Raw genomic sequence first — 113,987 nt, 5'->3', positions numbered from 1 at the left:
TTGAGCAGCACCATCCGCGCGGACGGCGCGCCGGTGGCGTCCGCGGTCGCGACGACCATGCCGTTCGGGTCGTGGAGGCCGGCGTCCACGGCCTCGCGCATCCAGCGCTCGAACATCGTGATCGGGTCGGGTGCGAGGTCCGCCTCGTCGAGCCCGGCCCGGCCGTACTCCTGCCTCAGCGCCGCAAGGTCCACCCCTCGACCCTAGACTGCGCTGCGTGACTGACGTACACCACGGATTGGAAGGCGTCGTCGCCTTCGAGACGGAGATCGCGGAGCCGGACAAGGAAGGCTCGGCGCTGCGCTACCGCGGCGTCGACATCGAGGAGATCGTGGGGCGGGTGCCCTTCGAGAACGTGTGGGGTCTCCTCATCGACGGCTCCTACACGCCCGGCCTCGCACCGGCCGAGCCGTACAACCTGCCCGTGCACACCGGCGACGTCCGGGTCGACGTGCAGGCGGCGGTGGCGATGCTGGCGCCGGCGTTCGGCTTCGGGCAGACCTACGACATCAGCGACGAGCAGGCCCGCGACGACATCGGCCGGCTGGCGGTCATGGTGCTGTCGTACGCCGCGCAGTCCGCGCGCGGGCTGCACCAGGCGGTCGTGCCGCAGCGGGTCGTCGACGAGGGCAAGACGCTCGCGGAGAAGTTCCTGATCCGCTGGAAGGGCGAGGCGGACCCCAAGCACGCGCACGCGATCGACGCCTACTGGTCGAGCGCGGCGGAGCACGGCATGAACGCCTCGACGTTCACCGCCCGCGTGATCACCTCGACCGGGGCTGACGTCGCGGCGGCGTTCTCCGGCGCGATCGGCGCGATGAGCGGGCCGCTGCACGGCGGCGCCCCCTCGCGGGTGCTCGGGATGATCGAGGAGGTCGAGAAGCGGGACGGCGACGCGGCGTCGTACGTCAAGGAGCTGCTCAACAACGGCGAGCGGCTGATGGGCTTCGGGCACCGCGTCTACCGCGCCGAGGACCCGCGCGCCCGGGTGCTGCGTCGTACGGCGCGCGAGCTGGACGCGCCGCGCTACGAGGTCGCCGAGAGGCTCGAGCAGGCCGCGCTCGCCGAGCTGCGCGAGCGGCGCCCGGACCGGGTGCTGGAGACGAACGTCGAGTTCTGGGCCGCGATCGTCCTGGACTTCGCCGAGGTGCCCGCGAACATGTTCACCTCGATGTTCACCTGCGCCCGCACCGGTGGCTGGTCGGCGCACATCCTCGAGCAGAAGCGCACCGGACGCCTGATCCGGCCCTCCGCCGTCTACACCGGACCGGCCTCGCGCCCGGCCACCGAGGTCGAGGGCTGGCGCGCCGAGTGGGCCGGGTGACGCACCCCGTCGGCCAGCACTACGCCGGCAGGTCCGCGATCGTCACCGGCGCGGGGTCCGGCATCGGCGCCTGCCTGTCGCGGGCGCTCGTCACCGCCGGCGCCTCGGTGGTCTGCGCGGACCTGGACGGTACGACGGCCGCCGCGGTCGCCGACCCGATCGGGGCGCGGGCCGTCGCTCTCGACGTCACCGACGCGGCCGCCGTCCAGGCGCTCGTCGACGAGGTCGAGCCGGACCTGCTGTTCAACAACGCCGGCATCACCTTCGGCGGCGAGACCGAGGACCTCACGCTCGAGCAGTGGAACGCGATCATCGACGTGAACATCCGCGGGGTCGTGCACGGCGTCGCGGCGGCGTACCCGCTGATGGTGGAGCGCGGGTCCGGCCAGATCGTCAACACCGCCTCGATGGGCGGGCTGATGGCGGCCGGGCTGATCACGTCGTACGTGATGACCAAGCACGCGGTGGTCGGGCTGTCGCTCGCGCTGCGGTCCGAGGCCGCCGCCAAGGGTGTCGGCGTCACCGTCGTGTGCCCGTCGGCGGTCGACACCCCGATCCTCGACAAGGGGCACGTCGGTATGTTCCACGGTCGCGACTACTACCTGAAGGGCCAGGGCGTCCGGCACCCGCTGTCGCCGGAGGTGTTCGCCGACCAGGTGCTCGAGGCGGTCGCGGAGAACCGGGCGATGCTCGTCACGCCGCGTACGGCGCGGATCGCGTGGCGGCTGGGCCGGTACTTCCCCGGCTTCATCCAGAGGTCGTCGGTGCGGTTCGTCGCCGAGCAGCGGAAGTGGCAGGAGGCGCGGGCGCTCGCCACCCGCTGACCGACTGAGATGGAGTTCTTCTGCTACCACCGGGACCGGGCCGGCTCGACGCCGATCCGGGCCGAGATGGTCGAGGAGCACTGGTCCTACATGGACCGCTTCGAGCTGATCGCTCGGGGCCCGACGTTCCTCGACGACGACACCCTCACCGGGAGCGTGCACGTCGTCGACCTGCCGGACGCCGCCGCGGCCCGGGCGTTCGTCTTCGAGGAGCCCTGCTACCAGGCCGGCGCCTACCGCGACGTGCTGCTGCGGCGCACGTCGTGGACACGCCACGCGGACCCGGCCGAGGGCTGCCTCGTGCTCGGCTTCTTGCCGCGACCCGAGCCGTACAGCGGCCTTCCCGCACCGCCGGCCGGCCTGTTCGGGTCCGGTCCGCTGCTCTCGGACGACGGCACGATGCTGCTCGGCGTCGCCGCGCTGGCGGCATCACCGGATGACGTCCTGTCGCCCGACCGGTTCACCGCCGTCGAGGTGCACCGGTGGCAGCCGGGCGGACGACGCTAGCGGCGGTCGTCGTACCAAGTGGTGACACCGCGCGAGCCCTGCCGGCTCAGCGGGACCGTCCCGGCCTTGGGCTTCTCGTGGCAGATCGAGGACCGCGATCCCGAGAAGGCGCATGGTCGTCGACCTACGTGCGGCTGGTCCGCTCGAGGTAGGCGAGACCTCGCGGCGACACCTCGTAGCCGACCTCGAAGCTGCGGGTGAGGCCGAGGTTCTTGAGCTTGCGGACGTCGATCTTGAACGGGTCCCGCTCACGTCCCACCTCCGCCGCCAGGTCGGGCGCCCGTGTGTGCGGCCGGCGCCGGATCAGGTCAAGGGTCGCCATCGTCCACGGCCCGTGGCTGCTGGCACGGTCGAGCCGTTCGAGCCGCGCGTCGATCGCGGCGACGTCCTCGTCGGTGAGGTCGGCGGACTCCCGCAGGGCGACCCGCGGGTCCGGCCCCGCCCACGACAGCCGGACCCGGTACGTCGGGAGGTCCCCCGTCCCGGGGTCCGGTTGCACCTTGTCGAGCTGCTGGCGCAGCCGGTCGGCGTCCGGCCAGCCCGCCTGCCGAGCGTCCTCGTCGGTGATCTCGTCGACGATCTCGACCTCGTCGACGCGGACCACGCCGGCGACGGTGCGGAACTCCGCGCCGGGCTGGACGTCCTGCTTGCGCCACCGCCGGAACGCGAGCGTCACCGAGCCGTCGGCGACGCCGTGTGCGATCTTGGGCGGTAGCAGCACGGCACCAACATAGGGTGGGCTCGTGACATCTCGGGATCGTGAGCTGTGGGACGCACAGGCGGCGACCTTCGACGACGAGCCCGACCACGGCCTCCACGATCCCCAGGTCCGGGACGCCTGGCGGACCCTGCTGCTCTCCGTCGTACCCCCGGTGCCGACCCGGATCGCCGACCTCGGCTGCGGCACCGGCACGCTCGCGCTGCTGCTCGCCGACGAGGGGCACAGCGTCAACGGTGTGGACGTCTCCCCCGAGATGGTCCGCCGGGCGACGGCCAAGGCCGGCTCCTACCCCGGCACCGGCTTCGTCGTGGGCGACGCCGCCGCCCCGCCGTTCCCCTCGGGGCGGTACGGCGTGGTGCTGTGCCGGCACGTGCTCTGGGCGCTCCCGTCGCCGGCGGCGGCGCTGTCGCGCTGGGTGGACCTGCTCACCCCCGACGGCCGGCTGGTGCTCGTCGAGGGATTCTGGTCGACCGGCACCGGGCTGACCGCCGACGAGACGGTGGCGCTCGTCGAGGGGGCCGGCCTCACGGCCACGCTGAAGCCGCTGACCGAGCAGGTCTACTGGGGCAAGCGCACGGACGACGAGCGGTACCTGGTGCTCGGCCGGCGCTAGTCCTGCGGGTCGCCCTCGGGCCGGCGGCCCTGCTCGTAGGTGACCTTCACGTAGCCGCCGTTGCCGATCAGCATCGAGGCACGCGTGAAGGCGATGATGCCGAAGCCCACCACCGCCGCGAGGCCGCCGCCGGCGAACAGCCAGAGCGAGCCGTTGTCGTCGCTGCCCGGGTCGGTGTCCGCGAAGCTCGCGAAGCCGAGGACGACGCAGACGAGACCGGCGAGGAGCACCAGGGCTCCGAGCACGAGGAGCGCGGTCTGACCGGTGGTGCGGTTGCTCATGGAATCCCCCGAGGATGTGACGGTGCGGATGCCAGCCTAGGCACCGACGGCCCATTCCTCACGGCGACCCGGCGACCAGCCCCGACTCGATCGCGAACACCACCAGCTGTGCCCGGTCCCGGGCGTGCAGCTTCACCATCGCTCGGCTGACGTGCGTGCGGACGGTGTCCGGGCTCAGCACCAGGAGCGACGCGATCTCGGCGTTGGACCGCCCGGTCGCGACCCAGGCCAGGACCTCACGCTCGCGGTCGGTCAGGTCCCCCAGCCGCGGGTGGGGCCTGGCCGGGGGGCCGGCCTTCCCGAAGTGATCGATGACCCGGCGGGTGACCGACGGCGCGAGCAACGAGCCGCCGTCGGCGACGACCCGGATCGCGTCGAGCAGCTGCGCCGGCTCGGAGTCCTTGAGGAGGAACCCGCTGGCGCCGTGGCGCAACGCCTCGAAGACGTACTCGTCGAGCTCGAAGGTGGTGAGCACCACCACCCGCACCTCGGCGAGCGCGGGGTCGGCGTTGACCTCGGCGAGCAGGCCCAACCCGTCCAGCACGGGCATCCGGACGTCGCAGAGGACGACATCGGGCCGGGTACGGCGGATCATGGCCAGCCCGGCACGGCCGTCCTGGGCCTCGCCGACCAGCTCGAGGTCCTCCTCCGCCCGGACCAGCGTGGCCAGGGCCATCAGGACCAGCGGCTGGTCGTCGACGAGGGCGACCCGCACCGGGGCGGTCACCGGTCGTCGTCCAGGGGCAGGTGGACCCGGACTCGGAAGCCGGCCGCGCCCGGCCCCGCCTCGAACGTGCCGCCGAGCGCCTCGACCCGGCTCCGCATCCCGGCGATGCCCATGCCGCCATCCTGCCCCGCCGGCGCGTGGCCGACGCCGTCGTCGGTCACGGTGACGGCGAGCTCTCCCCCGGTGGAGGCGAGCGCGACGGTCGCCCGCGACGCCCGCGCGTGCCGGAGCACGTTCGTGAGCGACTCCTGTACGACGACGTACGCCGCCTGCCCGATGCGTTCCGGGACCACGCCGGCCTCGCCGTCGAGCTGCACGGCGAGCCCGCCGGCACGCACCCGGTCGAGCAGGGGCGCCAGCTCGGACAGGCCGGGCGCCACCCGGCGGGGCGCCGGGTCACCCGACATGTGCGCGAGCTCCGCCCGGAGCGCGTCCAGCGACTCCCTGCTGGTGTCGCGGATCGCCTCGAGGCTCCGCCGGGCCGCGACCGGGTCGCGCTCCAGCACGTGCAGCGCGACGCCCGCCTGCATGGCGATCACCGCGAGTCCGTGTCCGACACCGTCGTGCAGGTCTTGCGCCATCCGCAGTCGCTCGTCGCTGGCCGCCCGGCCGGCTCGCTCTGCCCGCATCCGGCTCCGGTCCACCAGCCACCAGCCGCCGACGGCCGCACCCGCACAGAGCGCCGCGAGGCCGACGCACTCCCAGAACGTCTCGCGGGCCGGGACGTCGTGGGCCGCGGCACGTACCACCAGGCCCGTCAGGGCCAGCAGGAGAGCGACGACGGCCGCGGGCACGAGCGTGCTCGGCCGGGACCGGGGCGCCGCGACGAGCAGCGTCAGCGGCACCGCGAGGAACATCGGTCCGTTGGACAGTCCGGCGGCGAAGTAGCCACCCACTGCCAGGCCGGCCAGGACCAGCGCCGCCCTGGGCAAGCGGACCGCGAGCAGGACGGCGCCGGCGGCCACCAGCGAGAACACCGCCGTCTCCAGGTACGGCCCGCCCCCGCCCGCGTGGTTGGCGCCCAGCGAGCCGACGACGAGCAACGCGGCGGGCAGCAGCCAGAGCCAGGGCGATCGGAGCACTCTCAGAGGCTAGGCGGCCAGGACTGCGAGGATGTACGGCGCGGCGCGGCACCGGCGTACGCGGATCTGCGTACGCCGGTGCCGCGTGCGAGCGGATGCGCCGGCGCGTCGATCCGACGACGGTGGGGCCATGACCGAACTCATGGTGCAGACCGAGGGCCTGACCAAGCGCTATGGCCGCGGCGACCACAGCCGGCTGGCCGTGGACGGGGTCAGCATGACGGTGCGGCGCGGCGAGGTGTACGGCTTCCTCGGCCCGAACGGAGCCGGCAAGACGACCACGCTGCGGATGATGCTCGGGCTGGTCCGGCCGACCGCGGGGAGCGTGAGCGTCCTGGGCCGGCCGGCGGGTCGCCCGGACGTGACGGCGCGGGTGGGCGCACTGGTCGAGGGTCCGGGCTTCTACCCCTACCTGAGCGGGCGCGACAACCTGCTGGTGATGGCCCGGTACCGCGGGCTGGGCGAGGCCGCCGTCGCCGACGCCCTGGAGCGGGTGGACCTGGCGAGCCGCGGCGCCGACCGCTTCAAGAGCTACTCGCTCGGGATGAAGCAGCGCCTCGGCGTGGCGTCCGCGCTCATGGGCGACCCCGAGCTGATCGTGCTGGACGAGCCGACCAACGGCCTGGACCCCGCGGGCATGGCGGACATGCGGGCGCTGATCGTGGCACTCGCCCGCGCCGGGCAGACCGTGCTGCTCTCCAGCCACCTGCTCGCCGAAGTCCAGGAGATCTGCGACCGGGTCGGGGTGATCGCCGACGGCCGCCTGCTGCGCGAGTCGACCGTTGCGGACCTCCGCGGCCACGCCTCCCTGCGGCTCCGGGCCGAGCCGCTCGACCGGGCCCTCGCGGTGGCGTCCCGGGTCGCGGGCGACGACGCCGTACGCCTCGAGCAGGACCGGCTCGCACTGGACCTGCCCGCCGCCGCTGCACCCGAGCTCGTGCGGCAGCTCGTCGCCGACCAGGTCGACGTGCTCGAGCTCGCGGTCGTGGAGCGCACCCTCGAAGAGGTGTTCTTCGAGATGACCAACCACCCGATACCCGAGACCGAGGAGGCAGTGCGATGAAGGCGACCGACGCGATGAGGAGCACCCGTGCGGAGCTGCTCCGGCTGCGGAGGTGGCCGGCGGTGTGGGTCACCCTCGGCGCCTGGACGGCGCTGGCCCTGATGTTCGGCTACGTGTTCGGCTACTTGGCCTACAAGACCGGCGACAACTCGTTCTCCAACGAGGGCCAGACGATGTACTCGGTGCTCCACGATCTGATGCCGGTGTCGGTCCCCGACGTGCTGCTCCAGGGCATGCCGATGTTCGGTGGCGCGCTGATGATGGTGCTGGGTGCGATCGTGGCCGGCAGCGGCTACGGCTGGGGCACCTGGAAGACCGTCTTCACCCAGGGGCCGTCGCGCGCGGCCACGCTGGCCGGCTCCCTGGCCGCGACGACGGTGTTCGTGGTCGGCACCGTCCTGTTCACGCTGGTCCTCTACCTGGGCGTCTCCCTGACGATCGCGGTCACCGAGTCGCAGGACGTCGTGTGGCCCTCGGCCGGGTCGCTCGCCGAGTCGACGCTGGCCGGCGTTCTGGTGCTGGAGATGTGGGCACTGGCGGGCTTCGCCCTCGGAACCCTCGCTCGCGGACCTGCCCTCTCGGTCGGCCTCGGCCTGGTGTGGGCACTGGTGGTCGAGAACCTCCTGCGCGGCGTGGGGAACCTGCTCGGTGCTGTCGAGGCACTCACGCACGTGCTGCCCGGCACCGCCGCGGGCTCCCTGGTCGGCTCCATCATCGGCGTCGACGCGGGCGGCGGGACGCCCGGCGTCGTCGACACGATCTCGGGGACGCAGGCGGCGTGGACCGTGCTGGCGTACGTCGTCGCGCTGCCCCTGCTCTCCCTGGCGCTGGTGCGGCGACGCGACGTCGCGTCCTGACCCCGGCGCGGCAGGTGTCACAATGGGGTCGCTGACAGCGTCGTCAGGAAGCACCGCCCGACCACCCCGGAAGGTTCTCATGACCGACGCCCCGCGGATCCCGCAGCACCTCCTCCCCGCCGACGGCCGCTTCGGCGCCGGGCCCTCGAAGATCCAGACGTCCCATCTGGACGCGCTCGCCGCGACGGGTACGTCGTTGATGGGCACGTCGCACCGTCAGGAGCCGGTGCGGGCCCTCGTGGGTCGTGTGCGGACCGGCCTCGCCTCCCTCTTCTCGCTGCCGGACGGGTACGAGGTCGTGCTCGGCAACGGTGGCGCCACCGCGTTCTGGGACATCGCGACGTTCGGGCTGATCCGCGAGCGCTCGCAGCACTTGTCGTTCGGTGAGTTCTCGTCGAAGTTCGCCGCAGCCGCCTCGGCCGCGCCGTGGCTGGCCGCGCCCTCCGTGATCACCTCGGAGCCGGGGTCCGCTCCCGTCGCCGTCGCCGAGGACGGCATCGACGTGTACGCCTGGGCACAGAACGAGACCTCGACAGCTGTGATGGCGCCGGTCGTCCGGCCCGCCGGCGCCTCGCCCGACGCGCTCGTGCTCATCGACGCGACGTCGGGAGCGGGCGGCCTGCCGGTCGATGTACGCGAGTCCGACGTCTACTACTTCGCGCCGCAGAAGTGCTTCGCCTCCGACGGCGGTCTCTGGATCGCGCTGTTCTCGCCGGCTGCCCTGGAGCGGGCGGCGTCGATCGCGGCCTCCGACCGGCACGTCCCGGCGTTCTTCGACCTCCCCACGGCGATCTCGAACTCCGCGCTCAACCAGACCTACAACACCCCCGCGCTCGCCACGCTCTTCCTGATGGCCGAGCAGCTGGACTGGATGAACGCGTCCGGCGGGCTCGCTGGGATGGTGGCTCGGACGAGGGAGTCGTCGGACATCCTCTACACCTGGGCGGAGAAGTCGCCGTACGCCTTCCCGTACGTCGCCGACCCCGCCCACCGGTCACTGGTGATCGGCACGATCGACTTCGAGCCGTCCATCGACGCCTCGCGCGTGGCCGCGGTGCTGCGGGCGAACGGCATCGTCGACACCGACCCCTACCGCAAGCTCGGCCGCAACCAGCTCCGGATCGCGATGTACCCCGCCATCGACCCCGCGGACATCGAGGCGCTCACCCGCTGCATCGACTGGGTCGTCGAGAACCTCTAGTCACCCGTCCCCTGGCTCCGGGTCCGGGTCGCTCGCGGGCTCCGAGTCCGGCTTCAGCTGCTCGGTGTCCGGCTCCTTGCCGTCCGGCGTCGGCGGCTCGGAGTCCTGGTCGTGGCCGTTCGGTTCGCTCGTCATGCGGGGCCGGTACCCACGTTTGTCGGCGGCTCACAGGCCGCCGGCTTCCGACCGACGAGAACGTCCCATGTGGTCATCATTCGCGGTGGTTGCGGCAGGTGGTGGCGGCCGTCGCCCGGCTCGCCGTCCGCCCGGGTCGACCGTCGTGGCCACCGTTGTCTGGGGTCCATCCGGGGCGGCTGTCCGTGGGCTGCGGGCTCGTGTCGGGTTGCGACCGACGGGCAGCGAGGCGGGTGCGGCGGGCGGTTGGTTGCGGCCGCTTCCCGGCCTTCCGGCCGGCGTCGTACCTGCTCGAGGAGCCCCTGAGGTTGCTCCGAAAGACTTGGAGAGTGTCTCCCGTTCAAGCAGCGGTTCTCGGCGTGACTGTCGGTGGGCTGCGGGTTCGTGTCGGGTTGCGACCGAGAGGCAGCGAAGCGGGTGCGGCAGGCGGCTGGTTGCGGCGGCTTTCCGGCCTTCCGGAACTGCTCGAAAAAATTCGACAAGGTGTCTCACATGCCGGTCAAAACAAGGGTTCTGGGCCTCCGGCTGTCGGTGGCCGGTGCTTGAGTGGACACGTGATCGAGACCGACCGCACCCACCAGCCGATCCGCGTCGACGACGTCGACGCCGACTGGCTGCTGGCGCTGTGCGAGGACGCCGAGATCCAGTCCCGCGAGGCCGACCGCCGCCGCCTGCGGTACGCCCTGCAGTGGGCACACCTGCACCCCGCCGACCCCGACCAGGCCGCCCTGGGCAACGTCGACCCCGTCGGCGGCGACTGCACCCCCGACATCGAGGAGTTCACCGCCGAACCCCTCGCCGCGGCGTTCGGGATCACCGCCCACGCCGCACTCCAGCTGATCTCCGACGCCCTCGACCTGCACCACCGGCTCCCCCGGACCTGGGCCCGGGTCCAGGCCCTCGAGGTGCCCGCCTGGCGGGCCCGCCGGATCGCGCAGGCCACCAGCCAGCTCACCGCCGACCAGGCCGCCGCCGTCGACGCCGCCCTCGCCCCCCGGGCCGACAAGTGCGGCACTCGGGCCATCGAGAAGGCCATCGCCGAAGCCACCGACGTCGAGGTCCAGGACCAGGAGGAAGCCCTGGACCGGTCCCACTGGGAGGTCCGGCTCTTCCACGGACCGATGGCCGGACCCGGCCGCTGGGCCGGCACCTCGATCCTGCAGATCACCGGCGACACCCACGACCTCACCGACCTCTACGACCAGATCACCACCGAGGCCGCCACCATCGACACCGACGACCCCCTCGAGGTGCGCCAGGCCATGGCCGTGGGCATCGTGTCCCGGAAGATGAACGGCGGCCGCTCCCCGCGGATCAAGCTCATCGTGCACGCCGACCTCACCGACCTGACCGACCACACCATCGGCACCGGCTCCGTCGAACGCCTCGGACCCCTCACCATCGCCCGGATCAAGGACTGGGTCGGCCACTCCCAGGTCAACATCCTCCCCGTCCTCCGGATGGGCCGCGACGACGCCGTGGACCGGCACGACCCGCCGCCGTGGATGCGGGAACAGGTCATCCTCCGCGACCGGCACTGCGTGCACCCGCACTGCCAGACCGACGCCCGGTCCTGCGACCTCGACCACATCATCCCCTGGCCGCTCGGCCCCACCACTCCCACCAACCTCGCGCCCCTGTGCCGACGCCACCACCGCGCCAAAACCCGACGCCGATGGCACTACCGACGCGACCCCGATGGCACCTATACCTGGACCGGACCCCACGACCGGCGGTACCGCGTCACCCACGACGGTACGGTCCCGCTCGACTGATCCTTGCCCCCGCGCAGGAGCGGGCCGACACTGCCTCGGTGGGAGTCCGCAACTACCTGGTCGAGGGCGTCTCCGGCACCGGGAAGACCTCGGTCTGTCGCGAGCTGGGCCGACGTGGCTACCAGGCGGTCAACGGCGACACGGAGCTCGCCTACCAGGGCGACCCCGTGACCGGCGACGCGGTCGACGGCGCCGGGCATGAGCACCACCTCTGGGACGTGGGTCGCGTCCGCGCGCTTGCGGCCGAACGGCGCGAGCCCGTCACCTTCTTCTGCGGGGGCTCGCGCAACTTCTCGAGCTTCATCGAGCTGTTCGACGAGGTCTTCGTACTCGATGTCGACCTCGACACGTTGCTCCGGCGGCTCGACCAGCGGGCGCGGGACGAGTGGGGTTCGCTGCCGGCGGAGCGTGACCTCATCGTCCGACTGCACCGGACCAGGGAAGACGTTCCCCGGACCGGCGTCGTGATCGACGCGACGCAACCGCTCGCGGACGTCGTCGACGAGATCCTGCGTCATGCAGGCCTGGCCGACAGTGGTGCGGCGGAGCGGCACGGCGACGGCGCAGAAGGGCTTCGTCAACCACCGCTCGGCTCGTAGACGCCGTCGGGCGTCTCGAGCTGCGTCGGACCGTCGTCGCCGACGGTGATGGTTCGGTCGCCGAACGTCGCGGTGCCGTCGACGATCGGTACGTCGCGGGGTTCCTCTCCCTGACGACCCGCGCGCCAGGAGCCCCTGCGGCCGTACCACTGCACGGTGCCGTCGTCAGCCTGGACCCAGTAGTCGGTGGTGTAGTGGTCGCCGAGCTCCCAGGTGACGGCGGAGGCGTTCGTGCCGTCGATGGCGTAGGTCTCGTCGACGGCGATCAGGATCAGCTTGCCGCCGGGACCGTGGAAGGCGCGGGCGTCGCCGGGCGGCATGCCGAGCCAGGAGTCGGGGGCGACGACCGGGTCGGGGGACGCGGAGGACGGGGACGACGAGCAGCCCGCGAGCGCGAGCAGCAGGGCCGCGAGCAGGAGCCTCACACGGCGGACAGTATCTGTTCGTACGTCGACCGGTCGAAGGCGACGAGGCGGGCCTCGGTGACGGAGGTGGAGGCGGAGCGGAAGACCTCGAGGGGGGCGGCGATGGCGTCGGCCTTCGGCCAGCCGTAGATGCCGGCGGAGACGAGCGGGAAGGCGACGGTGGCCGCGCCGAGCTCGTCGGCGACGGCGAGCGCCCGGGAGTAGCAGGAGAGCAGCAGCGACCGGTCGCGCTCGCCGGCGGTGTAGTCGGGCCCGACCACGTGGATCACCCAGCGCGCGGGGAGATTCCCGGCGGTCGTCCAGCCGGCGTCACCGGTGGCGAGGCCGTGGGGGAAGCGGGCGATGCACTCCTCGAGCACGACGGGCCCGCCGGCCCGGTGGATGGCGCCGTCGACGCCGCCACCGCCACGCATCGCACGGTTCGCGGCGTTGACGACGGCGTCGACCTGCTGGGTCGTGATGTCGCCCTGGACGACCGTGATGTCCACGGCTCAAGAATTGCGGATCAGCTTCACGGTCGCACGTTCCAGCGCCGCCTGTCGCTCGTCGGGGTCCGCATAGGTACGCCGGGTCGCCCGCTCGACGGTCCGGCCCTCCTCGTAGGCGTCGATGACCCGCGGGTCGACGTACGACGAGCGCGCAAGGATCGGGGTGTTGCCGAGGAACTCCGAGACCTCCTTCATCGCACCGGCGACGGCGCGCTTGCGCGAGGCCTTCGTGTCTCCGGGCTCCTGCGTCTCGGCGAGGGCCGCGGCGGCGAGCACGGTCGCGTGCCAGGTGCGGAAGTCCTTCGCGGTCGCCTGCAGCCCGGTCGTGGATCGCACGTAGTCGTTGACCAGCTCCGGCAGGAGCGAGCGCCAGCCCCGGCCGTTCTTGTAGGCGAGCAGCCGGGCGTCGGCGCCCCGGCGGCGCCGCATGATCTCGATCGTCTCGATCACGACCGGATCGTCGATCTCGATCCGGTGGTCGACCCCGGACTTGCCGGTGAACGCGAACACCAGGCGGCCCCGGTGCTTCCGCACGTGCCTGCGCTCGAGGGTGGTGAGTCCGAAAGAGCCGTGGGTGTCGGCGTACACGTCGTTCCCGATCCGGAAGTACCCGAGATCAAGCAGGCGTACGGCGGCTGCACACGCGCGCTCGAGCGGCATCCCGTCGCGCCCCAGGTCGGCCACCACCCGCTCCCGCGCCCGGGTGAGGGCGCGCCCGAACTCCAGCATCCGGTCGAACTTCTCGGCGTCCCGGCGCGCCCGCCACTGCGGGTGGTAGAGGTACTGGCGCCGGCCCGCGCCGTCCGTGCCGACCGCCTGCAGGTGACCGTTCTCGTACGGCGAGATCCAGACGTCGGTCCACGCGGGCGGGATGACCAGCGACGTGATCCGCTCCACGTCCTCCTCCGGCAGCCGATCGCCGGACTCGTCCAGGTAGACGAACCCGCGCCCGGCCCGCCGCCGGGTCCAGCCGGGCTCGTCTGGACAGGTCCTACGCAGCCGCACCACGGCCGCTGAGTAGCCGCGAAGCCGTCGCGACAAACCCGCTCAGCCAGCCCCACACCGACACCGAGACCACGCGCAGGACGTCGGAGTGCTCGCCCTCCGAGCTCACGTGCACCCAGCCGTCCTCGTCGACGGCGATCCCCTCGCCCTGCTGCTGGTCCGGCAGCCGGAAGGACGCGACCCGCACGTTGCGCGGGTAGGTGTACACGGCCGCCGTGCCGTAGTCACGCAGCACGTAGTGCCGGCCGTCCGGGAAGAACGCGCCGTCGGTGACGAACCCCATCGTCCGGGTGACCTTCTGCAGCTCGTTCGGCCCGGTCGCCGACAGGTGCTGCGGCGCGGCGTACACGGCGCCGCCCAACAGTTCCTTCGACACGACGAGCAGCCGGCCGTCCGGCGCCGCGAGCAGCGCCTCGGCGTCGTGCGGCCCGTCCGGGTAGACCAGCGAGTACGCCGGAGGCGTGACCGTCCGGTCGCCGGGGCCGAACGGCACCCGCATGACAGTGACCGACGACCGCGACGCGGTGTTGTCGCCGATGTCGCCCACCCATACCTCGCTCGGCCCGGCGGGCGCCAGCGCCTCGGCGTCGGTGGGCTCGGTCGGCCACGAGGTCACGCCGACGGTCGTGCCCGCGGCGTCCACGGTGAAGACCCGGCCGGTGTCGCCGGAGTCGTTCACGGTCACGAAGAGCCCGTCGCTGACCACCAGCCCGCTGGACTCGACGATGGCCGGGTCCTGCCAGGCGAAGTCCGCGACCAGCATCACGCCAGCAGCTCGGCCAGCTTCGGCTGCAGCCCCCACGTGGCGACGAGGTCGTCGTACTCCTTGCGCACCGAGCCGCCCTTCACCGGTCCCCCGGCCCGGACGGCGCGCAGCATGGTGTTCCGCGGCGTGTGCTGGCTCTCGACGAACTGCACCACGTCGACGCGGTAGCCCTGCTGCCGCATCAGCGATGCGCGCAGCGCGTCGGTCAGCGTGTCCGCCAGCCGTTCGCGGAGGATGCCGTGCCGGGTGACCATCGCGTACGGCGCGGGCGTCGGTGCCCTGCGCAGCTGGGCGGCGATGTCGTGGTGGCAGCACGGCGCGGCGAGGACGAGCTGCGCTTCCCACGCGGCCGCCTGCGCCAGCGCCTCGTCGGTCGCGGTGTCGCAGGCGTGCAGCGCCAGCACCACCTCGGGCGCGGGGTCGAGCACGACACCGCCGATCGTGCCGACCACGAACTCGGCGTCCACGCCGAGCTCCGCGGCCACCGCCGCGTTGTGCTCGCGCGACTGCTCCTTCACGTCCACGCCCGTGAGCCGCACCGGCAGCTTCTGCGACAGGTACCGCTCGGCGGCGAAGGTCAGGTAGGCGTTGCCGCAGCCGAGGTCCACGATCCGCAGCGGGTCGTCGGCCGTGGGCCGGCGCAGGTGGCCCTTCTCCAGCGCGTCCGTGATCGAGGCGTCGAGCAGCCGCAGGAACTCCTCGACCTGGCGGTACTTCGCCTGCCGGCTCGGCTTCAGCCGACCGGACGCGTCGGAGATGCCGAGCGCGACGAAGACCGGGTCGTCCTCGGCCAGCAGCCGGGACTTGTCCCGGTCGTGCCCGCGCTCGGCCTCGACCGGCTCCGTGCGGTCGGTGGTGTGCACGACCGCCTCGAGCTTCTTGGTCACCCGCACCTGGTGCGACTGCGTCGTCGTGTCGACGTGCCAGTTGCCGAACGGCTCGTCCAGGAGCGCGTCCACCGCGTCCCGCGCCGCCTCACCGACGTGGTTGGCGGTGTGCGCCTGGGTCGCGTCGTACGTCGTGACCTGCAGGTGCCGGCCGGCCCTGAGGTCGACGTAGCGCAGCTCGGCCCGCCGCCAGGTCGGCTGCGTCCCCTTCTGCTTGCCCGACGCGACGGCCTTGACCAGGACGTCGGGGTCGAGGATGAACCCGCGCATCCGGTTCAGCGCGCGCAGCAGCGGCTCGTCCATCACAGCACCGCGGCCAGGACGACGATCACCAGCAGCGCCGCCAGCGCGATCGGGATGACGAGGCGGCGGTGGCGGGGGTTCACGCCCTGAGTGTAGAAGCGAGCAGCTCGGCCAGGTGCATCGTGGGGGTCCCGCTGAGGTCGTCGAGCTGGACCCGGCAGGACATCCCGTCGGCGAGGACGACGGCGCCGGGGTTCGCGCGCACGGCGGGCAGCAGGTGCGTCTCCGCCACCGCCACGGACACCTCGTAGTGCCCCTTCTCCATCCCGAAGTTCCCGGCCAGCCCGCAACAGCCGGCCACCTGGGTGACCCGGGCGCCGGCCTTCTCGAGGATCCGCCGGTCCGCCGCCCAGCCCAGGACCGACGCGTGGTGGCAGTGCGGCTGCGCGACCACCTCGACGCCCGCCAGCGACGGCAGCGGCACGTCCAGCCGCTCCAGCAGCTCGGCGAACGTCAGCACCCCGACCGCCGAACCCGCGAGCTCCTCCGCGTCGCTGCGCAGCGTCGCGAGGCAGGACGGCTCGAGCCCCACCACCGGCACCCCGGAGTCGACGTACGGCGTGAGCGTCCGCACCGTTCGCGACAGGATCGTGCGGGCCTGGTCGAGCTGCCCGGTCGAGATCCAGGTCAGCCCGCAGCACGCGTCGTCCGCGATCACCCGAGCGGTGACGCCGACCGAGGCCAGGAAGTCGATCGCGGCCAGCGCATTGGCGGGGAAGAAGTGGTTGGTGAAGGAGTCCGCCCAGATCCACACGTCGGGGACCACGTCGGGGACCCCCGTCGTGCGCCGCAGCGTGCGGGGAGCGAAGGCCGGGATCGACCTGCGCTGGTCGATGCCGGCCGTCGCCTTCGCGAGCCGGGCGACGGGGGCGAGCCTCATCAGCCGGTTCGCGGTCGTCGCCATCGGCGCGGCCCGTCGGGCCCAGGTCGGCAGCCGGCCGAGCAGGTAGTGGCTGCGCGGCCGCCGCCTGCCGGCGTAGGTCGCGTGCAGCGCCTCGGCCTTGTAGGTCGCCATGTCCACCCCGGTCGGGCAGTCCGAGGCGCAGCCCTTGCAGGACAGGCAGAGGTCGAGGGCCTCGTGCACCGCGGGGTCGGCGAGCCCGTGCACGAGCGAGCCGTCGAGCGCCTCCTGCAGCACCCGCGACCGGCCTCGGGTCGAGTCCTTCTCCTCGCGGGTGGCGAGGTAGGACGGGCACATCACGCCGTTGGTCCGCGGCGCCACGCACTTCCCGACGCCGGTGCAGCGGTGCACCGCGTCCGCGAGCGGGATCGACGGCCGCGGCCGGGTCGGTCGGAGGTCGGCGTCCAGCGGCGCGGGGTCGACGATGTTGCCGGGGTTCAGCAGGCCGCGGGGGTCGCACACGTCCTTGACCGCGCGGAACAACGCGAGCGACTCCTCGTCGTACATCGTCGCGAGCAGCTCCGAGCGCGCCCGCCCGTCGCCGTGCTCGCCGGACAGCGAGCCGCCGTGCTCCTTCAGCCTCAGTGCGCACGCGGTGAGGAACTCGCGGAACGCCAGCCCGCCGTCCGCGAACTGGAAGTCGATCCGCACGTGAACGCAGCCGTCACCGAAGTGGCCGTACGGCACGCCGTCCAGGCCGTGCTCCTTCAGCAGCTCGTCGAAGTCCCGGAGCCACGCGCCGAGCCGCTCCGGCGGCACCGCGGCGTCCTCCCACCCGGAGTACGCCGGCCGCGACAGCGAGCGCGCCGCGAGCCCGGCGCCGTCCTCGCGGATCCGCCACAGCGCGGCGGCCTCGGCGGCGTCCTCGACGACCCGGTGGCCGAGCGCGCCGGCGGCCGCCACCACCGCGGCCGTGTCGGCGCCGCGCGCCTCGACGAACAGCCAGCCGGCGCCGCGCGGGAGCTCCGGGGCGCCCGGGACGAGGTCGACGATCCGGGAGTCGAGGCCCTCGCACGCGGTCATGGCCGGAGCCGCCGCCAGCAGGGCGGGGACGGCGTCGGCGGCGTCGGCCATCGACGGGTAGCCGAGCACCACCAGCCGGCGGTCCGGGTCGTCCTCGACCAGCCGGACGGTGGCGCCGCGGACCACGGCGAGCGTGCCCTCGGAGCCGACGAGGAACCGGTCGACCGAGCGGCCGCTCTCGGGCAGCAGGTGCTCGAGCGAGTAGCCGCTCACCTGCCGGGAGAACCGGCCGAACGTCGTGCGGACGTGGGCGAGGTGCTGGTCGACCAGCGCCGTGAGCCGTGCTTCGACGTCGGTGGCGCCGACGCCGTACGCGACGTCGAGCTCGACCACGTTGTCGACCGTGCGGCCGTAGCCGAGCGCCCGCGAGCCGCACGCGTTGTTGCCGATCATCCCGCCGATCGTGCAGCGCGTGTGCGTCGACGGGTCCGGCCCGAAGCGCAGCCCGTACGGCGCGGCCGCGCGCTGGAGGTCGGCGTGCACCACCCCCGGCTGCACGACGGCGGTCCGGGCGTCCGGGTCCACCGAGAGGACGGCGTTCAGGTGCCGCACCGTGTCCACGACGATGCCGGCGCCGACCGCGTTGCCCGCGATCGAGGTGCCGGCGCCGCGCATCGTGACCGGCGCGCCGGTCTCCGCCGAGGCGTCGAGGATCGCGTCCAGCTCGTCGGCGTGCCGCGGCCGGACGACGACCTGCGGCACCACCCGGTACAACGACGCGTCGGAGGAGTAGAGCGCCCGGGTGAGCGTCGAGTCGTCGACGTCCGAGACCCCCCGCTGGCGCAACGCTGCGACCAGGTCCGGGGCGGGGTTCGTCACGTCACCAGTGTTCCATCGAGCCCCGGAACACCGACGCGAGGTCTTCCTCCGTGGGACTCTTCGGCGCGGTCGCCAGCAGCCGCTGCTGCTGGAGGGCACCCGCCACCAGGTCGTCCACGTCGGCCTCGCCGTACCCCACGGCCGCCAGGCCGCTCGGGATGCCGATGTCGCGCATCAGCGCGGTCAGCGCCGTCGGCAGGGCGTCGGGCCCCGGGGTCGCGGACGGGTCGAGCAGGCGGGCAGCGTGCACGTGCCGCTCGGGCGCGGCGTCGAAGGTGAAGCGGAACGCCTCCGGCGCGGTCAGCGAGACCGCCATCCCGTGCGGGACGAGCTCCGCGGCGCGGCCGGCGATGGGGTAGGCGTTCGCGTGCGGGATGTGCACGCCGGCGTTCCCGAAGCCCAGGCCCGCGAACGTCGCCGCCATCGCCATCTGCTCACGGGCGGCCAGGTCGCTCCCGTCGCGCACGGCGTCGCGGAAGACCCCCGCGAGCAGGGTCATCGCCTTCTCGGCCCACATGTCGGCGATCGGGTTCGCGCCGCAGTACGGCACCCGCTGCTCGGGGCGCTTGGCGTCGAAGTCGGCGTACCAGCGCGCCGTCCAGCTCTCGAGCGCGTGGCACAGGATGTCCATGCCGGCCGCCGCCGTCACGGACGCCGGCTGGGTCACCGTCAGCAGGGGGTCCACGACCGCGAGCGTGGGCCGGAGGGCCGGGTGGCTGATGCCGGTCTTCACGTGCAGCGACAGCACGTCCAGCACGCAGATCGTGGTGCTCTCCGCGCCCGTGCCGGTCGTGGTCGGGACCGCGACCAGCGGCAGCAGCTTCTCCCGCGGCGCCAGCGCCTTCCCGATCGGCGCGTTGACGTAGTCCAGCAGCTCGCCGGGGTTGGTCGTGAGCAGGTTGACGGCCTTCGCGGTGTCGATCGACGACCCGCCCCCGACGGCCAGGATCGCGTCGAACGGGCCGGCGTCGCGGGCGAAGTCGATCGCGTCCCGCAGCGACTCGTCGGTGGGCTCGACGTGCACGCCGTCGTACGTCGTGACCTCGACCCCGCGGGCGGCGACCTGCTCGGCGATCCGCGCGGGGTGACCGGTGGCGGCGACGCCCGGATCCGTGACGAGCAGCACCCGGCGGGCGCCGTACGTCGTGAGGTCGTGCCCGATCTCGGCGGCGGCGCCGATGCCGAACTTCAGGGCCGGGGCTGCGTAGGTGAATACGGTCTCGCTCACCCTGCCAACCTATTAGGCTGGGGCGCGGCGAAGAGGGGGGCTTCCATGCGTCACGTGTGGCGCCGTGCGCGGTGGGTCGTGCTGGCGGTCGTCGTCGTGCTCGTCTCCGGGGGCGCCCTGTATGCCCAGCTGAGGTCGCCGATGGCCTCCCTCGCCGCGCCCGACGCCGGCGCCGCGCAGCCCGTCGTCGACGGCGACCGGATCGTCGATGCCCGCAGCGGTCGCGAGTTCGTCCCGCGCGGGGTGAACTGGAGCAGCTTCGAGTACGCCTGTGCGCAGGGCTGGGGCTACTCCGCGCTCGACAACGTCGTGGCCCGCGACCCGTACGCGACCGAGGCGAAGATGATCGCCAAGTGGGGCGCGAACACGGTCCGCCTCCCGCTGAACCAGGACTGCTGGCTCGGCACCCGCGGCGCTCCGGTCAGCGACCAGTACGAGGAGCGCACCGTCGACGGCTACCGCTCCGAGGTGCACGAGTTCGTCAACGCCCTCAACGACGAGGGCATCGTGGTCGTGCTGGACCTGCACAGCCGCAAGCGGATCGGGCAGCCGGAGTTCGGCAACCTGGCGATGCCGGACTCGGAGTCGATCGCCTTCTGGACCTCGGTCGCGGGTGCGTACGCCGGCAACCCGTCGGTGATGTTCGACGCGTTCAACGAGCCCTACTCGCGCTACAACGCCAGCGGCACCCGCTCGGTGTTCGACCTGACCTGGAAGTGCTGGCGCGACGGCGGCTGCCAGGCGCCCGTCGACGACGACCAGACGGCGTCCACCGGCCGGGTCACCTACCCGGTGCAGGGCATGGCGGCGGTCGTCTCCGCGATCAGGAACGCCGGCGCCGAGCAGCCGGTGCTGCTCGGCGGGCTCGACTACGCCAACGACCTCGGCCACTGGCTGGAGTTCGCGCCCGACGACGACCAGCTGGTCGCGGCCTTCCACTCCTACGACTTCAAGAAGTGCGCGGACGAGGACTGCTGGAACGGCATCCTCGGCCAGCTGGCCGACAGCGTCCCGGTGCTCACCTCCGAGCTGGGCGCCGACCACCCGGAGCAGGGGTACGTCGAGCGCTACCTGGACTGGGCCGACGCCCACAACCTCGGGGCGCTGTTCTGGGTCTGGGCGGACCATCCGGCCGACCCGATGGCGCTGGTGACCGACGAGCGGGGCCACCCGACGGCGTACGGCACGGCCGCCAGGAACTGGCTCACGGGCCACCAGGAGTAGGCCGTCCGGGCCCGCAGATCCACAGCCGGTCCACGCCCCGTCAACGTCTCTGCCACAGTCGATCAACGCTGGACCAGACCGCTCCGGGATGTGCCGGAAAGCCGACTACGGTGACAGCGATCGAGTCCACCATGGGGGTGGTCGATTCGAGGCGGCGTCCGGGGGGCGCCGAGCAGGGGGGATGCATCATGTCGGTGCAGGCGAGCCCGTCACGTCCGGCTGCCAAGTCGATCGGCGCTGCCTTCGTGGACATCGTGCTGACGCTGGTGATCCTCGTCGTCGTGCTGCTCTCGTTCCTGATCGCGCCGCTCCTCGCCCTGGCCGTCGCCTACCTCGTGTACGCCGTGCTGCGGCCGCGTGGGAAGAGGAAGGCCGCACCCGCGGCCGGCGGCGGCGGTGGCCCGGCCGGGCCGGCCGGACCCGCCCATGGCTTCGGAGCAGGAACGGCGACATGACCACCACCCAGACCCGCCGGAACCCGCGGCTCACCGACGGTGTCGACCAGGACCTGCGGCACCTCATTCCCGAGGGCATCTGCCGCACGTTCCGGGTGATGCCGTACGCGGCCGTCGACGGCACCGTGCTGGTGGCCGCGGCGGACGCCGACGACACCATCACCGCGCACGTCGTGGCGGAGCGGATCGACCGGCCGGTGCTGCTGGTGCGGCACACCGTCAACGAGATCGTCTCGGCGATCGACACGGTGTACCCGCCCCAGGAGACCGAGGTCGAGACGCCGGAGGCGCGCCGGGCCCGGATGCAGATGGCCCAGATGCTGACCCGCAGCGGGCTGATCACCGACGACCAGCTGCAGCGCGCGATGCTCGAGTACTCCCGCACCGGCGACCCGCTCGGCGACATCCTGGTCTCGCATGAGGCGATCACCGAGGACGTCCTGGTCGCCGCGCTCTCGGAGATGTACCAGATGCAGCGCGTCGGCCTGTCGGAGTTCGCGCCCGACATGGAGGTGGCCCGCCGACTGCCCGAGCCGATCGCCCAAGCCTTCCAGGTGGTGCCCGTGGCCGCGACCGAGGAGCTGGTCCTGCTCGCCGTCGCCCGCCCGCTGGACGCGGAACAGGCCGCCGAGGTCGAGGAGGCGCTCGGCTCGCCGTTCCGCCAGCTGCTCGCGAACCGCACCGAGCTCGACCAACTGATCCAGCACGTGCACTCGCGCCACTACGCCGAGGTGTCGACCCGGCTGCTGATGGAGACCCGCCCCGAGGAGTCGGCGCACATCGTCGTCTCCGGGGGCCAGAAGGCGACCTTCGTGCTCGTGGCGATCGTCGTCGTGGTGTGCGGCGTGATCTGGCCGATGAGCACCGTGATCGGTGTGATCGCGGCCTGCAGCCTGCTGTACCTGGTGGTGTCGTTCTACAAGTTCCGGCTCACCCTGCGGGCGCTCGGCACCCACCTCGAGACCGACGTCACCGACGAGGAGATCGCGGCGCTCGACGAGCGGCACCTGCCGAGGTACACGATCCTCGTCCCGCTCTACAAGGAGGCGGCGATCGTGCCGCGGTTGGTGCGGGACATCAACGCGCTCGACTACCCGCGCACCCGGCTCGACGTGAAGCTCCTCTGCGAGGAGGACGACCAGGAGACGGTCGCGAAGATCCGTGCGATGGAGCTGCCGCCGCACTTCCACCTGGTGGTGGTCCCCGACAGCCAGCCGAAGACCAAGCCCAAGGCCTGCAACTACGGCCTCCAGCTCGCGACCGGCTCGTACTGCGTCATCTTCGACGCCGAGGACCGGCCGGACCCCGACCAGCTCAAGAAGGCGGTGATCGCCTTCGGCCGGGTCGCCGACAACGTCGTCTGCGTCCAGGCGAAGCTCAACCACTTCAACCAGGACCAGAACCTGCTGACCGCGTGGTTCGCCAACGAGTACTCGATGCACTTCGAGCTGATCCTCCCGGCGATGGGCGCAGCGGAGTCGCCGATCCCGCTGGGCGGCACCTCGAACCACTTCGTCACCTCGAAGCTCCGCGAGCTGGGCGCCTGGGATCCGTTCAACGTGACCGAGGACGCCGACCTCGGCATCCGGCTGCATCGCGAGGGCTACCGCACCGCGATGATCGACTCGACCACGCTCGAGGAGGCCAACTCCCAGGTCCCGAACTGGATCCGCCAGCGCAGCCGCTGGAACAAGGGCTACATCCAGACCTGGCTGGTGCACATGCGGCACCCGTTCCAGCTGCTCGCGGCCACCGGCCTGCGCGGGTTCCTCAGCATCAACCTCACGATGGGGACCGCGTTCGTGCTGCTGCTGAACCCGATCTTCTGGGGCCTGACCACGCTCTACGTGTTCACCCAGGCGGGGATCATCCAGCAGCTCTTCCCGGGCATCATCTTCTACGTCGCGAGCGCCCTGCTCTTCGTCGGCAACTTCATCTTCGTGTACCTCAGCGTGGCCGGCAGCCTGCAGCGCGGTGAGTTCAGCCTGACCCGCACGGCCCTGCTGTCGCCCCTCTACTGGGGCCTGATGAGCTGGGCCGCCTGGAAGGGCTTCATCCAGCTGTTCACGAACCCGTTCTACTGGGAGAAGACGACCCACGGCCTCGACGACGGATCGGCGGGCCAGTCGTGAGCACCGCCACCGTCGTCCACACCAAGGAGCGCCTCAGCGGCGTCGTCCAGTCGGTCGGCCGCCGGCCGAGCGACGTGCCCCGCCGCTGGTGGGAGAGCGCGCTGGTCTTCCTGTTCTTCACCGTCGGCTACACGTGGTTCGGCTACTGGGTCGTGGTCGACCAGCACGTGGTCGGCTTCGAGACCCTCGACCGCCTGAACCGTGCGCTGATGGTCTGGCACAACGACCCGGCCAAGCTGTCCGCGATCGGCTTCGACTACCCGCCGCTCGCGACCCTGCTCATCGCGCCGCTCGCGGTCTTCCGCGGCTTCGTGACCTCGATGGCCGCCGTACCGCTCGCCTCGGCGATCTTCGCGGCGATCACCATGGTCGGCCTCAACACGATGATGCGCCGCGCGCTGGTCGCCGGCCCGCTGCGGTACGCGCTCCTGCTCGCGCTCGGCGCGAACCCGCTCGTGCTGCTCTACGCCACCACCGGCACCCGCCACTTCGTGTGGATCGCGTTCGTGGTCACGGGGCTGGGCTCGCTGTTCGCCTGGTACATCACCGCGGACGTGCGGTTCGTGATGCTCGCCGGCATCGCCTACTCCGTGGCCGCGCTCTCCGGCTACTCGTCGCTGACGTTCTTCGTGCTGAGCGCGATCATGATCGGCGCGATCCTGGCCCGGCTCGGCGCCGACGGCACCGAGGTCGAGGGGACGGTGGTCGGGTTCGCCGCTCCGACGGTGTACGTCATCGCGCTGTGGACCGTCTTCAACCTGGTCCTCCTGCTGAGCCCGTTCTCGTGGATCACCCGCAGCAGCGACGCCGCGTCGTCCGGCGGCCTCGAGATGTTCTCGGCCGTCGATCTGCTCCGCGCCACCGGCGAGCTGGTCCTGTACGGCGCACCGATCGCGATCATCGTGCTGCCCGCACTGATCTTCTCCGGCTTCGCCCGGGGCAACCCGTTCGCGCTCTGGCTCGGTGTGCTGCTCGGTGCCGCGATCCTGACGCCCGCGCTCGCGGTCGCGCTCCGGCTGACCGACTCGCCGATGCTGATGCGCAACGCGCTCCCGATCCTGCTTCTCTCGGTGGTCGGCGCGATCTGGCTCGCCCGGTCGGCCGAGGAGGGCAGCACGCTGGTGGCCGCCGTGGTCATCGTGGGCCTGCTGGTCAGCATCCCCTGGACGCTGAACGAGATGAAGACCTACCGGTTCCAGAACCTCGAGGCACCGTTCGCGGCGGCGCTCACGACCGGCGAGTCGCAGGAGGGTGCCGAGACGCTCAACGGCGAGAAGGTCGGCATCGTGTCGGAGCAGGCGATGGCGGAGTACATCCGCAACAACGTCTCGCAGGACAACTCGATCCTGACCGACAACGCCCAGACGTACGCCGTGATGATGCTGACCGGCCACCCCGAGCTGTTCTTCGACCGGGTCGACAGGTCCGACGGCCCCTGGAAGGAAGCGGCGCGCAACCCGGCCGAGTACGTCGACTACCTGCTGATGTCGACCGCGGACAACGGGGACCTGCTGACCAAGCTCTACCCGGATGCCGCCGCCGGCAACGACGCGCAGCTCCAGGTCGTCTACAGCACGCCGCGGTACGTGCTGGTCGGCGTGCCCGCCGGCTTCTCCCCGGACCAGCAGAGCAGCCAGATCGACCAGCTCGGGCAGTCGTCGTGACCGGCGACCGCGACGGCCGGATCGCGCCGCCGCCCTCGGTCGACGACGTGCTGTCCGCGCTCACCGACGACGCCCGGATCGGGAAGGTCGACTTCAGCGCCGCCCTGGCCCCGGACCCGGAGCAGGCGCCGGCGGTCCAGCGCCGCTCGACGTACGTCGCCCCGGTGGTCCACGAGCCGGAACCCGAACCGGAACCGGAACCGGCGCCCGAGCCCGAGCCCGAGGCGGCCGCCGAGGTCGAGCCCGAGCCGGAGCCGGAGCCGGCCGCGGAGAAGCCGAAGAAGGTCCGCAGCCCGAAGACGCTGACGCCCGAGCCCGTCGTCATGGCCGTGCCCGAGCCCGAGCCGGAGCCCGAGCCGGAGTCCGAGCCGGCCCCGGTCGTGGCCTTGGGGCCTCCGGCCCCGGACGAGCGCGCCGTCGAGGTCGCGCGGGCCGTCGAGGAGATCGCCGCCGAGGTGATCGGCCGGATCCGCTCCGCGGAGGAGGCCACCCTGCGCCACCTCGACTCGATGGAGCTGGAGGCGACCCGTCGCTACGAGCTGGTGACCGCCCAGGCCGAGCTGGACGCCGAGCTGATCCGGCTGCAGTCGCGCCGCGAGGCGCACGCGATCGTGTCGGCCGCGCGGCTCCGTGCCGGCGACATCGACGAGCTCGACGACGACCCGGGCGACGAGGGCCACCGGCTCTCGGTCTTCAGCGACGCGGTCTCCCGGGTCGCCGACGCGACCGACGCCTCCCTCAACCGCAGCCGCGGGGACGAGGGAACCCGATGACCACCATGCCGAACAGGAACCCGATGCACCGCCGCCGTACCCGTGTCCTCGCCGTCGTCGCCGTGGCCTCGGCCCTGGTGCTGGCCGGCTGCGGCGGCAACGACGATGACGCGGGCAGCAGGGGCGGCAACGTCGTCGTGAACGTCAACCAGGCTGACTCGAAGAGCGTCGTGGTGCCCGAGCGCCGGTTCTTCAACGACGCCTCGCCGTGGAACAGGCGGATCGACTCCGTCCGGACCGACCCGGCGTCCCAGCACATGATCGACCTCTCGCAGGAGCGGGTCGGCGTGGTCGAGCGCCCCGACGGGTCGTTCTTCGACCAGCGGATCCTGGTCGACGACGGCCTCTACATCAACACCACCCGCTGGACCGTGCCGGTCGTCGCTGGCGGCCGGCCGACCTCGCTGGTCTGCCGCCAGCTGGTCTGCGGCGACGGGTCCGACACGACGACGCTGAACATCCCCGACGACGTCGACCCGGACCCGCGCTACGACGGCTGGTACACCGTGTTCGACACCTCCGCCTCGGTCGCCTACGACCTGTGGCGTGCGCGCCGCGAGGACGACGACACGATCTCCTACAACTACATGCGCAAGTGGGACCTCAACGGCCCCGGCTACAGCCCCCCGTGGACCGAGGGCGCGCGCGGCTCCGGCCTGCCGCTGTTCGCCGGCCTGATCCGCCCCGGCGAGCTGGAGTCCGGGGAGATCAACCACGCCCTGGCGATCAGCCTGCCGGGCCCGGCGGCCAACGTCTTCGTGCAGCCCGCGTCCTCGACCGACGGCACCGGCCGGGTGACCTCGATCCCCGAGGGCGCCCGGATCCGCCTGAAGCGCGACGTGGTGCTGCCGCAGCCGCGGGACCCGATCACGGGCAAGCTGATCAAGCTGACCAAGCAGCAGCAGCGGCTCGCGGACGCCATCGTCGCCTGCCTGCGCACGTACGGCGCGATCGTCGTCGACCGCGCGGCCGTGCCGACCCTGTACGCCCAGCGCGACGTGACCGACAACCTGATCCACGGCAACGAGCTCCAGGGCCTCACGATCCAGGACTTCGAGGTCCTGCCGCTCGGTCAGCGCTACCACTACCCCCCGGAGGAGAACGAGATCGCAGCGCTGGTCAGCCCCAGCGCCTCGCCGACCTCCTCGCCGAGCAGCTCGCCCACGAGCACGCCTGACCAGGGGGCCCAGTGATGCGCACGATGACGAGCGACCGACGTACCCGCCTGCTGGCCGGTGTGGTCGCGGCAGCGGTCTCGCTGACGCTGCTGGCCGCCTGCTCGGACCCGTCCCACCAGGCGACCGACCAGGTCAGCCGGGGCCAGGCGGACGACTTCCGGGCCGAGCAGGCCCGGTTGCGCGACATCGACAAGGCGTACGCCGCGCTGCCGCAGCGCCCGTCGGGCGTCGTGGACGTCGACGGCACGACCACCGGCTCGCTCACCGCCCGGGAGGTCGACTCCTACGAGGCGACCGCGAACGCCGTCCAGGTCAACGTCGCCGACAACGGTGAGGACCAGGCCTACCAGGAGCTGTGCGCCGGCCAGATCGACCTGGTCGACTCGGCGCGTCCGATCAGCCGCGCCGAGTGGGAGGCCTGCCAGGCCGTCGGGCTCGACGTGGTCCAGTTCCAGGTCGCCGCCGAGGCGATCGTGATCGCGATCAAGTCCGAGACCGACGTGGGCGCCGACTGCCTCGGCGTCGACCAGGTGCGCGACCTCTACCGCGCCGGCTCGCCGCTCACGAACTGGAGCCAGGAGCCGCTCGGCTACGACGACGTGCCGCTCCGCGTCGGTGGCCCCGACCCGGACAACAGCGGGTTCGGCTTCTTCGGCCGCTATGTGCTGGACGCGCCGGAGCCGTCACGGGTCGACCTGCGCTCGGACTACCACCTCGCGAACAGCGACGAGCAGGCCCGCCTGTTCGTCGTCGGCAAGCCGTGGATGCAGGTCAAGGCGGCGCGGTTCGACGACGCCGCCCGGCTCCGCGCCCAGGCCGACCAGGCGGTTCAGGACGCCCGCACCGAGATGGAGGCCGCCCGCACCGAGCTCGAGACCGCGCTCGCCGAGCGCGCGAAGGGCATCCGCGACGAGCGGAGCGTGGCGGACAAGCAGAAGGACCAGGAACGCGTGGACAAGGCGTTCGTGCGCCGTTCGCACGCCCGGGACCGGCTGAACGCCGCGCTCGACCACTACGGCAAGGTCGACAACCGGTACGGCGGGATCAACCACGCCCGTCAGCTCTACAACGCCTACCGCGGCCACGTGGCCTACTTCCGGTTCAGCTACTACGAGCTGTTCGAGGACCAGCTGCGGCCCTTCGAGATCACCCGTCCGGACGGACGGATGAACTGCATCTTCCCGAGCCAGCGGACCATCACCAGCGGCGAGTACCCGCTGGCCCGGCAGCTGCTGATCACGACGACCACCCGGTCGCTCGCCCGCGGTGAGGTCAAGGACTTCATGACGCACTACCTGCGCAACGCCCAGTCGCTGGCCCGGGACGCGCGCCTGGTGTCGCTGCCGGACGAGACCGTGACCCTGGAGGACCAGTGGTTGACGGGCGAGAAGGCGCCGCTGCTGTACGCGCCGAGCGACGACACGACCACGCCCGCAGAGCCCGTTCAGAGCGAGAAGCCTGCCCGATGAGCCGTACCCGCCTCGGCGCGCTGGTGGCGTCCCTGGCGCTCGTCCTCGCGTCCCTGGGCGTCGGACCGACGTACGCCGGCAGCCGGACCGCGAAGGAGCGCGCGGTCCAGCAGCAGAGCCGGATCGTGGTGAAGTGGCAGGGCTACCAGAAGAGGCCGAGGTACCAGAAGACCGCGGACGTCCCCGGCATCGGCCAGGTGGACCTGGTCTGCCAGCCCAACAACACGATGATCCGCCTGCACGCGAACGACCGCCGCGCCGAGACCCAGATGTGGATGGCGAAGTTCGAGACCAAGGACGGCAGCGACCGGGTCGCGGTCAAGAATGTCCGGATCTTCACCTACGCGACCGCGGCCGACGACGGCAAGGGCGGCACCGGCTCGCAGGCCCACGAGGGGCTCAACCAGAGGACCCCGATCGAGGACTACGAGAAGGGCTCGGCGTACGGCGTGATCAGCCAGCGCCCGGGTCGCAACCAGCCCGGCGGCGGCACGCTGGCGCTGCCCGCGACGTCGTTCAAGCTGACCTGGTACTGGGAGCGGTTCGCCTTCCCGGGCAGCCAGTACTGCAAGATGACGCTGGCCTTGAACACCGACACCGACCAGCAGTTCGGGTTGAGCTGGCACGGCGACGACGAGGCCGCCCGGCAGACCACCAGCGCCACCACGCTCCCCGGCTTCGGTGAGGCCCGGCTCCGCTGCGAGACCGGGAGGTACGGCGAGCAGACGGTCGCGCTGCAGACGAACGACCCCGACTCGTACATGGACTACGAGTACGTCCGCGGCGAGGGGCAGGTCGGCGAGCACGTCGACCACTACTCCGACCTCGCCTGGGACCCGGTGACCGGTCTGCTCGGGCCCGTCGACCTGCCGACCAACGGGATGATGCGGATCTGGTGGTCGGTCGGCGGCGTGAAGAAGCTGTGGGTGCTGTCGTCCTACATGGTCACGAACAACGACGTGAAGCCGTGGCTCAACGTGTGCGAGGTGGCCGCGGCGCCGGTGTCCTGAGCGCCTCGGTCACGAGGGGCAGCACCGGTCGGCCGCCCGCACCGACCTCGGCGAGGGGGACCCACTCGACGGCGTCCGTCGTCCCGTCCGCCTCGGCGAGCACCGGCTCGACGTGGTCCGCGAGCGCCACCTCGAAGACCAGGCCCACGGCGTGGAAGTCCTCGAACCGGCCGTTCGGCGCGGTGCCGCTGAAGTGCTCGTCGTGCACGGTCAGCAGCTCGCCCACCGCCGCCTCGACGCCGCACTCCTCGCGCATCTCGCGCACCAGCGCGGTCCGCGGCGACTCCCCGTGGTCGACGCCACCGCCCGGCAGCGTCCAGGACCCGGTGTGGAAGCCCTTCCCCGAGATCCGCACCAGCAGCACGGAGCCGTCCCGGACGACCAGCCCGTAGGCGCCGAGGCGCTGGTGGCGGAACGGCTGGTGGTCGGCCAGCGCCTCGAGCACCATCGGCGCGACCGGCACGGTGCCGTCGACCACGTCCGCGAGCGCCTTCCAGCCGGCCTCCACCGTCGAGCCGCCCACCTCCACCACGTGCGGGGCGGGCGCGTCGAGCGGCACCCAGCCGTCGTACACGATCCGCAGCGCGTGCGCGTCGACTCGCCGTCCCTCGCGCCACACCCCCGGCAGGTGCGCGGAGTAGACCCGCGCGGTCTCGCCGACCATGACGTCGAGGCCGGTCTCCTCGTGCACCTCGCGGATCACCGCGTCGCGGGGGTCCTCGCCGTGGTCGAGCCCGCCGCCGGGCAGCGTCCAGAGCTCGTCGGACGTCACCGCCTCGGAGAGCCGGCTCAGCAGGATCTGGCCGTCGCGCAGGATCACCGCGTACGCCGCCACCCGCTGCCGCTGGGGAAGACCCGCCATCAGCTGAAGGGAGGGCGGTGGTCGCGGGCGATCGAGCGGCGACCGGCCCAGCGCCAGATCCGCGCGGCGCGGTCGCGGTCCTCGTCGGTCACCAGGTTGCCCATCCAGCGCAGCGCGAGCGTCATCAGCCAGTCCGACCGCATCCCGGCCGGTCCGAGCGTCGGCAGCAGGCGCGGGACCGTGACGAGTCCGGCCAGCCGGCGCGCGATCGAGAACGACTCGCCGTAGTGGTCGCGCAGCAGCGCCGGCCACACCGCCGAGAGGTCGGCGTGCCCGTCGAGGACCTCGGCCAGCAGACGGCCGGTCTCGAGCCCGTAGTCGATGCCCTCGCCGTTGAGCGGGTTGACGCACGCGGCGGCGTCGCCGATCAGCGCCCAGTTGGGGCCCGCGACGTTCGACACCGCCCCGCCCATCGGCAGCAGCGCTGAGGTCGGCATCCGCAGGTCGCCGCTGAGCTGGAAGTCCTCGCGGCGCTCGTCGGCGTAGTAGGCCATCAGCGGCTTGATCGCGACGTCGGCCGGGCGCTTCGCGGTGGCCAGCGTGCCGACGCCGATGTTCACCTCGCCGGTGCCGAGCGGGAAGATCCAGCCGTAGCCGGACAGGACCCTGCCCTTTCCCTGTTGGCCGTCCGGACCGCGCAGCTCCAGGTGCGAGCTGATCCACGGGTCGTCGGACATCGCGGACGCCACGTAGGACCGGCCGGCCACGCCGTACACGGTCTCGCGGTGCCACTCGCGGCCGAGCACCTTGCCGAGCGGGCTGCGGACGCCGTCCGCCACGACCAGCCGGCGGCAGCCGATCTCGACCGGGCCGTCCGCCGTGCGGAACACGACCGCGGAGACGCGGTCGCCGTCGCGCCGGACGTCGACGGCGCGGTGCCCGTCGATCGCGGTCGCGCCGGACTTGATGGCGGTGGTGCGCAGGTGGTCGTCGAGCTCGGTGCGAGCCACCGCGGAGCCCCAGTCCGGCAGCCCGGTACCTGCCTCTCCAGGGCCGGGCCAGGGCAGCAGCAGGGTCTGCCCGAAGCCGTGCGCACGCAGCCCCCGGTTGACCGTGTGCGCCCGCAGCCAGTCCTCGAGACCGAGTCGCTGGAGCTCGCCGATCGCCCGGGGCGTGAGGCCGTCGCCGCACGTCTTGTCACGCGGGAACGACGCCGCGTCCGCGAGCACCACGTCCGCGCCCGAGCGCGCCGCCCACGCCGCGGCCGCCGACCCGGCGGGGCCGGCGCCGACGACCAGGACGTCGGTCCGCGCGGGAGTGCTCACCCGTCGATTGTCTCAGGCGACGGGCCGGCGACGGGAATCAGGCTCCCTGCTCCCCCATCGGCGGGAACCGCTCCTCGGCCTCCTGGTAGCCCTCGGAGTCGGTGAACATCCCCTTCTCCTCGTCGAACTCCCGGTCGGTGTTGTCGACCTCGGCCTCGTCGGGCCGGTTCTCGGGGCCCAGCCGCTCCTGGCGCTCCTGCTCGACCTCCTCGTCGGTCGCCGCGTCGTCGGGTCGGTCCTGCGCTTGGGTCATGCTCGACGGTAAGCCTTGTGGCTGAGCAAGTGAACCCGCGTGTTGCGGCAGCCCGTCGTGGGGTGCGCGACGTACTGCGACCGGGTCTCGTCGGGCAGGTACACCCGGAAGCCGTCCACGTGCGCCGGCCGGCACCGGTGCCGCGGGAACGGCGAGGTGTCGGTCGCGGTCACCGCGCTGACCACCTTGCCCCCGGCGTGCACGACCACCGTGCGCACCCGGCTCTTCGCCCGGTCCGCGGCCGCCCCGATCTGGGTCCCGTCGCCGCCCCCGACGTACGAGAGGCCGCCGTACCCCCGCACGGTGCAGGCGTGGTCGGACCGGTTCGTCAGGACGATCCGTCCGTACTCGTGGCTCATCCCCGCCCCGGTCTGGTGGTACGACGCCACCAGCTCGGCGTTCGTGCACTCCGGCACACCCTGCGCGCCCGTCGCCACCGCCGGCACGCCCGTCACTCCGAGCACCACAGCCGCCAGCGCGGCTCCCCACATCGTCCTCATCGGTGTTGCTCCTTCTCCGGACCCGCCAACCGGGTCGCCACCGATGGGATGCACGGGGAGCCCGTCCGGTTGCGTCAGTCGTCCTCCCAGTGTGCACCGCCGAAGGTCAGCCCGTGCGCGGTCGCGCGCCGTTCCGCGCCGGTGGGCCATTGGCAGTCCGGCGGGTCCGGACGGAAGCCGCCGCCGGCGCCCACCGGCCGGGACCGCTTGGTCCAGATGTGGTCGAAGTTGCGGTTCCAGCTATTCACCAGGTTCGGCCCGCTGGCCCGCAGGATCAGCTCGTCGCCACTGATCCCGGAGTGCGTCCAGTTGCTCGACCCGGTGAACACCAGGGACGCCGTGCGGTCCTTGCCGTAGTGGCCCGAGATCGTCATGTACTTCTGGTGGCTGTACATGTCGACCGTGTGCTCCGGGTCGCAGTCGGTGTTGTAGCCATTGGCGTGCCGGCGCACCTTCCCGCGCCTGGTGTCCATGCCGATCACCTTCTTCATGCCGGACCCCGCGAGCGCCCACATCACCTTCACGTTGCAGCCCTGGGCGTACAGGTGGCGCAGCCGCCGCGCGATGTAGACGCCGCGGTCGCCGTTCCACGCGTGCATCGAGACGCGGATCTTGGTGCGTCCGTTGATGCCGACGCCGCGGCCCACGCCCCGGCACTGGACCGGCCGCAGGATGTCCATGATCGGGTCGTTCCTCACGTTGGTGTGCGGGTGCGGCATGACCCACAGCCGGTAGGACTTGTTGATGACCCGGTGCCAGTAGAGCGGCTTGTCGGTCTTGTCCTTCTTCAGGTGCCGGAACAGCTCGAGCATCGTCCTGGCCAGGTCCGGCACGCCCTTCTGGATCAGCAGGTCGTTGAACTGGTGGGCCGTCGCGTTCTTCGTCAGGTTCGCCGACCCGGTCATCACCACGTCCCGCGCCGACCCGGTGTGGTCGAACAGGTAGATCTTGTCGTGCAGCACTCCCTGCACGCTCCGGCACCCGGTCTTGCAGGTGTAGTCCCAGCTCTTCTTGCCACGGTTCGTGCCGAGCGCGTGCTTCAGCATCTTCATGGCCTTCGTGTACTGGTGGTCGTTGTGCAGCACCTGCACGTGTACGCCCCGCTTGTGCGCGTCGATCAGCGCCTGCGCGACGTTCGTCCGGTCGAAGGAGTACACCGCGATCCGGATGTAGGACCCCTTGTGCGCGTGCCGGATCGCCGCCACGATCTGCCGCTCGATCCGGTACTTCGCGTCGATGTCGCCCCACGGGTCGTTGAAGAACCCGCCCGCCGCCGGCGCCCACTTCTTCTTCCCCGCGGCCGCCGAGGCCCCCGCGTCGGCCGGCCCTGCCAGCAGCGAGCCCGCCAGCGCGAGCGTCAGCAGCACAGTCCAGAACCTCGAGCTCACACCCCACCCCTTCGTCGCACCCACAGGCAACGCGCGCACGAGCACCCGAGACGGTGGTCGTCGAGTGGCGGATGCCGTCGGAGACGAACTGCGCAACACGTTCCTCGAACAAAACCACCATAACAACCACCCGAGGCAGGACCGTGGAGCAGGCGCGCACGCTGGCGTCGGAGAGCCTCGGGCCCTGCGAACCCGCGGGCGCGCCGGTCCCGCCGGCAGGCAGGCGCCGGCGGGCCTCGGGCCGGGCGAAGGAGCGTGAGACCGAGGCGTGGCGGAGCGAAGCGAGGACACGGCGACGTAGCGACGAGACGGGTCCGAAGGGCCCACAGGCGCCCCCAGCAGCCAGTCGGACGCAGGCATGCCCACGGACATGACGCGCCAGGCTGCCGTCGGAGGCGGTCGGCGCCGCCGAACGAGCGTCGAACCGAGGCGTGGCGGAGCGAAGCGAGGACACGGCGAGGTAGCGAGGAGGCGGCGACGAAAACCGCCGCAGACGGCAGCACCACACCCAACCCCACCAAGGAGGCACGACCGAGGAGCGGGCGCGCACGCCGGGCGCCGGCGGGCCTCGGGCCCCGCGAAGGAGCGTGAGACCGAGGCGTGGCGGAGCGAAGCGAGGACACGGCGAGGTAGCGACGAGCCGGACCGGGAGGAGCCCGCCGGCGACCGGCACAGCGGGCACCCAGGACACGGGAAGCGACCTGCCGTCGGAAGCGGTCGGCGCCGCCGAACGAGCGTCGAACCGAAGCGTGGCGGAGCGAAGCGAGGACACGGCGAGGTAGCGAGGGGGCGGCGACGAAACCGCCGCAGACGGCAGCACCACACCCAACCCCACCAAGGAGGCACGACCGAGGAGCGGGCGCGCACGCCGGGCGCCGGCGGGCCTCGGGCCCTGCGAAGGAGCGTGAAACCGAGGCGTGGCGGAGCGAAGCGAGGACACGGCGAGGTAGCGACGAGCCGGGCCCGAAGGACCCCCGCAGGCGCCCGGCACAGCACGCCGCAAGACGACGAGGGAGACAACGACCCCCGCGCCGCGACAGCGGCGCAGAGAATGCCGAAGGCCCCACCCCCGCACAGCGGAGATGGGGCCTCGGTGGGACCTACGTCAGTTCTGGTACGACCCGAAGTCGAAGTCGTCCAGAGCGACAGCCTGACCCGAGCCGTTGCCGAACTCGTAGTCGTAGGAGTCGTAGCCCGTGACGGAGTACGCCGCGGCGCGGGCCTCCTCGGTCGGCTCCACCCGGATGTTGCGGTACCGCTCGAGGCCGGTACCCGCCGGGATCAGCTTGCCGATGATCACGTTCTCCTTCAGACCGCGCAGCGAGTCCGAGCGGCCGTGGATGGCGGCGTCGGTGAGGACGCGGGTGGTCTCCTGGAAGGAGGCCGCCGAGAGCCACGACTCGGTCGCCAGCGAGGCCTTGGTGATGCCCATGAGGACCGGGCGACCCGAGGCCGGCTTGCCGCCCTCGGAGACCACGCGCCGGTTCTCCTCCTCGAACCGGACCCGGTCGACCAGGTCGGACGGGAGCAGGTTCGTGTCACCGGACTCGATCACCGTGACCCGGCGCAGCATCTGCCGCACGATGATCTCGATGTGCTTGTCGTGGATCGACACGCCCTGCGACCGGTACACGGCCTGGACCTCGTCCACCAGGTGCTCCTGCGCCCGGCGCACACCGAGGATCCGCAGGACGTCCTGCGGGTCCGGCGTACCGAGCGTGAGCATCTGGCCGACCTCGATGTGGTCGCCGTCGGCGACCAGCAGGCGCGAGCGCTTCGAGACCGGGTACTCCTGGACCTCGGAGCCGTCGTCCGGCGTGATGAGGATCTTGCGAGCCTTGTCGGACTCGTCGATCTCCACCCGCCCGGAGGCCTCGGCGATCGGCGAGCGACCCTTCGGGGACCGTGCCTCGAAGAGCTCGACCACGCGGGGCAGACCCTGCGTGATGTCGTCGGCCGATGCCACACCACCGGTGTGGAAGGTACGCATCGTCAGCTGCGTGCCGGGCTCACCGATCGACTGGGCCGCGATGATGCCGACGGCCTCGCCGATGTCGACGAGCTTGCCGGTCGCCAGCGAACGGCCGTAGCACTTCGCGCAGGTACCGGTCTTGGCGTCACAGGTCAGCACGGAGCGGACCTTGACCTCCTCGATGCCGGCCGCGACGAGCTCGCCGATCTTGACGTCGCCGAGGTCCTCACCGGCACCGGCGAGCACCTCGCCGGTCTCCGGGTGGGTGATCTCGGTGGCCGCGGAGCGGGCGTACGCCGCGGTCTCGGCGTTCTCCGCCTTGACCACGGTGCCGTCCTCGCGACGCTCGCCGATCCGCTTGGGCAGGCCGCGCTCGGTGCCGCAGTCGTCCTCACGGATGATGACGTCCTGCGAGACGTCCACCAGGCGACGGGTCAGGTAACCCGAGTCGGCGGTACGCAGCGCGGTGTCGGCCAGGCCCTTGCGGGCACCGTGGGTCGCGATGAAGTACTCGAGAACGGTCAGGCCCTCGCGGAAGTTCGACTTGATCGGCCGCGGGATGATCTCGCCCTTCGGGTTCGCCACCAGGCCTCGCATGGCGGCGACCTGCCGGATCTGGTTCATGTTTCCGGAGGCACCCGACTCCACCATCATGTAGATCGGGTTGGCGCGGTCGAACGTCGTCTCCATCGCCTTGCCGACCTCGTTGGCCGCCTGGGTCCAGATCTCGATGAGCTCCTGGCGACGCTCCTCGTCGGTGACCAGACCACGCTCGAACTGGGTCTGGACCTTCGCGGCCTGCGCCTCGAAGCCCGACAGGATCTGGGCCTTCTCCGGCGGCGTGGTGACGTCGTCGATGGAGACCGTGACACCCGAGCGGGTCGCCCAGTGGAAGCCGGTGTCCTTGAGGGCGTCCAGCGACGCCGCGACCTCGACCTTGGTGTAGCGCTCGGCCAGGTCGTTCACGATCGCGCCGAGAGCCTTCTTGCCGACCTCGTAGTTCACGTACGGGTAGTCGACGGGCAGGGTCTCGTTGAAGAGCGCGCGACCGAGGGTGGTCTCGAGGGTCAGCCGCTGCGGGCCCTCGAGGTCGCCGGCGAGCTCCAGCGGCGGGACGACGTCCTCGAACCGGATCTTGACCGGGCTCTGGAGCGAGATCTCGGCACGGTCGAACGCCATGATCGCCTCGCCGACCGAGGCGAAGGCACGACCCTCGCCGGGCTGGTTCGGACGGTCGGTCGTCAGGAAGAACAGACCGATGATCATGTCCTGGGTCGGCATGGTCACGGGGCGACCGTCCGACGGCTTCAGGATGTTGTTCGTCGACAGCATCAGGATCCGGGCCTCGGCCTGGGCCTCCGCGGACAGCGGGAGGTGCACGGCCATCTGGTCACCGTCGAAGTCGGCGTTGAACGCCGAGCAGACGAGCGGGTGGATCTGGATGGCCTTGCCCTCGATCAGCTGCGGCTCGAAGGCCTGGATGCCGAGGCGGTGCAGCGTGGGTGCGCGGTTGAGCAGCACCGGGTGCTCGGTGATGACCTCTTCGAGGACGTCCCACACGACCGGGCGGGCACGCTCGACCATCCGCTTCGCGGACTTGATGTTCTGAGCGTGCGACAGGTCGACCAGGCGCTTCATCACGAACGGCTTGAACAGCTCCAGCGCCATCTGCTTCGGCAGACCGCACTGGTGCAGCTTCAGCTGCGGACCGGACACGATGACCGAACGGCCCGAGTAGTCCACGCGCTTGCCGAGCAGGTTCTGCCGGAAGCGACCCTGCTTGCCCTTGAGCATGTCGGACAGCGACTTCAGCGGCCGGTTGCCCGGGCCGGTGACCGGACGACCGCGGCGGCCGTTGTCGAACAGCGAGTCGACGGCCTCCTGGAGCATCCGCTTCTCGTTGTTGACGATGATCTCGGGCGCACCGAGGTCGAGCAGCCGCTTGAGGCGGTTGTTCCGGTTGATGACGCGGCGGTACAGGTCGTTGAGGTCGGAGGTCGCGAAGCGGCCACCGTCGAGCTGCACCATCGGGCGCAGGTCCGGCGGGATGACCGGGACCGCGTCCAGCACCATGCCCTGGGGCTTGTTGCCGGTCTTGCGGAAGGCGTCGACGACCTTGAGGCGCTTGAGGGCGCGGACCTTGCGCTGGCCCTTGCCGTTGGCGATGGTGTCGCGCAGCGACTCGACCTCGGCCTCGATGTCGAAGGACTCGAGGCGCTTCTGGATCGCCGTGGCGCCCATGTGGCCCTCGAAGTACTTGCCGAACCAGTTCTTCATCTCGCGGTAGAGCATCTCGTCGCCCATCAGGTCCTGGACCTTGAGGGACTTGAAGGTGTTCCACACCTCGTCGAGACGGTCGATCTCGCGCTGCGAACGGTCGCGGATCTGCTTCATCTCGCGCTCGGCGCCGTCCTTCACCTTGCGGCGCTGGTCGGCCTTTGCACCCTCGGCCTCGAGGGCCGCGAGGTCCTCCTCGAGCTTCTTGGCCCGGTCCTCGAGCGCACCGTCGCGGCGCTTCTCGAGGCGCTCGCGCTCGAGCTGGACCTTGCCCTCGAGCGAGGACAGGTCGCGGTGGCGAGCGTCCTCGTCGACGGCGGTGATCATGTAGGCCGCGAAGTAGATGACCTTCTCGAGGTCCTTCGGCGCGAGGTCGAGCAGGTAGCCGAGCCGGCTCGGGACACCCTTGAAGTACCAGATGTGGGTGACCGGGGCGGCGAGCTCGATGTGGCCCATGCGCTCACGGCGCACCTTGGACCGGGTCACCTCGACGCCGCAGCGCTCGCAGATGATGCCCTTGAAGCGCACGCGCTTGTACTTGCCGCAGTAGCACTCCCAGTCCCGGGTGGGACCGAAGATCTTCTCGCAGAAGAGGCCGTCACGCTCGGGCTTGAGCGTGCGGTAGTTGATGGTCTCCGGCTTCTTGACCTCGCCGTGGCTCCAGGTGCGGATGTCCTCCGCAGTGGCCAGGCCGATCCGAAGCTGGTCGAAGAAGTTAACGTCGAGCACGATGGCTGCTGTCCTTCGTTAGAAATTCTGTGTGTGGCTGAGGACTGAGGGGCGGGGGCGTCACGTGGACGCCCCCGCGTGACTCAGACTTCTTCGACGCTGCTGGGCTCGCGACGGGAGAGGTCGATGCCGAGCTCCTCGGCGGCGCGGAAGACGTCCTCCTCCGCGTCACGGAGCTCGATCTGCGAGCCGTCCTGGCTGAGCACCTCGACGTTCAGGCAGAGCGACTGCATCTCCTTGACGAGCACCTTGAACGACTCGGGGATGCCCGAGTCGGGGATGTTCTCGCCCTTCACGATGGCCTCGTAGACCTTGACGCGACCAGGCACGTCGTCCGACTTGATCGTGAGCAGCTCCTGCAGGGCGTAGGCGGCGCCGTACGCCTCCATCGCCCAGACCTCCATCTCGCCGAACCGCTGGCCGCCGAACTGGGCCTTACCGCCCAGGGGCTGCTGCGTGATCATCGAGTAGGGGCCGGTGCTGCGCGCGTGGATCTTGTCGTCCACGAGGTGGTGCAGCTTGAGGATGTACATGTAGCCGACCGCGACGGGCTCGGGGAACGGCTCACCTGAGCGGCCGTCGAAGAGGTCCGCCTTGCCGGTGTTGTCGATCATCCGCACGCCGTCCCGGTTCGGGATCGTCGAGCCGAGCAGGCCGGTGATCTCGTCCTCGCGGGCACCGTCGAAGACCGGGGTCGCGACCTTGGTGCCGGGCTCCGCCTTGTCGGCGTGGATCTTGATCAGGCGCTGCTTCCAGTCCGCGGCCTTCGGGTCGTCGTGGAGGTTGACGTCCCAGCCCTGCTTCGCGAGCCAGCCGAGGTGCAGCTCGAGGATCTGGCCGATGTTCATCCGTCGCGGCACACCCAGCGGGTTGAGCACGACGTCGACGGGCGTGCCGTCCTCCATGAACGGCATGTCCTCGATCGGCAGGATCTTCGCGATGACGCCCTTGTTGCCGTGGCGGCCGGCGAGCTTGTCGCCCACGGAGATCTTGCGCTTCTGCGCCACGTAGACGCGGACCAGCTGGTTCACGCCCGGCGGCAGCTCGTCGCCGTCCTCGCGGTCGAACACGCGGACGCCGATGACCGTGCCGGACTCGCCGTGCGGGACCTTCATCGAGGTGTCGCGCACCTCGCGCGCCTTCTCACCGAAGATCGCGCGGAGCAGGCGCTCCTCCGGGGTCAGCTCGGTCTCGCCCTTCGGCGTCACCTTGCCGACCAGCACGTCGCCCGTGCTGACCTCGGCGCCGATGCGGATGATGCCGCGCTCGTCGAGGTCGGCGAGCATCTCCTCGGAGACGTTCGGGATGTCCCGGGTGATCTCCTCGGGGCCGAGCTTGGTGTCGCGGGCGTCGACCTCGTGCTCCTCGATGTGGATCGAGGTGAGGATGTCCTCCTGCACCAGGCGCTGGCTGAGGATGATCGCGTCCTCGTAGTTGTGGCCCTGCCACGGCATGAACGCCACGAGCAGGTTGGTGCCCAGCGCCATCTCGGCCTCGTCGGTGCACGGACCGTCGGCGATCGGCGAGCCGACCTCGACCCGGTCACCCTCGGCGACCAACGGGCGCTGGTTGATGCAGGTGCCCTGGTTCGAGCGGCGGAACTTCGCCAGCTTGTACGTCGAGTAGGTGCCGTCGTCGTTCATGGTCTCGACAACCTCGGCGGACACCTCCTTGACCACACCGGCAGCGGTGGCGACCACCACGTCACCGGCGTCGACCGCGGCGCGGTACTCGATGCCGGTGCCGACCAGCGGCGCGTCGCTGCGGATCAGCGGCACGGCCTGGCGCTGCATGTTCGCGCCCATGAGCGCGCGGTTGGCGTCGTCGTGCTCGAGGAAGGGGATCAGGGCCGTCGCGACCGACACCATCTGGCGCGGGGAGACGTCCATGTAGTCCACCTCCTCGGCCAGGACCTCGGAGACCTCGCCGTCGCGCTGGCGGACCAGCACCCGCTCCTCGACGAACTTGAACTTCTCGTCGAGCGGCGCGTTGGCCTGGGCGATGACGTAGCGGTCCTCGTCGTCCGCGGTGAGGTAGTCGACCTGGTCGGTGACCCGGCCCTTCTGGACGCGTCGGTACGGCGTCTCGACGAAGCCGAACGGGTTGATCCGCCCGAACGACGCGAGCGAGCCGATCAGGCCGATGTTCGGGCCTTCCGGGGTCTCGATCGGGCACATCCGGCCGTAGTGCGACGGGTGGACGTCACGGACCTCCATGCCGGCGCGGTCGCGGGACAGACCACCGGGGCCGAGCGCCGAGAGGCGACGCTTGTGCGTCAGGCCGGCGATCGGGTTGGTCTGGTCCATGAACTGCGACAGCTGCGAGGTGCCGAAGAACTCCTTCAGCGCCGCGACGACCGGGCGGATGTTGATCAGGGACTGCGGCGTGATCGCCTCGACGTCCTGGGTCGTCATCCGCTCGCGGACCACGCGCTCCATGCGCGCCAGGCCGGTGCGGAGCTGGTTCTGGATCAGCTCCCCGACGGTGCGCATGCGGCGGTTGCCGAAGTGGTCGATGTCGTCGGCGGTGATGTCGAGCGCACCCTGCGGCGACTCGACCTGCTCGCGGCCGTCGTGCAGCGCGACGATGTACTTGATCGCGGCGACGATGTCGTCGATCGTCAGCGTCTGCTGGTCGAACGCCTCGACCAGGCCGAGCTTCTTGTTGATCTTGTAGCGACCGACCTTGGCGAGGTCGTACCGCTTCGGGTTGAAGTAGTAGTTGTTCAGCAGCGTCTGCGCGGCCTCACGCGTCGGCGGCTCGCCCGGGCGGAGCTTGCGGTAGATGTCGAGCAGCGCCTCGTCCTGGTTCTGGGTGTGGTCCTTCTCCAGGGTGAGCATCATCGACTCGAACTCGCCGAACTCCTCGCGGATCTGCTCGTTGGTCCAGCCGAGGGCCTTGAGCAGCACGGTGACGTTCTGCTTGCGCTTGCGGTCGAGGCGGACACCGACCATGTCGCGCTTGTCGATCTCGAACTCCAGCCAGGCGCCCCGGCTCGGGATCAGCTTGGCGGTGTAGATGTCCTTGTCGGAGGTCTTGTCGGCGGTGCGCTCGAAGTACACGCCCGGGGACCGGACCAGCTGGGACACGACGACACGCTCGGTGCCGTTGATGATGAAGGTGCCCTTGTCGGTCATGAGCGGGAAGTCGCCCATGAAGACCGTCTGGCCCTTGATCTCACCGGTGTCGTTGTTGGTGAACTCCGCGGAGACGTAGAGCGGAGCGGAGTAGGTGAAGTCCTTCTCCTTGCACTCGTCCACGGTGTACTTCGGGTCGTAGAAGACCGGGTTCTCGAACGACAGCGACATCGTCTCGGAGAAGTCCTCGATCGGGGAGATCTCCTCGAAGATCTCCTGGAGGCCGGACTTGCTGGAGACGTCCTCGCCCTCGCCGCGGCGACGCTCGACGGCGCTCTGCCACTTCTCGTTGCCGATCAGCCAGTCGAAGCTGTCGGTCTGGAGGGAGAGGAGCTGCGGGAGCTCGAGAGGCTCGGTGATCTTTGCGAAAGAGATGCGGCGGGAGTTACCAGAGGTGGTGCGCGCGGCCAAGAGGTGTCCTTCGACGATTCGCTCTTCGAACAGCGTCGACCCACCACAAGATCAGCCACCGGGCAGGCTGACGAGCATTTGAGGGCAGACGCAAGTTCTCACCCTACCGCACGCGGGCGCGCCTCACAAACGGCGACAAATCCGCTGCCGACGATCATGAACGCCGATCCCGTTCCGGTCAAGCAGCGCGGCCGGGCGTGTGGAGGAGGGCGTGTCGGCCGGTCCCCCGGCGGCCGGCCTGCGCGGCACCCCGGCTGGAGGATCAGGTGTCCATGCCGGAGACCAGCCAGTCCCCGCCGACCTTCTCCATGGTGATCGTGACCCAGTTCTTGTAGACCTGCGGCGTCTTCACCTTGTCGTTGGTGCGGGTCTGGTTGACCAGCGCGTACACCTGGACCCGATCCTCGCCGGCGCGCACGATGCTCGAGCGGACCAGATCGGCCTTGAGCACGGTGCCGGTGGACGGCGCGTTCTCCTTGATGATGCCGTCGAACAGCTGGTCGTACTGCTTGCGGTAGTCACCGGTGAGGTACTGCTCGGCCGCCGCGCGGGACTCGTCGAGGTGCTTCGCGTCGTAGGACAGGATCGGCACGACCGCGCGCTCGGCGGCCGACTGGGCGGCCGAGGTGGCGTCCTCGACCGAGTGGTCCGACGGCTCGGTCACATAGACGTACGTCGCGACCCCGGCCACGATCAGCACCGCGGCCGCGAGCGCGATCAGCAGCCAGGCCGGGACGACCCGCCGCCGCTCGCCGAGGGGTTGCACCCCGGGCGAGGAGACCTCGGGCTCAGGCTCGGGCTCGGCAGGTGCCAGCTCCGCGTCGTACGCCGCACGCCGCTCCGGGTCGAGCAGCACCTCGGCCGCCTGGTTGAGCGCGCCGAAGCGCCGGTCGGTCGGGTCCAGGTCGGCGATCGCGGCGCGCCACGCCGCCCGGATCTCCTCGGCGGAGGCGGCCGGGCTCACGTCGAGGACGTCGTACCAGGTCGGGGCGCTCACTGGGTCTCCCCCGTCACCGGCGAGTAGTCGTCGACGAGCCAGGTGCCGTCGGTCTTGACCAGGTCGACCTCCCAGCGCAGCACGTCCTCCCCGCCGGAGACCCGCTTGGAATCGTCGTCGGGGTGCTTCGGATCGGGGTAGGTGCTGGTGAGGCCGGCGGCCACGATCGCGACGGCCGAGTCGGCGTCGAGGGACTGCACGCCCACGCCGAACACGTCGGCGGTGCGGGCGTAGCCGGCCTGCTGGACGGTCTGCTCCGCGATCGGGAGCCCGGACTGCTCGAAGTCGCTGGAGAACTTCGGGGTGATCACCTCGGCGACGCTGTCCTTGTACGTCGTGAGGTGGCCCTGGTCGTCGAGGTCGTCGGGGCCGTAGGTGTTGAGCCGCAGCACGAACTGCTCGGTCTGGGACATCACCGCCTCGCGCTCCGACTGGAGGTCGTCGGCCTCGCCACGGCGGTCGGCCAGCAGCCAGACCAGCAGGCCGGCGGACACCAGCAGCAGCACGACGAGCACGACGAGCAGGACGAGTCGGAAGGTGGCAGAACGCGGCGTCTCGTCAGTCCCGGTGCTCAGGGCAGCAGGGGCTGGAGGAACAGCCACTTCCACGACTCCTTCCCGAAGGCAAGCGGTGCCAAGGTACCGGTCGGCGCCAACGCCGGGTCCACCCGGCTCCCCCAGTGCAGCTTCGCGGTGTCCGGGTCGTACGTCGCGACCGGGGCGCGGTACTTCGAGTCGCCCGGCGGCAGGTTCTGCGGACCGCGCGCGTTGCTCATCGCGATCGGCTCCCGGCAGCCCGCCGCCGTGTTCATCGGCCGGTTCGACCCGTCCTGCGGGGGCCGGGTGTCGGTGCCCTCGTAGCCGTGGTGGCAGACCGGCCTGTTGGTGAGGACCATCCCGAAGTGCGCGTCGTACAGGCCGGTCTCCGGGGACTTGGAGACGACCGTGAAGCCGCCCTCCACGACGTAGGGGTAGATGACCAGGATCTGCGCGATGCCGTCGAGGTGCTTGACGATCACGTCACCGGTGGTCACCGCGTTGTTGATCAGCTGCCCGAGGTCGACCTGGTTCTCCTCCAGGAAGGTCCGCAGCTCGTTCGCGGTCGCCGAGCCGTCGTCGATGACCTGGCGCAGCGCGGCGTCACTGCCGGCCAGGCTGCCGCTGAACAGGCTCATGTCGCGGGCGAACGACCTGATGGCCTGCGTGGAGTCGAGCTGGCCCTGGAGCACGGTGTTGCTGTCGCGGATCAGCGCCGTCGTGGTGTCGAAGTTGGCGTTCGCCTCCTTGATGAAGGCGTTGCCGGTGTCGATGATCCGCTGCAGGTCCTTGCCGGTGCCGCCGAACGCCTGGCCGAGCTCGTCGACCGTGGTCGCCAGCGCCTGCTGGTCCACCGAGCTGGTGGTGTTCACGATGTCGCTGAGCAGCTTCTGGGTCGGGATCGGGGTCCGGGTGTCGTCCTGCGCGATCTGGGAGCCGTCGGTGAGGTACGGCGCGTTGTCGGTCTGCGGCTGCAGCTCGACGTACTGCTCGCCGACCGCCGACCGGTTGCCGACCACCGCCAGCGCGTCGGCCGGGATGTCGTCGTAGCCGTTGTCGATGTCCATGACCACGTCGACGCCGGCGTCGGTGAGCACCAGCTTGCCCACCTGCCCGACCTGCACGCCGCGGTACGACACCTCGCCGCCGGCGAAGATGCCGCCGGAGTCCGCGAAGTGCGCGGTCACCGTGTAGTGGTCGTCGAAGAAGACGCGGTCCAGCCGGGCGTACCGGGCGCCGACGTAGCTGACGCCGAGCAGCGTGATCGCGACGAACACGAGCAGCTGGATGCGGGTGCGTCGAGTGATCAACGGGTCACCATCCCCGGGACGAGGAGCCGCACCAGCGCGGGGTCGAACATCCGGCTGAGCTGGCCCATGGTCGGACCGTGTGCCTGCTGGGTCGGGCCGACACCGGTCCGGCCCAGGCCGAGGATGCCGAGCAGCGACGGCAGGCTGCTCGGGAGCCCGCCGGCCCCGCCGCCGGGTGCGCCCGGCAGGCCCGGGATCTGGTTGAGCGCGCGGCAGACCGCGGCCTTCTCGTTCTTCTTCTTCAGGCAGGCCTGCTTGAGCTGGGCGAGCCCCTGGACGCTGCTCAGCAGCTTCGTGCACGGCTTGCTGGTGAGGTCACCGCTACGGATGCACCGGGTGACCCGGTCCAGCAGGACGGTCGGGTCGAGGTCCGAGGGCAGCACGGTGGGCAGCTCCGTCGGCAGCCCGGTGGCACCGCCGGTCACGTCGAGGTCCAGCTGGATCGACAGGTTCGTGTAGTCGCCCATGTGCAGGTTGCGGGCCACCTGGGGGTCGCGCCCGACGACCTCGTCGACGAAGGGGTATGTCAGGAAGACGTTGAACGACTTCACGAACGCCGACCCGGCGTTGCCGAGCTCGGTGAGCACCGGGTTGAGCTGGCGGAGCGTCTCGATGGTCCCGGCCTTGGACGCCTCGATCACCCGGACACCGACGCCGCCCAGCCGGTTGAGCGAGGTCAGCATCTTGACCAGGTCCTGGCGCTGCTGGTCGATCGAGGTGAGCGCGCCGGGCAGCTCGTCGAGAGCGGCGTCGATCGAGCTCTGCTGGTGCCGCACGGAGACGGCGAGGTTGTTGAGGGAGTCGATGGCGTCGACGATGTTCTGCTTGTTGTCGTCGAGCTGGCCCATGAACTGGCGGATCTCGTCGAGCACCGACCGGGCGGTGTCCTCCCGGCCCTCGAAGACCTTGTTCAGCTCGTCGGAGATGGTCTTGAGCTGGGCCACGCCGCCGCCGTTGAGCAGCAGGCTCAGAGCGCCGAGCACCTCCTCCACCTCCGGGTTGCGGCCCGTGTGGTCGAGGTCGATGACGTCACCGTCGCCGAGCGGGTTGTCGGACGGGTTCTGCGACGGCGGGCTGAGCGACACGAACTTCTCGCCGAGGAGGCTGGTCTGCCGGATCTCGGCGATCGAGTTGTCCGGGAGGTCGGTGTCCCGCGGGATCTCCATGGTGACCTCGGCGTGCCCGCCGACCAGCTCGACGTCGGTGATCTGGCCGACGCTCACGTCGTTCACCTTGACCGTCGACTTGGGCACCAGGTCGAGCACGTCGGCGAACTCGGCCCTCACCGTGATCGGGTCGTCCACGCTGGTCCCGCCCGGGAGCGGCAGCTTGTAGACGTCGAAGTCGCAGCCGGTCAGCAGCAGCGCGCCGGCGAGCAGGGCCACCAGTGCCCGGACCATCCTGAGGGGCCTCATCGGTCCACCCCCACGAAGCCACCGAGCGACGGGTCGTACCGGTCACCGGTCGTCGCCGGGCGTGCCCCGCCGGAGCCGGGAGCCGGTCGCTTGAGCGCCTGCTGGACGAGGTCGCACAGCGCGCCGGAGTGGTCGGCCTGGCTGAGGAACCCGCAGATCAGCGAGGACGGGTCGGACTGCACCTGGTTGGCCAGCTCACCGAGGTTGGCGTTGGTGTCGAGCGTCCCGGCCTGCGGGTTGTACGTCAGCGCGAGGTTGTTCAGCGCCAGCGGGGCGGTGCCGAGGATCTCGTCGAGCTGGTCGCGGCGCTTCACGAGCACCTGCGAGACCCGGTTCAGGCCCGAGATGTTGCGGCCCAGCACGTCGCGGTTCTCCCGGACGAACGTGCCGACCTGGCCGAGCGCGGTCGCGAGGTTGCGGAGCGACGCGCTCAGCTCCTGGCGCTCGCCGGCGAGCATGCCCGACGCGTCGCTGAGCGACTGGTTGAACTTGCGCACGGTCTGGTCGTTCCGGGCGAGGGTGCCGATGAAGCCCTCCAGCTCGCGGGCCGAGCCGAACAGCTCGTCCTTGTTGTCGTCGAGGGTCTGGCTGAGCTTGCCGAAGTCCTGGATGGTCTGGTGGAACTTCGCGCCCTCGCCGCCGAAGTTCGCGGCCGTCGTCTCGAGGAGGTCGCTCAGCGCACCGTCCTTGTTCGCGCCGGTCGGCCCGAGTGCGACGGTCAGGTCGTCGAGGCTGCTGTAGATCTGGTCGAGCTCGAGCGGGACCGCCGTGCGGTCCGTCGAGAGCGTCGCTCCGTCGGACATCACGTCGCCGCCGGTGTAGACGGGCGTGAGCTGGACGAACCGGTCGCCGACGATCGACGGCGCGATGATCACGGCCTTGGCGTCGGCGGGGATCTTCACGTCCGCGTCGTAGGACATGGTCACGACCACGTCGGTGCCGGACGGCGTCACCTTGTCGACCTGCCCCACGGGCACCCCGAGGACCCGGACGTCGCTGCCCTCGTAGATCGAGATCGTGCGGGGGAAGTGCGCCGTCAGGGTCCTGGTGTCGCCGCCGCGGAACATCGCGAACGCGCCGGCGACCAGCGCCAGCACGATGATCGCGGGGACCACGGCCCTCTTCAGGATGCTCATCCCACACCACCGCCGTTCTGCACGTCCGGCACGGGCGGCATGTTCTGGATGTAGGTGTCGAACCAGGGGCCGCCGCCCAACGTGCTGGCGAACACCCGGTAGAAGGGCGCCATCAGCCGCAGGCTGTTGTCGAGGTTGTCCTCGTTCTTGTTCAGCACGAGGACGACGTTCTCGAGGTGCTCGAGCGCCGGCTTCAGGTCGGCCCGGCTCTGCTGGACCAGGGCGGTCAGCTCCTTCGACAGCTGGCTGGTGGAGACGAGCAGGTTGTGCACGGCCTCCCGACGGGCCACCAGGGCGCGGAAGAGCACGTCGGAGTCCTTCATCAGGCCGACGATGTCGTCGTCGCGCTCGTCGAGGACGCTGGAGACCCGCTTCAGGTTCTTCAGCAGCGAGTTGATCTGCTCGTCGCGCGCGGCGATGTTCGAGGAGAGCGCCGAGACGCCGTGCAGCGCGCTGCGGAACTCCTCGGGGGTGTTGCGGGTCAGGTCGGCCAGCGTGGTCAGCGACTTCGCGAGCCGGTCGGTGTCGATCCGCTCGGAGGTCTGCGCCAGGCCGGAGAACGCGTCGACCACGTCGTACGGCGAGCTGGTGCGGTCGACCGGGATCTCGGCGCCCTCAGCGAGCTGGCCGTCGCCGGCGGGCTCGAGCGAGAGGTACATCGCGCCGAGGAGGGTCTTGACCTTGATCGCCGCTCGGGTGTCGGTGCCGAACTCCGACGGCGTGTCCACGCGGAAGGTGACCTTCACGTGGTCGCCCTCGAGCGCGACGCTCTCGACCTTCCCGACCCGGACGCCGGCGATGCGCACCTCGTCGTTCGCCTTGAGGCCGCCGGACTCGGAGAACGCGGCGTAGTAGGTGTCGCCGCCGCCGATCAGCGGCAGGTCCTGCGCGCGGAACGCACCCAGGATCAGCAGGGCGATCACGGCGAGGCTGACGGCCCCGATCACGACGGGGTTGCGCTCGCGGAAGGGGACGCTCATCTTCGGGGCCCCCTCGACGTTGGTCGGAGGAGCGCAGCGGGGGAGAAGAACTTCGTGGGGTGAGTCATCCGAGATCACACCTGGGGCTGCCGGTGGTGTAGTCCACCGGGACGGACTGGCCTCCGGGCACGCGGATCCGGCCCTGGAAGTGGCAGAGGTAGAAGTTGAACCACGAGCCGTACGTCGCGGTGCGGCCGACCTTGTTGAGCTTGATCGGGAGCACCTGCAGGGCCCGGTCGAGCTCGGACTTGCCCGCGTCCAAGTTGCCGGCGACGCGCCGCAGCTGCTTGACGTCGTCGACGAACGGGCGGCGGATGCCGGACACCAGGTCGGCGGTCTGCACCGACAGCTGGGAGATCTTGTCCAGGGAGCCCAGGATCGCCTCCCGGTCGTCCTTGAGGCCACCCACGAAGGTGCGGAAGGTCGTGATCAGCCGGCTCAGCTGCACGTCGCGGTCACCGATGTGGTCGAGCACCTCGTTGAGGTTGTCGATGAGCGAGCCGATCACCTGGTCGCGGCTGGCCAACGTGTTGGTGACCGACGCCGTGTGGGTGAGCAGCTGCTCGAGGTTGCCGCCCTCGCCCTGGAACACCTGGACGATCTCGTAGGAGAGCTGGTTGATGTCGGCCGGCGACAGGGCCTGGAACAGCGGCTTGAAGCCGTTGAACAGCACGGTCAGGTCGAGCGCCGGCGAGGTCTGGGCGACCGGGATCGTGTCGCCTGCCTCCATCGGCGAGGAGTCGCCGATCTCGTTGGTCAGCGCGATGTAGCGCTGCCCGACCAGGTTGCGGTAGCGGATCGCGGCGTGCGTCGCCTGGCTCAGCTGCGTCGAGTTCTCGACCGAGAACGTGACCAGGGCGCGGGTGCGGTCGACGATCTGGACGTCCTTGACGGTGCCCACCTTCACGCCGGCGATCCGGACGTCGTCGCCCTTCACGACGCCGGTGGCGTCGACGAACTCCGCCTTGTAGTCGGTCTTCGGCGCGAACGAGATGTTGCCGATCGTCATCACCAGCACCGAGGTCGCGAGCGTCGTGATCACGATGAAGATCAGCAGCTTCGTGAGGTCGCCGGCGGTCCGGCGGTCCAGGCCCTTCATCGCAGCGACACCTCCGCTCCACGTGCCATCGGGCCGACGAGCAGCAGCCCCAGGTCCGGGACGTCGGCGGCGCTCATCCCGAGCGCGGGGCCGAGCAGGGAGCGCAGCAGCTCGTCCTCCTGGGTCGTCCCGACGGAGGTGCGGAAGTACTGGTTCGGTACGACGCGGTCGGTGCCCTTGCCGGTCGGCTCGTCGACGCCGTCGTTGAAGTCGGGCTGGTGCCGGACCGGGTTCGACTGCGACCACGGCGGGTTGGGCAGGTGCAGGCAGTTCTCGCCGCGGTCCTCGCCGTAGTGCGGCTTGTCCTGCGGACCGTAGGGGCGAGGCTGGTTCGGCAGCGTCTCGAGCACGATGTGCAGCACGAAGCCGCGGAACGCCTCGGCCTGCAGCTTGCCGGCGTTGACGATGCCACGGGTGAGGCAGGAGTACTCCGGGGCGTACTTCGCGAACACCCGGAACTGCTCCTGGCCGACGTGGCTGAGCCGGATCATGTTGTCGCCGTTCTCGTCCAAGAAGCCCTTGGCCGTGTCGGCGAACGCCGACACGTTGTCGAACAGCGCGTGCAGCTTGACCTCGCGGCCCTCGAGGGTGGTGCCGGTCTTCACGGTGTTGTCGAGGATGTCGGCGATCTGCGGCATCACCTGGGCGTAGGTGTCGGACACCTGTGCGGTCATCTTCAGGTCCTGGACCAGCGCCGGGATCTGCGGGTTGATCCGCTTCAGGTAGCTGTCGACGGTCTCGAGGTTCTGGCCGAGCTGGTCCCCGCGGCCCTCGAGCGCCGTGGCCATCGCGTTCAGGGTCATGTTGAGGTCGGCGGGCTGGACCGTGCGCAGCAGCGGGTAGAGGTCGGAGAGGACCTTCTCGACCTCGACCGAGACCTGGGTGCGGGTGATCTCGTCGCCGGCCTCCAGGTGGCCCGGCGCCGGGTCCGCGGGCACGTCCAGGGCGACGTACTTCTCGCCGAACAGGGTCTTGGGCACGATCGAGCCGGTGACGTTGGCCGGGATCGTGTCGATCTGGCTCGGGTAGATGCCGAGGGTGAGCTCGGCGCCCTCGGCGTCGGACTGGAAGTCGAGGACCTCGCCGACGATGACGCCCCGGATCTTGACGTCCGCCCTGGTGGGGAGCTGGAGCCCGATCGTGGACGTCTGGAGCTTCACCTCGTCATAGTCGGTGAACTTCTTCGTGAACACGGCATAGGTGAACCAGACCCCGGCGAGCAGGATCAGGATGAAGACGATGCCGAGGAGCTTGTGGGAGGCCGTCAGCCGCACTGGATCACCACCCGCGTCACCCGGCCAGCCGGACGGTCGTCGAGGCGCCCCAGATCGCCATCGACAGGAACAGGTCGATGACGTTGATCGCGACGATGCTCGTGCGCACGGCCCGGCCGACCGCGACGCCGACACCCGCGGGACCGCCGGAGGCCGTGTAGCCGTGGTAGCAGTGGATCAGGATCACCGTGACCGCGAAGACGAGCACCTTGCCGAACGACCACACCACGTCGCCGGGCGGCAGGAACGTGTTGAAGTAGTGGTCGTAGGTGCCCGTGCTCTGCCCGAAGAACTGGGTGACCGTGAGCCGGGTCGCGAAGTACGACGACAGCAGGCCGACCACGTAGAGCGGGATGATCGCGATCAGGCCGCCGATGATGCGGGTGGTCACGAGGAACGGCAGCGACGGGATCGCCATCACCTCGAGCGCGTCCACCTCCTCGGAGATCCGCATCGCCCCGAGCTGGGCGGTGAAGCCGCAGCCCACGGTCGCGGCCAGGGCGATGCCGGCGACCAGGGGCGCGATCTCACGGGTGTTGAAGTACGCCGACACGAAGCCCGAGAACGCCGCGGTGCCCAGCTGGTTCAGGGCGGCGTACCCCTGGAGGCCGACCTCGGTGCCGGTGAAGAAGCACATCGCGGTGATGACGCCGACCGTGCCGCCGATGACGGCGAGCGCGCCGGAGCCGAGCGTGACCTCCGCGAGGATGCGGAGGATCTCCTTCTTGTAGCGCCGCAGGGTGCGCGGGGTCCACGCGAGCGCCTTGATGAAGAACGCGAGCTCTTCACCGAGGCTGTCGAGGGTCCGGAGGGGCCTGACGTACACGGCCCGGATGTTCGCCATGGTCGCTAACCCGTCTTTGGAGGGACGAGCTGGAAGTAGATCGCGCTCATCACGAAGTTGACGACGAACAGGAGCATGAAGGTGATGACGACGGACTCGTTCACGGCGTCGCCGACACCCTTCGGACCGCCCGCGGCGTTCATGCCCTTGTAGCAGGCCACGATCGCGGCGATCAGCCCGAAGACCAGCGCCTTGACCATGCCCTGCCAGAGGTCGGGCAGCTGGGCGAGGGCTGTGAAGCTCGACAGGTAGGCGCCTGGCGTGCCGTCCTGCAGGACCACGTTGAAGACGTAGCCGCCGGCGACGCCGACGACGCTGACCAGGCCGTTGAGGAACACCGCGACCAGCATGCAGGCCAGCACCCGCGGGACGACGAGGCGCTGGATCGGGTCGATGCCGAGCACCATCATCGCGTCGAGCTCCTCGCGGATCTTGCGAGCGCCGAGGTCGGCCGCGATGGCCGATCCGCCGGCGCCGGCGATCAGCAGCGAGGTCGCGATCGGCCCGGCCTCGCGGACCACGGCGAGCACGGCCGCGGAGCCGGTGAAGGACTGGGCTCCGAACTGCTTGACCAGGCCCCCGACCTGGAGCGCGATGACCGCGCCGAACGGGATCGCGACCAGCGCGGTGGGGATGATCGTGACGGAGGCGATGAACCAGGCCTGCTGGAGGAACTCGCGCAGCTGGAAGGGCCGACGGAACAGCCCGCGGCCGACGTCGAGGCCGAACGCGAACAGCTTCCCCGCGGTCCCGACGGGTGCGAGCACCCGGCTCGCGGTGAGGTTGGACATGGGGTTGCCTCAGACCCCCGCCGCCACGGCCGTGTTGGCCTCGAACGAGCCCGGAGGGGGCGTGACGCCGTTCTGCCGGCACCACTCGCCGGGCTCGCGCTGGCTGCGGCGCGCGATGCCGTTGGACGGGTCGATCTGGAGCGGGATGGGCGGGAGCGGGGGGAGCTCCTGACCCTTCTCCGCCTCGAGCTCGTCGGCGTCCTTCTCCTCCGACATGCCGATCGGGCCGACCCGCTGGGCGTTGAGGAACTGGCGCACGACCGGCTCCTCGGAGGAGAGCAGCATCTCCCGGGGGCCGAACATCGCGAGGTGACGGTGGTAGAGCAGGCCGATGTTGTCCGGGACGGTCCGGGCGGTGTTGATGTCGTGGGTGACGATCAGGAAGGTCGCGTCGATCTGGGCGTTGAGGTCGACGATCAGCTGGTTGAGGAACGCGGTCCGGACCGGGTCCAGACCGGAGTCCGGCTCGTCGAAGAGGACGATCTCGGGATCGAGCACCAGGGCGCGGGCGAGGCCCGCGCGCTTGCGCATGCCGCCGGAGATCTCGCCCGGCAGCTTGTCCTCGGCGCCGATCAAGCCGACCAGGTCCATCTTCTCCATGACGATGTCGCGGATCTCGGACTCGGACTTCCTGGTGTGCTCGCGCAGCGGGAAGGCGACGTTGTCGTAGAGGTTCATCGAGCCGAACATCGCGCCGTCCTGGAACAGCACGCCGAACAGCTTGCGGATCTCGTAGAGCTCCTTCTCGGAGCAGGTGGCGATGTCGGTGCCCTCGATGACGATCGAGCCCTGGTCGGGCTTGAGCAGGCCGATCAGGGTCTTGAGGAAGACGGACTTGCCGGTGCCGGACGGGCCGAGCATCACGCAGATCTCACCCGCGGGGACGGTCAGCGTCACGTCACCCCAGATCAGCTGCTTGCCGAACGACTTCGAGAGGTGTTCGACCTTGATCTCAACGCCCATGTCCGCCCTGTCCCTCCATTGCCCCTGTGCTCTCCGGTGAAGCGCGCGCGCCCGGACCGGCTCCCCGGGCGTGGCTGACACGCTCCCCCGTCTCCCACTGACCGGTAACAACGCGACGACCGCCGCGAAGTTACGCGCGGGTTTCCTTCCCACTTCCTGCCGTCGTACACCTGTCCGGCGGGCCCGTCTGGACCGTCTGCGGCTCGGCCGGGAGCGGGGACGACACGAGGGGCGGTCCACCCGGATCGGGTGGACCGCCCCTCGTGGCGGTTCAGCTGCGGATCAGCTGGCGCGGGTCACTTGAGGGTGACGGTGGCGCCGGCGCCCTCGAGCGCCTCCTTCGCCTTCTCCGCGGCGTCCTTGGCGACCTTCTCGAGGATCGGCTTCGGGGCCGACTCCACGAGCTCCTTGGCCTCCTTCAGGCCGAGGGAGGTCAGCGCGCGGACCTCCTTGATGACGTTGATCTTCTTGTCACCAGCGGCCTCGAGGACGACGTCGAACTCGTCCTGCACGGCGGCCTCGTCGCTGCCACCGGCAGCAGCGCCACCCGCGGCCGGGGCCGCGGCAACGGCGACCGGGGCGGCGGCGGTGACGCCGAAGGTGTCCTCGAACTGCTTCACGAACTCGCTGAGCTCGATCAGCGTCATCTCCTTGAACGCGTCGAGGAGCTCGTCGGTGCTGAGCTTCGCCATGGTGGCGGTTCCTTCCATTCGGTGGCCCTGGCGCGTCGCGCCGGAGCCGGGTTTCAGGTGGTTGGTTACGTCGGTCCGAGCGGTGGCTCAGGCCTCGGTGGCGTCGCCCTCATCGGAGGTCTCGGCCTCGGCAGCGGGGGTCTCCTCGGCGGGAGCCTCCTCAGCCGCGGGAGCCTCGTCAGCGGGGGCCTCGGTCGCCTCGGCGGCCGGTGCCTCCTCGGCGGCGGCCGGCGTACCGGCACCACCTGCGAGGATCGAGGGGTCCTGCTCGGCCTTCGCCTGCAGCGCACCCGCGAGACGGGCGGCCTGGGCGAGGGGGGCGTTGAGCAGGTAGACGGCCTGGCTGAGCGACGCGAGCATCGCGCCGGCCAGCTTGCCCAGGAGCACCTCACGGGACTCGAGGTCGGCCAGCTTGGCCACCTCAGCCGCGTCGAGGGGCTTGCCGTCCAGGACGCCGCCCTTGATGACAAGGGACGGGTTCGCCTTGGCAAAGTCACGCAGACCCTTGGCCGCCTCGACGACGTCGCCGTTGATGAAGGCGATGGCGGTCGGGCCGGTCAGCAGGTCGTCGAAGCCGGAGATGCCCACCTCGGTGGCGGCGATCTTGGCCAGCGTGTTCTTGACCACGGCGTAGTTGGCGTTCTCGCCGAGTGAGCGCCGCAGGTCCTGCAGCTGCTTCACGGTGAGACCGCGGTACTCGGTCAGCACGGCGCCGGCGCTGTCGTTGAAGGACTCAACGATCTCCGCGACGGCCGCCTGCTTGTCTGCCCGCGCCATGGGTCTCCTTCCGGTGGTCGACCGCCACTCGGAGATCCCCAGGAAAGACGAACGCCCCGAGCGCAGGCTCAGGGCGGATGGTCCGGCGGAGTGCCGGTCCTGCTCTGTCACCTGCGCTGGCCGTCCGCGTCTCCGCGGAACCTTCGGTCGTGCTGCTGGCGCAGCCTGACAACCGGCGGTCTCTGGTTTCAGGAGGAACAGTACGGCGCTCCCGGGCCGCGCACCAAATCGGGCGCAACGGCCGAGTCGGCGCAGTCTCAAATGCGAGTCGGCGCAGTCTCAGCTGAGACTGCGCCGACTCGGCGTTGCTGGGGGTCAGGCCGAGGCGGCCTCGTCCTCGACCGCGACGTTCTTGGTGCGGTTCGGGTCGACCTGGACACCGGGGCCCATCGTCGTGGAGACGGTGACCTTCTTGATGTAGCGGCCCTTGGAGCTGGCCGGCTTCAGACGGAGCACCTCCTCCAGCGCAGCGGCGTAGTTCTCCGCGAGCTGGACCTCGGAGAAGGACGCCTTGCCGATGATGAAGTGCAGGTTCGCGTGCCGGTCGACGCGGAACTCGATCTTGCCGCCCTTGATGTCGGACACGGCCTTCGCCACGTCCGGCGTCACGGTGCCGGTCTTCGGGTTCGGCATCAGGCCGCGGGGGCCGAGCACGCGGCCGAGGCGGCCGACCTTGCCCATCATGTCCGGGGTCGCGACGACGGCGTCGAAGTCGAGCCACCCGCCGGCGACCTTGTCGACGAGCTCGTCGCCACCGACGACGTCGGCGCCCGCCTCACGAGCGGCCTCGGCCTTGTCGGCGTTCGCGAACACGAGGACGCGAGCGGTCTTGCCGGTGCCGTGCGGCAGGTTCACCGTGCCGCGGACCATCTGGTCCGCCTTGCGCGGGTCGACGCCGAGGCGCATGACGACGTCCACGGTCTCGTCGAACTTCTTCTTGCTGGTGGTCTTCGCGATCTTGATCGCGGTCAGCGGGGCGTAGAGCTCGTCCTTGTCGAACTGCTCCGACGCCGCGCGATAGGTCTTGCTGCGCTGCATGATGTGTTCCTACTTCCAGGAGATGTGGTCAGCGAGCCAGCGCGGCTCTTCCACGTTTGTCAGTCGGTCGTGACGCCCATGGAGCGGGCAGTGCCTTCGACGATCTTCATCGCGGCGTCGATGTCGTTGGCGTTGAGGTCGGGGAGCTTCGTCTGGGCGATCTCGCGTACCTGGTCCTTGGTCAGCTTGCCGACCTTCTCCTTGTGCGGGACGCCGGAGCCCTTCTGGAGACCGGCGGCCTTCTTGATCAGCTCGGCGGCCGGCGGGGTCTTCGTGATGAAGGTGAAGGACCGGTCCTCGTAGATCGTGATCTCGACCGGGATGACGTTGCCGCGCATGGACTCGGTCTGGGCGTTGTACGCCTTGCAGAACTCCATGATGTTCACGCCGTGCGGACCGAGGGCGGTACCGACCGGCGGAGCGGGAGTCGCGGCACCCGCCTGGAGCTGCACCTTGACCAGTGCGGCGATCTTCTTCTTCGGAGGCATGTTGCTTCTCTTTCTGTCTCGTGGTCATGACGAGGAGTACGTCGTACGCCTCTGCCACCGTGCTGCTGCCCGAGGGCAACCGAACCATTGTGCTGCGATCCCGGCCGAACCCGAAATCGCGGTCGGACGGGCTCGGGGAGCCTCAGACCTTCTGGATCTGGCTGAAGCTGAGCTCGACCGGGGTCTCGCGGCCGAAGATCTCGACGAGCGCCTTGACCCGCTGGGACTCCGCGTTGATCTCGGTGATCGTGGCGTGCAGCGTGGCGAACGGGCCGTCGACCACCATGACCGAGTCGGACACGTCGAAGTCGGCGACCTCGATCGGCTTCTTCGCGGCGCCGCCACCGGACCCGGACGGGGCACCGGCAGCGACTGCCTCCGCCTCCGCGCGCGCGACGACGGCGGGGGCGAGCATGTTCTCGACCTCGGACATCGACAGCGGGACCGGCTGGTGGCTGTGGCCGACGAAGCCCGTCACCGACGGGGTGTGGCGGACGGCCGCCCAGGACTCGTCGGTGAGGTCCATGCGGACCAGGACGTAGCCCGGGAGAACGGTGCGCTTGACCATCTTGCGCTGGCCGTTCTTGATCTCGGCGACCTCCTCGGTGGGGACCACGATCTCGTGGATGTAGTCCTCCATGTTGAGGGAGATGATGCGGTTCTCGAGGTTCGACTTCACCCTGTTCTCCATGCCGGAGTAGGTGTGGACGACGAACCAGTCGCCCGGCTTCGCCCAGAGCTCGCGCCGGAAGGCCTCGAGCGGGTCGTTCTCGTCGGGCTCGTCACCGTCCTCGGCGGCGGTGGGCTCCTCGTCGCCCTCGGCCCCGGACATCCCCCGGCTGCTCGCGCCGCCGTCCTCGGTGTCGTCGAGGCCCATGGCCGCGTCGCTGTCCTCGTCGGTGACCTCGGCGTCCAGGCGCGGGTCGTCCTCGACCTCGGGCCCGTCGTTCGGCTCGCCGTACTGGTCCTCGAGGGACGGCTCGACCTCGGGGGTCGTCTCCTCGGACTGCACCGAGTCGTTCTCCTGCTCAGACACGTACTGCTCCATCAAAGAATCGGGCAAGGAATCGGGGGTGGGCTCGGTCCGGCTAGCCGCTGAAGACGGCGAACGTGAGCTTGCCGAAGCCCAGGTCGAGCAGGGACACGAGCACCATCATGAAGACGACGAACACCATGACCACGATGAAGTACGTGACCAGCTGCTCCTGCGTCGGGTAGACGACCTTCCGGAGCTCCGCGACCACCTGCCGGTAGAACACCGGGAGGCTGGTGCGCTTCTGGGTGCTCCCTCCGCGCGGACCACGGACCGCCTTGCTGTCCGGCACGTCCTTCACCTCTCCTCGTCGTCGAACCGACTGTGTTCGTCCTTGCAGGGCACGAGGGACTTGAACCCCCAACCTTCGGTTTTGGAGACCGATGCTCTGCCAGTTGAGCTAGTGCCCTTCGCCGGTAGGCCCCGATCACCCGGCCTGCGGGCACGACTGATCCTGTGGGAATCCACCGAACGTGGAGTCTACGGGGTGAGGTGATGCGGAGTCCAAACCGGCTGGCGGCCCGCCCGAGTCCCCGCCCTACGATGGAGCCATGACCTCGCCCGAGACCTCTCCTCGCTCCCGTCGCGTCTCCCGCCGGATCGGCGCCATCGCCGAGTCCGCGACGCTCAAGGTGGATGCGAAGGCGAAGGCGCTCAAGGCGGAGGGCCGACCGGTGATCGGCTTCGGTGCCGGCGAGCCGGACTTCCCGACGCCCGGCTACGTCGTCGAGGCGGCGGTCGAGGCCGCCCGTGACCCGAAGAACCACCGCTACACCCCGGCCGGAGGGCTCCCCGAGCTCAAGAAGGCGATCGCCGCCAAGACGCTGCGGGACAGCGGCCTGGAGGTCGAGCCGAGCCAGGTGCTGGTGACCAACGGTGGGAAGCAGGCGATCTACGCGGCGTTCGCCACCATGCTCGACCCGGGTGACGAGGTCATCGTGCCGGCGCCGTACTGGACGACCTATCCGGAGGCGATCCGGCTCGCCGGCGGTACGCCGGTCGAGGTGCTCGCCGACGAGACGCAGGACTACAAGGTCACCGTCGCCCAGCTCGAGGCTGCGCGCACCGACCGCACCAAGGTGCTGCTGTTCGTCTCGCCGTCGAACCCCACCGGCGCCGTCTACAGCTCGGACGAGATCCGCGAGATCGGCGCCTGGGTCGAGGAGCACGAGCTCTGGGTGCTGACCGACGAGATCTACGAGCACCTGGTCTACGACGGCGCGGACACCGGCTCGCTCCCGGTCCTCTGCCCCGCGCTCGCCGACCACACCGTGATCGTCAACGGGGTCGCCAAGACCTACGCGATGACCGGCTGGCGGGTCGGCTGGATGATCGGGCCGGCCGACCTGGTCAAGGCCGCCACCAACCTGCAGTCGCACGCCACGTCCAACGTCGCCAACGTCGCCCAGCGCGCCGCGCTCGCCGCCCTGGAGGGTGACCTCAGCGCGGTCGAGGAGATGAAGTCGGCGTTCGACCGGCGGCGCAAGACCATCGTCGCGATGCTGAACGAGATCGACGGCGTCCTCTGCCCGATGCCGCTCGGCGCGTTCTACGCCTACCCCTCGGTCAAGGGACTGCTCGGCAGGGAGTACGACGGCCGCCTGATCCAGACGTCCGCCGAGCTCTCCGAGTACATCCTCGACCAGGCCGAGGTGGCGGTCGTGCCGGGCGAGGCGTTCGGCTCCCCCGGCTACCTGCGGCTGTCCTACGCCCTGGGTGACGACGACCTGGTCGAGGGCGTGACCCGCCTCCAGAAGCTCTTCTCTTGACGCATCGCTGGTCGAGCAGCGAGCGCAGCGAGAGCCGGGACCTCCACGACCTCCCGAAGGCACACCTGCACCTGCACTTCACGGGGTCGATGCGGCACTCGACACTGCTCGAGCTCGCCGCCCGGGACGGCATCGCGCTGCCGGACCAGCTCGTCGAGGACTGGCCGCCCAAGCTGTCGGCGGCCGACGAGAAGGGCTGGTTCCGCTTCCAGCGGCTCTACGACGTCGCTCGGTCCGTGCTGCGCACCGAGGCCGACGTCCGCCGGCTGGTGCTGGAGGCGGCCGAGGACGACGTCCGCGACGGCGGCCGCTGGCTGGAGATCCAGGTCGACCCCAGCGGGTACGGCGCGCGCTTCGGCGGGATCACGGCGTTCACCGACCTGGTCCTCGACGCGGTCCGCGACGCCTCGGCCACCACCGGCCTGGGGATGGCGGTCGTCGTCGCGGCGAACCGCACCCGGCACCCGCTGGACGCGCGCACCCTCGCCCGGCTCGCCGTGCAGTACGGCGGGCGCGGCGTGGTCGGGTTCGGCCTCTCGAACGACGAGCGGCGCGGGCGCACGGGCGACTTCGCGCCGGCGTTCCGGATCGCCGAGCGTGGCGGTCTGCTGCTGGCGCCGCACGGCGGCGAGCTGCGCGGGCCGGAGCACATCCGGCTGTGCCTCGACGAGCTGCACGCGCAGCGGCTCGGGCACGGTGTCCGGGCGGCCGAGGACCCGGCGCTTCTCGACCGGATCGTGGAGGCGGGCGTGGTCCTGGAGGTCTGCCCGGTCTCGAACGTCGCGCTCGGGGTCTACTCCGACCTCACGTCGGTGCCGCTCCCGACCCTGCTGGCGGCCGGCGCCACGGTCGCGCTCGGGGCCGACGACCCGCTGCTGTTCGGGTCCCGCCTCGCCGGTCAGTACGCCACCATGCGCGCCGCACACGGACTGACCGACAGCCAGCTCGCCGAGCTGGCGCGGATGTCGGTGCGGGCGTCCCGGGCACCGGACGACGTGAAGTCCGAGATCCTCGGCGACATCGAGGGGTGGGTGGGCTCCCGCCAAAACCGGTAGGGACTGGGAGGATGCACCCATGACCGAGCACGAGCCTCCGGGCCCGAACCCGTACGAGCAGCCGCAGCAGCCCCCGCCGCCGCCGCAGAACCCGTACTACCCCGAGGGCCAGCCGCAGCAGCCCTACCCCCAGCAGCCACAGCAGCCGCCGTACGGCCAGCCGTACCAGCAGCCCTACCAGCAGCCGTACGGACAGCCGCAGTACGCGCGGGCGCCGTACAACTACGCGCCGCCGGCTCCCGCGCACCCGTCGGCGAACACCGCGATGGTGCTGGGCATCATCGGGCTGGCCGGCATCGCCACCTGCGGCGGCATCACGCTGGTCCTCTCGCCGTTCGCCTGGGCGACCGGGGCCAAGGCGGTCCGCGAGATCGACGCCAACCCGGCGGTGTACGGCGGCCGCGGATCCGCCTCGGCCGGGAAGATCATGGGCATCATCGGCACGATCCTGCTCGTCGTCGGCATCGTCGCGATCGTCGGTCTCATCGCGCTGGCCGTGGCGTCGTCGGACACCACGACGATCCACGGCACGGTCAACAGCAACAGCTAGAGCGAGCAGCCGACCAGCACCGGCTCGTTGACGAGCCGGATGCCGAACCGCAGCTCCACGCCGTCGCGCACCTCGAGCGCGAGCGCCAGGAGGTCCGCGGTGGACGCACCACCGCGGTTGGTGAGCGCGAGCGTGTGCTTGCCGGAGAGCGCGACCCGGCCGTTGCCGTGCCCCTTGGCGAAGCCGGCGTGCTCGATCAGCCAGGCGGCGCTGGTCTTCACGAGGCCGTCGGGCTGCGGCCACGCGGGCGCACCGTCGGGCACGGCGTCCGCGGGGACGACCGGGTTGGTGAAGAACGACCCCGCGCTCCACGTGTCGTGGTCGGCCGGGTCGAGCACCATGCCCTTGCCACCACGCAGCGCGAGCACCGCGCGGCGTACGTCGGCGAGCGCGGCCCGCTCCCCCGGCTCGACCCCGAGCGTGCGGGCGAGCTCCGCGTACGCCACCGGTCCGCCGAGCGAGCCCTGCCGGAGCTGGAACGTCACCGACAGCACGACGTGCCGGCCCGGGTCCGCCTTGAAGCGGGACGTGCGGTAGCCGAAGCCGCAGTCGGCGTTGGCGAACGTGCGGACGCCGCGCAACCGGCGGTCCCAGACCCGTACCGACGCGATGGTCTGGCTGACCTCCTGGCCGTAGGCGCCGACGTTCTGGATCGGCGTCGCGCCGACCCGGCCCGGGATGCCGGAGAGCGCCTCGATGCCGGCCCACTCCTTCCCGACCGCGAGCGCGACCAGGTCGTCCCAGCTCTCACCGGCGGCGACGGTGACCAGCACCCCGCCGCAGCTCACCCCGTCCTCGACGTCCGGGCTGATGCCGCTGGTGGCGACCTCGACGACCGTGCCGGGGAACCCCTCGTCGGCGACGACCAGGTTGCTGCCGCCGCCGAGCACCAGCACCGGGTGGCCGGCCGCGTCCGCCTCCGACACCGCGGCGGTCAGCTCGGCCTCCGTCGTCGCGCGCACCCAGCGCGCGGCCGGGCCGCCGAGCCGCAGGGTGGTGTGGTCGGCGAGCAGCTCAGTCATGGGCGGGGGCACGCACGACCGCCTTCGGCATGCCGAGCACCTTCTGGCCCTCGCAGGTGACCGTCAGCCGCACGGTCGTCAGGCCGTCCTCCTCGGACGCCTCGCCCGCGACCTCGATGTCGACACCGCCCTCGGCCGGTACGACCACCGGGTTGGTGAACTTGCAGCCCAGGCTGGCCACCTCGCACCCCGGGAACCAGGTGGACACCGCCCGGGCGGCCAGCGCCATCGTGTACATCCCGTGCGCGATCACGCCCGGCAGCCCGACGCTCTCGGCGACCGCGTCGTCCTGGTGGATCGGGTTGTGGTCGCCGCTGGCCTCGGCGTACGCCACCAGGTCGGCGCGCGTGATCGTGTAGGCCTGCGGCTCGAGCGTCATGCCGCGCCCCGGTGCACGAGCGTCGCGCTGGTCGAGCAGACCAGGGCGCCGGAGGAGTCGGTGATCTCGCTGGTCGTGCCGATGATGTCGTTGCCCGCGATCTGGCGCAGGCTCGCGACCGTGAGCGTCGCGGTGAGGACGTCACCGGGGACGACCGGCCGCTCGTAGGCGAACTTCTGGTCGCCGTGCACGATCCGGAACAGGTCGATCGACTCGGCCTCGAGGAAGGCGTTCATCGCGTCGAAGGCCAGCACGATGGGGTACGTCGCGGGCGCCGCGCCGCCGTCGTACGCGCCGCCGATCGCGGCCACGAAGCTGCCGATGTGCTCCGCGGTCACCGCATAGGGTCGGGTGGGTGGGAAGACCCGGCCGACGAGGGACTGGTCGACTGGCATGCGCCCAAACTATCGGGTGGGTGCTGGCCGCACTCGTGCTGGTCGCGGGCTGCACCTCGGCCGACCCCGGTCCAGGGCCGGACCGCCGGAGCGGGTGCGGGCCGATCACGTTCGACGATGTCCGGGGCACTCCCCCGACGTACCTGGAGAAGGACGAGCTGGACCGGTTCCCGAACGACCACGCGGTCTGTGCGGGCGTGTGGCTGCGCACCGGGCACGGCTTCGTCCCGCAGGGCGTGGCGGTGGCGGGCCGGTCCGCCTTCGTCAGCGGCTTCGACGGCAACGCACCGCTGCACGAGCGGTACTGCCTGGTCGAGCGGTACGACGTCCGCACCGGCGAGCTGCTGGACCGCCTCGACCCCGTCGCCGGCCAGGTCGGTGACCGGGACCCGCTGACGTGCCGGCACGGCGGCGGACTGGTGCGCGACAGCCACGGACTGTGGCTCGTCGAGACCAGCAGGCTCTGGCTGATCGACCCGGAGACCCTCGACGTGGAGCACGTGTGGGCGCTGGGGCCGCCGCTGCGCGGGTCGTTCTCGCTGACCGACGACCGCGGCCGGCTGGGGATCGGCCGGTGGTACCCGACGAGACCGGCGCAGGTCGACTGGTTCGACACCGACGAGATCGTGGCGTCCGGGGTCCTGGACATCACGCCGGAGATGTCGTCGGGGCACACCGACGCACCACGCTCGACGCAGGGCGGGGTGTGGGCGGCGCTGGCCGGGCAGCCGGCGGGTGCGTGGTTCGCGCAGTCGGTCACCCGCTGCGGAGTCCTCGGCGGACCGGAGGGCACCCGCCGGAGGGCGTTCGTGCCGGGCGCGGAGGGGATGGACCTGGTCGGAAGCCGCTCGCTGTGGGTGGTCAGCGAGGCGGGGACGCGGCACTACCAGGACCTGGGCGGGCGGCCGGTCGTGCCGCAGCTGCTGCGGCTCGACGTCTCGGACCTGCGGGCGTGGCGCCGGCCGCAGTGCCGGGTCTGAGGTGCCGGATCTGAAATGCGGACAGCCCGCCGGGCGAACCTGGCGGGCTGTCGGAAGACGGGTCGATCAGCGGGTCTCACGGTGCAGGGTGTGCCTGCGGTCGCGCGGGCAGAACTTCATCATCTCGAGCCGGTCGGGGTCGTTGCGCCGGTTCTTCTTGGTGATGTAGTTCCGCTCCTTGCACTCGACACAGGCGAGCGTGATCTTGGGGCGAACGTCGGAGCTCTTGCTGGCCACGGGAAGTCCTTGCTTGTCGGTACAGGTGTCGCAGGATGTGAGTAGCGGGGGCGGGACTCGAACCCGCGACACCACGATTATGAGCCGTGTGCTCTAACCACCTGAGCTACCCCGCCACGGGCACGGCTGTCCGAACCAGATTAACCGGTCCGTCCAGGGTCCTGCCCAGAGCCCCTTTACGGAATCGAACCGTAGACCTTCTCCTTACCATGGAGACGCTCTGCCGACTGAGCTAAAGGGGCAACGACGGAGAACGATACACAGGCTCTCCGGTAACGAGAAATCGAGGCCGGGAGCCTGGATTTCAGCCTGTCAGCGTCCTCCAAGGAGCCGCTTCCTCGAGCTCGAGAGCCAGCTCCAGGAGGGTGGATTCCCGGCCCGCACCGGCCGACAGCATCATCCCCTGCGGCAGTCCCGCCGACGAGCTCGCCAGCGGCAGCGAGACCGCCGGATCGCCGGTCGCGTTCTGCCACGGCGTGAACGCGACCCACTCGAGGATCCGCTCCATCACGGTCTCGAAGTCGTTCATCGGGTCGAGGTGGCCGACCAGCGGGGTGGTGAGCGCCAGCGTGGGCGTCAGCGCGACGTCGTACCGCCGGTGGAAGTCCGCGGAGAGCCGCGGCAGCCGGCGCAGCCGGCCGATCGCGCCGGGCAGCCGGTGCAGCCGGCCCCGGCAGTGCCGGTCGAGGCCCAGCGTGAGGTTGTCCAGGCGGGTCCGGTCGAACGACGGGCCGAGGGTGCGCCGCCCGGTGCGCACGATCATCATCGCGAGCATCGACCAGTAGAGCAGGAAGTCGTCGGGCACCGAGGAGGGCGCCGGGTGCGGGACGACCTCGACCTCGTGGCCGAGCTCCTCGAGCAGCTTCGCGGTCTTGAGGGTGAGCTCGACCACCTCCGGGTCGGCGTCCCGGCCGATGCCGCGGGTGTGCACCGCGACCCGGAGCCGGGTGCGGCCGGGACGGGTCACGTCACCGATCGGCGGCAGCTTCAGCGCACGGTAGACCTGCTCGGCCTCGCGGAGGAACGCCGCGGTGTCGCGCACCGAGCGGGTCAGCACGCCGTCGGAGACGATCCGGATCGGCATCTGCCGGGTGACCTTGTCCTGGGCGAGCCGGTCGCGGGTCGGCTTGAGCCCGACCAGGCCGTTGACCGCCGCCGGGATGCGGATGGAGCCGCCGCCGTCGTTGCCGTGCGCGAGGGGTACGGCGCCGGCGGCGACGAGCGCCGCCGTACCTGCCGACGACGCGCTGGCGGTGTGGGCGGGGTCCCACGGCGAGCGGACCGGGCCGATCCGCGGGTGCTCGGCGGACGGGCTGAACCCGAACTCGGACAGCTGGGTCTTCCCGATCGGGACCAGACCGGTGGCGAGGAACATCCGGGCGAAGTCACCGTCCTGAGCTGCGGGGCGGGCGCGGTAGGCGTCGCAGCCCTGCTGGGTCGGCATGCCGGCGACGTCGACGTTGTCCTTGAGGAACGTCGGGACACCGGCGAAGAAGCCGCCGCGCGGGTCGCGGGCCTCGGCGCGGGCCCGGTCGTAGGCGACGTAGGCGACGCCGTTGAGCTCGGGCTGGAGCCGCTCGGTGCGGGCGATCGCGGCCTCGATCACCTCGGGGATCGCCACCTCGCCCTCCTGGATCGCGGTCACCAGGCCGACCGCGTCGCGGTCGCCGAGGGCGTCGTCGCCGAAGGCGTGTACTCGGGTCACGGGGTGAGGCTAGTCCCAGTCAGAACGCCTCGGGGCCGAAGCGGTAGACCGCCTGGACGACGCACATGACGACGAGGGCGAGGGTGCGCAGGGCGTCGGGGAAGAGCTCGAGCCGCCGCACGTGCGTCACCAGCTCGACCAGGGCCACGACTGCGAGGAACACCGCAGCGAAGGGCGCGACGTACGGGATCAGGACGCCGACCGCGCCGATCACCTCCGCCCAGCCGAGCCGGCGCAGGGTCCGGTCGGAGTACGCGCCGGCCCACGTCATCCCGGCCGCCACGATCTCCTCGCGCGAGCGGGTCAGCTTGAGGGCTCCGGTGCCGAGGAAGATCGCGGCCAGGAAGGCGGCGAGGATCCACAGCCAGGTGTTCGCGTCCACGGCCGTGACCCTAGTGCGCGGTCGCCCGGATCAGGTGATGCCACCGGGCAGGGACGGGACGACGATGGCCGCATGGGACTGAGGGACCGACGCCAGGACCGCCGCGAGGACCGCCGGGGTGGGGGTGGCACGACGTACCGGATGCGGGAGAAGCTGTTCTCGATCGGCGACGACTACTGGATCGAGGACGAGGGCGGGGACCGCGCCTTCAAGGTCGACGGGAAGGCGCTCCGCATCAGGCAGACCCTCGTGCTGGAGGACGCTTCGGGGCGCGAGCTGCTGAAGATCCAGGAGCGCAAGCTCAGCATCCGGGACACGATGGCCATCGAGGACGCCGACGGCAAAGACGTCGCCACGGTCAAGAAGGCGATGATCTCGCCGCTGCGGGAGCGCTACCACGTCAAGCTGGCCGGAGGCGACGAGCTCGACGTCCAGGGCAACATCGTCGACCACGAGTTCGAGATCAGCCGTGGGCGCGACAAGGTGGCCGAGGTCTCCAAGCGGTGGTTCCGGATCGCCGACACGTACGGCGTCGAGATCGGCCCGGGCGAGAACCCGGCGCTGGTGCTCGCGATCGCCGTGGTCGTCGACTCGCTGTCGCACGACGTCGGCTGACCTCAGCCCCCGGTCGCCAGTCGCGCGTCGACGGCCACGGGCGACAGCACGTGGTCGAGCGCGAGCGCCCCGCAGCCCACGACGCCAGCGCGGTCGCCGTGCGTGGCCGGGAGGAACTGGAGGTCGCGGGTGGCCAGCGGGGCCGAGCGCCGGTAGACGCTCTCGCGCACGCCCGCGACGTAGAAGTCGAACGCCGCGGCCATGTCTCCCCCGATGACCACGGCAGCAGGGTTGAGCAGGTTGATCGCCACCGCGAGCACCTCGCCGAGCTCCCTCCCGCTGTCGCGCAGGAGCCCCCGGGCGAAGGAGTCGCCCTGCAGGGCGAGCGCGACCAGGTCGCGGACATGATCGACCGGCTGCTCGTGGTGATCGGTCTCCGAGGCCAGCCGGGCGACCAGGGCCCAGCCGCCGGCGATGGTCTCCAGGCAGCCCGTCGCGCCGCACCGGCACGGCAGGTCGCCGGCGGCGTCCACGGTCGTGTGCCCGATCTCGCCCGCGGCGCCGAGATGGCCGCTGAGCACCCGGCCGTCGGCGACGATCCCGAGCCCGAGACCGGTGGACGCCTTCACCACCAGCACGTCGTCGAGGACTCCGGCGCCCCCGAGCAGCTCGGACCGCGCCAGCACATCGGCGTCGTTGGCCACGAACAGCGGGGCGTCCGCGACCTCGCCGAAGTACGGCGCGAGCTGGACGCCGTCCCAGCCGGACATCACCGGGGAGCCGATGGACAGGCCGCGGACCGAGTCGAGCGTGCCGGGGAGGCTGAGGCCGATCCCGAGCACCGGCGGTGCGACGTCCTGGAGCAGCGCCGTGAGCCGTCCGGCGACGTCGGGCAGCAGCTCGTCCGGGCCGACGCCGACCTCGTGGTCGCGGGAGTCCGCGGCGAGCTCCTGCCCGTCCAGGTCGAGCACCGCGAGCTGGCTCCGGGACCGGCCGATCGCGACGGCCAGCACGACGCCCGCGTGCCGGTTGAAGACCAGCGCGCCCGGGGGGCGGCCCCCGGTGGACGCGAGCTCCTCGCCGATCTGCAGCAGCCCCGCGCTGGTCAGGGCCGACACGCGCGCCGTGACGGCGGTGCGGGACAGCCCGGTGAGGGCGCGGAGCTGGGAACGGGTCGCCGCGCGGCCGGTGCGCACGAGCTCGAGCAGCTCGCCGGCCGTCGCCGGCGCCGCGGTCTCGCGGGTCTCCACCACCTGGGTCACGCGGGAAGCATAAACGTCCCTACTTTGATCCTGAAAAAACGTATGTACGTCTTGCGATGGACCTAACTCGTCCCTACCGTGGAGCTCATGGAACCCGCTCCGGCCCCGAACGTGCTCCCCGAGACGTGTGACTTCACCGTCTTCGGCGGGACCGGCGACCTCGCCCTCCGCAAGCTGCTGCCGGCGCTCTACCACCGCGACCTCGAGGGGCAGCTCCCCGCCGACTACCGGATCCTCGGCGTGTCCATGACCGACCTCGACGACGACGCCTGGCGCTCGGTGGTGCGCACCGCGCTCGCGACGTACGTCGACGCCGCGGACCTCTACGACGGTGCGCTCGACCGCTTCCTGGCCCGGCTGCACCACCTGATGCTGGACGCCGAGAATCCTGACGACTGGCACCGCTTCCACGCCCTGCTCAAGGACCGCCCGCACCCCGAGGACGCGGTCCGGGTGTTCTACCTCGCGGTCGCCCCGAAGCTCTTCGGTGCCATCTGCCGGCGCCTCGACGAGATCGGGGTGGTCGACGAGCGCGCCCGCGTGGTGCTCGAGAAGCCGATCGGCCACGACCTCGCGTCGGCCCGCGAGGTCAACGCCGCCGTCGGAGGGGTCTTCGACGAGGCGCAGATCTTCCGGATCGACCACTATCTCGGCAAGGAGAGCGTCCAGAACCTGCTGGTGACGCGCTTCGCCAACGCCTTCCTCGAGCCGCTGTGGAACTCCCGCTGGGTCGACCACGTGCAGATCACCGTCTCCGAGACCGTCGGCGTCGGCGGCCGCGGCGAGTACTACGACAACGCCGGCGCGCTGCGCGACATGGTCCAGAACCACCTGCTCCAGCTGCTCTGCCTGGTCGCGATGGAGCCGCCGACCTACGTCGGGCGCGAGACGGTCCGCGACGAGAAGCTCAAGGTGCTCCAGGCCCTGAAGCCGATGTCGCCGGCCGACGTCGACCACGACACCGTCCGCGGCCGGTACGGCGCCGGGCTGGTCGACGGGGCCCCGGTCCCGTCGTACTCCGACGACCTGGGGCACGGCGGCTCCCGGACCGAGACCTTCGTCGCCCTGAAGACCGAGGTGCAGAACTGGCGCTGGGCCGGCGTCCCCTTCTACCTGCGCACCGGCAAGCGGATGGACCACCGCGCTTCGGAGATCGTGGTGGTGTTCAAGGAGCCGCCGCACTCGATGTTCCCCGGCGCCGAAGGCGCGACCGCCCCGAACCGGCTGCACATCCTGGTCCAGCCCGACGAGGGCATGCGGCTGCACCTGACCGCCAAGGAACCCGGCCCTGGCGGCTACCGGCTGCGGCCGGTCTCGCTCGACCTCAGCTATGCGGCCGCCTTCGACGTGCGCCTGCCCGACGCCTACGAGCGGCTGCTCATGGACGTCATCAAGGGCAACCCGACGCTGTTCATGCGCCGCGACGAGGTCGAGGCCGCGTGGACCTGGACCGAGCCGATCCTCCAGCGCTGGGCGACCTCGCCCGACCGGCCGAAGCGGTACGCCGCCGGCACCGACGGACCCCCCGCCGCCGCCACGCTCCTCGAGCGCGACGGCCGGACCTGGCAGGAGCCCGACCAGTGAACGCACTCCACCGCACCGTCGCCGAGGTGACCGCCCGCATCGCCGAGCGGAGCACCGCGGGACGGACCGAGTACCTCGCCCGGATCCGGGCGGCGGCGGACGCCGGCCCGGCCCGCGGACGCCTCGCCTGCGCCAACCTCGCGCACGGCTTCGCCGCCGCCGAGCCCGCGGGCAAGGCCGCGCTCCGCGGCAGCGTGAAGCCGAACGTCGCCATCGTCTCGTCGTACAACGACATGCTCTCGGCCCACCAGCCCTACCGCGACTACCCGGAGTCGCTGAAGAAGGCCGTCGTGCGGGCCGGCGGCATCGCGCAGTTCGCCGGCGGCGTGCCCGCCATGTGCGACGGCATCACCCAGGGCCGCGACGGCATGCAGCTCTCGCTCTACAGCCGCGACGTGATCGCGATGTCGGCGGCGATCGCGCTCTCGCACGAGATGTTCGACGGCGTCCTGATGCTCGGCGTCTGCGACAAGATCACGCCCGGCCTGCTGATCGGCGCGCTCTCCTTCGGCCACCTGCCGACGGTCTTCGTGCCCGCCGGCCCGATGACCTCGGGCCTGCCGAACTCCGAGAAGGCGAGGATCCGCCAGCTGTACGCCGAGGGCAAGGTCGGCCGCGAGGAGCTGCTCGAGGCCGAGTCGGCGTCGTATCACTCCGGCGGCACCTGCACGTTCTACGGCACCGCGAACTCGAACCAGCTGCTGATGGAGGTCCTCGGCCTGCACCTGCCGGGCTCCTCGTTCGTGAACCCGGGCACTCCCCTGCGGGACGCCCTGACGAGGGCGGCCGGGCGGCGCGTGGTCGAGCTGACCCGGCAGGGCGGTCACTCCTCGACGATGGAGCCCACACCGATCGGCGAGATCGTCGGCGAGAAGGCCATCGTCAACGCGTGCGTGGCGCTGCTCGCCAGCGGTGGCTCGACGAACCACACCATGCACCTCGTGGCGATCGCCCGCGCGGCGGGCATCACCCTCACCTGGGACGACCTGTCCGACCTCTCGGCCGTGGTGCCGCTGATCAGCCGGATGTACCCCAACGGCGAGGCGGACGTGAACCACTTCCACGCCGCCGGTGGCATCGCGTTCCTGGTGCACACGCTGCTGCGTGCGGGCCTGCTCCACGAGGACGTGCGGACCGTCGCCGGCCGCGGACTGTCGCTCTACACGCGCGAGCCGGTCCTGCGTGGCGACGACCTGACGTGGGAAGAGGGACCGAAGGAGTCGCTCGACCACGAGGTGCTGCGCCCCGCGTCCGACCCGTTCACCCCCGACGGCGGCCTGCAGCTGCTCTCCGGGCCGCTCGGGCGCGCCGTCATCAAGACCTCCGCCGTGAAGCCCGAGCACCGCTTCGTCTCGGCACCGGCCGTGGTCTTCGACGACCAGCACGACTTCCTCGACGCATTCGCGACGGGCTCGCTCGACGGCCGGGACTTCGTCGCGGTCATCCGCTACCAGGGCCCTGCCGCCAACGGCATGCCCGAGCTCCACAAGCTCACGCCCGCGCTGGGTGTCCTGCAGGACCGCGGACAGCGGGTCGCGATCGTCACCGACGGCCGGATGTCCGGTGCGTCGGGCAAGGTCCCGGCCGCGATCCACGTGACCCCCGAGGCCGCTCTCGGGGGCCCCCTCGCGCGGGTGCAGGACGGCGACGTCGTCACCGTCGACGCCGCCGGAGGCCTGCTCGACCTGCACGTCGACCACCACGAGCTGCAGCGCCGCCCCGCCACCGGGCGCGCCCCCCAGGGCGCCGAGTGGGCGGGCACCGGCCGGGAGCTCTTCGCGGCCTTCCGCGCCACCGTCGGGTCGGCCGACACCGGCGCCAGCGTCTTCCCGGGCGTGAGCGCCCCGGGCCAGGAGGTACCCGTTGTCCAGCCCGCTTGAGATCGTGCCGGTGCTGCCGGTCGTCGTGGCCGGGACGGCCGAGGAGGGCGTCGCGATCGCGCGCGCCCTGGTCGCCGGCGGCCTGCCCGCCATCGAGCTGACGCTGCGCACCCCGGCCGCGCTCGACGCCATCCGCGCGATCGCCGACGAGGTGCCCGAGATCCTGGTCGGCGCCGGCACCATCACCCGGCCCGGGCACGCGAAGCTGGCGGCCGACGCGGGCGCGCAGTTCCTGGTCTCCCCCGGCACCACCGGCTCGCTGCTGCACGCGCTGCAGGACTCCGGGCTGCCGTTCCTGCCGGGTGTGGCCACCGTGTCCGAGGTGCTGGCCGCCCTCGAGGCGGGCGTCACCGACCTCAAGTTCTTCCCGGCCGAGGCGTCCGGGGGCGCGGCATTCCTCACGGCGGTCGCCGGGCCGGTGCCGACCGCCCGCTTCTGCCCGACCGGCGGGATCACCGCGGCCACCGCTCCGGCCTACCTCGCGCTGCCGAACGTCGGCTGCGTCGGTGGCTCCTGGCTGACGCCGGCGGACGCGGTCGCGTCCGGGGACTGGGACCGGATCAGCATGCTCGCCGCGGAGGCCGCCGCTCTGGTTCGCTGAGGACTCGCGGCGCTCCTCAGCTTCGCCTGAAGCAGCCGACGAGGTGGGGGTCGAAGACCCCGATCGCCTCCATCAGCGCGAACATCGTGGTCGGACCGACGAACGCGAAGCCGCGCTTCTTCAGGCCCTTGGACAGCGCGACCGACTCCGCCGACGTCGTCGTCATCTCGGCGGTGTCGGCCCAGGCGGGCGGGTCGTCGGGAGCGAAGGACAGCACGAACGACTCCAGGCCGCCCGCCTCGCGCAGGGCCACCGTGGCCCGCGCGTTCGTGACCGCGGCCTCGATCTTCATCCGGTTGCGGACGATCCGCGGCTCCTGCATCAGCCGCTCGACGTCACCGGGCCCGAACGCCGCGACCGCCTCGGCGTCGAAGCCGTGGAAGGCCTCGCGGAACGCCGGCCGCTTGTTGAGGATCGTCGACCACGAGAGCCCGGACTGGAACGCTTCGAGCGTCAGCCGCTCGAGGTACGCCGACTCCCCGCTGACGCGGTTGCCCCACTCGGTGTCGTGGTAGTCGCGCATCACCCCGGGGCCACCGGCCCACGGGCAGCGCGGGACGCCGTCCTCGCCGATGACCGGTTCCATGCGCGCCATCCTGTCGCAGGGCTCCGACAGCGGTCAGTGCCGCTCCTTGAGCCGGGCGTTCGGCAAGGGCGGGGCGGGGATCGGCGGCAGCTCGTCCCCGACGGGGATGCCGAACCAGCCGTCGACCAGCCCGGCGTCGGTGATCTGCGCCTGCCACTCCGCACGCCAGGCGACGACCTCCTCGTGGGTGCGCGCGACCAGGTTCCACCACATGACGATCGCCTCGCCGAAGGGCGGGCCGCCGAGCAGCAGCAGCCGCACCGGCTCGTCGTACGACGTCAGCGTCAGGGTGCGGCGTCCCGGCGGGACGTAGGCGAGGTCGTGCTGCTTCCCCTCGATGCCGTGGACGCCGAGAATCCCGGTGTCGACCAGCACGCCGTGCTCGAACGCCTCGTCGACGTCGAGCCCGAGGTTGGTGCGGGGCTCGAGCAGCAGCTCCGCACCGAGGAGGGGGGTGTAGGTCGGGACCGGCGAGGTGTCGCCGAGCAGCGAGCCGAGGAAGACCCGGGCCTCCCACCCCGCACCGACGACCGGGTCCGGTGCGTGGTGGGCGAACGTCGGGTCGGTGCCGCGGTCGGAGTCGGGCAGCGCCACCCAGAGCTGGGCTCCGTGGAGGCTCGTGGTCGACGGCGTCGAGACCTCGGAGTGGCTGATGCCGCGGCCCGCGGTCATCAGGTTCACCTCGCCGGGACGCACCATCGCGTGGTGCCCCGCACTGTCGCGGTGCTCGACCTCCCCGGTGAACAGCCAGCTCACGGTCTGCAGGCCGGTGTGCGGGTGCGGTGCGACGCGCATCCCGCCGGAGTCGGCGACGTCGTCGGGCCCGTAGTGGTCCACGAAGCACCACGCCCCGATCAGCGATCGGTGCCGCTGCGGCAGGGTCCGGCGTACCCGCATCGCCCGCGGCCCTCCGAGCGGGACGTCGCGCGGCGTCATGATCTCGATCCCCGCCGTGACCGCGCACTCCGCCGTCAGCTCCGCGGGTCGGTCCTCGAGGTTGCTCACGGTCCCATTCTCGCCCGCGGCGCAATAGCCCGATCGGCCCCTGTCCCCACCCTCGACCAGCCATTAGGTTCCGGGCAGCAACCCGGCAGCAGAGGAGCTGTGATGTCCACGTACGACCCGCCTCCCCCGCCCTCAGACGTCCCGCCCCCCTCGGGGTACGGCGGCGCGCCGCCCCCGCCACCGCCGCCCGCGCCGCCCGGTGGTAGCGGCTACAGCGTCGGCAACGCGTTCTCCTACGGCTGGAACAAGTTCACCCAGAACCTCGGCCAGATCCTGCTCGCGGTCGTGGTCCTGGTGGCCGTCCTGATCGCCATCCAGATCGTCGGCTTCGTCATCGGCCGAGCGGTCGCGTGCGACCCGTCGGTCAACCTGGACACCGGCGAGGTCGAGACCTGCAACGGCGGCCTGTTCACCGCGCAGAACGTCGTGAGCTGGCTGTTCAGCCTGGTCAGCTGGATCATCTCGATGATCATCGGCGCGGGCATCGTCCGTGGCGCGCTGGACCTCACCGAGGGCCGTCAGCTCGAGCCGAGCACGCTGCTCCGGCCGAACAAGCTGGGCGAGGTCGTGATCGCCTCGTTGCTGATCGGCATCCTGACCTTCGTGGGATTCATCCTGTGCATCATCCCCGGGCTCCTGGTCATGTTCTTCACGTCGTACACGCTGTACTTCCTGATGGACCGGCCCGAGCTCGGGGCCATCGACGCGATCAGGGCGAGCTTCGACTTCACCAAGAACAACGCCGGCAACGTGATCCTCTGGTTCCTCGTGAGTGTGGCCGCCTGGCTCGTCGGCGCCCTGCTCTGCGGGATCGGGCTGGTCGTCGCCGTCCCGGTCGTGCTGATCGGCACGGCGTACACCTACAAGACGCTCAACAACGAGCCGGTCGCGGCCTAGGAGTTCGAGAACACCGCGGGGTCGTCGGGGCCCCGGCCCGCCCACGTCCAGGCGTACGCCGGGTCCTCGACCGCCAGCCCGCCCTCGCCGAGGTCGAGCGGGGCGAAGGTGTCGACCATCACCGCCGACTCGTCGAAGTACTCCGCGCCGAGCGACGCCTCGATCGCGGACGGCTGCGGGCCGTGGGCGTACCCGCCGGGGTGCAGCGAGATCGAGCCGAGGCCGATGCCGGAGCCCTTGCGCGCCTCGTAGTCGCCGCCGACGTAGAACATCACCTCGTCGCTGTCGACGTTCGAGTGGTAGTACGGCACCGGGACCGACAGCGGGTGGTAGTCGACCTTGCGCGGCAGGAAGTTGCAGACGACGAAGTTGTGGCCCTCGAAGACCTGGTGCACCGGCGGCGGCTGGTGGATCTTGCCGGTGATCGGCATGTAGTCCTCGAGGTTGAACGTGTACGGGTACAGGCAGCCGTCCCAGCCGACCACGTCGAAGGGATGCGTCGCGTAGGTCATCCGGGTGCCGACGACGCCGGCGCTCGTCCGGTGCTTGACCAGCACCTCGACGTCCGCGCCCTCCTGGGTGAACGGCTGCTCGGGCCCGTACAGGTCGCGCTCGCAGTACGGCGCGTGCTCGAGCAGCTGGCCGAAGCGGGACAGGTAGCGCTTCGGCGGCGCCACGTGGCTGTTCGCCTCGATCGCGTACAGCCGGCTCGGCTCGGCAGGCAGCCACCGGTGGGTGGTCGCGCGCGGGATGACGACGTAGTCACCGGCGCGATAGCCGACGACGCCGAACACCGTCTCGACCACGCCGGTCCCGGTCTCGACGAACATGCACTCGTCGCCGATCGCGTTGCGGTAGTACGGCGAGGGGTCGGTGCCCGTCACGACGTACCCGATCCGGACGTCGTTGTTGCCGAGCACGAGGCGCCGGCCGGTGACCGCGTCGCTGCCGGTCTCGAGGTCGTGCAGCCTCAAGTGCCGCGGCCTCAGCGGGTGGTTGGGCGTGCGCGTCTGGTCGGGCAGCTCCCAGACCTCGCTCGCGACGATGGCCGACGGGACGCCGCGGTGGTAGAGCAGGGACGAGTCGGAGGAGAAGCCCTCCTCGCCCATCAGCTCCTCGTAGTAGAGCTTCCCGTCGCCGTCGCGGAACTGGGTGTGCCGCTTCGGCGGGACCTCGCCGAGGCGTCGGTAGTGGGCCATCGCGCATCTCCGTTCGATAGTCGGACGCTGTCGTCCGCTATGTGATTCAAGGTTAGAGTGAGAAGCGTGTCCACGGAACCCCTCCCCGCCGCGTGGCGAGGCCTCGTCGACGACGCCGCCATCTTCCCGCCCGGCGACGTCCCGCTCGGGGCCGCGGCGGCGGAGCACCAGGCCCGCCGAGCGGAGCCGTACGCCGACCTGGTCGGCACCTTCGTGGTCCGTGACACCGACCTCCCCGAGCTGAAGGCGACGCCGCTCGCGCTGTCCGTCGTGGTCACCGGCGGCGCCGGCAACGTCACCGGGCTGGCGACGCTGGCCCGGAAGCTGCACATCGCGGTCGAGGGCATCGAGATCGCCCTGCGCGACCCCGACGACCCCGTCGGTGCTGCTCGGCGGGTGGTCACCGCGGTGGATGCCGCCCGATCGGAAGGTCTGCTCGACGACCACGTGCCGGTCTACGTCGAGATCCCGGCCGCGTGCCCCGAGCCGGCCTGGCTGGCCGCCGCCGACGAGGTGGCCGCCGCCGAGCACCGACTGAAGTTCCGGACCGGCGGTCTCGATGCCGCGGCGTACCCCGCTGCCCACGCGCTCGCGCGCTGGATCGACGCTGCGCTCGACCGCGAGACGCCGTTCAAGTGCACGGCCGGGCTGCACCACGCGGTCCGCCACACGGGCGACGACCGCTTCGAGCACCACGGGTTCCTGAACGTGCTGGTCGCGACCCTCCGCGCCTTCGACGGCGCCGCCGTCGACGACGTGGTCGCGACACTCGAGCAACGCGACGGCGAGGCGCTGGTCGCGGATGCCGGCGAGCTCGAACGGGCACGCAGGTGGTTCACGTCGTTCGGCTCCTGCTCGGTCACCGAGCCGCTCGACGACCTGATCGCCCTCGGACTGCTGGAGAAGCCATGAAGACCTGGGTCCCCGGGGCCGACGGCTCCCTCTTCGACGTCGACAACCTGCCGTACGGCGTGTTCGCGCTGCCGGGCGAGGAGCCGCGGGTCGGCGTGCGGATCGGTGACCTCGTGCTCGACCTCGCGCCGGTGGCGGCCGCCGAGATGCTCGACGTGCACCACGTCTTCGAGGAGCGCTCGCTGAACGCGCTGATGGCCGAGGGCCGGGCCGTGCGGGAGTCCGTGCGCCGGTGGGTGAGCGGGCTGCTGACCGAGGAGCCCGAGCGTGACCTGGTCGAGCCGCACCTGGTGCCGCTCCAGGAGGTCACGATGCACCTGCCGGTCGAGGTCGCCGACTACGTCGACTTCTACGCCTCCGAGCACCACGCCTCGAACGTCGGCAGGATCTTCCGTCCCGACGGCGAGGCGCTGCTGCCGAACTGGAAGCACCTGCCGGTCGGCTACCACGGCCGCGCCGGCACCGTCGTCGCGTCCGGCACGCCCGTCGTGCGGCCCCGGGGTCAGCAGCGCGGTGGCACCTTCGGCACCTCCAAGCGGCTGGACATCGAGGCCGAGCTGGGCTTCGTGGTCGGCACCGGCTCGGAGCTCGGGACCCCGGTGCCGTACGACGCGTTCGCGGACCACGTGTTCGGCGTGGTCGGGCTCAACGACTGGTCGGCGCGCGACATCCAGGCATGGGAGTACGTCCCGCTCGGCCCGTTCCTCGGCAAGTCTTTCGCGACCTCGATCTCGCACTGGGTGACCCCGATCGAGGCGCTCGACGCCGCGTGGGTCGACCTGCCCGGACAGGACCCCGAGCCGCTGCCCTACCTCGGGCCCGGGGCGGTCCGCGGGCTCGACATCGACGTCGAGATCGAGGTGAACGGCGAGGTCGTCAGCCGGCCGCCGTACCGCACGATGTACTGGTCGCCCGCGCAGATGCTCGCGCACCTGACGGTCAACGGGGCGTCGCTGCGCACCGGCGACCTGTTCGCCTCCGGGACGATCAGCGGTCCCGACCCGGACCAGCGGGGGTCCCTGCTCGAGATCGGCTGGGGCGACGAGTCGGCGTTCCTGGCCGACGGCGACGTGGTCACGCTGCGCTACTCGGCGCCGGGAACGGCGGGGGGCCGGCTCTCGCTGGGCGAGGTCGTCGGCGTCGTCGAGCCCGCGCGCGGCTGAGTCAGAGGAAGGTCTGTGCCCCGACGTACGTCGTGACGGCGCCCGTCGCCAGCGTGCTGGCCACCAGGAACGCCCCTGCGCCGGCAACGCCGACCAGTCGGCGGCCCGGGCTCCCATCGCGTGGCAGCACGGCCCGGCGTACCCACGCGGCGCCGTGTCCGGCCACGGCCAGCACGCTGCGCGCCCAGTCGTACTCGAGCGCCAGGAGCGCCATCCCGAGAGCGATGACCACCAGACCCGGGCCCGGCAGCACGAGCATCGCGATGCCGGCCACGACCACCACCGGTCCCCCGATCGTCACCCCGGCGCGGACCAGGACCTTGCGGACGGGTCCGCGAGCGGCCCAGGCGTCGATCCGGTCGAGGAGGGCCTGGGCGCGCGGGGAGAGCTGGGGGTGGGTCACCGGTCCATGGTCCCGGCCCTGGCTGAGAGCTTCGTGAGGACGGCGCCCCGTCGGCCCGTCGCGGTCACCGAGGATGCACGCATGCCCACCTCCCCGCCGCTGTCGATCGTGGCGACCCGTCGCTCGGGCCGGCTCAGTTGAGCGCGGTCGTGCCGTCGTGGGTGACGTGGTATTGCCGGTGGTGGGGTCCGGTCCAGAAATAGCTGCCGTCGGGGTCGCGTCGGTAGCGCCATCGTCGTCGGGTCTTGGCGCGGTGGTGGCGTCGGCACAGCGGGGCGAGGTTCGAGGGGGAGGTCGGGCCGCCGTCTCGGTAGGCGATGACGTGGTCGAGGTCGCAGGACCGGGCGTCGGTCTGGCAGTGCGGGAACACGCAGTGCTGGTCGCGGAGGATGACGAGCTCCCGCATCCACGGCGGCGGGTCGTGCCGGTCGACGGAATCGGACCGGTCCATCCGCAGGACGGGCAGCACGGTCACCTGGGCGTGGCCGACCCAGTCCTTGATCCGGCCCATCGTCAGCGGGCCGAGGCGCTCGACCGATCCGGTGCCGATCGTCTGGTCGTCGAGGTCGGCGAGGTCGGCGTGCACGTAGAGCCTGATCCGGGGCGGCGTCCCACCGCCGAGCTTGCGGGCCAGGACACCGAACGCGATCGCGCGGCGTACCTCGATCGGGTCCGCACCGGGGGTCACCTCGGCGTTGATCTGGTCGTAGAAGTGGGTCAGGTCATTGGTATCGCCCGTGATGACCATCGTCGAGGTGCCGGCCCAGCGGCCCGAGCCGGTCATCGGGCCGTGGAAGAGCTCGACGTTCCAGCTCGACCTGTCCAGGCCCTCCTGCTCGGTCTGGGCCTCGACATCGATGGCGTCGGCGATTGCCTGATCAATGGTCCGGATCCCGCACTTGTCGGCCCTCGGGGCGAGAGCGGCGTCGACGACCGCGGCCTGCTCGACGGTCAGCTGCGACGTGGCCTGGGCGATCCGCCGAGCCCGCCACCCAGGCACCTCGAGCGCCTCGACCCGCGCCCAGGTGCACGGGAGCCGGTGGGCGAGGTCGAGGGCGTCGGAGATCAGCTGCAACCCGGCGTGTGCGGTCATGCCCAACGCCGCGGCAAGCGGCTCGGCAGTCCACTCCTCGACCGCAGGCGTCCCGTCGCCGCCCACGGTCTCCACGTGCCCCTTCGCGACGTCCTCGGGATCGGCGGGCATCCGCGCCCACTGCAGGGCGAGCCGCAGCTTCTTGCGGTCCACGCGTCGGGACTCGACCTCGGTGTCCTCGCACAGCGCCAACAGCCAGTCCGCGTCGAGGTCCTCGACCACGAGCGGCTGGTGGGTGCTGTCGATCTCGATCACAGCTCCACTCAAGCATCGACCACCGACACTGAGAGGCTCAGAACCCTTGTTTTGACCGGGATGTGAGACACGTTGTCGAATCTTTTTCCGACTATTTTCGGAGCAGTTCCGGATGCTCCTCCAGCACGAAAGGACGCCGGCCGGAAAGCCGGGATGCGGCCGCAACCAGCCGCCCGCCGCGCCCGCCTCGCTGCCTGTCGGTCGCAACCCGACACGAACCCGCAACCCACCGACAGCCGCTCCGGATGGACCCACAGACAACGGTGGCCACGACGGTCGACCCGAGCGGACGGCGAGCCGGACGGCGGGCCGCCACCACCTACCGCAACCACGGCGGACGGTGACCACCTTGTCCGTTCTTGTCGATCGCAACCCCGACGGACCGTGAGCCGCCGGCGATCTGACGCGCGGGCGCCCACAACAGGCCGGCAGGTCTACGCTGCCCCCCATGTACGACGGCCCGCCCGTGGTGGTCGTCGGGAACGGTCCGGTGGGGCAGACCACGGCACTGCTGCTGGCCCGGTGGGAGATCCCGACCGTGGTCCTCGACGCCCACGAGCGTCGCGAGGCGGTCGGGTCGCGCTCGATCTGCCAGCAGCGCGAGACCCTGGACATCTGGGACACCGTCGGGGCGGGCAGGGCGATCGCGGACGAGGGCGTGACCTGGCGGGTGGCGCGGACGTACTACCGCGAGCACGAGCTGTTCCAAGTCGCCTTCGCCGACAGCGGCGACAGCCCCTTCCCACCCTGGGTGAACATCGGGCAGGCGCGGGTCGAGCAGGTCCTCGACGAGCGGATCGCAGACGCTCCGCTGGTCGACGTCCGCTGGGGCACGACCGTCACCGGCATCAGCCAGGACGACCGCGCCGTCCGGGTCGAGACGACGCGCGGGACGATCGAGACGCCGTACGTCGTGGGGTGCGCCGGCGCGCGCGGCGAGGTCGTCCGAGCGGCGATCGGCGCGGGCTTCGAGGGGCGCACCTTCGAGGACCGGTTCCTGATCTGCGACATCCGCTGCGACCTGCCCGAGAGGGAACTCGAGCGACGCTTCTACTTCGACCCGGAGTGGAACCCGGGCCGCCAGGTGCTGATGCACCCGTGCCCGGACTCGACCTACCGCATCGACTGGCAGGTCGACCCCGGCTTCGACCTCGAGCGGGAGCGCGCGAACGGCGATCTCGACAGGCGGATCCGCAGGATCGTGGGGTCCGTCGACCACGAGGTCCTCTGGTGCACGGTCTACCGGTTCCACTCGCGGCTCGCGACCACGATGGGCAGCGGCCGGGTGCTGCTCGCGGGCGACTGCGCCCACCTGATGGCGCCGTTCGGCGCGCGCGGCCTCAACTCCGGCGTCGCCGATGCCGAGAACGCCGCCTGGCGGATCGCGTACGCGCTGCACGGCTGGGCGTCTCCCCGCACCGTGGACGGCTACGCCGCCGAGCGGCGGGCCGCCGCGGAGAACAACCTCGCGATCACGACCAGCACCATGGACTTCCTCGTCCCGCAGTCCGAGGCCGGGCGGGCGCACCGCCGCGACGTCCTCGAGCGCGCGGTCACCGATGCAGCCGCCCGCGCCGAGATCGACTCCGGGAAGCTGTACGCGCCGTTCCGCTACGGCGCCGACCGCCACCCCGCCGTCGGCGCCCTGCACCCCGACCACCGCCTGCGCGCCGCGGCCCGGCGGGCCCGCGGCGAGTTCCTCACCCACGCGACCGGTGGCGGCACGTGGGTCGTGCGGCCCGACGGCCACGTCGCGGCCGTCTCGGCGGAATGGAGTTGAGCCCGGACGCGTCCGACGGTTGGCTGTCCCCATGAGCGACATCCGGGTGGACGTGGCCGCCGACGCCGAGCGGTTCCTCGCGAGCGACCTCCTCGTCTGGTCGCAGGAGGCGCTCGCGGCGCCGGTCGAGGTCCAGCTGACCGGCCTGCCGGCCGACCAGCGGTTCGCGGCCGAGGTCGAGGGGGCCGACAGCTCGACGTACCCCGGCATCTACGGCGTCTACCCGCTCGACCTCGCCGTGCCCGGCGCCGACGGCGACCCGAGGCTGGTGCCGTGCGCCGGGCTGACCTGGGTCGGCGTGCACCCCGACCACCGGCGCAGGGGGGTGCTGACCGCGATGCTCCGGCACCACTTCGAGCAGGTGCGGGACACGCCGGGCACCCACCTGTCCGCGCTGCACGCGAGCGAGCCCGCGATCTACGGGCGGTACGGCTACGGCCTCGCCTCCCTCGAGCTGCCGGTCACGCTGTCGCGCGGCGCGACCCTCACCGCTCCGGGTCTGGACGAGGCCGCCGGCGCCGTCACGACCCAGCTGGCGTCCATGTCCGACGCCGGCACCCCGCAGCGGATGCACGACTGCCACCGCGCCGCGGTCGACACCGGCTCCGTCGTGGGCGCGCTCGGGTACTACCAGCGGATGTGCCAGCAGTTCCCGGAGTGGCTGCGCGACAAGGAGCCGTGGCGGGTGCTCTTCGCCCGCCGGGACGGCCACGACGTGGGCTTCGCGATGTTCCGGCGCGAGCCGAAGTGGGACGACGCCCGCCCGGCCGGCCGCGTCGTTGCGCTCCTGGTCGTCGGCGATCCGCCGACCCGGCTCGCCCTGGTCCGCCGGCTGGTCGACTTCGACCTGATGGGCAGCGTCCAGCTGCGGACCGCCGGCGTCGAGGATCCCGTGCTCGCCTGGACGGGCGGGCCGCGGTCGGTCTCGAAGGTCGAGACCTACGACAGCCTCTGGGTGCGGCTCGTGGACCTGCCCGAAGCGCTCGCGGCGCGCACCTGGAGCGCCCCGTGCGATGTCGTCGTCGAGGTCACCGACGACCACGCCCCGTGGAACGCGGGCACCTGGCGGATCCACGCCGACGAGTCCGGTACGGCGGCCGCGGAGCGGACCGACGCGGACGCCGACCTGAGGATGTCGGTCGACGCGCTCGGCGCGGCGTACCTCGGCGGCGGCAACCTGGTCGGCCTGGTTCGCGCCGGACTGGTCGCCGAGGCCCGGCCCGGGGCGGCCCGCGAGCTCGGGCGGGCGCTGCGCACCGACGTGCCGCCGGCCGCGTCGATGATGTTCTAGGCCCCCGTCCGGCGCTTACAGGGGCCGGCCGCGGATGGACGCGTCGAGGACCTCGACGGTGTGCGCGAGCTTCATCGGGTGTCCCGAGCGCTCGATCGCGGCGGCCACCTGCATCAGGCAGCCGGGGTTCGCGGTCACCAGCACGTCGGCGCCGGTGGCCACGATGTTCGCGGCCTTGCGGTCGCCGAGCTCGCGCGCGGGCTCGGGGTTGAGCACGTTGTAGATGCCGGCCGAGCCGCAGCACAGCTCCGCCTCGGCGACCTCGCGCAGGTCGAGGCCGGGGATGGCCTCGAGCAGCCGGCGCGGCGGCACCCGCACGCCCTGGGCGTGCCCGAGGTGGCAGGCGTCGTGGTAGGCGACGGTCACGTCCAGGGGGTGGCGGACGGCGACCGGGCCGAGCTCGTCGAGGACCTCACTGATGTCGCGCACCTTGTCCTGGAAGTCGCGCGCCTCCTCGCCGAGGAGCGCGACGTATTCCTTCATCGACGAGCCGCAGCCGGCAGCGTTCACCACGACCCGCTCGACCCCGGCGGCCTCGAAGACACCGACCAGCTTCCGCGCGTAGGCCTTCGCCTCCTCGGACCGGCCGTTGTGCACCGACAGCGCACCGCAGCAGCCCTGGTCGGGCGGAACGACGACCTCGCACCCCTCGGCCTGCAGCACGCGCGCCGTCGCGGCGTTCACCGCCGGGAAGAACGCGCCCTGCACGCAGCCGGTCAACAGCCCCACCACCATCCGGCGCGGACCGTTCGCCGGCAGCCGCTCGGGCAGCCGCTCCGGCCTGGAGAGCCGCGGCGCCAGGCGCTCCATCGCCGCGAGCGACGGAGCGAGCCGGTCGAGCAGGCCGGTACGACGGAGAGCCCGGTCGAGCCCGGTCCGCTGCACGCCGCGCAGGGGGCCGCGCAGCAGGCGCAGCCGCCTCGGGTGCGGGAAGACCGCGAAGATCAGGCCGCGCAGGGCGCGGTCCGACGCCGACCGCCGGTGCACGCGCTCGACCTCGGCCCGGGTCTCCTCGATGAGGCGGTCGTACTGCACGCCCGACGGGCACGCGGTCACGCACGCCATGCAGCCCAGGCAGGCGTCCCAGTGGCCGACCATCGCGTCGGTGATCACCTCGCCCTCGGTGGCCTGCAGCATCAGCTGGATCCGGCCGCGCGGGCTGTCCATCTCCTCGCCCCACAGCACGTAGGTCGGGCAGGTCGGCAGGCAGAAGCCGCAGTGCACGCAGTCGTCGAGCAGCTCCGGGTCCACGTCAGATCCCTCCCACGAAGCGACCGGGCGCGAGCCGGTGGTCCGGGTCGAACTGGTCCTTCACGCGCCGCATCAGCTCCAGCGCCGGCACCGGTCCCCACACGTCCACCGACGCCTTCACCTCGTCCGGGGCGTCGACGACGACGACGCTGCCGTGGTGCGCCGCGGCCACCTCGCGCAGCCGCGGCAGGGCATCGGGTACGGCGAGCGCGGCGTACACCACCCCGGCGCCGGCCGACCCGCGCACCCGGGCGCCGGCCTCGGCCAGGGCGGCCAGGACGTCGCGCAGCCCGGACAGCACGAAGGTGACCTTGAGCCCGGTCTCCCCGGGCTGCCACGGGTAGGTGCCCCAGCCCTCCGGGGCGGTGTCCGACACCGACCCGCCGATCAGGCCCCGGATCGTCCCGACCCTGGCGTCGACCCCGTCCGGCCGGCCGCCGACCATGACCGACAGCGTGGTGCCGTCGACCTCGACGGCCCACGGCACCGCCTGCGAGTGCACGACGGCGTGGACCAGGTCGTGCACGTCGTCCGCCGCGACGCTCACCCACCGGCGCACCTCCGGCTCGGGGTGCAGCCGGAACACCGCCTCGGTGACGATCGCCAGGGTGCCGTACGAGCCCACGACGAGCTTGCCGAGGTCGTAGCCGGCGACGTTCTTGACCACCCGACCGCCGGCCTTGGCGACCACCCCGTCCGCGCGGACGACCGTGACGCCGATCAGCAGATCGCGCGCCGTACCCGCGACGAGCCGTTGCGGCCCGGACGCGTTGGTCGCGAGGGTCCCCCCGATGCTCGCGCCGGGGACGGTCTCGTCTAGCGCGAGCCGCTGGCCCTCCGTGCCGACCCGGGCCTGCACCTCGGCGAGCCGGGCGCCGGCCTGGACCTCAACGATCAGGTCACCGGCCTGGTGGTCGAGCACGCGGTCCATGCCGCTGAGGTCGACGACGAGGTCAACCGAGACCGGCAGACCCCAGCCCTGCTTGGTGCCTCGCCCCTGCGCCACCACGGCGAGACCCCGGGCGGCCGCGTCGCGCAGCACGTCCGCCACCTCGGCGGTGGACGTCGGACGCACGACCGCACCCATCAGAAGACCTCCGCCAACCCGGCCTCTTGGGCGGGGTGTGCGCCCTTGTGCCTGCCGGGCACCTCACCGCACAGCCGGGGCGTCGGGAACACCTTGCCGGGGTTGGAGATCCCGTCGGGGTCGAAGGCGCAGCGGACCAGCTGCATCGTGTCGAGGTCCTCCTCGGTGTACATCCGCGGCAGGTACCGAGCCTTGTCCACGCCGACGCCGTGCTCGCCGGTGATCGAGCCGCCGTGCCGGATGCACAGGTCGAGGATCGCGCCGCTGACCTCCTCGGCCGCCTCCGCCTCGCCGGCCTTCGACTCGTCGAAGAGCACCAGCGGGTGCAGGTTGCCGTCGCCGGCGTGGAAGACGTTCGCGACCCGGACGCCGCGCTGCGCCGACAGCTCACCCATCGCACGCAGCACCTCCGGCAGTGCGGTCCGCGGGATCACGCCGTCCTGCACGATGTAGTCGGGGCTGATCCGGCCGACGGCGGCGAACGCCGACTTCCGGCCCTTCCAGATCAGCGCCCGGTCGAACGGATCGGTGGCCAGCCGCTGCTCGAACGCTCCGTTGACCTCGCAGAGCCGCTCGACCTCGTCGTACTCCGCCGCGACCTCCGCCGCCGGGCCGTCCAGCTCGATCACCAGGACGGCGCCCGCCCCTGCGGGGTAGTTGCAGTGGACGGCCTCCTCGGCGGCCTCGATCGCGAGCGCGTCCATCATCTCGATCGCGGCGGGCACGATGCCGGCCGCGATGATCGCGGAGACCGCGGCGCCGGCAGCGTCGGTGGAGTGGAACCCGACGAGGATCGTGCGGACCTCCTCCGGCAGCCGCACCAGCCGGACCGTCACCGAGGTGACGATGCCGAGCGTGCCCTCGGAGCCGACGACCGCCCCCAGCAGGTCGTAGCCGGGTGCGTCGGGCGCCATCGCGCCGAGCGGCACGACCTCGCCGCCGGCCGTCACGAAGTCCGCGCCGACCACGTGGTTGGTCGTGAAGCCGTACTTGAGGCAGTGCGCGCCGCCGGAGTTCTCCGCGACGTTGCCGCCGATCGAGCAGATCTGCTGGCTGCTCGGGTCGGGCGCGTAGTAGTAGCCGTGCGGTGTGGCGGCCCGGGTGACGTCGAGGTTGACGACACCCGGTTGCACGACGGCGCGCTGGTCCTCGGGACGTACGTCGGTGATCGCACGCATCCGCGACGTCACGACCAGCACACCCTCGGCGTGCGGGAGCGCGCCACCCGAGAGGCCGGTGCCCGACCCCCGCGCGACGAACGGCACGCCGTGCTCGGCGCAGGCCCGCACGACACCGGCCAGCTGGTCCGCGTCCTCCGGGATCACCACGAGCGCCGGCACGACCCGGTAGTGCGTGAGGCCGTCGCACTCGTAGGTGCGCAGCCGGGCGCGGTCGTCGATCACCGCGTCCGGGGCGAGCAGCTCCCGGGCGCGGGTCGCGACGGCCCGGACGCCCGGGGTCACGGCATCTGCTCGTAGGCGGCGAGGGTGAGGAAGTCGGCGTACTCCTCGGAGAGCGCGAGCTCGGCGTACAGCGCACGGGCGTCGTCCCACCGGCGACCCGGTGCGGACGCCCGGCCGACGGCCTCGTCGCGCGCCTTCTGCAGCTCCTCCTCGATCATCGTCTCGACCAGCTCGCGGGTGACCTTCTCCCCGCCTGCGAGCACCTCGCCGTTGTGCAGCCACTGCCAGACCTGGCTCCGGGAGATCTCGGCGGTCGCGGCATCCTCCATCAGGTTGAAGATGCCGACGGCACCGGACCCGCGCAGCCACGACTCGAGGTAGCGGATCCCCACGGCGACGTTGTTGCGCAGCCCGTTCTCGGTGGCGTCGCCCGGTGTGGACCGGACGTCCAGCAGGTCGTCGGCGGTGACGGCGACCTCCTCGCGCAGCCGGTCGCGCTGGTTCGGCTTGTCGCCGAGGACCTTGTCGAAGGCCTCCCGGCAGGCCGCCACCATGCCGGGGTGCGCGACCCAGGAGCCGTCGAAGCCGTCGTTCGCCTCCCGGGTCTTGTCCTCGGTGAGCTTCTGGAACGCGAAGGCGTTCTGCTCCTCGTCCTTGCTGGGGATGAACGCCGCCATCCCGCCGATCGCGTGCGCGCCCCGCTTGTGGCAGGTGCGCACCAGCAGCTCGGTGTAGGCGCGCATGAATGGCACCGTCATCGTCACCGAGTTGCGGTCCGGCAGCACCCAGTCGTCGCCCCGGGTGCGGAAGCACTTGATGACGCTGAACATGTAGTCCCAGCGACCGGCGTTCAGGCCGGCCGAGTGGTCGCGCAGCTCGTAGAGGATCTCCTCCATCTCGAACGCCGCCGGGTACGTCTCGATCAGCACCGTCGCGCGGATCGTGCCGCGCGGCATGCCGACGAAGTCCTGGGCGAGGTCGAACGCGTCGTTCCAGAGCCGGGCCTCGAGGTGCGACTCCATCTTCGGCAGGTAGTAGTAGGGGCCCTGCCCCCGGTCCAGCTGGAGCTGCCCGCTGGTCGCCAGGTAGAGCGCGAAGTCGACGAGGCTGCCCGACGTCCGCTCACCGTCGACCTCGATGTGCTTCTCCGGCAGGTGCCAGCCACGCGGGCGTACGACGATGGTCGCCAGCTCGCCGTCGTCCAGCCGGTACTCCTTACCCTCCGGGCTGGTGAAGTCGATCTGCCCGGTGATCGCGTCGCGCAGGTTCAGCTGTCCGCCCACGACGTTCTCCCACAGCGGCGTGTTGGCGTCCTCCTGGTCCGCGAGCCAGACCTTCGCGCCGGAGTTGAGCGCGTTGATCGTCATCTTCCGGTCGGTCGGCCCCGTGATCTCGACCCGGCGGTCGACGAGGCCGGGCGCCGCGTCGGCGACCCGCCAGGAGTCGTCCTCCCGGATCGCGCGGGTCTCCTCGAGGAACGCGAGCCCGCCGCCCTCGGCGATCGTCCGGACCCGCCGGGCACGCCTGGCGAGCAGCTCGCGTCGCCGGCCGTCCAGCTCCCGGTGCAGGAGAGCCACCAGCTCGAGGGCCCGGTCGGTGAGGATCTCGTCGTACCGGGCGTGCATCGGCCCGGTGATCTCGACTCCGTCTGGCATGTGTGTGTCCACCTCCGTTGCTGAGCCTTCCAGAGACGGTGACCCGCGTCACCTGCGTGGAAACCCGGCGCTGCGGACAGACTGCGGCGATGGGCCTGATGACACCTCTCGCGATCCGGATCGGGGCGATCCCGTGGATGCCGAAGCTGCTCCCCCAGATCGTGTGGTGCGACCGGTTGCTCCAGAAGGTGACCCGCGGGCGGGTGAGCATCCTGGACATCGCCGGCCTGCCGAACCTGGTGCTCACCGTCGTCGGCCGCAGGAGCGGCATCCCGCGCAGCACTCCCCTGCTGTGCATCCCCCACGGCGAGCGCTGGCTGGTCGCCGGCTCGTACTTCGGTGGACCGGACATGCCGGTCTGGGTGCACAACATCCGCGCGTCCGGCGAGGGCACGATCACCTGGAAGCGGGAGCGGATCGCCGTCGACGCGAAGGAGATGGAGGGCGACGAGCGGGCGGACCGCTGGCAGGTGATGCTGCGGACCTGGCCGAACTTCGCGAAGTACGAGGAGCGGACGGACCGGCTGATCCCGGTCTTCGAGCTGACCCGTCGCTAGCCTGAGCCCGTGCAGCGGCAACAGCTGGGCCAGTACCCCGACCCTCGTCACGTCGTCGCGCACCTGAGCGACCCGCACCTGCTCGCCGGCGGGCGGAAGCAGTACGGCGTCATCGACACCGAGGCCGGCCTCGAGCTCGCCCTCGCGCGCCTGTCCCGGCTGGAGCCGGTCCCGCAGGCGCTGGTGTTCACCGGCGACCTGGCCGACAGGGCCGAGCCGGCGGCGTACCAGCGACTGCGCGAGATCGTCGAGCCGGTGGCGGCGGCGATGGGCGCCGAGGTCGTCTGGGTGATGGGCAACCACGACGAGCGGTCGGCGTACGCGCGCGGGCTGTTCGACACCGACGACGACCGGCCCCAGGACCGGGTCCACGACGTCGCGGGGCTGCGGATCGTCTCCCTCGACACCAGCGTGCCCGGCTACCACCACGGCGAGCTCGGCGACGCCCAGCTCGAGTGGCTGGCCGGCGTGCTGGGCACGCCCGCGCCGCACGGCACACTGCTCGCGCTGCACCACCCGCCGGTCCCGATCCCGATGATGCGCGCGGCGGAGGTCATCGAGCTCTACGGCCAGGACCGGCTCGCGGACGTGCTGGCCGGGACCGACGTGCGCTGCATCCTCGGCGGGCACCTCCACTACTCGACGTACTCGACGTTCGCGGGCATCCCGGTCTCGGTCGCGTCGGCGACCTGCTACACCTCCGACCCCGCCCCGCTGGAGCGGTTCGTCTCCGGCGTCGACGGCCACCAGGCGATGACGATGGTGCACCTGTACGACGACCGGGTCGTGCACACGATCGTGCCGGTCGAGGAGGCACTGGAGGTGAGCGGTTTCCCGTCCGACGTCCGCGCCCAGGTGGAGGCGCTCACCCCGGAGGAGCGGCGCGAGCTGCTCTCGCGCAAGGACTCGCCGATCTACACCGGCGGGATCCCGGTCCCGGGACGTGTATGAGCACGCCATGACCGAGGCACTCTTCTGGGGACTGTTCTCCTCCGCCGCACTCTTCCTCGGCCAGTGGCTGGCGAAGCCGTTGGGCAGGTCGGAGCGCGCGATCGGCCTGATGATGGGCTTCGGTGGCGGCACCCTGCTCGCCGCCGTCGCCTACGAGCTCATCCCGGCCGGGAACATCACCGACGGCTGGCAGATCATCGCCTGGGCACTGGTCGGCGCGCTCGTCTACTACGTCGGTGACCGGGTCATCGACAGCAGCGGCGGCGAGGCACGGCTCGCGGTCGCGTCCGGGCGTGCCCAGGGCGGCTCCGGGATGGCGATGTTCCTGGGCGCGCTGCTCGACGGCATCCCGGAGGCGTTCATCCTCGGCCTCGGGCTCGCCCTGGGCGGCCAGATCAGCCTCGCCTTCCTGGCCGCGATCTTCGTGTCCAACGTGCCCCAGGGCCTGGCCGGCACCACGTCCCTCCAGGAGGCCGGTACGCCGGACCGCCGGATCGCGGTCATGTGGGGCCTGCTCACGGTCGCCTGCGGCCTCGCGTCGGGGCTCGGCTACCTGATGGCCGACCACCTGAGCGACCTCGGCACCTACGCGAGCGCCTTCGCCGGCGGTGCGGTGCTGATGATGCTCGCGGACTCGATGGTCCCCGAGTCCTACCGGCACGGCGGCCGGCTCACCGGTCTCCTGACCGTGATCGGCTTCCTGGCCGCCGGCATCCTCACCGTGCTGCAGTGACGCCCTCCCCGAACGGCCCGATGACGACGGGCCGGACGTCGCCGCGCGCGCCGACCCAGCCGACCCCGGGCTCGTAGCGGCGCAGCACCTTCGCGGGCGCCCCGCCGATGACGCTGTGGTCGGGCACCACGCCGCGCACCACGGAGCCGGCGGCGACGACGACGTTGCGGCCGATCCGGGCGCCGGGCAGCACGATCGAGCCGTGGCCGAGCCACGACCCGGAGCCGATGACGACCGGATCGTGGCCGCCGAACTGCACGCCGATCGGCCGCTCCGGGTCCTGGTACCCGTGCCCGGAGTCGGACACGAAGACGTCCTGGCCGAACCACACGTCGTCGCCGATCGCGATCGAGGTGTGGGCCACGACCGTGACCCGCGCGCCGAGGACGCAGCGATCACCGACCACGAGCCCGCGCTCGGGGAGGTTCGGGTCGTCCGGCCCGTAGCCGACGGCGAGCGTGGCCTGCCGGCCGACGATGGTGCCCGTCCCGAGGTGGATCGACCGGGTGCCCATCAGCGTCGCCGCGGGGAAGCCGATCGTCGTGTCCGCCCCGAAGCTGCCGAACTGCGCGGCCGCGCGTGTGCCGGCCGTGATCTCGCCGGCCTTGTCCAACCAGCGCCAGCCGGCCAGCACCCCGGCGTTCAGGACCCGTCTCATGCCCACGGCCGGACACTAGCGGTCCCCTGCGATGATCGCGCCATGCCGTGCGCGATCCCTGACTTCGTCGAGCTGGTCGGCCAGCTGCCCGAGGTCACGCGGCACGACCGGGACAGGTGGAGCCGGTTCGAGGCCTCTGGCCGCGCGTTCGGCTACCTGTGGCCCCGCACCAGCACGGTCGGGCTCAAGCAGGAGCTCGCCGAGCAGCTCGCGCTGGTCGCCGAGCGGCCCGACGTGTTCGAGGTGCAGTTCACCTCGGGACCGTTCGGCTGGGTCGTGGTCCACCTCGAGCGGATCGACCGAGACGAGCTCGCCGAGCTGACCTTCGAGGCGTGGCGGCTCACCGCCCCGGTCGCCCTGGTGGACGCCCGGGGCGACGAGCTCCCGGTCTGAGTCAGCCGATCAGGACCGGATCCGAGGCGCGGGTGACGCTGGTGTAGCCGGGCCGCACGCCCTCGCCGTGCGAGTTCACTCCCGAGCCGCGCCGTACGCCGCCGGACGGCGCCACCGCTCGCTCCACTCCCGGGGCCACGGCACGCTGCGCGTCCCCGTCGAGTGGTCGCCCTCGACGTGGACCGTCACGTAGCTGCCCGCCGCGGCCCGGCTCCGCGGAGCGCCGAGGTGCTGCTCGCCCCACACCTCGAAGCGGAAGGTGAGGGAGCTCGAACCGACCCGGTGGACCACCAGGTCCACCGTGACCTCCTGGCCGAAGAACAGCGGCGCCTCGAAGTCCACCTCGAGCCGGACGCGGGGTGCCACCGGGAAGTAGCCCTCGATGCCCAGCTCGCGCATCAGCTCGGCCTCGGCGGCCTCCACGAACCGGAGCACGCTGCTGTTGTGGTAGATCCCGGCCGCGTCGGTGTCGATCCACTCGACGCGGGTCCGCAGCGTGATCGAGGCCCCCTCGTGCTGCTCGGCCATCAGGACACGGCCACCTGGTCCCGCGCCGGCCGCCACCGCACGTGGATCGGGCCCTCCGCCTCGTCGCGGAGCATCGACAGCCGCGGTGGGACCTTGTCGGTCCGGGACGTCGGCGGCCGCCGACGGCCCGCCTCCCAGGGCAGCGGCCAGTCCGCACCCGGTCCCCGGTAGTCCTGCTCGGCCGCCGCGTGCAGCGTCCACTGCGGGTCGTACAGGTGCGTGCGCGCCAGGGCGCAGAGGTCGGCGCGGCCCGCGAGCAGGATGGAGTTCACGTCGTCGTAGGACGAGATGGCCCCGACCGCGATCACCGCGACGCCGGCCGATCCGGCGACCTGGTGCCGGATCCGGTCCGCGAACGGGGTCTGGTAAGAGCGGCCGAAGGCGGGCTTCTCGTCCTGCGAGACCTGCCCCGAGGAGACGTCGATGGCGGCGGCCCCGTGGGCGATGAACGCCCGCGCGATCTCGACGGCATCGTCCTCGGTGTTGCCGTCCGGCATCCAGTCGGTGGCGGAGATCCGGACGGTGACCGGGACCTCGGCCGGCACGACGGCGCGGACCGCGTCGAAGACCCGCAGCGGGAAGCGCAGCCGGTTCTCCAGCGAGCCGCCGTACTGGTCGGTGCGGTGGTTGGAGACGGGCGAGAGGAACGACGAGAGTAGGTAGCCGTGCGCAGCGTGCACCTCGACGAGGTCGAAGCCGGCCTCGACGCCGCGGCGTGCCGCCTGGGCGAACTGCTCGACGATGAGCTCGAGGTCCTCCTCGGTGGCCTCCCTCGGCACGTGGCAGCCGGCGCCGTACGGGACGGGTGAGGGGCCGACGACCTCCCAGTTGTCCGCGGCGAGCGGCTCGTCCATGCCCTCCCACATCAGCTTCGTCGACCCCTTGCGGCCCGAGTGCCCGAGCTGCAGGCCGATCCGGGCGGTGCTCTCGCGGTGCACGAAGTCGACGACCCGCTGCCAGGCGTCGCGCTGCTCGTCGGTCCAGAGGCCGGGGCAGCCCGGCGTGATCCGCGCCTCCGGGGACACGCAGGTCATCTCGGTCATCACCAGGCCGGCCCCGCCCAGGGCCTTCGAACCGAGGTGGACCAGGTGGAAGTCGGTCGGGACGCCCTCCTCGGCGACGTACATGTCCATCGAGGACACGATGATCCGGTTCTTCAGCCGCAGGTTGCCGATCGTGGTCGGCTGGAACATGGCCGGCGCGACCTCGTCGGCTCCCTGGTGGCGCGCGAACTCGGCCTCCATCCGGGCCGCGAACTCAGGGTCGCGCTCCTTGAGGTTCTCGAAGGTGATGCGGCGCGAGCGCGTGATCAGGTTGAACACGAACTGCGCCGGGTCCTGCCCGGCGTACATCCCGATGTTCTCGAACCACTCCAGCGACGCCTGGGCGGCACGCTGCGTCGACTCGACCACCGGCTTGCGCTCCGCCTGGTACGCCGCGAGCGCGGCCTCGACGGTCGGCTGCTCGTGCAGGCAGGCCGCCAGCGCGAGCGCGTCCTCCATCGCGAGCTTGGTGCCGGACCCGATCGAGAAGTGCGCGGTGTGGGCCGCGTCGCCGAGCAGCACGACGTTGCCGTCGTACCACCGCTCGTTGCGCACCGTGTGGAAGCTCAGCCACTTGGAGTTGTTGGTGAGGATCCGGTGGCCCTGCAGCTCGTCGGCGAAGATCTCCGCGATCCGCTCCACGGCGTACTCGTCGGACGCCCCCGGCGGGAGGACGGTGTCCTCGGTGCGGTCGAGCCCGGCGCGTCTCCAGACGTCCTCGTGCATCTCGACGATGAACGTCGAGCCCTGGTCGGAGTAGGGGTACCCGTGGATCTGCATGGTGCCCCACTCCGTCTGCTTGACGAAGAACTGGAACGCCTCGAAGACCAGGTCGGTGCCGAACCAGATGTACTTGTTCCGGCGCCGGTCGAGGCTCGGTCCGAAGACGTCGGCGTACCTGGTCCGGATCATCGAGTTGAGACCGTCGGAGGCGACCACGAGGTCGTGGTCGGCGCGCAGCCGGTCGGGGTCGGGAGCCTCGGTGCGGTAGTGGACCGTGACGCCGAGGGCCGCGACGCGCTCCTGCAGGATGCGCAGCAGGTCCTTGCGGCCCATCGCGGCGAACCCCTGCCCGCCCACGGTGAAGGCGTGCCCGTCGACATCGACGTCGATGTCGGTCCAGCGCGCGAAACGGCTGGCCATCTGGTCGTGGATCACGGTGTCCGCGGTCGCGACCGCACCGAGGGTCTCGTCGGAGAAGACGACGCCGAACCCGAAGGTGTCGTCGGGTGCGTTGCGCTCCCACACGGTGATCTCGTGCCGCGGGTCGAGCTGCTTCATGAGCGCGGCGAGGTAGAGCCCGCCGGGGCCGCCGCCGGCGATCGCGATCCTCATCGGGCCGCCTCCAGTTCCTCACGCAGCCGGAAGTGCTGCAGCTTGCCGCTCGCGTTGCGTGGGAGTGCCTCGACGAAGCGCACGTCGCGGGGGTACTTGTACGGCGCGATCTGGCTCTTCACGAAGTCCTGGATCCGCTTGGCCTCCGCCTCGTCCCCGACGACGCCGTCCCTGAGGACGACGAACGCGCACACGATCGCTCCACGCTCGGCGTCGGGCTCGGCGACCACGGCGCACTCGACCACGTCCGGGTGGTCGTCGATGGCGGCCTCGACCTCGGGCCCGCCGATGTTGTAGCCCGACGAGACGATCATGTTGTCCGTCCGGGCGCAGTAGTGGAAGTAGCCGTCCGCGTCGACCTTGAACGTGTCACCGGTGACGTTCCAGCCGTTGACGACGTAGCCACGCTGGCGGTCGTCGTCGAGGTAGCGGCACCCCACCGGGCCGATCACGGCGAGGCGTCCCTCCTCGTCTATCCCCACGGGCTCCCCGTCGTCGCCGAGGACGGTCGCGCGGTAGCCCGGCAGCGGCTTCCCCGTCGCGCCGGGCCGGATCGGGTGGCCGACGTTGGAGATGAAGATGTGCAGCATCTCGGTAGCACCGATGCCGTCGACGATCTCCAGCCCGATCGTGTCCCGGATCTGCTCCCACACCCCGAGCGAGATGTGCTCGCCCGCGCTCACGGCGGCGCGCAGGTGCTGCAGCCGGTCGATCCGCCCGGACCTCAGGATCTGCTTGTACGCCGTGGGCGCGGTGGCCAGCACGGTCACGTCGTGCTCGGCGACCAGGTCGGCGAGCTGGACCGGCGTCGCCTGCTCGGTGAGCAGGGCGCAGGCGCCGGCGCGGAGCGCGAAGACCACCAGCATCCCCAGCCCGAAGGTGAAGGCGAGCGGCGCCGTGCAGGCGACCACGTCGCCCGGTCCGAGCTGAAGGGTGCGGCCGAACGTGTCGTCGATGGCCAGCACGTCGCGGTGGAAGTGCATGGTGATCTTCGGGACGCCGGTGCTGCCGGACGTCGGTCCGAGCAGGGCGACGTCGTCGGCCGCGGTGTCCACCGGTGTCAGCTCCCCGGACTTGGCCGCGGCCCGCCGGACCAGGTCGTCGGCACCGTCGCCGCCGTAGGTCACGACGACCAGGTCGCCCCCGAGGGCGAGCACGTCGTCGGCGAAGCGGTGGTCGACCAGTGCGATGACGGGCCGGGTCCTCGCCACGATCGGCTCGATCTCGCGGGTCCGCAGCGCGGCCATCGTGGTGACGACCACACCGCCGGCCTTGAGCACGCCCAGCCAGGCGGCGACCGTCCACGGGTTGTTGGGCGAGCGGAGCAGCACGCGGTTGCCCGGCACCAGCCCGAGGTCCTCGGTCAGGACCTGCGCGACCTGGTCGGAGCGACGGCGCAGCTCGCCGTACGTCCACACCGAGCCGTCGGGGGTGCGGAGCGCGGGTGCGTCGTCGCCGACGCGGAGCGCGGGCACGTCGACGAGCTCGACCCCCGCGTTGAGCCGGTCGGGGTACTGCAGGGCGTCCGTGGTGAACTCGAGCGTCGGCCACAGGGCCGGCTCCGGCAGGTGGTCGCGCGTGAAGGTGTCGATGTGGGCGCTGGGTGCGAGGTCCATCAGTGTGCTCCCCGGTCGGGGCGGATCATGCCCTCCTGGAGGACGGTGGCGACGTGCCTGCCGTCCGGGGTGAAGAAGCGGCCGCGTCCGAGCCCACGGCCCGACCCTGCCGACTCCGCCTCCTGCGTGTAGAGCAGCCAGCCGTCCAGCGCCCTCCCCGGCGCGCGGTGGAACCACATCGCGTGGTCGAGGCTGGCGGTCACCAGCCCGTGCTGTGCCCACGGCAGGTCGAGCACCCGCAGCACCGGCTCGAGGATCGTGTAGTCGCAGACGTAGGCGAGCGCCGCGAGGTCGCGCTGCTCGTCGGCCAGTCCGGCGACCGGGCGGAGCGGGTCGAACGGCTTGACCCACAGCGCCTGGTGCGGGACCCGCTCGCCCTCGACACGGACGTAGACCGGTCCCGGGACGTGCCGCATGTCGAAGCTGCGCCCACCGCTCCAGTAGGCCTTCGACTCCTCGGTCATCATCGTCTCCCCACCGGGGGGCACCGGCTCGAGGTAGGACGCCGAGCTCGGCAGCGACTCCGGGTCCGGTACGTCGAGGGGCGCGTCGGGGGCGAACTCGTCGGCGTCCGGATCGCCGGCCGCGAACCCGCCCAGGCACACGTAGACGGGCTTGCCGTTCTGGTAGCCCCGCACCTGCCGGGTCGAGTAGCCCCGGCCGTCGCGCAGCAGCTCCACCTCGTAGCGGGCCTCGGCGCCGATGTCCAGGGGGCGCAGGAAGTAGCTGTGCATCGAGTGCAGCGTCTTGCCGTCGGTGACCGTGCGCATCGCGGCGGCGGCGGCCTGGGCGACCATGTCACCGCCGTACGCCTTGGGCCACGGGCACGGCTGGGTGGTGGCGGTGAAGGCCACGTCGAAGTGCTCCGGCTCGACCTCGGTGAGGGCGAGTGCGTCGGTGACGACGGCCGACGTGCCGTGGACAGGGGCCGTGGTCACGGGCGGTCCGTCCAGTCCCGCAGCTGCTCGTCCGCGACCTGGGGCAGGTTGACCACGATGTTCTCGGGCGTGCGCGTGGTCATCCAGGTGAGCGGGTTGTTCCGGTCCAGGTTGCACTCGACGTGCGGCATGAACGGCGGCACGAAGACCCAGTCCCCTTCGGCCATGTCGAGGTAGTCCTCGAACTTCTCCCCGAAGTAGATCCGGGCCCGGCCGGAGAGCACGTAGCCGCCGGTCTCCGCCTCGCCGTGGTGGTGCGGCACCGACCGGTAGCCGCCCTCGTTGCGGACCTTGCCGAACCACAGCCTGGTGGCCGGGGTGTGCTGGATGCTCACCCCGGAGACCCGCGAGGCGCCGTCGGACTGGCCGGTGTCGCCGACCTCGAGGCCGGCCCGGGTGACGACGGGCACGACGAGGCCCGAGGGCCCGGCGTACGTGGCGTTGTCGCCCTCGAGCTCGTACTTGCTCAGATCTGGCTCCATGGATTCATCCCTCTCGTGACGGGCTCGGCGCGGGGTCGGTGCGGATCGTGTTGCGGAGCGTGCCGATGCCGGCGATCTCGGTCTCGACGACGTCGCCGTCACCGAGGAAGACCTGCGGCTCGCGGGCGACGCCGACGCCACCGGGCGTCCCGGTCAGGACGAGGTCGCCCGGCCGGAGCGCGGTGAAGGTGGAGACGTAGGCGAGCAGCGCGGCCGCGTCGAAGACCAGGGTCCTGGTGCTCGCGTGCTGGACGAGCTCCCCGTTGACCCGGCAGCTGATGTCGAGGCCGGCGATCGGGTCGACCTCGTCGGGCGTGACGACGACCGGTCCGACCGGGGTGGTGCGGTCCCAGGCCTTGCCCTGGAACCACTGCCCGGTGCGGTACTGCCAGTCGCGGAGCGAGATGTCGTTCGCGACCGTGTAGCCGGCGATCGCCCGCCCGGCGGTCTCGCGGTCCGCGTGCCGGAGGTGGTGGCCCACGACGACCGCGAGCTCGGCCTCCCAGTCCACCTGCGCGGTGCACGGCACCCGGATGTCGTCGTCCGGACCGACCAGCGTGTCGGCGTACTTGGCGAAGAGGGTCGGGTACGCCGGCTGCTCGCGTCCGGTCTCGGCGATGTGGTCCGCGTAGTTGAGGCCGCAGCAGACGACCTTCCCGGGATGCGGCAGCGGCAGCACCGGCCGACCGGACGCGAGCACGTCGCCGTCGGCCTCCGGCACTCCGCCTCCGGCCAGGAACGCAGAGAGGTCGGGCGACCCCAGGCGTCGCCATCCCTCTCCCGTGTGCACGGCGGCCACGGTCTCGCTCGTGGGCGCGTCGGTCACGCGGACGGTGGCGAGTCGCACCGAGACCTCCTCGACGTACGTGGCATATAGCGCTTTTGTTACGACCGTCGTCAACGTTACATGTCACTGCTAGGGTTGGGAACCGTCAGCAGCGATCCCGCCCGGAAGGTGCCCCGGTGAGCCCAGTCCCCGTCAACCCAGCGTCGCTCCCCACGCCGAGCGGCTACAGCCACGGCACCCTGGCCGGGAACACGCTCTACCTGGGCGGCCAGACGGCGCTCGACGCCGACATGCGGATCGTGCCGGGCGGCATCGTCGAGCAGTTCCGGCAGGCGTTCGGCAACGTGCTCGCGACGCTGGCCGAGGCCGGCGGCCAGCCGGAGGACCTCGTCAGCATCACGATCTACCTCACCGACATCCCGGACTACCAGGCCCACGGCGCGGAGATCGGTCGCGTCTGGCGGGAGCTGGCCGGGCGCGTGTACCCGGCGATGGCCGGGATCGGCACCACCGCTCTCTGGCAGCCGGAGGCGCTGATCGAGATCGTCGGCATCGCGGTCATCCCGGACGAGCGGCTGCGGCCGCCGGCGACCGACGCCTGAGCGCCGACGTGACGGGCGAGGACCTCGGCCAACCCCCTCGGGCGCTGATCCTCACCGTGCTCGGGCTCTACGTCCGCGAGGCCGGCGGCTGGGTCAGCGTGCGCACCCTGATCCGCCTGCTGGCCACGGTCGACGTCGACGACCAGGCCGTCCGCTCCTCGGTCTCGCGGCTCAAGCGTCGCGGCCTGCTGGTGGCCGAGCGGCGGGACGGAGCGGCGGGCTACGCGCTCTCCGCCTATGCCCGTGGCGTGCTCGAGATCGGCGACGAGCGGATCTTCGCCCGCGGCGACCACGAGCTCGACCAGTGGGCGCTGGTCGTGTTCTCCGTGCCCGAGGACGAGCGTCAGAAGCGCCACACGCTCCGCACCCGGCTGACCTGGCTGGGCTTCGGCACCGTGTCCTCCGGCGTCTGGGTCGGTCCCGGACACCTGCTCCCCGACGCCCGCCGGGTGATCGAGGCGAACGACCTCTCGCCGTACGTCGACCTCTTCCGCGCGGAGTACCTCGCCTTCGGCGATCCGGCCACCAAGGTCGCCGAGTGGTGGGACCTCGACGCCCTGGACGTCCAGTACCGCGCTTTCCTCGAGCGGGCGGTGCCGATGCTCGAACGCTGGCGAACGACCGAGGTCCGGGCTCCGGAGGCCAGCTTCGCCGACTACGTGCGCGCGCTCACCATGTGGCGGCGGCTCCCCTACCTCGACCCGGGCCTCCCGACGGCACTGCTGCCCGCCTCGTGGCGGGGCGAGGAGGCGTCGCGGACGTTCTTCGAGCTCAAGGAGCTGCTCGAGGAGCCCGCCCACGCCTACGTCGACGAGATCGTCCGCTAGATCGTCCACCAGCCCCTGGAGACCGAGGGCAACGGAACGGCTCCCATGATCGCGGATCTCCTCCGGGTCAACGCGAAGAGACCTCGCGGTCCCGGAGTGCAGCCACCTGGAATCGTCGAAGTAGGCGGTGTTTTGTCGTCAGCAACGAGCCACGGTCCGCAAGGACTCCCCTGAGCCAGGTCCGCCTACCTCCGCGTCAGGTCCACCGTTCCATAGTCGCCCTCGCACCCAAGGTGCGCAGCGAGTCGAGCGCCTGCGAGTAGGCGTCGACGAACCGGCGGTCAGCGCCGAGGTCGCCGAACAGGTCCCGGAGCTCGACGAAACGCGATGAAGCGCCGGCCTGACGGGCAGCACGATCCTGGAGCTCACGCGACCGTCGATCGACGAGGGCGAGGGGTCGCCCGAGGTCGTCGACGCCCTCGGCGAATCTTGCCCAGCTCGCGACGATGAGTGCTCCGATCCGGATCGGGCGGCCCGCGGCCAAGTTCTCGCGGATGACCGGCAGGACGAACTTGGGCATGCGGTCCGAGCTGTCCACTGCCAACCGGGCGAGGGTGTCGCGGACCGCCGGGTTCGCGAAGCGCTCCACGACTTGCCGCTGGTACTCGGCCAGGTCCATGCCCGGCACCGGCCGTAGTGAAGGCGTGGCTTCCGCGCTCAGGTACGCGGACAGCATCCGGACGAGGAGCGGGTCCGCGCACGCCTCGTGGACGTACTCGTAGCCGGCCAACAGGCCGAGGTAGGCCAACGCCTGGTGAGCACCGTGTTCGCTTCATGCTGAATCCCAGCCCGATGCAATCACTTCGATCGGACCTGCTGCAGACGTGCGACCCGATCGTCGTGAACGCCATCGAGGCCAGCGCAATCATCAGCAGTGGCGGCGCCCTGACGCCCGAGAACGGGTCACTTCCAGCGCTGACTCACCAACTCGCGACGCTCGCTCGTTCAGTGGTCGTGACCGACGGAGGCAACGGTGCCTACGTCGCGGACGCAACGACACCGGTCGTCCACGTCCCGGGTCGGCGGGCCGCGGCCGTCGACACGACCGGTGCCGGTGACGAGTTCACCGGCGCACTCGCTGCCGAGCTCAGCACTGGCAGGCCACTCCTCGAAGCAGTCCGGGAGGCGAACGCAGCCGCCGCCGACCTCGTGGTGCTACCGCGCAGGGAACGCCTCGTCGCCACCCAGCCCTGACAGGTCGAGCAGTGATCGCCACTCATTCGTTTCCAGCGACCAACAGGTACCCACCGTCATCGGGCTCGAACGTGGTGGTCTCTACCGTGAGTCCGACGCTCTGCAACTGTGCCGTGAGTTCCTCGTAGCGGAACGGCCAGAAGGACAACCGCTCGGAGCAGGTGCGGAGGGACCCGTCCGGCTCCACCTGCGCAACGGCGATCTCCCAATGGTGCTCCTGCTCCCAGGCGTGCGCGATCTGGGTGTAGTAGACGACGACCGCGTCCCGACCGTTGCGGCGAACCAGTCGATCGCGGACGTCCATCCGCGAGCCTCGAGCGCGCACGGCCTCCCACTTGCGAGAGGTGAGTACGAGGCGCCCACCCGGACGCAATAGTCGTGCCATCGCGGCCAGCGCGGCCTGCCGCCCGGCCGCGCCCTCAGCGTGACCGAGCGAGTTGCCCACACAGAACACCACGTCGAAGCTCGCGGCATCGAGATGGTCGGACAGCTCCTCCCAAGTGACCTGGTGCGCTTGGATCGAGACGCCATGCTCGGCAGCGAGTTCCTCCGTCCGGCGGACCATTCCGAGGCTCGCGTCCGTTGCCACGACGTCCAAGCCGAGACCGGCCAGGCCAACCGCGAGCTGGCCGGTGCCGCAGGCGCAGTCGAGGACACGCGCCCCAGGCGGCAGAGACGTCACGAGGCCATCGAACCTCGCGGCCGCGCCGGCCGGCGTCACCAGGTCGTCCCGGATCAACCACTCATACGCCTCGGACAGCGCCCCATAGCCCGCCACCGGGATCACCTCCGTCAACTCGCGGCTCCGTCGCTTGCGTGCGACACAGTGGAACACGGGGCGGAATGGCCGCGCCTCTCATTACTGGTCAACATTCCGGCGCTGGCAGGCCCCATGCGAGGGCCTGATCGAAGCGCTCCCGAGCGAGGTCGTTGAACGAGTTGACGGCTCAGAGCATCAGCGAGCGACGCCGTTCGGTCTCCTCTACGTTCGGGCGGCTGCGACTTGCTCCCCATCCGTAGGCAGCGCGCGCACAACTGTCGCGATCAGCGCATCGGCGAAGGTGCGACTTACCGCCACGAGTGCGCCATCTCAGCCTGGTCCGACGCGGACCGCGTCAGCTGATGGGACGGTAACCCGAGCACATCACCCGCAAGAAGCTGATCCTGTCGCCGTCGGCGCGGTAGTAGGCCTGCTGCTCGACGGCATGTGGCCCGTCCGGCGTGGTGATCCGGAGCCGGTAGGAGACGTGCATGGTGTCGGCGACGTCTTCACCGTCGACGGCCTTTTCCAACTCGTCGATGTGGCCATCCGCTCCGAACCACACGCCGAGCACCTCGACGAGCTCATCTGGCGAGTCGCCCTCCCAGAACTTGCGTGGCGTCAGCGCCTTGAAGTCGAGATCGTCGGCGATGACGGCCCGCACCGCAGCCTCGTCCTTGGCAGCGAGCGCGGTGGCGAACCGCACGCCCAGAGTGGTCATGGCGTCAGCATGCTCCCGGTTCGACGCGATCGGAAGGCCCCAGCCCACGCCGGCTGCGTACCCCGACGCGTCCAGCGACGAGCCCACGAACTGCGCTTGATCAGACGTGCCTGCTGGTCCGTTGGGAACCAGTCGCAGTCCTCCTGGCCGAAGGCGCGGGTGCGGGGCTTGAGGCGATCATGGTCCATGGTGGGCTGGGTCGTGGCCCGGGATCACTACCCAGGCGGCAGACGCGGCTGACGCGCGTCACCCGTCCACGTTCTCGACGAACTCAGCGGTCTTGGCCATGTGCACCAGCTCGGCGGCGTGGGTGGTGCGACCGGGGACCACATTGACCGCGACCATGACCCGCTGGCCGTCGACCTCGACGATCCAGAAGCGGAGGAGTCGGCCCGGACCAGCGGAGTACCAAGGGTTCTCGGCCTGATGGACGGCGAGGACGGTGAACTTCCCGGACTCGCACCGGCTGAGGTTGCGTGGCACCCGCATCTCGACGTACAGGCCGCGGTGACCCCCGACCGTGATCGGTCTGGGGGCCGTGGCCCGGTCGGGAAGCTGGCCGGTCAGGGCCTCGGCCAGGTCACGGACCGTCGGTCCGGGCTTGATGGCCTGTCCGGCTCCGCACGGGTCGGTGTCGACGAGGTCCACGTCGCCGAAGAACATCAGGTCGCCGTACGCGGTCCCGTCCAGACCGTTCTCGATGACCCAGCCACCAGGAGTGATGAACCCGTCGGGAACCCGCACCAGCGCGTCGACAGGGTACGTCCGCTCCCAGCTGATCAGCGGCACACGGTGCCGACCCGGGTCGATCGGTCCGTCGTACTCCCTGAGTGAGAACGGCCCGGAGGTCGTTGCCTCGGTGGCGGTCGGCTCCGAGACAGCCGACTCGGCGGCCGACGGACTGTTGGCATTCTTGTCGGCGGCTTGGGGCGAGTCGTCGCTGCATCCGGTGAGCTGGAGCGACAGCGCCGCCACCAGGAGGAGCAGCCCTCGGGCTGGGTATCGGGTCATGGCGGTCTCCTGTCGACGTCGTGCCTCTGCTGCAACGAGGTCCGAAAGGCTCCGCAGGTTCCCGATGAGACCCGTCGAGCTCGACCTGCCCCGGCTGCCGGCTGTCGTCCGGTCGACGCCGATAGCGTCGACGCCCGACCTCTTGCGCATGCCGCCCGAAACCAGCGGCTCGGGAACCTCGAGGTCTGCTGGCGGATCGTCCCATCGACAATCTCGGACGCGATCGGTGACGCTGGGCAAGCGGGAGGAGGTGACCGATGCCGACGGCAATGGACCTCGACGAGCTGTATCACGCGTCGTACCGCCGCCTGGTCGTCCAGATCTACGCGATCTGCGGCGACCTGGCCGCGGCGGAGGACGCCGTTCAGGACGCCTTCGTGACCGCCTTGCGCAAGGAGTCCCAGTTCGCCCGGGTCAGCAACCCTGAGGCATGGGTGCGCACCGTGGCGCTCAACGGCGTACGACACGGGTGGCGGCACGCCTCTGTGGTGCGTCGCTACCAGGCCAAGGTGCCCGGTCCGCAGGGATCGGTGGACGTCGGCCCGGAGCACGTCGCGATCGTGGCCGCTTTGGAGGAGCTCGACGCCGGGCAGCGCGAGGCGGTGGTCCTGCACTACCTGGCCGACCTCGCGGTTGCCGACGTCGCCGCCCAGCTCGGGGTCCCGGAGGGCACGGTGAAGTCGCGGCTGGCTCGGGCACGGGACCGACTCGCCGACCTGCTGGACGACACCGGGGACGACAAAGAGGAGCTGCGCCATGTCTGAGCTGGACGTGCTCCGTCGCATCGGCGACCAGATCGTTCCTCCTCCCCTCGAGGCGTTGCGCGAGACGGCGCGTCGGCGAGACCGGCGCGCCAGGGTGGCCACGAGCCTTGCCGTCGCCGCGATCGTGGTCGCGACAGCTGCCACTACCGCGTACCTCGGGCGGGACTCCGATCGCCGGATCGAGCCGGCGCCGGCTCCGACTGTGCGACTCCTGACCTATGCCGACGCAAGCACCATCCACTTCGGCGAGCACACGGTCGAGGCCGACGCGCCCGTCGTGGAGCTGGACGTCACCGACGATGGCGTTGGATTCCGTACCGACGACGGTCGGATCTGGTTCACCGACGGGTCCACCACCGACCAGCTCGGGGCGCTCGGCGAGACCGGTCCCGGGTACGGCGACACCTGGCCGCTGACGAGCCGCCCGGGCTGGCTGCTCTCGCCCAATGCCGGCTCTCGTCTGGTGTGGTTCGAGTTCCCGGCGCCCGGCGAGCCCGAGGTCGTCGTCTACGACACGGACACCGGGCAGGAGGTCGCCCGCGACACCGTGGCGCTGCAGCCGGGTCACACCGCCGTGCCCGCGCTGCTCTCGGACAGGTTCGTCTACCTGATCAAAGACCCGAATCCCGAGGAGATGCCCGAAGACCAGGCCTTGGTGCGCTACGACCCGGCAACGGGCGAACAGACACGCATCACCGAGCAGGACCTGATCAGGGACCTCGACGCCGACGCCGCGGTGCGCTCGATCCGGTTGAAGGGTGACGGCAGGTGGGACTCGTCGGACGCGTTCCACTACTCCGACGGGATGGGCCAGCAGATGGCCTTGAACCTGAGGAACGGCGTCGCGGGCGTGGACGGGGTCGCGCCGGTTGGATCGGGCGACATGCGCGCCGAGGACGTCAGCGGGCGGACCTTCGCGTTCGAACCGCCCCAGGACTATCCCGACAAGACCGGCGTCGCCTGGCTCGTCCAGTGGCTCGACGACCAGACGGTCGTGGTGCTCAGTCCTCTGCCGCAGAGGACCGACCTGATCGTCTGCCACCTCGAGAGCAAGACGTGCGGGGTCGGGGCGTCCGCACCGACCGGGATCGTCGCACCCGACTTCGGGAAGAGCGAGTCCATCGGCTGACCCACGTCGCTGGCGCCAGGGAACGAGCGTCGAGCCTCAGGGCTCGTGTGTAGGGAAGGACCCGAGCGGGACACGCATCACACAGGAGGAAGGACTCATGATCCCCAGGTCGAGCAGGATCCTCGTCGGGTTGGGTCTTGCGGTCCTGCTGGTCGCCTGCTCGACTGCGCCGCACCCGACCTCCTCGCCTCCGATCCACCGTCAGGTGCTGGCTACCGACGAGCCCCACCGCGACCACCATCCACACCACGTGGTGTCCCTCGCGTTCGCCGGCGACATCCACTTCCAGATCCAGGTGGCCGCCCTCCTGGACGACCCCCGCGGATTCGGCCCGATCAGCCGGGCCCTGGCCGACGCCGACCTGACCATGGTCAACCTGGAGAGTGCGATCACCGAGCGCGACAGCTGGGACCCCAAGTCCCTCGAGAGACCACGGGACCGCTACTGGTTCCGTGCCCCGCCCAGGGCGCTCGACGTCCTCGCCGACGCCGGCGTCGACGTGGTGACGGTGGCCAACAACCACGGCGCCGACCTCGGTGCGGCCGGGTTGCACGACACCCTGCTGGCGGCCAGGCACGCTCCGCTGGCGGTCGTCGGCGTGGGCGACGACCGCGCGCACGCCTTCACGCCGTACCGGGTCCGGGTGCGCGGGACCGACCTTGCCTTCCTGACCGCGGACACGACACCGCTCGAGAGCACCAGCCCCATCTGGACCGCCGGACGCCGTACGCCGGGGTTGGCCGCCGCGCGCGGCCCCCGACCGCGAGTGCTTCTCCGCGCCGTGCGCCGGGCGGACCGCGACGCCGACGTGGTGGTGGTCTACCTGCACTGGGGCCGGGACATGCAGACCTGCCCCACCCTGAGGCAGCGCACGACCGCCCACGCCCTCGCCGCGGCCGGGGCGGACGTCCTCGTCGGCAGCCACGCCCACGTTCAGCTCGGCTCCGGGTGGCAGGGAGACACGTACGTCAACTACGGCCTCGGGAACTTCGTCTGGTACCACAACCATCCCTCGGACTCGGGGGTTCTGCAGCTCAGACTGGAGGACGGCAAGGTCGTCTCCGACCAGTGGACGCCCGCACGCATCGGACCCCTGGGTGGAGCTCCGCTGCCCCTTTCGGGCACATCGCGGCAGCGGGCGGTCACCGACTGGCAGGTGCGACGCGGATGCGCGGGACTCGCCTCGGGACCGACGCAGCCCGGCCCGGCGACGTATCGCGCGTCGGTCGAGCCGATCACGCCGGTTCTCCGTCAGCGGATGCGCACCAGTCATCACCCGGGCTGCCCCGTCCCGTGGCGAGCGCTGCGCTACCTCCAACTGAGTTACGTCGGCTTCGATGGCCGACCCCACACCGGCGAGATGGTCGTCGCGGCGCCGTATGCCCACGACGTCGTCGGCGTCTTCCGAAAGCTGTACGACGCCCGTTGGCCCATCCGGCGGATCCGACTGGTCGATGCCTACGGAGGAGACGACGACCGCTCCATGGCGGCCGACAACACCTCGGCGGCCAACTGCCGCAAGGTCGAGGGAAGTGGCAGGTGGTCCGACCACGCCTTCGGCGCCGCGATCGACCTCAACCCGGTGCAGAACCCCTACTTGACCGGATCCAGGATCGCCCCGCCCGGCTCACGGCGCTTCGCAACCCTGGACCGGTCCGCGGGGGCACGCGTTCCCGACGGGGTGATCAGGTCCGATGACGTGGTGGTCCGGGCCTTCGCGGCGATCGGCTGGGAGTGGGGCGGATCCTGGACCGAGCCCGACTTCCAGCACTTCTCGGCGACCACCCGTCGAGCCGCGGACAACCGGGCTAGGGGCCAATGACCCGGGCTCGTCAACGTTCGGAGACGGCAGCCTGGAATCCGACGACAGGCACGGTCGACGTACAGCCATGGGCGTCTTCAACAACACGGATGCCTTCACCGCCAACGTGACCCATTCCGCCGCCTGTCGGCGTAGGCCGAGCTGCCGGATCTGGCAGCCGATGTGAGGATCGGGCGAGCGTGGAGCCTTGGCATCGTTCGAGTGATCGGCCTGACCGACGCCACCCGCAAGATCGTCCTGCCCGCAATAGAGGCTGGCAAGAACGCGCTTCGCGCCGGTCGAGCTGCCGGACTCCCGCGTCGTACGCCTCAACCGGATGTACCCGAAGTCGATCGTGAAGGCGCCGGTTTGGACGATCCTCGTGCCGCGGCCGCGGCCGCGACTGCCGTCGTCGTCGGAGGCAAGCCGATCGTCGGGATCGCCCTGCTCGAATGGGCGCGTCAGGTCATCGACAGCTTCATCGACCCGCCGACGGGCGGCTGACGGTGCAGGTGCCGGTGTCACTCGCCGTGTTGCCCGCGTCGTCGGTCGCGGTCGCCTCCACGGTGTAGATGCGCTCGGCGCCTCGGTGCCCGAGCTCGGCGCGGGCCAGCACGCGGCCGCCGACCACGATCACGTCGAGGAACCCACCGTCGCTCGAGCTGGCGTCCACGTCGAGGTCGGCGAGGCCGGAGAGGGCGTCCGTGGCCCGGACGTCGGCGATCTCCACGTAGCGGTGGTTGGGCGGCCAGAGGCGGCACCCGGCAGCAGGCAGCCCGTCCAGCGCCGGCGGCGTCCGGTCGATCCGGATCCGCACGGTCCGGTCGGCCTCGGCGTTCCCGAGGAGATCCACCGCGTGGAACGTCACGTCGTGCACGCCCTCGTCGGTGAGGGTGGTCGTGGTCGCCCCGCCGGGGCGGATGAACGACGTGTCGTCGTGGCGGGCCCGGATCTCCTTCACCCCGACGAGGTCGTCGGTGGCGGTGAGCCCGGCGGTCACGTCGCTCCGGTGCCACCCCGCCGCGTTCGGCCCGGGGTCGACGGAGACCACGGTGGTCGGTGGCGTCGTGTCGTCGGGTGGCGGGTACGGCGGCCGCGGCACCTGACCGATGCCGGTGAAGTCGACGGTCACCAGGTCGTGGCCGGGCAGCGCCGCCAGCGGGCCCAGGTCCTTCCGCTCCTGGCCGGTCGCGTCGAACCAGTAGGGCCGGGTCTCGGCCGTCAGGGCCTGGTCGTGGGGCAGCGCGAAGTGCAGCCGCGCCGGGCGGCCCTCGAGCGCGCGCCCGTGCAGGTAGAGGACCAGCGCGTGCTCCATGTTGTGGAGCATGTTCTTGCCGAAGAACGACTTGCGCAGGTCGTTGTCGGCCTCGTTCCGCGACACCCGGGCGAAGGTCTCGCGGACGGGTGACGTGTGGTCGACGTACACGTCGAGGAAGGTCTGCGCGCTCCGGGCGAGGCGATCGGTGTTCGTGAACCCGTCGGTCAGGTCGAGCGCCGCCAGCAGCTGGTCGGCCTCGTCGTGCGACCACCACTGGCTGTCCGGCTCGACGTTGCCTGCCTGGAAGCTGCGGAGCCGCTCGTTCCACCGGCCGGCCCCGTCGTCCCACGCGCGGTCCAGCATCCGGCTGCGGTCGGTGGCCAGGCCCGACCAGGGTCGGTCCGCGAACAGCTGGTTCGCGAGGTGGATCATCGCGTAGCTCTGGATGTTGTGCCCGAAGTCCGTCTCGGGGGCGTTGAACGTCCCGAAGCGACCGGTCCGGCCCCAGAACATCCAGCGGTTCGCGGCCGCCGCCGCGCTGTTCTTGTGCCGGTCGATCAGCGCCTGCGTGACGACGCGCAGATCCGCGCGGAACTGGTCGTTGCGAGCCGGGTCGCTGAGGATCCCGATGGACGGGAGCAGGAACGCGGTCCCCGGGACGAGGTAGTTCGTGATGTCGCCGCCGTTGCCCGCGCCCATCCCGCCGGTGTCGACCTCGGTGGCGAGGTCGTAGGTCAGCGAGTCCTTGATGCGCTGCCCGGCCGCGTCGTAGTACGGCCCGAACACCAGGTCGCGGACCGCGAGCAGCTTGGCCTCGGCGGCGGGGTCGTGGGTGACGGCGAAGTACATCGCGTAGCCGAGGCCCACCGACGCCGCGTCGAAGACGTCCTTGTTCGCCAGCGGGTCGACCGGGCGGCCTGCCGCGTCCAGCTCGCCGAAGTAGCCGCCGTGCACGTGGTCCTCGGCGTGCGCCTCGATCCAGGCGATCCCTGCGCGTGCGTAGGTCAGGAACCGCTCCTGACCGGTCAGCAGGAACGCGAGGGAGTAGCCGAACACCCCGCGACCCAGGGTCGACGTCCCGCGATCCGGCTGGTCCGGGAGCAGTTCGCCGTCGGGCCCGCGGAACGACGGGAAGTTGCCGAGCGGCTCGCCCAGCGCGTCGGGAACCAGCCAGTACGGCATCAGGTCGTCCCGGTGGTGCTGCAGCCAGGTGTCGCCTGCGAGCACCGGGGGGACCTCGGGGTCGACGGCAGCCGCGGCGGCGGGGGCGCGGCCCACCAGGCCGACCGCGAGGACGGCCGAGCCGACGAGAGCGGTGAGCCGGGTGGCTCGCCGAGGAGCGATGGGGAGCATGGCGGCACCTCGATCCGATCCCGAGTGGACCTCGTTCCAGAGCAGCACTGGTGCGCCCCGATATCCATGGCACGAAGGGGTGGTTCGCCTCGTCGCGCAGCGGCGCTCCCGCTTGGGTGCCGCAGGTGATCGACGTCGTCATCTGCCCCGTGCTGGATCCGAAGAACGCGTGACCCCGATTCGCCTGGCGGGGGTCGCAGCTTGTTGCATCCTTCGAGTGCGATGGGTTACGACAACGAAACGAGCCGCAAGAACCCTCGGCTCTCAGCACTGCCCCGACGCTCTGAGGGGCGGCATCGGCAAACTTCCGGATCTGCCGCGATTGATGCCCGCCCAGATCAACCTCGTCCGCTCCCAGCACCTGCGGACCGGACGCCAGCCAACGCCACCGAACGCGCATCGGGCATAACGGGAGCGGTCATGGCATCCGCGTCGAGGCATGGGCGACCCCTCGCACCCACCAGTGCCGGTCTTTCCTGCAGGCGGCCGGGCGCCTGCCCTGATCAGGCGGCCACACCAGCCCCGGTGCTGCACTGGGTGCCGGCGGGTCGGAACCTCCGCGGAGCTGGGTGACCGTCGTCGCGCTCAATCTCCTGGGCACGCCAGCATCCAAGACCACTGTGCGGTAGCGGATGCGAAGCGGGCAGCCGGAACGGAAGCCTCGTGGTGTACGGCCGCAGGCGGATCCACCACCGAAGGAGTCTTCGCATGCGTGACCAACTAGGAGATGACCCTCGGGTTCGAGCCGCCCGGAGTGAGTTGCCGCAGCTGGCCTGATGGCGCTTCGCGCCGGGCTCCGGCGGTCCTGCGACGTGTGAGTCTCGCGCCCCACCACCTTCCCCCAAGGAGTGACTCGTTTGAAGCGCGCCCCCGTCTCGATGCTGACCGGCCTTGCTGCTGCAGCCGCCGTGCTCTCCACCACCGTCCCCGCCCCGTCCGCCGACGCCGCCACCGGGCACTCGCGCACCGCCGCGAGCACGTCCGCCGCCGCGAACGCCGACGCGGCCGGCAAGGTCGCGGCGAAGAAGATCATCGGCATGTCCGCGCCCGCGGACTTGTGGGGCAAGCGGACCCATGAGGTCGGCGCCTGCGGCATCTCGGCCCGTCGCATCTTCGCCTCGCTGCGGCCTGACGGCCGGGCGCAGGCCAGCGTCATCGGCCAGGCGGTCGCGGCCCACCAGATGCCGGTGGTCTCCTACAAGGTCCCCAGCGTCGACATGCTCATCCACGGCGGCTACGACTCCTGGCTCCGGGCCACCCACCGCTACCTCGCGCACTTCGGCGTACCGGTGACCGCGACGTTCTGGCACGAGCCCTACGGCAATATGGCGCCGGCCAAGTTCCGCGCCGGATCACGGAAGTTCCTCGACATCTTCAAGACCGGCAAGACGCCCAAGGTGAAGGTCGGCCCGATCCTCAACGGGTGGCTGCTGGACAACAAGGTCCCCGCCTTCGCCAGCTTCACCAGCAGGTCGCTGCTCCGCCGTTGGGACTTCGTCGCCGTCGACTCCTATCAGTCGGGCACCTTCAGCGCACCCGGCGACCTGCTCCCCGCGCGCGCCGTCCCGTTGCTCGCCCGGTGGATGCAACGCCGGGGCTTCGGCCACAAGCCGATCGGTCTCGGAGAGTACAACGGCTTCACCGCGGCTGCGATCAAGGTCGCCGGGGAGGCGATCCTGTCCACACCCGAGGCATGGTTCGGGCTCGCTTGGAACAGTTCCAGCGGTACGAAGTACGCCCCGCTGGCAGGGAAGCGCATCACCAAGTTCAAGAAGACCAAGGCCGACGCCCGCGCCGTGCACCGCAGCGGCTGTTGATCCGGCAGGTGCGGCGGTGCGGTTCCGTCAAAAGGCTCGCTCCGTCATCTGAGCAACTGCCGCCCGAGCTCCTCACCTGGACATACGGGGGGTCCCCGGCGGCGCGCGGCGAGTCAGATGCAGACGTAGGTGGCACCGGGCTCGCGCATCGTCGGCATCGGGCTGCCTGACGGCGTTGGTGTCGCCTACTGAAGTGCTCGCAGCTGCCGCGATGTGCGGCACTTGGGTCGTCGCGCGTTGAGTCCTGCCGTCCGGACCTCCGGCGAATTCGAGCGGGTGCGTCCGCGAAGCTCCCGGGTGCGCCCCGTGCGATGCAGGTGGCCGGCCCGAAAGCCACCGCGCACCGGTTGTCGACGACAGTCACCACGGCACAAGTGGTACAGACCGGGTTGAACGCAGGCTGCCCTCGCGAACAGCTCCCGTCGGGGAGGAAGTACGAAAGGAAGTCTCGGATGCTTCGGACACCTCTTCTTCGCGCTATCCGGTTCGGGATCGCTCCGATCGTCATCGCCGCGCTCGCCGCCGCCACCTCCCTGACGGGGCCTGACAAGCCACAGATCGTCGAAGCGGGCGGGCCGCCCTGCTCACAACCGCCTTGCGGCACTACTCCTCCCGGCCAGGACGAGGAGCACACCGGGCCCTTGACAGCGAACGAGCAGGCTCGGTTCAACCGGGTGATGGAGCAGATTACGCCCCTTGGGGACATCTCCGAGCACCAGGATGAGTTGGCCGACCTGGGCCTATACATCGTCAGCGACGTGAACGATGTCCAGCCTGTCTCGTCGGTCGCTGACGACATGACCCTGCCGCGACCGCAGGTCCTGTGGGACACGAGCAACCAGCGCTACTACGCGTACGCCAGTTACGAGTGGAACACGGGGAACCCCGACCGTAGCGAGTGGCATTACTACGACATCGGGTCCTTTTCCAGCAGTTGCATCGACACGCCGTGTGACATCGGCGGTGCCGACGGGTTCGGCATGCGGTTCAGCCGCAACATGCAGAATGTGCAGGTCAGCGCGATCTTCTGCAGACGCGGCGACACCAGCCGGTCATACGCGCGGTTCAACTGCACCACGCCCATCAACCCAGAGGACCACTCCTCTGCCGGTGTCTCCTGGCGCAAGCAGGACAAGATCTACAAGACCGTTACGAAACCCGACAACAACATGTTCCAGGCCTCAACCTCGATGGTGATCAAGAGGCCGGCGTGCGGTGCACCCCTGCAGATCTACTCGCGCTACGGCCACTCCTGGAGCGGCACGGCCCCGACCGGGTTCTCCGTGGGCGTCGACTCGTTCGGGCTGAGCTGGAGCAACTCCAACAATCACTGGGCGGCGTCGAGTCAGTCCGGCACTTGGGACATCTGGGACCCGTGCTGAAGGCCGCTGCGTGGACGTGGAACGCTCATCGGCCGAGGAGAGGCATAGTGCGGGCATGGGTAGGCGTCTCGGGCTCGTCGCGTCAGCTGCGGAGGCGGGTTTCGCGTTAGCGCTGGTCGTCGGCTGCGCCGACAACGACACGGCGACGACGCTCACGGTTGAAGGCACGGTGAGTGTTTGCACAGAGGCGGGCAGTTGCACGGATCTGCCTGCCGCAGGCGCAGCGGCCGTGGTCTACGACGGGGCCGGCAAGCAGATCCGGACGGGCACCCTCGACACGCAGGGCCGTCTCGTCGTCGACGTTCCAGACGGGATCTTCAGCGCCACCTTGTCGATGCCGGGCCTGGGTCTGCACACCGCGGCGCGGAGCGCCACTGTGAACGTTCTCGATGGCGGTGCAGGCACCATCTCCGTTGCGCTGCCGGCACTGCATGTCGCAGAGCACTGACCGTCCGACCAGGAATTCGTTGACCGAAACTTGGCGAAGAGCCTCCCCGATGCGAACACCCGGCGGGAGACGTACGCATCCGCCGCTTAGAGCGCGCTCATGCCGATGTGCGGGCAAAGGATCAGGGTTAGGTGAGGGCGTCTCGGTGCCGCGCGCCGACGCTCAGAAAGGCGGCGGCGGTGGTCGCGCGGCTCTAGGGTTCTGGCATGGACGCGCGAGACTCGCTGGACGGCGGAACCGAGGACACGATCGGCTCGACGAAGCCGCCACGGCCGCCCAAGCCGCCCCGCGACCCCGCGCGCACCCAGCTCGCCCTGCTCCAGGTGATCGCCGTGGCCGCGATCGCGGCTGCAGCGTTTACCGGCATCACGGCGTGGCACACCTACCAGGACCGGCAGCAGACCAAGACAATCTACTGCTCCTTCTACGACGACAGCAGCGGTTCGCGCGGTGACGAGAGCTACGACCGCCAGCAGCGTCAGCTGCGCGACGAGCTCGGCTGCTGAGGGACGCCAGCGACCCACGAAGAGGAGATCGCGCGTCGTCGTGGACTGTCCGCTCATGCCGGCGCTCTCAATGAGTCATCGCAACACTTCCTGATTGAAGGAGTCGCGATGGCGCGTCAGAGCTATCAGCGGTTGTCGCCTGCAGACATCGACGAGATCTGGAGGCGGTTGCGGTCCGGGCACTCGGTCAAGCCGACTGCTCGGGCTCTGGGTCTGCCGACCAGCACGGTGCGGACCTACCTGATTCGGTGCGGTGGGATCAGACCTGATCCACGACATCGAGCAGTCGGTCGATTGAGCCTCGAAGAGCGCGAAGAGATCTCGCGTGGTCTGGCCGCCGGGTTGTCGCTTCGGGCGATCGCGGCAGGTCTGGGTCGGTCGCCGTCGACGATCAGCCGTGAGGTCAGCGGCAACGGCGGCCGGCGCCGGTA

At 71.1% G+C, this 113,987-nt stretch carries 111 protein-coding genes, 3 tRNA genes and 1 pseudogene (1 of these 115 running past the window's edge); 47 read left to right on the top strand and 68 right to left on the bottom strand.

The window, feature by feature from the left end:
- Positions 1-194 carry the 5' end (the start) of a pyridoxamine 5'-phosphate oxidase gene (gene pdxH, locus N538_RS0110955; protein WP_028637347.1) on the bottom strand. The gene continues 439 nt to the left of window position 1, outside the view, so 194 of the gene's 633 nt are visible here — the first part of the coding sequence; the start codon lies at positions 192-194; its stop codon lies off the left edge, out of view.
- A 23-nt stretch (positions 195-217) separates the two neighbouring features.
- On the opposite strand from pdxH, the gene N538_RS0110950 reads away from it, so the two are divergent.
- The 3 genes from N538_RS0110950 to N538_RS0110940 are packed head-to-tail and all read left to right on the top strand — an operon-like array spanning position 218 to position 2,655.
- On the top strand, positions 218-1,324 hold the full coding sequence (locus tag N538_RS0110950; protein ID WP_028637346.1) for a citrate synthase 2: 1,107 nt from the start codon (positions 218-220) through the stop codon (positions 1,322-1,324).
- On the top strand, positions 1,321-2,148 hold the full coding sequence (locus N538_RS0110945; RefSeq protein WP_036570247.1) for an SDR family NAD(P)-dependent oxidoreductase: 828 nt from the start codon (positions 1,321-1,323) through the stop codon (positions 2,146-2,148). Before N538_RS0110950 ends, N538_RS0110945 begins: the two co-directional genes overlap by 4 nt.
- A gap of 9 nt (positions 2,149-2,157) precedes the next feature.
- Positions 2,158-2,655: a YciI family protein gene (locus tag N538_RS0110940; RefSeq protein WP_028637344.1), complete on the top strand. Its 498-nt coding sequence runs from the start codon at positions 2,158-2,160 to the stop codon at positions 2,653-2,655.
- Positions 2,656-2,779: 124 nt separating this feature from the next.
- On the opposite strand, the gene N538_RS0110935 is transcribed toward N538_RS0110940, so the two are convergent.
- Complete coding sequence (locus N538_RS0110935) at positions 2,780-3,376, bottom strand: hypothetical protein (protein ID WP_028637343.1); 597 nt, start codon at positions 3,374-3,376, stop codon at positions 2,780-2,782.
- 22 nt (positions 3,377-3,398) lie between these two features.
- On the opposite strand from N538_RS0110935, the gene N538_RS0110930 reads away from it, so the two are divergent.
- Positions 3,399-3,989: a class I SAM-dependent methyltransferase gene (locus N538_RS0110930; RefSeq protein ID WP_028637342.1), complete on the top strand. Its 591-nt coding sequence runs from the start codon at positions 3,399-3,401 to the stop codon at positions 3,987-3,989.
- On the opposite strand, the gene N538_RS0110925 is transcribed toward N538_RS0110930, so the two are convergent.
- From N538_RS0110925 to N538_RS24895, 3 genes are read right to left on the bottom strand one after another with little or no spacing between them, the layout of a single operon-like run.
- Positions 3,986-4,270 (bottom strand): hypothetical protein, encoded by a 285-nt coding sequence (locus tag N538_RS0110925; RefSeq protein ID WP_028637341.1) that lies wholly within the window; start codon positions 4,268-4,270, stop codon positions 3,986-3,988. The genes N538_RS0110930 and N538_RS0110925 overlap by 4 nt on opposite strands.
- A gap of 58 nt (positions 4,271-4,328) precedes the next feature.
- Positions 4,329-4,997: a response regulator gene (locus N538_RS0110920; protein ID WP_028637340.1), complete on the bottom strand. Its 669-nt coding sequence runs from the start codon at positions 4,995-4,997 to the stop codon at positions 4,329-4,331.
- Positions 4,994-6,079 carry a sensor histidine kinase gene (locus N538_RS24895; RefSeq protein WP_051549182.1) on the bottom strand — a complete coding sequence of 362 codons (1,086 nt, stop codon included), beginning with the start codon at positions 6,077-6,079 and terminating at the stop codon, positions 4,994-4,996. Before N538_RS24895 ends, N538_RS0110920 begins: the two co-directional genes overlap by 4 nt.
- Before the next feature lie 130 nt (positions 6,080-6,209).
- Here N538_RS24895 and N538_RS0110910 point away from each other — a divergent pair, with 130 nt between their 5' ends.
- From N538_RS0110910 to serC, 3 genes are all read left to right on the top strand, one after another.
- Positions 6,210-7,142: an ABC transporter ATP-binding protein gene (locus N538_RS0110910; RefSeq protein ID WP_028637339.1), complete on the top strand. Its 933-nt coding sequence runs from the start codon at positions 6,210-6,212 to the stop codon at positions 7,140-7,142.
- Positions 7,139-7,999 carry an ABC transporter permease gene (locus N538_RS0110905; protein WP_028637338.1) on the top strand — a complete coding sequence of 287 codons (861 nt, stop codon included), beginning with the start codon at positions 7,139-7,141 and terminating at the stop codon, positions 7,997-7,999. Before N538_RS0110910 ends, N538_RS0110905 begins: the two co-directional genes overlap by 4 nt.
- Positions 8,000-8,078: 79 nt before the next feature.
- Positions 8,079-9,200 carry a phosphoserine transaminase gene (gene serC / locus N538_RS0110900; protein WP_028637337.1) on the top strand — a complete coding sequence of 374 codons (1,122 nt, stop codon included), beginning with the start codon at positions 8,079-8,081 and terminating at the stop codon, positions 9,198-9,200.
- Here serC and N538_RS29475 read toward each other — a convergent pair whose 3' ends face one another.
- Positions 9,201-9,335: a hypothetical protein gene (locus N538_RS29475; protein WP_269320327.1), complete on the bottom strand. Its 135-nt coding sequence runs from the start codon at positions 9,333-9,335 to the stop codon at positions 9,201-9,203.
- A 554-nt stretch (positions 9,336-9,889) separates the two neighbouring features.
- Here N538_RS29475 and N538_RS0110890 point away from each other — a divergent pair.
- Both N538_RS0110890 and N538_RS24890 read left to right on the top strand, forming a co-directional pair.
- Positions 9,890-11,110, top strand: coding sequence for an HNH endonuclease signature motif containing protein (locus N538_RS0110890; RefSeq protein WP_028637336.1), 1,221 nt, complete (start codon positions 9,890-9,892; stop codon positions 11,108-11,110).
- A 38-nt stretch (positions 11,111-11,148) separates the two neighbouring features.
- A complete protein-coding gene (locus N538_RS24890) occupies positions 11,149-11,709 on the top strand; it encodes an AAA family ATPase (RefSeq protein ID WP_051549180.1) in 561 nt (186 codons plus the stop codon).
- On the opposite strand, the gene N538_RS0110880 is transcribed toward N538_RS24890, so the two are convergent.
- From N538_RS0110880 to N538_RS0110845, 7 genes are all read right to left on the bottom strand, one after another.
- Positions 11,688-12,134, bottom strand: coding sequence for a hypothetical protein (locus N538_RS0110880; protein WP_028637335.1), 447 nt, complete (start codon positions 12,132-12,134; stop codon positions 11,688-11,690). The two genes, N538_RS24890 and N538_RS0110880, sit on opposite strands and share 22 nt — an antisense overlap.
- On the bottom strand, positions 12,131-12,622 hold the full coding sequence (locus N538_RS0110875; protein ID WP_028637334.1) for a macro domain-containing protein: 492 nt from the start codon (positions 12,620-12,622) through the stop codon (positions 12,131-12,133). The genes N538_RS0110880 and N538_RS0110875 overlap by 4 nt, the downstream gene beginning before the upstream one ends.
- Positions 12,623-12,625: 3 nt before the next feature.
- Positions 12,626-13,630, bottom strand: coding sequence for a DNA topoisomerase IB (locus N538_RS0110870; RefSeq protein ID WP_051549174.1), 1,005 nt, complete (start codon positions 13,628-13,630; stop codon positions 12,626-12,628).
- On the bottom strand, positions 13,614-14,393 hold the full coding sequence (locus N538_RS24885) for a hypothetical protein (protein ID WP_051549172.1): 780 nt from the start codon (positions 14,391-14,393) through the stop codon (positions 13,614-13,616). The genes N538_RS0110870 and N538_RS24885 overlap by 17 nt, the downstream gene beginning before the upstream one ends.
- Positions 14,390-15,583 (bottom strand): class I SAM-dependent methyltransferase, encoded by a 1,194-nt coding sequence (locus N538_RS0110860; RefSeq protein ID WP_028637332.1) that lies wholly within the window; start codon positions 15,581-15,583, stop codon positions 14,390-14,392. Before N538_RS0110860 ends, N538_RS24885 begins: the two co-directional genes overlap by 4 nt.
- Before the next feature lie 79 nt (positions 15,584-15,662).
- Positions 15,663-18,326, bottom strand: coding sequence for an FAD-binding and (Fe-S)-binding domain-containing protein (locus tag N538_RS0110850; RefSeq protein ID WP_028637331.1), 2,664 nt, complete (start codon positions 18,324-18,326; stop codon positions 15,663-15,665).
- Position 18,327: 1 nt separating this feature from the next.
- A complete protein-coding gene (locus N538_RS0110845; protein ID WP_028637330.1) occupies positions 18,328-19,554 on the bottom strand; it encodes a hydroxyacid-oxoacid transhydrogenase in 1,227 nt (408 codons plus the stop codon).
- A gap of 45 nt (positions 19,555-19,599) precedes the next feature.
- Between N538_RS0110845 and N538_RS0110840 the strand changes: the two genes are divergently transcribed.
- From N538_RS0110840 to N538_RS0110805, 8 genes are all read left to right on the top strand, one after another.
- A complete protein-coding gene (locus N538_RS0110840; protein ID WP_028637329.1) occupies positions 19,600-20,778 on the top strand; it encodes a cellulase family glycosylhydrolase in 1,179 nt (392 codons plus the stop codon).
- A 188-nt stretch (positions 20,779-20,966) separates the two neighbouring features.
- Entirely contained in the window at positions 20,967-21,233 is a 267-nt protein-coding gene (locus N538_RS28985) for a hypothetical protein (protein WP_028637328.1), read from the top strand.
- The gene (locus N538_RS24880; protein ID WP_051549171.1) at positions 21,230-23,365 is read left to right on the top strand and encodes a glycosyltransferase; all 2,136 of its coding nucleotides are present in this window, start codon (positions 21,230-21,232) and stop codon (positions 23,363-23,365) included. Before N538_RS28985 ends, N538_RS24880 begins: the two co-directional genes overlap by 4 nt.
- Positions 23,362-25,029 carry a hypothetical protein gene (locus N538_RS0110825; protein WP_028637327.1) on the top strand — a complete coding sequence of 556 codons (1,668 nt, stop codon included), beginning with the start codon at positions 23,362-23,364 and terminating at the stop codon, positions 25,027-25,029. The genes N538_RS24880 and N538_RS0110825 overlap by 4 nt, the downstream gene beginning before the upstream one ends.
- Positions 25,026-25,802 (top strand): hypothetical protein, encoded by a 777-nt coding sequence (locus N538_RS28980; protein WP_036570154.1) that lies wholly within the window; start codon positions 25,026-25,028, stop codon positions 25,800-25,802. Before N538_RS0110825 ends, N538_RS28980 begins: the two co-directional genes overlap by 4 nt.
- Entirely contained in the window at positions 25,799-26,995 is a 1,197-nt protein-coding gene (locus tag N538_RS28395; RefSeq protein ID WP_028637326.1) for a hypothetical protein, read from the top strand. The genes N538_RS28980 and N538_RS28395 overlap by 4 nt, the downstream gene beginning before the upstream one ends.
- Entirely contained in the window at positions 26,995-28,449 is a 1,455-nt protein-coding gene (locus N538_RS0110810; protein WP_028637325.1) for a substrate-binding domain-containing protein, read from the top strand. The genes N538_RS28395 and N538_RS0110810 overlap by 1 nt, the downstream gene beginning before the upstream one ends.
- Positions 28,446-29,459, top strand: coding sequence for a hypothetical protein (locus N538_RS0110805; protein WP_028637324.1), 1,014 nt, complete (start codon positions 28,446-28,448; stop codon positions 29,457-29,459). The genes N538_RS0110810 and N538_RS0110805 overlap by 4 nt, the downstream gene beginning before the upstream one ends.
- On the opposite strand, the gene N538_RS29470 is transcribed toward N538_RS0110805, so the two are convergent.
- The 25 genes from N538_RS29470 to N538_RS0110680 all read right to left on the bottom strand — a co-directional run bounded on the left by N538_RS29470 (position 29,422) and on the right by N538_RS0110680 (position 58,036).
- On the bottom strand, positions 29,422-30,321 hold the full coding sequence (locus N538_RS29470) for an NUDIX domain-containing protein (RefSeq protein WP_036570152.1): 900 nt from the start codon (positions 30,319-30,321) through the stop codon (positions 29,422-29,424). The two genes, N538_RS0110805 and N538_RS29470, sit on opposite strands and share 38 nt — an antisense overlap.
- The gene (locus N538_RS0110795; protein WP_028637322.1) at positions 30,321-31,586 is read right to left on the bottom strand and encodes a geranylgeranyl reductase family protein; all 1,266 of its coding nucleotides are present in this window, start codon (positions 31,584-31,586) and stop codon (positions 30,321-30,323) included. The genes N538_RS29470 and N538_RS0110795 overlap by 1 nt, the downstream gene beginning before the upstream one ends.
- 37 nt (positions 31,587-31,623) lie before the next feature.
- Complete coding sequence (locus N538_RS0110790) at positions 31,624-31,839, bottom strand: hypothetical protein (protein ID WP_028637321.1); 216 nt, start codon at positions 31,837-31,839, stop codon at positions 31,624-31,626.
- Positions 31,836-32,339: a DUF4232 domain-containing protein gene (locus tag N538_RS27395; RefSeq protein WP_197025304.1), complete on the bottom strand. Its 504-nt coding sequence runs from the start codon at positions 32,337-32,339 to the stop codon at positions 31,836-31,838. The genes N538_RS0110790 and N538_RS27395 overlap by 4 nt, the downstream gene beginning before the upstream one ends.
- Positions 32,340-32,413: 74 nt before the next feature.
- Positions 32,414-33,727, bottom strand: coding sequence for a phospholipase D-like domain-containing protein (locus N538_RS0110780; RefSeq protein WP_155992055.1), 1,314 nt, complete (start codon positions 33,725-33,727; stop codon positions 32,414-32,416).
- A 1,105-nt stretch (positions 33,728-34,832) separates the two neighbouring features.
- The gene (locus N538_RS0110775; RefSeq protein ID WP_028637319.1) at positions 34,833-38,705 is read right to left on the bottom strand and encodes a DNA-directed RNA polymerase subunit beta'; all 3,873 of its coding nucleotides are present in this window, start codon (positions 38,703-38,705) and stop codon (positions 34,833-34,835) included.
- A gap of 83 nt (positions 38,706-38,788) precedes the next feature.
- Positions 38,789-42,253, bottom strand: a complete 3,465-nt coding sequence (gene rpoB / locus N538_RS0110770; RefSeq protein WP_051549168.1) for a DNA-directed RNA polymerase subunit beta — start codon at positions 42,251-42,253, stop codon at positions 38,789-38,791.
- A gap of 262 nt (positions 42,254-42,515) precedes the next feature.
- On the bottom strand, positions 42,516-43,250 hold the full coding sequence (locus N538_RS28390) for a DnaJ domain-containing protein (RefSeq protein WP_028637317.1): 735 nt from the start codon (positions 43,248-43,250) through the stop codon (positions 42,516-42,518).
- Complete coding sequence (locus N538_RS28385; RefSeq protein ID WP_155992054.1) at positions 43,247-43,852, bottom strand: hypothetical protein; 606 nt, start codon at positions 43,850-43,852, stop codon at positions 43,247-43,249. The genes N538_RS28390 and N538_RS28385 overlap by 4 nt, the downstream gene beginning before the upstream one ends.
- On the bottom strand, positions 43,822-45,096 hold the full coding sequence (locus N538_RS0110755) for an MCE family protein (protein WP_028637315.1): 1,275 nt from the start codon (positions 45,094-45,096) through the stop codon (positions 43,822-43,824). The genes N538_RS28385 and N538_RS0110755 overlap by 31 nt, the downstream gene beginning before the upstream one ends.
- Positions 45,093-46,511 carry an MCE family protein gene (locus tag N538_RS24865; protein WP_081790422.1) on the bottom strand — a complete coding sequence of 473 codons (1,419 nt, stop codon included), beginning with the start codon at positions 46,509-46,511 and terminating at the stop codon, positions 45,093-45,095. The genes N538_RS0110755 and N538_RS24865 overlap by 4 nt, the downstream gene beginning before the upstream one ends.
- Positions 46,508-47,647: an MCE family protein gene (locus N538_RS24860; protein ID WP_036570150.1), complete on the bottom strand. Its 1,140-nt coding sequence runs from the start codon at positions 47,645-47,647 to the stop codon at positions 46,508-46,510. Before N538_RS24860 ends, N538_RS24865 begins: the two co-directional genes overlap by 4 nt.
- Complete coding sequence (locus N538_RS0110740; RefSeq protein WP_028637314.1) at positions 47,644-48,627, bottom strand: MCE family protein; 984 nt, start codon at positions 48,625-48,627, stop codon at positions 47,644-47,646. The genes N538_RS24860 and N538_RS0110740 overlap by 4 nt, the downstream gene beginning before the upstream one ends.
- A 64-nt stretch (positions 48,628-48,691) precedes the next feature.
- On the bottom strand, positions 48,692-49,726 hold the full coding sequence (locus N538_RS0110735) for an MCE family protein (protein WP_028637313.1): 1,035 nt from the start codon (positions 49,724-49,726) through the stop codon (positions 48,692-48,694).
- The gene (locus tag N538_RS0110730; protein ID WP_028637312.1) at positions 49,723-51,000 is read right to left on the bottom strand and encodes an MCE family protein; all 1,278 of its coding nucleotides are present in this window, start codon (positions 50,998-51,000) and stop codon (positions 49,723-49,725) included. The genes N538_RS0110735 and N538_RS0110730 overlap by 4 nt, the downstream gene beginning before the upstream one ends.
- A 16-nt stretch (positions 51,001-51,016) precedes the next feature.
- Positions 51,017-51,844: an MlaE family ABC transporter permease gene (locus N538_RS0110725; RefSeq protein ID WP_028637311.1), complete on the bottom strand. Its 828-nt coding sequence runs from the start codon at positions 51,842-51,844 to the stop codon at positions 51,017-51,019.
- A gap of 5 nt (positions 51,845-51,849) precedes the next feature.
- Complete coding sequence (locus N538_RS0110720; protein WP_028637310.1) at positions 51,850-52,635, bottom strand: MlaE family ABC transporter permease; 786 nt, start codon at positions 52,633-52,635, stop codon at positions 51,850-51,852.
- A 9-nt stretch (positions 52,636-52,644) separates the two neighbouring features.
- The gene (locus tag N538_RS0110715) at positions 52,645-53,598 is read right to left on the bottom strand and encodes an ABC transporter ATP-binding protein (protein ID WP_028637309.1); all 954 of its coding nucleotides are present in this window, start codon (positions 53,596-53,598) and stop codon (positions 52,645-52,647) included.
- A 296-nt stretch (positions 53,599-53,894) separates the two neighbouring features.
- The gene (gene rplL / locus N538_RS0110710; RefSeq protein WP_028637308.1) at positions 53,895-54,290 is read right to left on the bottom strand and encodes a 50S ribosomal protein L7/L12; all 396 of its coding nucleotides are present in this window, start codon (positions 54,288-54,290) and stop codon (positions 53,895-53,897) included.
- 87 nt (positions 54,291-54,377) lie between these two features.
- Positions 54,378-55,067, bottom strand: coding sequence for a 50S ribosomal protein L10 (gene rplJ / locus N538_RS0110705; RefSeq protein WP_028637307.1), 690 nt, complete (start codon positions 55,065-55,067; stop codon positions 54,378-54,380).
- Positions 55,068-55,382: 315 nt separating this feature from the next.
- A complete protein-coding gene (gene rplA / locus N538_RS0110700; protein ID WP_036570147.1) occupies positions 55,383-56,105 on the bottom strand; it encodes a 50S ribosomal protein L1 in 723 nt (240 codons plus the stop codon).
- 59 nt (positions 56,106-56,164) lie between these two features.
- Positions 56,165-56,593 (bottom strand): 50S ribosomal protein L11, encoded by a 429-nt coding sequence (gene rplK / locus N538_RS0110695; protein ID WP_028637305.1) that lies wholly within the window; start codon positions 56,591-56,593, stop codon positions 56,165-56,167.
- A gap of 142 nt (positions 56,594-56,735) precedes the next feature.
- Entirely contained in the window at positions 56,736-57,641 is a 906-nt protein-coding gene (gene nusG, locus N538_RS0110690; protein ID WP_036570146.1) for a transcription termination/antitermination protein NusG, read from the bottom strand.
- Positions 57,642-57,681: 40 nt separating this feature from the next.
- Entirely contained in the window at positions 57,682-57,927 is a 246-nt protein-coding gene (secE, locus tag N538_RS0110685) for a preprotein translocase subunit SecE (protein WP_442937164.1), read from the bottom strand.
- Between the two features lie 36 nt (positions 57,928-57,963).
- Positions 57,964-58,036: transfer RNA gene (locus tag N538_RS0110680), tRNA-Trp, on the bottom strand.
- A gap of 141 nt (positions 58,037-58,177) precedes the next feature.
- On the opposite strand from N538_RS0110680, the gene N538_RS0110675 reads away from it, so the two are divergent.
- Genes N538_RS0110675 through N538_RS24855 form a run of 3 tightly spaced genes read left to right on the top strand, consistent with a single transcriptional unit; the run spans position 58,178 to position 61,000 of the window.
- Complete coding sequence (locus tag N538_RS0110675; protein ID WP_028637302.1) at positions 58,178-59,395, top strand: pyridoxal phosphate-dependent aminotransferase; 1,218 nt, start codon at positions 58,178-58,180, stop codon at positions 59,393-59,395.
- Positions 59,392-60,450, top strand: a complete 1,059-nt coding sequence (locus tag N538_RS0110670; protein ID WP_028637301.1) for an adenosine deaminase — start codon at positions 59,392-59,394, stop codon at positions 60,448-60,450. The genes N538_RS0110675 and N538_RS0110670 overlap by 4 nt, the downstream gene beginning before the upstream one ends.
- Positions 60,451-60,469: 19 nt before the next feature.
- On the top strand, positions 60,470-61,000 hold the full coding sequence (locus N538_RS24855; protein WP_051549165.1) for a hypothetical protein: 531 nt from the start codon (positions 60,470-60,472) through the stop codon (positions 60,998-61,000).
- Here the strand turns inward: N538_RS24855 and N538_RS0110660 are convergent.
- Genes N538_RS0110660 through N538_RS0110650 form a run of 3 tightly spaced genes read right to left on the bottom strand, consistent with a single transcriptional unit; the run spans position 60,997 to position 62,796 of the window.
- The gene (locus tag N538_RS0110660) at positions 60,997-62,022 is read right to left on the bottom strand and encodes a UDP-N-acetylmuramate dehydrogenase (protein WP_028637300.1); all 1,026 of its coding nucleotides are present in this window, start codon (positions 62,020-62,022) and stop codon (positions 60,997-60,999) included. The two genes, N538_RS24855 and N538_RS0110660, sit on opposite strands and share 4 nt — an antisense overlap.
- Positions 62,015-62,401 (bottom strand): MaoC/PaaZ C-terminal domain-containing protein, encoded by a 387-nt coding sequence (locus tag N538_RS0110655; protein ID WP_028637299.1) that lies wholly within the window; start codon positions 62,399-62,401, stop codon positions 62,015-62,017. Before N538_RS0110655 ends, N538_RS0110660 begins: the two co-directional genes overlap by 8 nt.
- Positions 62,398-62,796, bottom strand: coding sequence for an FAS1-like dehydratase domain-containing protein (locus tag N538_RS0110650; RefSeq protein ID WP_028637298.1), 399 nt, complete (start codon positions 62,794-62,796; stop codon positions 62,398-62,400). Before N538_RS0110650 ends, N538_RS0110655 begins: the two co-directional genes overlap by 4 nt.
- 20 nt (positions 62,797-62,816) lie before the next feature.
- Here N538_RS0110650 and N538_RS0110645 point away from each other — a divergent pair, with 20 nt between their 5' ends.
- Positions 62,817-63,776 (top strand): hypothetical protein, encoded by a 960-nt coding sequence (locus N538_RS0110645; protein WP_028637297.1) that lies wholly within the window; start codon positions 62,817-62,819, stop codon positions 63,774-63,776.
- 66 nt (positions 63,777-63,842) lie between these two features.
- Here the strand turns inward: N538_RS0110645 and rpmG are convergent, their stop codons facing one another.
- The 5 genes from rpmG to N538_RS0110620 form a co-directional block, all read right to left on the bottom strand.
- Positions 63,843-64,013 (bottom strand): 50S ribosomal protein L33, encoded by a 171-nt coding sequence (gene rpmG, locus N538_RS0110640; protein WP_028637296.1) that lies wholly within the window; start codon positions 64,011-64,013, stop codon positions 63,843-63,845.
- A gap of 42 nt (positions 64,014-64,055) precedes the next feature.
- Positions 64,056-64,129 (bottom strand) — tRNA-Met (locus tag N538_RS0110635).
- A 53-nt stretch (positions 64,130-64,182) separates the two neighbouring features.
- Positions 64,183-64,255, bottom strand: a tRNA-Thr gene (locus N538_RS0110630).
- A 62-nt stretch (positions 64,256-64,317) separates the two neighbouring features.
- Entirely contained in the window at positions 64,318-65,718 is a 1,401-nt protein-coding gene (locus N538_RS0110625) for an amidase (protein ID WP_028637295.1), read from the bottom strand.
- A gap of 19 nt (positions 65,719-65,737) precedes the next feature.
- Positions 65,738-66,100, bottom strand: coding sequence for a DoxX family protein (locus N538_RS0110620; protein ID WP_028637294.1), 363 nt, complete (start codon positions 66,098-66,100; stop codon positions 65,738-65,740).
- A gap of 72 nt (positions 66,101-66,172) precedes the next feature.
- Between N538_RS0110620 and N538_RS0110615 the strand changes: the two genes are divergently transcribed.
- A complete protein-coding gene (locus N538_RS0110615) occupies positions 66,173-66,715 on the top strand; it encodes an LURP-one-related/scramblase family protein (RefSeq protein ID WP_028637293.1) in 543 nt (180 codons plus the stop codon).
- Between the two features lie 2 nt (positions 66,716-66,717).
- On the opposite strand, the gene N538_RS0110610 is transcribed toward N538_RS0110615, so the two are convergent.
- The gene (locus N538_RS0110610) at positions 66,718-67,917 is read right to left on the bottom strand and encodes an ROK family transcriptional regulator (protein WP_231496196.1); all 1,200 of its coding nucleotides are present in this window, start codon (positions 67,915-67,917) and stop codon (positions 66,718-66,720) included.
- Between the two features lie 87 nt (positions 67,918-68,004).
- Here N538_RS0110610 and zwf point away from each other — a divergent pair, with 87 nt between their 5' ends.
- Genes zwf through eda form a run of 3 tightly spaced genes read left to right on the top strand, consistent with a single transcriptional unit; the run spans position 68,005 to position 71,982 of the window.
- Entirely contained in the window at positions 68,005-69,501 is a 1,497-nt protein-coding gene (zwf, locus tag N538_RS0110605; protein ID WP_036570226.1) for a glucose-6-phosphate dehydrogenase, read from the top strand.
- Positions 69,498-71,381 carry a phosphogluconate dehydratase gene (gene edd, locus N538_RS0110600; RefSeq protein WP_028637290.1) on the top strand — a complete coding sequence of 628 codons (1,884 nt, stop codon included), beginning with the start codon at positions 69,498-69,500 and terminating at the stop codon, positions 71,379-71,381. Before zwf ends, edd begins: the two co-directional genes overlap by 4 nt.
- A complete protein-coding gene (eda, locus tag N538_RS0110595; RefSeq protein WP_028637289.1) occupies positions 71,365-71,982 on the top strand; it encodes a bifunctional 4-hydroxy-2-oxoglutarate aldolase/2-dehydro-3-deoxy-phosphogluconate aldolase in 618 nt (205 codons plus the stop codon). Before edd ends, eda begins: the two co-directional genes overlap by 17 nt.
- 16 nt (positions 71,983-71,998) lie before the next feature.
- Here the strand turns inward: eda and N538_RS0110590 are convergent, their stop codons facing one another.
- The gene (locus N538_RS0110590) at positions 71,999-72,568 is read right to left on the bottom strand and encodes a DNA-3-methyladenine glycosylase I (protein ID WP_028637288.1); all 570 of its coding nucleotides are present in this window, start codon (positions 72,566-72,568) and stop codon (positions 71,999-72,001) included.
- Positions 72,569-72,601: 33 nt separating this feature from the next.
- Positions 72,602-73,573 carry a pirin family protein gene (locus tag N538_RS0110585; RefSeq protein WP_028637287.1) on the bottom strand — a complete coding sequence of 324 codons (972 nt, stop codon included), beginning with the start codon at positions 73,571-73,573 and terminating at the stop codon, positions 72,602-72,604.
- Positions 73,574-73,675: 102 nt separating this feature from the next.
- Here N538_RS0110585 and N538_RS24850 point away from each other — a divergent pair, with 102 nt between their 5' ends.
- Positions 73,676-74,470: a hypothetical protein gene (locus tag N538_RS24850; protein WP_051549164.1), complete on the top strand. Its 795-nt coding sequence runs from the start codon at positions 73,676-73,678 to the stop codon at positions 74,468-74,470.
- Here N538_RS24850 and N538_RS0110575 read toward each other — a convergent pair.
- The gene (locus N538_RS0110575; protein WP_028637286.1) at positions 74,467-75,669 is read right to left on the bottom strand and encodes a homogentisate 1,2-dioxygenase; all 1,203 of its coding nucleotides are present in this window, start codon (positions 75,667-75,669) and stop codon (positions 74,467-74,469) included. The genes N538_RS24850 and N538_RS0110575 overlap by 4 nt on opposite strands.
- A 66-nt stretch (positions 75,670-75,735) precedes the next feature.
- Here N538_RS0110575 and N538_RS0110570 point away from each other — a divergent pair, with 66 nt between their 5' ends.
- A complete protein-coding gene (locus N538_RS0110570; RefSeq protein WP_028637285.1) occupies positions 75,736-76,581 on the top strand; it encodes a hypothetical protein in 846 nt (281 codons plus the stop codon).
- The gene (fahA, locus tag N538_RS0110565) at positions 76,578-77,744 is read left to right on the top strand and encodes a fumarylacetoacetase (protein WP_028637284.1); all 1,167 of its coding nucleotides are present in this window, start codon (positions 76,578-76,580) and stop codon (positions 77,742-77,744) included. The genes N538_RS0110570 and fahA overlap by 4 nt, the downstream gene beginning before the upstream one ends.
- Before the next feature lies 1 nt (position 77,745).
- Here fahA and N538_RS27390 read toward each other — a convergent pair whose 3' ends face one another.
- Positions 77,746-78,147: a PGPGW domain-containing protein gene (locus N538_RS27390; protein WP_051549163.1), complete on the bottom strand. Its 402-nt coding sequence runs from the start codon at positions 78,145-78,147 to the stop codon at positions 77,746-77,748.
- Between the two features lie 133 nt (positions 78,148-78,280).
- The gene (locus tag N538_RS0110555; protein ID WP_028637283.1) at positions 78,281-79,495 is read right to left on the bottom strand and encodes an HNH endonuclease signature motif containing protein; all 1,215 of its coding nucleotides are present in this window, start codon (positions 79,493-79,495) and stop codon (positions 78,281-78,283) included.
- A 448-nt stretch (positions 79,496-79,943) separates the two neighbouring features.
- On the opposite strand from N538_RS0110555, the gene N538_RS24840 reads away from it, so the two are divergent.
- Both N538_RS24840 and N538_RS24835 read left to right on the top strand, forming a co-directional pair.
- On the top strand, positions 79,944-81,275 hold the full coding sequence (locus tag N538_RS24840; protein ID WP_081790420.1) for an FAD-dependent monooxygenase: 1,332 nt from the start codon (positions 79,944-79,946) through the stop codon (positions 81,273-81,275).
- Between the two features lie 31 nt (positions 81,276-81,306).
- Positions 81,307-82,566, top strand: a complete 1,260-nt coding sequence (locus N538_RS24835; protein WP_051549162.1) for a GNAT family N-acetyltransferase — start codon at positions 81,307-81,309, stop codon at positions 82,564-82,566.
- Between the two features lie 15 nt (positions 82,567-82,581).
- Here N538_RS24835 and N538_RS24830 read toward each other — a convergent pair whose 3' ends face one another.
- Genes N538_RS24830 through aceB form a run of 4 tightly spaced genes read right to left on the bottom strand, consistent with a single transcriptional unit; the run spans position 82,582 to position 87,962 of the window.
- Positions 82,582-83,817 carry a (Fe-S)-binding protein gene (locus N538_RS24830; protein WP_051549161.1) on the bottom strand — a complete coding sequence of 412 codons (1,236 nt, stop codon included), beginning with the start codon at positions 83,815-83,817 and terminating at the stop codon, positions 82,582-82,584.
- A 1-nt stretch (position 83,818) separates the two neighbouring features.
- Positions 83,819-84,892 (bottom strand): FAD-binding oxidoreductase, encoded by a 1,074-nt coding sequence (locus N538_RS0110535; protein ID WP_231496195.1) that lies wholly within the window; start codon positions 84,890-84,892, stop codon positions 83,819-83,821.
- Between the two features lie 11 nt (positions 84,893-84,903).
- A complete protein-coding gene (locus N538_RS0110530) occupies positions 84,904-86,367 on the bottom strand; it encodes an FAD-linked oxidase C-terminal domain-containing protein (RefSeq protein WP_028637281.1) in 1,464 nt (487 codons plus the stop codon).
- On the bottom strand, positions 86,364-87,962 hold the full coding sequence (gene aceB, locus N538_RS0110525; RefSeq protein ID WP_036570142.1) for a malate synthase A: 1,599 nt from the start codon (positions 87,960-87,962) through the stop codon (positions 86,364-86,366). The genes N538_RS0110530 and aceB overlap by 4 nt, the downstream gene beginning before the upstream one ends.
- Positions 87,963-88,051: 89 nt before the next feature.
- Here aceB and N538_RS0110520 point away from each other — a divergent pair, with 89 nt between their 5' ends.
- From N538_RS0110520 to N538_RS0110510, 3 genes are read left to right on the top strand one after another with little or no spacing between them, the layout of a single operon-like run.
- The gene (locus N538_RS0110520; protein ID WP_028637279.1) at positions 88,052-88,519 is read left to right on the top strand and encodes a nitroreductase family deazaflavin-dependent oxidoreductase; all 468 of its coding nucleotides are present in this window, start codon (positions 88,052-88,054) and stop codon (positions 88,517-88,519) included.
- A gap of 9 nt (positions 88,520-88,528) precedes the next feature.
- Complete coding sequence (locus N538_RS0110515; RefSeq protein ID WP_155992051.1) at positions 88,529-89,470, top strand: phosphodiesterase; 942 nt, start codon at positions 88,529-88,531, stop codon at positions 89,468-89,470.
- Positions 89,471-89,477: 7 nt separating this feature from the next.
- Complete coding sequence (locus N538_RS0110510; RefSeq protein WP_028637277.1) at positions 89,478-90,203, top strand: ZIP family metal transporter; 726 nt, start codon at positions 89,478-89,480, stop codon at positions 90,201-90,203.
- On the opposite strand, the gene N538_RS0110505 is transcribed toward N538_RS0110510, so the two are convergent.
- Positions 90,187-90,861, bottom strand: coding sequence for an acyltransferase (locus N538_RS0110505; protein ID WP_036570140.1), 675 nt, complete (start codon positions 90,859-90,861; stop codon positions 90,187-90,189). The genes N538_RS0110510 and N538_RS0110505 overlap by 17 nt on opposite strands.
- Before the next feature lie 42 nt (positions 90,862-90,903).
- On the opposite strand from N538_RS0110505, the gene N538_RS0110500 reads away from it, so the two are divergent.
- Positions 90,904-91,254: an MmcQ/YjbR family DNA-binding protein gene (locus tag N538_RS0110500; RefSeq protein ID WP_028637275.1), complete on the top strand. Its 351-nt coding sequence runs from the start codon at positions 90,904-90,906 to the stop codon at positions 91,252-91,254.
- A 75-nt stretch (positions 91,255-91,329) separates the two neighbouring features.
- Here N538_RS0110500 and N538_RS24825 read toward each other — a convergent pair whose 3' ends face one another.
- Genes N538_RS24825 through N538_RS0110465 form a run of 6 tightly spaced genes read right to left on the bottom strand, consistent with a single transcriptional unit; the run spans position 91,330 to position 98,043 of the window.
- The gene (locus N538_RS24825) at positions 91,330-91,782 is read right to left on the bottom strand and encodes an acyl-CoA thioesterase (protein WP_051549220.1); all 453 of its coding nucleotides are present in this window, start codon (positions 91,780-91,782) and stop codon (positions 91,330-91,332) included.
- Positions 91,782-94,160: a bifunctional salicylyl-CoA 5-hydroxylase/oxidoreductase gene (locus N538_RS0110485; protein ID WP_028637274.1), complete on the bottom strand. Its 2,379-nt coding sequence runs from the start codon at positions 94,158-94,160 to the stop codon at positions 91,782-91,784. The genes N538_RS24825 and N538_RS0110485 overlap by 1 nt, the downstream gene beginning before the upstream one ends.
- Positions 94,157-95,776, bottom strand: a complete 1,620-nt coding sequence (locus tag N538_RS0110480; protein ID WP_028637273.1) for an AMP-binding protein — start codon at positions 95,774-95,776, stop codon at positions 94,157-94,159. Before N538_RS0110480 ends, N538_RS0110485 begins: the two co-directional genes overlap by 4 nt.
- Positions 95,776-96,714: an acyl-CoA thioesterase gene (locus N538_RS0110475; RefSeq protein WP_028637272.1), complete on the bottom strand. Its 939-nt coding sequence runs from the start codon at positions 96,712-96,714 to the stop codon at positions 95,776-95,778. The genes N538_RS0110480 and N538_RS0110475 overlap by 1 nt, the downstream gene beginning before the upstream one ends.
- Positions 96,711-97,196, bottom strand: a complete 486-nt coding sequence (locus N538_RS0110470) for a cupin domain-containing protein (protein ID WP_028637271.1) — start codon at positions 97,194-97,196, stop codon at positions 96,711-96,713. The genes N538_RS0110475 and N538_RS0110470 overlap by 4 nt, the downstream gene beginning before the upstream one ends.
- A gap of 4 nt (positions 97,197-97,200) precedes the next feature.
- Complete coding sequence (locus tag N538_RS0110465) at positions 97,201-98,043, bottom strand: fumarylacetoacetate hydrolase family protein (RefSeq protein WP_028637270.1); 843 nt, start codon at positions 98,041-98,043, stop codon at positions 97,201-97,203.
- Between the two features lie 116 nt (positions 98,044-98,159).
- Between N538_RS0110465 and N538_RS0110460 the strand changes: the two genes are divergently transcribed.
- Positions 98,160-98,585, top strand: a complete 426-nt coding sequence (locus N538_RS0110460; RefSeq protein ID WP_028637269.1) for a RidA family protein — start codon at positions 98,160-98,162, stop codon at positions 98,583-98,585.
- Positions 98,586-98,593: 8 nt separating this feature from the next.
- On the top strand, positions 98,594-99,412 hold the full coding sequence (locus N538_RS0110455) for a PaaX family transcriptional regulator (protein WP_028637268.1): 819 nt from the start codon (positions 98,594-98,596) through the stop codon (positions 99,410-99,412).
- Positions 99,413-99,608: 196 nt separating this feature from the next.
- Here the strand turns inward: N538_RS0110455 and N538_RS0110450 are convergent.
- Positions 99,609-100,163, bottom strand: a pseudogene (locus tag N538_RS0110450) (mannitol dehydrogenase family protein); the annotation flags it as partial.
- Positions 100,164-100,186: 23 nt separating this feature from the next.
- On the opposite strand from N538_RS0110450, the gene N538_RS27950 reads away from it, so the two are divergent.
- Positions 100,187-100,606: a PfkB family carbohydrate kinase gene (locus N538_RS27950; RefSeq protein ID WP_081790418.1), complete on the top strand. Its 420-nt coding sequence runs from the start codon at positions 100,187-100,189 to the stop codon at positions 100,604-100,606.
- A gap of 22 nt (positions 100,607-100,628) precedes the next feature.
- On the opposite strand, the gene N538_RS0110440 is transcribed toward N538_RS27950, so the two are convergent.
- The 3 genes from N538_RS0110440 to N538_RS0110430 all read right to left on the bottom strand — a co-directional run bounded on the left by N538_RS0110440 (position 100,629) and on the right by N538_RS0110430 (position 103,098).
- Positions 100,629-101,393, bottom strand: coding sequence for a class I SAM-dependent methyltransferase (locus N538_RS0110440; protein WP_231496203.1), 765 nt, complete (start codon positions 101,391-101,393; stop codon positions 100,629-100,631).
- A 328-nt stretch (positions 101,394-101,721) separates the two neighbouring features.
- Positions 101,722-102,087, bottom strand: a complete 366-nt coding sequence (locus N538_RS24815; RefSeq protein ID WP_036570208.1) for a hypothetical protein — start codon at positions 102,085-102,087, stop codon at positions 101,722-101,724.
- A 246-nt stretch (positions 102,088-102,333) separates the two neighbouring features.
- A complete protein-coding gene (locus N538_RS0110430) occupies positions 102,334-103,098 on the bottom strand; it encodes a hypothetical protein (RefSeq protein ID WP_155992050.1) in 765 nt (254 codons plus the stop codon).
- A 257-nt stretch (positions 103,099-103,355) separates the two neighbouring features.
- Here N538_RS0110430 and N538_RS24810 point away from each other — a divergent pair, with 257 nt between their 5' ends.
- From N538_RS24810 to N538_RS27945, 4 genes are all read left to right on the top strand, one after another.
- Positions 103,356-103,862 (top strand): RNA polymerase sigma factor, encoded by a 507-nt coding sequence (locus tag N538_RS24810; protein ID WP_036570137.1) that lies wholly within the window; start codon positions 103,356-103,358, stop codon positions 103,860-103,862.
- Positions 103,855-104,991, top strand: a complete 1,137-nt coding sequence (locus tag N538_RS0110420; protein WP_028637263.1) for a hypothetical protein — start codon at positions 103,855-103,857, stop codon at positions 104,989-104,991. The genes N538_RS24810 and N538_RS0110420 overlap by 8 nt, the downstream gene beginning before the upstream one ends.
- A gap of 97 nt (positions 104,992-105,088) precedes the next feature.
- Positions 105,089-106,813 carry a CapA family protein gene (locus N538_RS27380; protein WP_051549159.1) on the top strand — a complete coding sequence of 575 codons (1,725 nt, stop codon included), beginning with the start codon at positions 105,089-105,091 and terminating at the stop codon, positions 106,811-106,813.
- A 201-nt stretch (positions 106,814-107,014) separates the two neighbouring features.
- On the top strand, positions 107,015-107,296 hold the full coding sequence (locus N538_RS27945) for a hypothetical protein (protein ID WP_231496194.1): 282 nt from the start codon (positions 107,015-107,017) through the stop codon (positions 107,294-107,296).
- Here N538_RS27945 and N538_RS0110405 read toward each other — a convergent pair.
- Positions 107,271-109,403 (bottom strand): OmpL47-type beta-barrel domain-containing protein, encoded by a 2,133-nt coding sequence (locus tag N538_RS0110405; protein ID WP_155992049.1) that lies wholly within the window; start codon positions 109,401-109,403, stop codon positions 107,271-107,273. The genes N538_RS27945 and N538_RS0110405 overlap by 26 nt on opposite strands.
- 50 nt (positions 109,404-109,453) lie before the next feature.
- Here N538_RS0110405 and N538_RS29465 point away from each other — a divergent pair, with 50 nt between their 5' ends.
- From N538_RS29465 to N538_RS29695, 6 genes are all read left to right on the top strand, one after another.
- Positions 109,454-109,576: a hypothetical protein gene (locus tag N538_RS29465; protein WP_269320326.1), complete on the top strand. Its 123-nt coding sequence runs from the start codon at positions 109,454-109,456 to the stop codon at positions 109,574-109,576.
- Positions 109,577-110,260: 684 nt separating this feature from the next.
- Positions 110,261-111,220 (top strand): hypothetical protein, encoded by a 960-nt coding sequence (locus N538_RS0110400; RefSeq protein WP_155992048.1) that lies wholly within the window; start codon positions 110,261-110,263, stop codon positions 111,218-111,220.
- A 452-nt stretch (positions 111,221-111,672) separates the two neighbouring features.
- Positions 111,673-112,602 carry a hypothetical protein gene (locus tag N538_RS0110395; protein WP_028637260.1) on the top strand — a complete coding sequence of 310 codons (930 nt, stop codon included), beginning with the start codon at positions 111,673-111,675 and terminating at the stop codon, positions 112,600-112,602.
- Between the two features lie 55 nt (positions 112,603-112,657).
- The gene (locus N538_RS0110390; RefSeq protein WP_028637259.1) at positions 112,658-113,050 is read left to right on the top strand and encodes a hypothetical protein; all 393 of its coding nucleotides are present in this window, start codon (positions 112,658-112,660) and stop codon (positions 113,048-113,050) included.
- 206 nt (positions 113,051-113,256) lie between these two features.
- Positions 113,257-113,556 (top strand): hypothetical protein, encoded by a 300-nt coding sequence (locus N538_RS27375; protein ID WP_051549158.1) that lies wholly within the window; start codon positions 113,257-113,259, stop codon positions 113,554-113,556.
- Between the two features lie 108 nt (positions 113,557-113,664).
- Positions 113,665-113,987: helix-turn-helix domain-containing protein (locus tag N538_RS29695; RefSeq protein ID WP_442937162.1), on the top strand; the 323-nt coding region annotated here is incomplete at its 3' end.

The organism is Nocardioides sp. URHA0032 (assembly GCF_000620645.1).
GTDB lineage: Bacteria > Actinomycetota > Actinomycetes > Propionibacteriales > Nocardioidaceae > Nocardioides.
Note: the sequence above shows the minus strand (reverse complement) of the source record. Positions and strands in the feature narration are given on the sequence as shown.

Excerpts from the sequence above, each read along its gene's own strand:
- aceB (WP_036570142.1), bottom strand. The coding sequence starts at position 87,962 with ATGCCAGACGGAGTCGAGATCACCGGGCCGATGCACGCCCGGTACGAC.
- N538_RS27395 (WP_197025304.1), bottom strand. The coding sequence starts at position 32,339 with ATGAGGACGATGTGGGGAGCCGCGCTGGCGGCTGTGGTGCTCGGAGTG.
- N538_RS0110420 (WP_028637263.1), top strand. The coding sequence starts at position 103,855 with ATGTCTGAGCTGGACGTGCTCCGTCGCATCGGCGACCAGATCGTTCCT.
- N538_RS0110675 (WP_028637302.1), top strand. The coding sequence starts at position 58,178 with ATGACCTCGCCCGAGACCTCTCCTCGCTCCCGTCGCGTCTCCCGCCGG.
- N538_RS0110470 (WP_028637271.1), bottom strand. The coding sequence starts at position 97,196 with ATGGAGCCAGATCTGAGCAAGTACGAGCTCGAGGGCGACAACGCCACG.
- N538_RS0110510 (WP_028637277.1), top strand. The coding sequence starts at position 89,478 with ATGACCGAGGCACTCTTCTGGGGACTGTTCTCCTCCGCCGCACTCTTC.
- N538_RS0110390 (WP_028637259.1), top strand. The coding sequence starts at position 112,658 with ATGGGTAGGCGTCTCGGGCTCGTCGCGTCAGCTGCGGAGGCGGGTTTC.
- rplA (WP_036570147.1), bottom strand. The coding sequence starts at position 56,105 with ATGCAGCGCAGCAAGACCTATCGCGCGGCGTCGGAGCAGTTCGACAAG.
- N538_RS0110840 (WP_028637329.1), top strand. The coding sequence starts at position 19,600 with ATGCGTCACGTGTGGCGCCGTGCGCGGTGGGTCGTGCTGGCGGTCGTC.
- N538_RS24860 (WP_036570150.1), bottom strand. The coding sequence starts at position 47,647 with ATGAGCATCCTGAAGAGGGCCGTGGTCCCCGCGATCATCGTGCTGGCG.
- N538_RS0110735 (WP_028637313.1), bottom strand. The coding sequence starts at position 49,726 with ATGAAGGGCCTGGACCGCCGGACCGCCGGCGACCTCACGAAGCTGCTG.
- N538_RS0110660 (WP_028637300.1), bottom strand. The coding sequence starts at position 62,022 with ATGACTGAGCTGCTCGCCGACCACACCACCCTGCGGCTCGGCGGCCCG.
- N538_RS0110485 (WP_028637274.1), bottom strand. The coding sequence starts at position 94,160 with ATGAGGATCGCGATCGCCGGCGGCGGCCCCGGCGGGCTCTACCTCGCC.
- N538_RS0110905 (WP_028637338.1), top strand. The coding sequence starts at position 7,139 with ATGAAGGCGACCGACGCGATGAGGAGCACCCGTGCGGAGCTGCTCCGG.
- fahA (WP_028637284.1), top strand. The coding sequence starts at position 76,578 with ATGAAGACCTGGGTCCCCGGGGCCGACGGCTCCCTCTTCGACGTCGAC.
- N538_RS0110740 (WP_028637314.1), bottom strand. The coding sequence starts at position 48,627 with ATGAGCGTCCCCTTCCGCGAGCGCAACCCCGTCGTGATCGGGGCCGTC.
- N538_RS24880 (WP_051549171.1), top strand. The coding sequence starts at position 21,230 with ATGACCACCACCCAGACCCGCCGGAACCCGCGGCTCACCGACGGTGTC.
- N538_RS0110395 (WP_028637260.1), top strand. The coding sequence starts at position 111,673 with ATGCTTCGGACACCTCTTCTTCGCGCTATCCGGTTCGGGATCGCTCCG.
- N538_RS0110790 (WP_028637321.1), bottom strand. The coding sequence starts at position 31,839 with ATGACCCAAGCGCAGGACCGACCCGACGACGCGGCGACCGACGAGGAG.
- N538_RS0110725 (WP_028637311.1), bottom strand. The coding sequence starts at position 51,844 with ATGGCGAACATCCGGGCCGTGTACGTCAGGCCCCTCCGGACCCTCGAC.
- N538_RS0110720 (WP_028637310.1), bottom strand. The coding sequence starts at position 52,635 with ATGTCCAACCTCACCGCGAGCCGGGTGCTCGCACCCGTCGGGACCGCG.
- N538_RS0110480 (WP_028637273.1), bottom strand. The coding sequence starts at position 95,776 with ATGGACCTCGCACCCAGCGCCCACATCGACACCTTCACGCGCGACCAC.
- N538_RS0110430 (WP_155992050.1), bottom strand. The coding sequence starts at position 103,098 with ATGACCCGATACCCAGCCCGAGGGCTGCTCCTCCTGGTGGCGGCGCTG.
- N538_RS29475 (WP_269320327.1), bottom strand. The coding sequence starts at position 9,335 with ATGACGAGCGAACCGAACGGCCACGACCAGGACTCCGAGCCGCCGACG.
- N538_RS0110910 (WP_028637339.1), top strand. The coding sequence starts at position 6,210 with ATGACCGAACTCATGGTGCAGACCGAGGGCCTGACCAAGCGCTATGGC.
- N538_RS24850 (WP_051549164.1), top strand. The coding sequence starts at position 73,676 with ATGTCCACGTACGACCCGCCTCCCCCGCCCTCAGACGTCCCGCCCCCC.
- N538_RS0110940 (WP_028637344.1), top strand. The coding sequence starts at position 2,158 with ATGGAGTTCTTCTGCTACCACCGGGACCGGGCCGGCTCGACGCCGATC.
- rplK (WP_028637305.1), bottom strand. The coding sequence starts at position 56,593 with ATGCCTCCGAAGAAGAAGATCGCCGCACTGGTCAAGGTGCAGCTCCAG.
- N538_RS0110805 (WP_028637324.1), top strand. The coding sequence starts at position 28,446 with ATGAGCCGTACCCGCCTCGGCGCGCTGGTGGCGTCCCTGGCGCTCGTC.
- zwf (WP_036570226.1), top strand. The coding sequence starts at position 68,005 with ATGGAACCCGCTCCGGCCCCGAACGTGCTCCCCGAGACGTGTGACTTC.
- N538_RS24840 (WP_081790420.1), top strand. The coding sequence starts at position 79,944 with ATGTACGACGGCCCGCCCGTGGTGGTCGTCGGGAACGGTCCGGTGGGG.
- N538_RS24835 (WP_051549162.1), top strand. The coding sequence starts at position 81,307 with ATGAGCGACATCCGGGTGGACGTGGCCGCCGACGCCGAGCGGTTCCTC.
- N538_RS0110615 (WP_028637293.1), top strand. The coding sequence starts at position 66,173 with ATGGGACTGAGGGACCGACGCCAGGACCGCCGCGAGGACCGCCGGGGT.
- N538_RS24810 (WP_036570137.1), top strand. The coding sequence starts at position 103,356 with ATGCCGACGGCAATGGACCTCGACGAGCTGTATCACGCGTCGTACCGC.
- rplL (WP_028637308.1), bottom strand. The coding sequence starts at position 54,290 with ATGGCGAAGCTCAGCACCGACGAGCTCCTCGACGCGTTCAAGGAGATG.
- N538_RS0110575 (WP_028637286.1), bottom strand. The coding sequence starts at position 75,669 with ATGGCCCACTACCGACGCCTCGGCGAGGTCCCGCCGAAGCGGCACACC.
- N538_RS0110520 (WP_028637279.1), top strand. The coding sequence starts at position 88,052 with ATGGGCCTGATGACACCTCTCGCGATCCGGATCGGGGCGATCCCGTGG.
- N538_RS24855 (WP_051549165.1), top strand. The coding sequence starts at position 60,470 with ATGACCGAGCACGAGCCTCCGGGCCCGAACCCGTACGAGCAGCCGCAG.
- N538_RS0110505 (WP_036570140.1), bottom strand. The coding sequence starts at position 90,861 with ATGAGACGGGTCCTGAACGCCGGGGTGCTGGCCGGCTGGCGCTGGTTG.
- N538_RS0110925 (WP_028637341.1), bottom strand. The coding sequence starts at position 4,270 with ATGAGCAACCGCACCACCGGTCAGACCGCGCTCCTCGTGCTCGGAGCC.
- N538_RS28985 (WP_028637328.1), top strand. The coding sequence starts at position 20,967 with ATGTCGGTGCAGGCGAGCCCGTCACGTCCGGCTGCCAAGTCGATCGGC.
- N538_RS24815 (WP_036570208.1), bottom strand. The coding sequence starts at position 102,087 with ATGACCACTCTGGGCGTGCGGTTCGCCACCGCGCTCGCTGCCAAGGAC.
- nusG (WP_036570146.1), bottom strand. The coding sequence starts at position 57,641 with ATGGAGCAGTACGTGTCTGAGCAGGAGAACGACTCGGTGCAGTCCGAG.
- N538_RS0110650 (WP_028637298.1), bottom strand. The coding sequence starts at position 62,796 with ATGCCAGTCGACCAGTCCCTCGTCGGCCGGGTCTTCCCACCCACCCGA.
- N538_RS28395 (WP_028637326.1), top strand. The coding sequence starts at position 25,799 with ATGACCACCATGCCGAACAGGAACCCGATGCACCGCCGCCGTACCCGT.
- N538_RS0110860 (WP_028637332.1), bottom strand. The coding sequence starts at position 15,583 with ATGGACGAGCCGCTGCTGCGCGCGCTGAACCGGATGCGCGGGTTCATC.
- N538_RS0110405 (WP_155992049.1), bottom strand. The coding sequence starts at position 109,403 with ATGCTCCCCATCGCTCCTCGGCGAGCCACCCGGCTCACCGCTCTCGTC.
- N538_RS0110655 (WP_028637299.1), bottom strand. The coding sequence starts at position 62,401 with ATGACGCTCGAGCCGCAGGCCTACACGATCACGCGCGCCGACCTGGTG.
- N538_RS0110810 (WP_028637325.1), top strand. The coding sequence starts at position 26,995 with ATGCGCACGATGACGAGCGACCGACGTACCCGCCTGCTGGCCGGTGTG.
- serC (WP_028637337.1), top strand. The coding sequence starts at position 8,079 with ATGACCGACGCCCCGCGGATCCCGCAGCACCTCCTCCCCGCCGACGGC.
- N538_RS0110590 (WP_028637288.1), bottom strand. The coding sequence starts at position 72,568 with ATGGAACCGGTCATCGGCGAGGACGGCGTCCCGCGCTGCCCGTGGGCC.
- N538_RS24825 (WP_051549220.1), bottom strand. The coding sequence starts at position 91,782 with ATGGCCGAGCAGCACGAGGGGGCCTCGATCACGCTGCGGACCCGCGTC.
- N538_RS0110715 (WP_028637309.1), bottom strand. The coding sequence starts at position 53,598 with ATGGGCGTTGAGATCAAGGTCGAACACCTCTCGAAGTCGTTCGGCAAG.
- N538_RS27380 (WP_051549159.1), top strand. The coding sequence starts at position 105,089 with ATGATCCCCAGGTCGAGCAGGATCCTCGTCGGGTTGGGTCTTGCGGTC.
- N538_RS27375 (WP_051549158.1), top strand. The coding sequence starts at position 113,257 with ATGGACGCGCGAGACTCGCTGGACGGCGGAACCGAGGACACGATCGGC.
- N538_RS27950 (WP_081790418.1), top strand. The coding sequence starts at position 100,187 with ATGCTGAATCCCAGCCCGATGCAATCACTTCGATCGGACCTGCTGCAG.
- N538_RS0110500 (WP_028637275.1), top strand. The coding sequence starts at position 90,904 with ATGCCGTGCGCGATCCCTGACTTCGTCGAGCTGGTCGGCCAGCTGCCC.
- rplJ (WP_028637307.1), bottom strand. The coding sequence starts at position 55,067 with ATGGCGCGGGCAGACAAGCAGGCGGCCGTCGCGGAGATCGTTGAGTCC.
- N538_RS29470 (WP_036570152.1), bottom strand. The coding sequence starts at position 30,321 with ATGGCGGGTCTTCCCCAGCGGCAGCGGGTGGCGGCGTACGCGGTGATC.
- N538_RS24865 (WP_081790422.1), bottom strand. The coding sequence starts at position 46,511 with ATGAGGCCCCTCAGGATGGTCCGGGCACTGGTGGCCCTGCTCGCCGGC.